This is a genomic window from Jeotgalibaca sp. MA1X17-3 (genome assembly GCF_021513155.1).
GTDB lineage: Bacteria > Bacillota > Bacilli > Lactobacillales > Aerococcaceae > Jeotgalibaca.
The window spans coordinates 656,029-771,371 of sequence record NZ_CP090983.1; the positions used below are offsets into that span (position 1 = coordinate 656,029).

Consider the following 115,343-nt stretch of genomic DNA (forward strand, 5'->3'; position numbering starts at 1 on the left):
TATTAGAATAATAATTCTGATTCTTCGATTTTATCTTCGAGTTCGTATTTGTTTAATTCTAATTTTCTCTGCAGTTCAACAACAGAATCACTTAATGTTGTAAGTTGTTGGATATTACGACCAATTTTTTCTTTCGTACTCCAGTCTGAAAAAATATTGTCAAAGAAAATATCGAAAGTTCTATTCATACCGCCAAATGTTTCATAGTCAAAATAATGATTCAAAGAAAGATCTTTCAATTCTTTCGTATAATTTTCTAAGAGTAGTTCTAAGCCTCTCATTTTCTCTTCTGCTTTATCTATTTTATTGTATTTCATCATATCAATGAGGAAACTACCTGCCAATAAATCCCAAGTGGAAAAAGAATTAGCTGAATCCAAATCAACGAGGGTGCTGTCAATTGCTTGCAATACTCTTTCTCCTGCAACAGACGCCTCTTCTACTTCGATGAGTTCTTGTTTTAACTCCGCTCGTTGTATTTCTTCAGTAGTAATTTTTTCACGGAAATGCTCATCTTCCTGGAATAAGCGATCTTTTAGTTGTTCAAGCTGGTTTGTTACATCATCTATAGCTGAATGGATTGCCGTTAAGTCTTTTTTAGCTTCTAAAAATAATGCTGAAGATACATCCAACTCTATTTTAGCATTCAATTGCTCTTGCATTTCTTTAGCTAATTCTTTCTCATGTTTTCCAATCAGTCTTTTTAAATAAGTAGACAATGATTCTGATTGTAATTTTTCAACATCTTCATTTTCTTTTTCAAAGGTTTGTTTTGCTACCTCGTAATATTCGTTATTTTCTTCAAATCGTACGATTGCTGATTTTTCTTTTTTTAAAAGACTCTTTAATTTTGCTTGTAGTGTTTCATATTCTTCCATTAGTCCTCCTACTTTCTAGATAAACTTTAAATAAATATATAATATTTCCCTTTAAAAATAGCAATTACAATGAATTTGTATTAAGATTATAGTAATTATACCTCAAAAAATATCTCAAAAAAAGGTGGTTTAATCATGAAGTACATACCGAACACGCTAACATTATTACGTCTACTCATGATTCCCTTTTATTTTGTTGTATTCTACTCGGATCATCCAGATTCTGTTATGCAAGCCATGTATATTTTTATTTTAGCAAGTGTTACAGATGTATTAGATGGCTACTTAGCTCGAAAATATGATGTTGTTTCTAAATTTGGAATGGTAGCTGATCCTTTTGCGGATAAAATGATGCAACTATCCGTTCTCTTTACCTTATCTCATCTGAATATTTTGGAAAATTGGTTTTTTTGGTTTATTCTCTTCAAAGAAGCTCTTCAAATAGGTTTAGGATTAGTAATGGTAAGTATGAAACCGAGAATGATTATTCCAGCTAATATCTTTGGTAAAATCACTACCGTCATGATTTTTATAACAATCATTATAGCTGTGCTTGATTTTTCAGGGGCATTTTTCATTCAAGTAGTAGTTAATATATTGGCAATCATTACCGTTACTCAATATGCATACCAATTTATAAAAGAATTAAAAAAGCGAGAAGTGAGATAAAATTTTATCTTCTTTTCGCTTTTTATTTTAGGTAGATTTTTTTTGAGCTATCTTCTCTACATAGGCTGCAATCCGATCAATCGCTTCTTGTAAGATCTCTTCAGATTGAGCAAAAGAAATACGTAAATATCCTTCTCCCATGGATCCGAATGCAGACCCTGGAGTAATGGCTACGTGTGTTTCTTCGAGTAGTTCAATAGCAAAATCGTAAGAAGATTTTCCAAAAGCTTGGATATTAGGAAACGCATAAAAAGCACCTTCCGTTTTTAAACAATGGAACCCAGGGATAGCATTTAATCCATCTACAACAATATGACGACGTCGGTCGTAAGCCTCTAAATAAGTTTCAACCAATCCTTGCGAACCATTCAATGCTTCTACAGCCGCATCTTGAATGAAGGGCGGTACACAAAAGCCGATTCCTTCACGGAATTCCGCCATTCGTTCGATTGCAACTGTATTTCCAACAACGTAACCGACACGCCAACCAGTCATGGAATACGTTTTAGAAAAACTGTTGACGACAAAATGGTTTTCTTTTGTGCCGGGGATTTCAAATAAACTGAAATGTTTTTTTCCATCATACATGATGCTCTCGTATACTTCATCAGATAGAATCGTAATTTGATGCTGATCTGCTATATGAACAATTTCTTCCATTTCTTTTTGATCCAAAATAGATCCTAAAGGATTATTCGGTGAATTGATAATTAAGAGACGAGTGCGGTCAGTGATCACTTTTTCAATATCACTAGCTTGGATTTTAAATTTATTTTCTTCGTAGACAGGAACTTCTACCACTGTTGCTCCGATAGATTGAATTTGTCCCAGGTAATTTGGGTAGTGTGGATTAGCTATGAGTACTTCATCACCCGGATTTAAAATGCTCATCATTACGAGAAGAAGGCCCTCTGTTGCTCCAAATGATGCCATAACTTCATCAGCAGAAAAATGAAAACCAGTTTTTTGTGTATATTTATTCGCAACAGCTTCTTGAAAGGAGCTTTCTCCTACATTAGGGCCATAATGAGTTCGGTTATTCTGAATAGCAACTTGTCCAGCTTGTTTAATAAACTCGGGCGTCTCAAAATTTGGTTCTCCCATAGTCAACATGATGGTGTCGTCATATTTCTTAGCAAGTCTAGACATTTTTCGAATACTAGATGCTGGATATTGCTTTGCCAGTTCAGACAATTGATACATATACAAAAACTCCTCTCAAACATTCTCTTTTGTTTATCATTTAATTTTAACAAACAAACGGAAGTGATAACAGAGTTTCTTTGTTTATTTCAATATTTAACACATTACACTTGTTCTTCTTTGTGAAAAAGATTAAAATATTAGTAGAAAAGGAAAGGGGGAGGTACGGATGATCAACGTAAATATTTTATTACGTTTTTTTGGATATCATTCTACTTCCTTCCGCAGAGAAATTTGATTTTGCCATTCTTTTAATCACAAATGATTAATGGGCGTAATCTGTGAATAGGCGGATTAGGCTCTTTTTTGTTTGCTATGATTTAAAAAATGAATGGTGATTGTAGTAGAAAAGAGGGATTGACAAGTATGTTTGGGGTAATGTTTAAATTAAAAAAATTCTTTAAAGATAACAGGAAGGATTATATAATCTCTTTTACGACCATGCTAGGCAGTAATATATTTAATGTCATCATTCCTTATTTGATAGGGAGAATCATTGATTCCATTATTCGAAAAGAATTAACAGCACCTTTGCTGTCTACTTTTAGTATTATTTTTCTCGTTAGTTTGATTGTAGCGTATCTTTTAGAGTTTGTTTGGTCCTACTACTTATTTACTGGAGCTGCCAAATTACAAAAGGAATGCGTAAAAAAATGATGGATCATTTTTTAAAAATGCGAGCTACTTTTTATGAAAAATTTCGTACGGGAGATTTGATGGCACGTTCCACACAAGATATTCGAAGTATCGCTGACACAGCAGGGTATGGAATGATGGTTTTGATGAATGCTACTTTGTTTCTTTCCGTTATTATTTTGATGATGGGGATATCGGTTTCTTGGAAATTAACCTTATTTAGTTTATTGCCATTAACATTCCTTGCTTACTTTTTTGGAAAAGTCGGGAGTGCTGTGGAGAAACGGTATTCTATTGCACAAAAATCTTTTTCTTCTTTAAACGATGATGTTTTAGAAGCGGTAGATGGTATACGTGTTGTACGTGCGTATGTAAAAGAAGAAGACTATGTCGAGAAGTTTCGTTCTCAAACAGAAGATATGCTGAGGAAAAACAACCGAGTAGCAGATGCAAATGCTCTTTTTTCTCCATTAGTTAAAGTATTTATTGCTACTAGTCATATTATAGCCTTTGGATATGGTTCATCTTTAGTGTTTGAGGGGATGTTATCCGTTGGAGATATGGTTGCTTTCCAAATGTACTTAGGGATGATTGTGTGGCCTATTGTTTCAATTGGAGAATTGAATAATGTCTTGCGTCAAGGAAGTGCCTCAATGATTCGTGTAGAAGAAGTACTAGAATCGGGCGATGATATGGAAGAAATAGGGACAAAAGCTATCGAAGTAGCTGATGATATTGTGATGCATGGCTTAACGTTCCAATATCCATCTAGTTCCGAGATAAACTTGGACGGAATTGACGTTATTCTTGAAAAAGGAAAAACACTAGGGATTGTAGGTAAAACAGGAGCGGGTAAAACAACGCTGATTCGCCAGTTGCTTCGACAATACCCATTAGGAACCGGTGACTTTCGTTATGGTCAAGAGGCCGTACAAAGTTATCGGAACCAATCAGTCCAAGGATTAATTGGTTACGTGCCCCAAGATCATATCCTTTTTTCTAGAAGCGTGAGGGATAATATTGCTTTTGGAAAAGGAGGAGCTACGGATGAAGAGATTATGGAAAGTATCCGGATAGCTTCTTTTGAAGAAGATTTGATGAAAATGAATGATGGATTAGATACCATGATTGGAGAAAAAGGAGTTTCCATTTCTGGGGGGCAAAAGCAACGAATTTCAATCGCTCGTGCCTTGATTAAAAACCCTCAGATTCTCATTTTGGATGATTCGTTATCTGCTGTTGATGCAAATACAGAGCAGAAGATTATTGATAATATTAGGCGTGTTCGAAAAGGAAAAACAACTATTATTTCTACACACCGTTTGACAGCGGTGAAACAAGCGGATGAAATCATTGTGTTGGAAGATGGTAAAATTATTGAACGAGGTACACATGAAGGACTACTTCAAGAAAAAGGTTGGTACTACGTTCAGTTCCACCGACAGGAACTGAAAGAAGGTGGAACAGATTGAAAACAGTAAAACGATTATTATCGTATATGAAATTTGAGAAAATGAAATTTGTTTTTGGATTTATTTTACTAATTTTTGCTGTGTTTAGTGATTTATCAGCACCTTTAATTGCTCAACAGATAATTGATGATGTCATCACTCCAGCAGAGGTTCAAAGTGAACTTCTTGTTCCCATTTTAGTACGGCTTCTAGTTATTTATGCATCTTTGATGGTAGCTACGGCAATCTTCCGATACTTTAGTTATCTTTTACTAACAAAAGCAGCAAATGGCATTATTAAAATAGTGCGAGACCAATTATATGCGCATATTCAAAAGTTACCGATTCGTTATTTTGATAATCTACCAGCAGGGAAAGTAGTTTCCCGGATTACTAATGATACAGAAGCGCTTCGCCAACAATTTTATGTGGCGACTATTAGTAATGTTCTTTTGAATGCCGTTTATGTGATTGGTGCTTACATTGCTATTAGCCGTTTGCATGCTGGATTGGGTATTGCTTTGTTAGTTTTAATACCACTCATGTTTATTTGGCATAAAATCTACAGTAAGTATGCAAGTGTGTTCAGTCGTAGAGAAAGAGAATTAAATGGAGAAATCAACGGGAAAATAAATGAAGCTGTCCAAGGGATGCCTATTATCCAAGCTTTTCAACAAGAAGAGCAAATGGCTGATGAGTTTAAAAAGGTGAACGACGAATGGTTTGAAGTTGAACGAAAGTATGTCATTCTTGATTCAGGAATTCAGTTCAGTTTTGGAGGGTTGTTGCGTCATATCACGCTTCTTTTAGTGATGGTGTACTTCAGTACGCAATATTTGGATGGAGTGCTAGGGATTTCAATTGGAACTCTATATGTATTTAGTGACTATGTTACTCGGTTATATGATCCGATCCAAGGAATTATTCAACAGATGTCTTTTGTCCAACAAGCGATTGCTGCTGGAGAAAGAGTCTTTGAATTGATGGATACTCCTATTGAAGAAAATGTAACTGCAGAATTACAATTTTCTGATGGATTAGTTGATTTTGATAGTGTTCATTTTGGTTATGTAGAGGGTGTCCGGGTATTAAAGGATATTCATTTTACAGCAAAACCCGGGGAAACGGTGGCCTTAGTAGGTCATACAGGTTCCGGTAAGAGCAGTATCATGAATCTCTTATTTCGTTTCTATGATCCACAAGAAGGCGAAATCCGTATTGATGGTCAAAATACGAAAGATTTTTCAAGGCAAAGTGTTCGTTCCGGAATGGGGATTGTATTACAAGATCCGTTTTTGCTAACCGGTACTATTTTATCTAATATTACGTTGGATAGCCCTGAAATTACAGAGGAGCGAGCAAGAAAAGCACTTGAAGAAGTAGGAGGTGGTCCTATGCTCTCTCATTTTGAAAAAGGGATGCATGAACCTGTCGTAGAAAAAGGAAGTACGCTTAGTTCTGGTCAAAGACAATTAATTTCTTTTGCACGTGCATTAGCGTTTGATCCTAAAATTTTAATACTAGATGAAGCAACTTCCAGTATTGATACAGAAACAGAGGAATTGATTCAACATGCAATGGACGTGTTAAAGAAAGGAAGAACAACCTTCATCATTGCCCATCGTCTTTCCACTATCCAATATGCAGACCAAATTTTAGTTCTTTCACAGGGAGAAATTGTGGAACAAGGAACACATGAATCTCTGCTAGATATAAATGGAAAATATGCTGAAATGTATCGCATGCAAAAAAAAGGAATGCAGAAAGCTGTTTAGTGAATCATCTATAAAAAATAGAAAAGAGAGTAAGAACCAGAAATATAAGTCTGGAATCTTACTCTTTTTTGAGTGCTTTTTCTTTAAAATGAGAAAATCTATTTTCTTTTGCAAACGATACCGTGTAGTTGGTATACTATAAGAAGGGCAGAGGCCCAATGATCAGACTAAAAATTGTAGAAAAATTTATTGCTACCAGAAGGAAGAGTGATCCATGGCTGCAAAAAAAGAACAAGCGACAGGCTCAAAAGTCCAATCCATTGATCGGGCTGTCTTAGTATTGGAAACTCTCTCTGAATATAACAGCTTGAGTTTGCATGAATTAAGCGAAAAAGTAAAACTTCACAAAGCAACAACACATCGAATCGTCAACTCATTAGTTGATAACGGATTCATCGAACAGATAGAGGAGACGAAGCAGTATCGAATCTCTCTAAGAATGTTTGAACTAGGAAATAAAAGAGTTCAAAATATTGATTTTTTAAATGTGGCAAAAAGTATTATTCGCCAATTATCTACAGATGTTAATCAAACCGTTCATCTCGTAATCGAAGATGATGATGAAATTCTATACATTGATAAGTATGGAGATCAAACAGAGTCAAAAATGCGTTCAAAAATCGGTTTGAAAGCACCTTTGTATTGCACAGCAGTTGGGAAAGCAATTTTGTCAACTCGTTCTGAGGAAGAGATAAAAGTATATTGGGAAAAAATTGATGCTGAAGAAAAGACCACTAATACGATTACTAATTTTGAAGCATTTGTTCCTGAGTTACAAAAAATTCGACAAAAAGGTTATGCGCTAGACAATGAAGAATTTGAATATGGTGTATTTTGTATTGGTTCAGTATTTTCTAGTTATAAAGAAGAGGGCGCAGGTGCAATCAGTATTTCTTTAAATATTACAGAAAAAGAAAACAAAGAATATTATATTAAGAAGACTTTGGAGTGCTCCAAAAAAATCACTTCCTTATTAGGCGGATAAAATAACGTTTTCAATAGAAACGATTGACTTCGTTTCAATAAAAAATTATACTTAAATCAGTATATGATACAACGTTTCATAATGTGATATGATAAAATGACTAGGAGGAATAAGGATGAGTTTTAAAAGAGATGTTTTAAATCAATTACAAGAAAATTTCCTGTTTGCAGTAGTACGTGGGAGTTCGCAAGAAGAAGGATATGAAATTTCAAAAGCTGCTTACAAAGGCGGTATTAAAAATATTGAGGTAACATTCTCAACACCAAATGCTGAAAAAGTAATGCGTCAATTAGCAGATGAGTTTGCTGATTCTGATATGGTTGTCGGTGCTGGAACGGTACTAGATGAAGTTGCAGCAAGAATTGCTATTCTAAATGGTGCGAAATTTATTGTAAGTCCTTCTTTTAATGAAAAAATCGCTAAAATGTGTAACGTATATACGATTCCATACTTACCAGGTTGTGGAACCATTACCGAAGTACATATGGCGTTAGAATCAGGTTGTGAAGTAGTTAAACTTTTCCCAGGTGGATTATTAGGACCAAGCTTTATCAAAGATTTACACGGACCTATTCCATGGGTAGAAGCCATGCCTTCAGGCGGAGTCTCTTTGGATAATATGGAAACATGGATTGGAAATGGCGCTTGGGCAGTTGGCGTCGGTAGTGCGTTGACGAAGAATATGAAAGATGATGGATATGATAGCGTAACATCGGCTGCAAAAGAATTTGCAGATAAGTTAGCAGGAATAAAAGCGAAGTAATCCAACTATTTTATGGGATTAGAAGGGAGTTTTTTTAGATGTCTTTTATTCATCAAGATTTCATGCTTCAAACAGAAACAGCAAAACATTTGTACCATGATTTTGCCAAAGATATGCCGATTTTTGATTACCATTGTCATTTATCTCCACAACAAATTGCAGAAGATTATGAATTTGAGAATGTTACTGAATTATGGCTAGGCGGAGATCATTATAAATGGCGTGCAATGAGAGCGATGGGAATTGAAGAAAGGAAGATAACGGGTAAGGCATCACCTGAAGAAAAATTTGAAGCATGGGCCTACACGTGTGAAAATGCAGTTGGAAACCCTCTGTTCCATTGGTCAGCTTTAGAGTTGAAGAGATATTTTCATATTGATGAGATTCTTACGTCTAAAAATTGGAAGGTCATTTATGATCAATGTAATGCCGTTATCAAAGAAGAAAAGTTGACAGCTCGTACGTTAATTAAAAATTCAAATGTAACTTTTATTTGCACAACGGATAATCCAACCGATGATCTAGTTTGGCATGAAAAGATTGCAGCAGATAAAACCTTTGATGTGGTGGTTAGTCCTGGGTTCCGACCAGATGAAGCTTTTGCAATTCAAGATGCTCCTAAATTCACAACCTTTCTGTCTAAAATGAAACAAGTAACCGGAAAGTCAGTAGATAGTTTTAAAGATCTAGTTGATGGATTAGAAGAACGTATTCAATACTTTGCGGATCGTGGTTCAAACGTATCCGATCATGGATTATCAGAGATTCATTATGTAGAAGCATCTGACCAAGAAGTAGAAGACGTTTTCCAAAAAGCTAGTAAAGGTGAAATAGTCACAAAAGAAGACTATGCTAAGTTTCAAACAAAATTATTTGTAGAATTAGGTAAAATTTACCACGCAAAAAACTTTGTAATGCAACTACACTTTGGAGCTATTCGAAATAATAGTACGCGTATTTTTGAGAAGATTGGACCGGATGCAGGAGTGGACTCTATTCAAGATCAGTCTAATGTCAGCTATGTACTGAATCACTTAATGGATGCAATGGACAAAGAAAATAAATTACCAAAATTTATCATGTATCCACTTGATCCAACTTATTTTGACTTAGCAGGTACGGCCGCAGCAAATTTCCAAAGTGCACCAGGAATCCGTAGTAAGGTTCAACTAGGAGCCGGTTGGTGGTTCAACGATACGAAGTATGGAATGTTGAAACAATTAAGATCTCTTTCAGAAGCTGGACTATTGATGAATTTTGTAGGTATGCTAACGGATTCTAGAAGCTTTATTTCTTATACACGTCATGAATATTTCCGAAGAATTCTCTGTAACTTCATTGGTGATTTGGTGGAACAAGGAGAAATTCCTCAAGACGATGAACTGCTGGAACGATTAATTACTAATATTAGCTATGACAATGCAGTAGAGTACTTTGATTTTCAAAAATGATTTCCAATTATTATAATAAAATATGAGATAAGGAAGTGTTTTTTTATGGAAATGTCGTTTAGATGGTATGGACAAGATGATCCAGTAACATTAGCAAATATTCGTCAAATACCGAAAATGGAAGGAATTGTTACAGCAATTTATGATATACCTGTGGGACAACCATGGCCTATGGAACGTATTGAGAAATTGAAAGCTGATGTAGAAGAGGCAGGTATGCGTATTTCTGTTATAGAATCCGTACCGGTTCATGAAGATATCAAATTAGGAAAACCTACTCGTGATAAATACATTGCTGCTTACAAAGAAACAATCCGTAACCTTGGAAAAGCTGGAGTTCCAGTAATTTGTTATAACTTCATGCCTATTTTTGACTGGACTCGTAGTGATTTACATTATGAACTTCCAGATGGATCAAATGCATTGATTTTTGATGAAGAAGAAGTTAATAAAATGGATCCACGTAAACTTTCCTTGCCAGGTTGGGATGAAAGTTACACACCAGAAAGTATCAATGCGATGATGGATGAGTATAAAGAAGTAGATACGGAGAAACTCTGGGAAAACTTGGAATACTTTATTAAAGAAATCATGCCTGTTGCAGAAGAAGCAGGAGTGAAAATGGCTATTCACCCAGATGATCCTCCATATAGCATCTTTGGTTTGCCTCGTATTATTACTGGTGGTGAAGCATTGAATCGTTTTATTAAGTTATACGATAGTGAATATAATGGAGTAACTCTTTGTGTTGGTTCATTTGCATCTGATCCAAAAAATGATGCAGTAGCTATTTTGAAAGATATGCTTTCAAAAAACCGTGTAAACTTTATGCATGCTCGTAATGTGAAACTAGTTGGCGGAAAATCTTTTGAAGAATCTGCTCATCTTTCTGAAATGGGTTCGATTGATATGTATGAAGTAGTAAAAGCTTGTGTGGATGCTGGGTATGAAGGGCCGATTCGTCCAGACCATGGTCGAATGATTTGGGGAGAAACTGGTAAACCAGGTTATGGCTTATATGATCGTGCGTTGGGAGCAACTTACTTGAACGGCCTGGAAGAAGCTTGTAAAAAAGCTAATAAATAATGAAATGGAAAGAAGGTATCTATGATGGTAAGTCCATTTGTTCATGATTTTACTGATAAAGTAGTAGTGGTTACGGGTGCAGGAGGAATTCTTTGTTCTTTCTTTGCAAAAGAATTCGCGCGTGCAGGTGCTAAAGTAGCATTGCTAGACCTTAATGAAGAAGCCGCACAAGGATATGCTGACGAAATTGTTGAAGCAGGCGGAATAGCAAAAGCTTATAAAGCAAACGTTCTTGAAAAAGAAAGTCTTCAATCTGCAAAAGAAAAGGTTGTCGCAGACTTAGGAGCGGTTGATATCTTGGTAAATGGTGCGGGTGGAAATAATCCTCGTGCAACCACAGATAATGAGTATCATGAAACTGATTTGCCAGAAGAAACAAAATCGTTTTTTGATCTAGAACAAAGTGGAATTGAATTTGTATTCAACTTAAACTTCTTAGGAACCGTGTTACCAACACAAGTTTTCGCTGAAGATATGGTAGGACGTGCTGGAGCAAATATCATTAATATTTCTAGTATGAATGGTTTTACACCATTAACTAAAATTGTTGCCTACTCAGGAGCAAAAGCAGCTATTTCCAACTTAACAGAGTGGTTAGCCGTTCACTTCTCTCACGTTGGAATTCGTGTAAATGCAATTGCACCAGGATTCTTAGTTTCTAAACAAAACGAGAAATTATTATTCCATGAAGATGGAAGTCCAACTGAACGAGCAGGTAAAATTTTAAATGGAACTCCAATGGGACGTTTCGGTGAACCAAACGAATTAATTGGTGGACTGTTATTCTTAGCTGATGAACAAGCATCGAGCTTTGTTAACGGAGTTGTTCTCCCAATTGATGGTGGGTATAACGCTTATTCTGGAGTTTAATCCTGATTAGGTAACTTAAAAAATATAAGTAGATAAATAAAAAGGAAAGGGACAAAGGAAATTACTTCGCAGAAGAGTTTCGTTCGTCTCTTTTTATTTTATCTAGTTTTTTATCATGATGGGGAGGAATCATTATGACAACAAAGAAGCCTGAATATTTTAAAAAGAAAAATAATTTTATTGTTGGAGTAGACTCTGACGGTTGTGCGATGGATACAATGGATATCAAACATGAACGCTTCTTTGGTCCTATATCTGCAGATGTATTTAATGTAAAAGATCGCGAAGTATATTTAGAAGACTGGAATAAAATCAATCTTTTTTCTAATACACGTGGAATCAATCGCTTTAAAGCATTGGTAATGGCTTTACAGAATGCTCAAGGACGTGGGGAAAACATAGGAGATATTTCAGCACTTAGAAATTGGACCGATACAGCAAGCTCCTTATCTAACGGTTCATTAGAGTTATTAATTCAAGAAGCTCCTAGCTCCGATTTAGTAAAAACTTTTGATTGGAGCAAACAAGTCAATCATGGAATTGAAACAGAATTAGCTGGTGAAGATAATCCGTTTACAGGTGTAAAAGAAAGTTTAGAGTATATTGCGAGACTGACTGATCTTGCTATTATTAGTTCCGCAAACAGTGAAGCTATTAATAGTGAATGGAATCGTCATGAGTTGATGCCTTTAGTAGATGTTACATACGGTCAAGAAACAGGAAGTAAGGCGGAAGCAATTTCCGACTTAATTAAAAAAGGATACGATCGTGATTGCATCTTAATGGTTGGAGATGCACCTGGTGATGAGATAGCTGCTGAAGTAAACGATGTTTTATATTATCCTATTTTATTCGGAAAAGAAGAAGAATGTTGGAAACGACTCCGCGATGAGGCTATGTCAAAGTTTATGAGTGGTGAGTATAGAGGAGAATATCAAAATCATTTAAAAAAGAATTTCATGACTTGTTGAGTCAGTACGAATAATAAGGAGGATTTTTATGGCTAAAATAGTAGAGTTAAAAAGAAAACCATATTATTTAGATGAAGAACAAATTAATTGGGTAGAAGAAACGATTAACGATATGACTGATGAAGAAAAAGTAGGGCAATTATTTACTAATTTGTTTTTTATGGGTAATGATGAATATAGCGGAAATGAAATTTCAAATAAAGAAATCTTAGATACTTATCATATTGGTGGCGCACGTTATATGAATGGAACACCTGAGCAAGTCCAAGAATTAATCAACGAGTTGCAACAAAATACTAAAATTCCTTTGTTAGTAGCTGCAAATTGTGATTCTGGTGGAGATGGCGCTGCTACTGGTGGAACATATATTGCTTCTGGTGCGCAAGCAGAAGCTGCTAAGGATCCTAATGTAGCGTATAATGCTGGCTATGTATCAGGTGTAGAAGAAACTGCTCTAGGAGTAAATACCAATTTTGATCCATGTGTTGATATCTTAAAAAATTGGAGAAATACTATCGTAAATACACGTGCATATGGTACAAATGCAGATAATGTTATTAAATATACAAATGCATATTTAGAAGGTTTGAATAAGAGTGAGGTCATCAAATGTATCAAACATTGGCCTGGCGATGGAACTGAAGAACGTGATCAACACTTGGTTTTAGGTGTGAACGAATTATCTGTTGACGAATGGGAAGACTCATTCGGACGTGTATACCGTAATCATATCGATAATGGTGTTGAAATGATTATGTCAGGTCATATCGCATTGCCTGAATACCAAAAAAATTAAATCCTGAATTACATGATAAAGATATCTTGCCAGCAACTTTAGCACCTGAACTAATTAATGGGCTATTAAAAACAGATTTTGATTTTAACGGAATGGTAATAACAGATGCATCACATATGTTAGGAATGACATCTGCTATGCGTAGAGAAGATTATGTACCGCGAGCAATCGCTGCTGGCTGTGACATGTTCTTGTTCTTTAATGATATGGAAGAAGATTATGGATTTATGATGAATGGCTATAAAAATGGTGTAATAACAGAAGAACGAATGATGGATGCATTACGTCGTATTCTAGGCTTGAAAGCAAAATTGAATTTACACAAAAAACAAGTAGAAGGTACATTAATAAAAGATACTAAAGACTTAGAAGTAATCGGTTGTGAAGAGCATCTGAAAATGCGTGCTGATGCTGCTGATAAAGGAATTACTTTAGTAAAAGATACTCAAAATAATTTACCCATTAGTCCAGAAACACATAAACGGATTCGTTTATACATGTTGGAGGGGAAAAAGGAGGAATTTACGAAGGGGCTACTGACGTAGCGAAGACAATTACAGAAGAGTTAACTAGTCGTGGGTATGAAGTGACCTTAAATAATGGTTCTACTCGTTTGAAAGGTAAAACGTTAGAATATCGTGAAAATATTGATTTAGCATTAGAAGTAGCTGATATTATTGGGTATGGTGCACAAAATAATTACCGAATTCAATGGAGTACTGCCATGTCTAATGAAGTTCCGTGGTTTGTTTATGAAGTACCTACAATATTTGTATCTTTAAATTTTACAACTCATTTGCATGATGCAACTATGGTAAAAACATTTGTCAATGCATATAATGACAATGAAGAAAATATTAAACAAGTAATCGATAAACTAGAAGGAAAATCAAAGTTTAAAGGGACACCAAATGAAAATGTTTGGGCTAATAAATGGCAAGCAAAACTTTAAAATAAAAAAACTAAATAATATTTATGGTTTAATGTGAAAATTTGAATATACCGATACATAAAAAAGCACTTTCAGTCAATAAATTCTTTTGATTTCAACAGGAGGAGACAATGAAGAAAGAAGAAAATAGTATTATAATGAAAGGGCATACAATTCCAGAGGAAGGGTTTGCATATGCACCAAATTTTATAGCGAACTCTTTTAGAAGAGGAGGAGATGAACTTTTTGAATTACATGCACATTCTCAATTCGAAATTTATATATTTCATCAAGGAAATGCACACTACTTAATTGATAGCCAAATCTATATGTTGGAACCAGGTACTATTATACTATTAGATGGTTCTGAATTACATAAAGTAAAAATAAGAGACGAACCAGATAATTACTTAAGAAGTACGATTCATTTTTCTTTTGAATGGTTAGCCCCACTTATAAATGGAGCTCAAGCAAAATTTTTATTAGAGTCTTTTAAAAAGTTTCGTCATCGGATTTTCACTATTTCTAGTCAAAAAAAAATGTTAGAGATCACAGAACTTATTGAAAAATTAGAACAATTAGCAACAGGAGAACCAGAAGATCGTAAGGAATCAGAGATACAAATAACTCTAGCTTACTTATTACTTCAACTATTTAATGCAAGTAAAGAAGATATAGTGTTTCTGCACGAAGAAAAAAGCGAAAAAACGCAATATGCACAGCAAATTGCTGCGTTTCTTCAACAAAATTTTCATAAAAAAATTAAACTAAAGCATCTTTCTAAAGAATTAAATTTGAGTACATCATATATGTCCCATCTTTTTAAAGAAGAGACAGGATATACTGTGATGCAATACCTAATGAACTATCGATTAATTCAGGCAAAAACAATATTAGAAGTTTCTTATAATTCTAAAACAATAAAAGAATGTGCCCATGAATGTGGTTTTGAAAGTGATGCTCATTTTAATCGTTTTTTCAAAGCACATGTAGGAATGTCTCCCGATAAATTCAGAAAAAAGATATCTAAAGAGAGGTAGGAATATATATGAGTAAAAAAGTAAGATTAGGAATTATTGGTTTTGGTACGCAAGGAAGTATGTACGCAAATTTTATCGAAAATGGGATGGTACCCAATATGGAAATCGGTGCTATCTGTGATATTGATCTAGCTAAGAGAGAGGAAGCTCATGTGGCATATCCATCCATTCCCTTCTACAAAAATTACATAGAAATGCTTAAAAGTGAAAATGTAGACGCTATCATCACTGCTGTTCCTCATTATCTACACCCAGAAATGGGAATAGAAGCATTGAAGAGAGATATTCATGCTTTGGTTGAAAAACCTGCTGGTGTATATACAAAACAAGTAAAAGAACTAAATGAATTTGCTGCTTCCAAACCAAATCTAACTTTTGCTATTATGTTTAACCAAAGAAACAATCCTTTATATAAAAGGTTAAAAGAAATTGTTGAAAGTGGTGAAATTGGTAAGATTCGTCGTACAAATTGGATTATCACTACTTGGTGGAGACCACAACCTTACTATGATCAAAGTGAATGGAGAGCTACTTGGGGAGGCGAAGGTGGAGGGGTTTTAGTTAACCAGGCTCCACATCAATTGGATCTATGGCAATGGATTTGTGGCATTCCTGAAACAGTTTACGCTAAAGTATCCTATGGATTTAAAAGAGATATAGTCGTAGAAGATGAAGTCACAGCGATTGTTGATTATGGAGATGGAGCTACTGGGACCTTTGTCACAGCTACACATGATTTGGTTGGCACAGATCGTTTCGAAATTCTAGCGGATCAAGGAAAGATCGTTGTTGAAAATAGTCAAACCGCAGTTGTTACGCGTTTGAAAAAACCTGAGCAAGAAATTAGTGAAACAATTGGGATGGATGGAGTCAAAAAATTATTTATGGGGCAATTAGATGTTAATGATTTATACGAACAAGAAACAATAGAATTTGACAGTGTTTGGGGAGAGCAACATGCTGGTGTACTCGTGAATTTTGCAGCCAACATCTTAGATGGAACACCCTTAATCGCTCCAGGTTCTGACGGTATTAATGGTGTCCGTTTAGCTAATGCGATTCACTTATCCAGTTGGACAAAAAAAGAAGTGAATTTAAAAGATTTGGATGAAGATTTATATTTGGAGAAATTAAACGAGCGAATTAAAGAAGAGGGGAAATTTGAAACACGAAATTAATAGAGGCAGAGAAGGTATAGAGGAAGTGAATGGGTTGCTCAAAGTAGGAATAATAGGACTGGGTGATGTGTCACTAGTTCATCGTCACGCTATAAAAACTAGTCAATATGGAAAAATAGTAGCCGTTTGTGATAGAAATCCAAATTTACGTGAAGATTGGATGGAGTTTCCATTTTTCACAGATGTAGAAACAATGCTGCAAGAGATGAAACTTGATGTCGTACATATTTGTTTACCACATTATTTGCATTATTTTATGACAAAACTATGCATACAATATGATGTTCATGTACTTCTAGAAAAACCAGTGGCTATTAGTTTTCAAGAAGCACTTGAACAAAATAAACTCGCACTTTCTACTGACAAAAAAATTTGCGTGTGCTTTCAAAACCGATATAATAAAAGTTTTATAACTCTAAAAGAGAGATTAGAAAAAGAAGAAGTAGGGAAAATAAAATCAGTTAAAGGACTTGTGACGTGGTTCCGTCCCGAAACCTACTACACTTCTAAACCGTGGCGTGGAATGAAAAAAGAAGCTGGATATGGATCGATTATTAATCAATCTATTCATACTTTGGATTTAATTCAGCTTCTTGGAGGTTCTATAAGTAGTTGTAAAGCATCATTATCGAACTTAACTGATTATGATATCGAAGTAGAAGATACTGCAAGTGCAACATTTATTTTTGAATCAGGAGTTAAAGCTTTTTTCCATGCAACGAATGCTTATACCGAAAATTCTTCTGTAGAATTACAAGTTGTTACAGAAAAAGAAAAGTTTACAATAAAAGACAATAAATTATACCTTACAAAATTAGATGGGGATAAAGAATTAATAGCAGAAGATGATTTTGTACCAGGAACAAAATCATATTATGGTAATGGACATGTGAGATTAATTAATTCTTTTTACGATAGTATTATTAATCAAAACGATGATTACATAACTGTGAAAGACGCGTTACCATCTATGGAAATGATCGAAATGATGGATCGTTCATCCCAAAATGCTCAACAGCCGAAACGTATAACAAGAGAGGATGTATTAAATGAAACAGTCAGTTAAAATCGGTGTTCAAGGGTTTACACTAAAGGAAAAATTTCAAGAACTCGGACCCTATGAGACCCTTAAAAGAGTAAATGATTTAGGCTATCATGCGATTGAAATTTCACAAATAGAAATGACACCAGAGAATGTTGCAGAAATTAAACGAGCATCACATGATTTTCAAATGGATATTGCCTCTTTGTCAGCAGGATTAAAGCCTGTGGTAGAAGGACAAGAATCATTGACAACTCATCTGGATAAAATTATTAATGATTGTAAAACATTAGAGAGTGATATTGTTCGGATTGGAATGTTACCGTTTGAAGCGATGGCTTCATTAGATAAAGTTTTGGAATTTTGTGAGGAAGCTAATGAAGTAGCTAAAAAAATGCAAGAGCACGATATTAAGTTATATTATCATAATCATCATATAGAATTTGTAAAATATGATGGACGTTACTTATTAGATATTATTCGTGAAAAAGCTCCGTTATTAGGTTTTGAATTGGATGTTCACTGGATTCAACGAGGTGGAAGGAATCCTGTCGAAGTTCTAAAAGAATACAAAGGAAAAGTAGATTTGGTGCACTTAAAAGATTATCGTTTAGTACCTGTCCCACAAGAAGCAGTAGATGCTATAAAAGAAGGAGCTAGCGAACGTTTCTATCAAGCTTTTACAAATAACATTCAATTTGCAGAATTAGGCGAAGGAAATTTGGATATAAAGGCTATTATTGAGCAAAGTATTCAGAGTGGCGCTCGCTATCTTCTTGTTGAACAAGATGATCAGTATGGGAAAGATCCGTTTGAATGTTTAGCAATCTCTCGGGATTATTTATATAAATTAGGATATAAAGAATTATTCTAAAATAAAATAAAGGAGGAGAAAATGGAGAAAACGGATGGAATGAATTATGCACCAAAAGGAAAAGTCAATCGAGTAGTTTCTGAAGGAGAGTTCAACTTTGCAACGGTTGCTTTAGATCATGGTCATATAAATGGTATGACCAATGGGCTAATAGAAGCGGGAGCAACCTTGAAATGGGTTTATGACCCTGATGAGAAAAAAGTAAAAGAGTATATTGAGCAATTTCCCCAAGCACAAATAGCAGACTCCCTAGAACAAGTACTAGATGACCCAGAAATTCATTTAGTAGCAGCGGCTGCGATTCCAAACAAACGTAGTGCCTTAGGGAATCGTGTCATGCGAGCGGGTAAAGATTATTTTTCCGATAAAACAGCATTTACTACTAAAAGACAGTTAGAAGAAACAAAAAAAGTAGTAAAAGAAACAGGACAAAGATTCTGGATATATTTTAGTGAACGTCTTCATGTTGAAGGGGCTGTTTACGCGGGAGAGTTAATAAAAAAGGTGCTATTGGAGAAGTTGTTCAAGTGACAGGGTTTGGTCCGCATCGTCTAGATAAAGAAAAACGACCAGAATGGTTCTTCAAAAAGGAACAATATGGTGGAATATTATGTGATATTGGAAGTCATCAAATTGAACAATTTCTGTATTTTTCTGGGAATGAGAATGCTAGCGTTCTCCATAGTAAAGTAGGAAATTATGCTAACTCTGATGCTCCAGAATTAGAAGATTACGGAGATGCAACTCTTTTAGGGGAAAATGGAGCAACTTTTTTCTTTAAAGTAGATTGGTTTACTCCTGATGGTTTAAGAACATGGGGAGATGGGCGTACATTTATAACTGGTACAAAAGGTACAATTGAAATTCGCAAATACCTTGACGTAGCGAAAGATGATGAAGGTGATCATTTGTACATCGTTAACGAACATGGTGAACAGCATATAAAAGTAAAAGGAACAGTAGGCTTCCCATTCTTTGGAGAAATGATTAAAGATAGTATCAATCGAACAGAGAATTCTATGAGTCAAGAACATATCTTCAAGGCTCAAGAATTGTGCTTGGAAGCTCAAGATAAAGCTATCCAGATTCCTGTTCATTTTTAAAATATTTTTTTTGTTAATAGAAAAAACATATTTAAAAGGGAGAAAAATCATGCAAAAGATACATGAAGGTAACCAAGCAATTGGCGAAGCTATTATTGACTCTACTAATCCTGATCCTAAAGAACGAAATTATAAGCGGGCTAAATTATGGGAAATTGGTTTTTTTGCGGCAAATAACTCAGCAACAAATATTTTTATGTTTTTAATGATGAACGTAGCTTACTACGCTACAGGGGTAGCAGGACTAGGTACTGTTATTGTTTCAACTTTAATAACTGCTAGTAGAATTTTTGATGGATTTACTGACCCGATTATTGGATTATGGATTGATAAAACTGATGGGAAGTTTGGTAAATTTAGACCCTTTATGCTAGCTGGTTATTTAATCATGACTGTTATTACTTTACTTTTGTTTTTTACTACACATCAGATTCCACAACAATTCCGATTGGTATATTTTATAGTTTTATATGTCATTTATATTATTGGATATACTTTCCAAACTGCTTGTACAAAGTCAGGTCAATCAGTAATTACAAATGATCCTAAGCAACGACCAATCTTCTCAGCTTTTGATATTTCAATGACTTCTCTAATCTTTGCTGGAGCAGGGATTTATCTTTCAACTTACTTGGTTCCAAAGTATGGATCATTTAATAGTGCAGAACTTTTTTATGAATTTAACTTGACCTTTATTGCTATTGCTGGAATTCTTACTTTCTTAGCAATCCTTGGGATTTCATCAAGTGACCGAACAGAATACTTCGGGACAGGTGAACCGGTGAAGATTACATTTAAAGATATGTGGAGGATTTTAAAAGGAAATCGTCCTTTGCAGATGTTAATTATTGCAGCCTCTACTGATAAATTAGGTGGTCAAATAGCAGGTAACTCTATTGTTATGGTTATGTTATTTGGAATTGTTATTGGAGACTATGCACTATTCGGAGCACTAGCTGGTATTACCCTTATTCCTAGTGTTTTGATTGCTTTGTTTGGAACCGGTTATGCTTCCAGAATGGGAACTAAGAAGGCTTATGTTGTATTTACTTGGTTAGCAATCATTGTTTACACTGGTATATTACTTCTTTTAACTTTTGGTGATCCTACTACAATTCGTCTAGGAAACTGGAGCTTTGTCAGTATTTCATTTATTCTATTATATGTAGCGGGGGCAGGTTTAAGAGTCTTATCAGGTGGATTAGTTATTCCAATGATTCCAGATGTAACAGATTATGAAACCTATAAAACTGGACGCTATGCACCAGGTGTAATGGGAACCATTTTCTCGTTTGTGGATAAAATAGTTTCTTCATTTGCACAGACACTGATTGGTTTAAGTCTTGCGTTAATTGGATTTACCGAAATATTTCCTGACGTAGGAACACCATTTTCTCCTGAGATTAAATGGATCACTATAGCCTTATTCATTGGTGTAATGATAATAGCTTGGATTGCTTCACTAGTCGCAATGAAGTACTATGAATTAGATAGAACTCGTATGATGGAAATTCAAAATGAATTAGCAGATAGAAGAGAAGCAGTGCAACTAAAAAAACAGGCAGAAGGATTTTAGTCAAATAAATCAGTTGGAACAATCAAAGTCAAAGCGATAACGAATCGCTTTGACTTTTTTAAGTTGTAAATTGTATGAGTAATGATACTTTAAAAGACAAATTGATTGAATTGTTATAAATGGATTGCTATCCTTTTATATAACAACAAGAAAAGGAAGGAGACCTATGCGTACTCTGATTATTATTTCTCATCCAACTTTAAAAGAATCTCATACTCAAAGTTTCTTACAAGAAAGCCTTCCAGAAAAAGGAACAACTTGGCATCATTTAGAGGCCTGCTATCCGGATCATAAAATTGATAGAGAGAAAGAACAACAACTACTGACCGACCATGATCGTATTATCTTTCAATTTCCTTTTTACTGGTATAGTTCTCCTCCCTTATTAAAACAGTGGCAAGATGAAGTATTAACAGAAGGTTTTGCCTACGGGAATTATGAAAGCGAATTGAAGGAAAAAGAGTTTGGATTAGTCATTACGACGGGGGTTCATGAACGAGAGTATCAGCCAGGTGGAAATGAAGAATACACCATTTCGGAATTAACAAGACCCTACCAAGCAATAGCGCGTAAGTGTAAAATGATCCTGTTACCGACGTTACTGATTTCTCGTTTTGATTATATGAGTGAAGAAGAACGAAAAACACTCCTCATTCGCTATCGTCAATATGTTAGCAAAGTAAGTGGTTTTACTTTATCTTCAAAAGAAGACTGGTTTGAAAAAGAGTTACAAACGATTGGAAAAATAAATATGTCTGATTCGGACCAACAGTTAATTGATATTTTAATTACTCAAATGAAAGAAAATAGAGAAAATTTAGATGACTTGAACTGGACCCTTCAAGAGATGAAGGATTTAGGATAAGTGGGGGATGGCAATGGAGCATGAAGAATGGATGAAACAACAAATTAAAGAGCTGGAACGAAAGTCTAGCGATTATCGACAGAAAGCTCTCTACCAAGAGTTTTTAAAGCTAATAGAAGAGCAATATAAGCGAATCGAGCAAACAGAAGGTGAAATTGACGGAAGAATGTGGAGCCCAAAAGAATGGGGATGATTTCATGTCAAAGATATTAAAAAAACTATTAAAAGGAGAAAAACATGAAAAGTAATGAAACACCACTACCAAAAGTAGATTTATTTTATGGAACAGATCCTCTTTGTTCTTTCTGTTGGGTTTTTGAGCCAACCATTCGGAAGTTTCGGTATCAATATGCAAAGTATATTGCGGATGATACTACGATTATGGGTGGTATGATTGAAAAGTGGGATACGTACGGTGGAGAAGAGGTAGATAAAACTTCTCAAGCTCTGGGAATTGCTACTCAATGGCATGAAATTGGTGACTATACTCGTATGGTGATTGATGGTCGGATTTGGTTAGATGAACCGGTTCGCTCTTCCTATCCAAGTTCTCAAATTTATGGGATCATGCATAGAGATTATCCTGAAAAAGCAAACCTTTTTCTTCGTAAAGTTCGAGAAACAGTGATGCTTTGGAATCAAGATGTTTCAAAACGAGAAGTGCTGGAAGCAATATTGAATGAAATAGGGCTGGATGCTAAAAAAATATGGGAAGATGCACATTCATTTGAAGGACGCATGCTGATGAATGGAGATTTAAGTTTGGCACAAACTCTAACCATTTCAAGTTTCCCTACTATTATAATGGTTAATGAAAAGAATCAAGGAATCAAAGTGGTCGGAGCTCAAACCTATGATGCATTAGTAGAAGCTTTGCAACAAATTTTACCAGAAGGTACCACCTTAGTTCCGAATCCTGTTCCTAGTCTGGATGTAGTTATGAAAGAGCAACCTCTCATGCTTAGTAAAGAAATGGAAGTTCTTTATGATCTTTCTGAATCGGAAGTCAATAAATTTGTGGATCTAACATTAGGAAAAGAGAATTATCAAAAAGGTGAATTATTTGGTCAACCCTACTATCAAAAAGTTTAAAATAAAAAATGAATCTATATGGTTTTCATGGTAGGCTAGAGTAAATATATAAAGAGAAAGTAAGGTATTTGAATGTTCTCGATTAAAGAAAAAGAAAATATGGTTCAAACAACTTTTCTCATTATCTTAGTGATGTTAAAACGTTATGCAGGTATCCTTTTAGGGGAGTTTGAAAATGTTATTTTTATTTTTTCAGCAGTCATTGTCTTTTATTTCATTCATTTTTTATTTGTAACATTCGGGAAAAATTATCCTGAAAAAGATGACTGGGAAGAAAGATTAAATCTATTTACAATAGGTTTATATGGGATTGGTGTTTTTATTCTTCAAATGTTGCAAGTTACGAACTTAACGATTATGGCAATGGTGGGAATCCTTTTAATTGGAATCAATGTTCTGATCAAATCAAAACGTAGAGCCGCAAAAGAAAGCATAGAAAAAAATAAAAAAAAATCATAAAAAAACAGGATTTCTCTTAGTTTATACAAGAGAAATCCTGTTTTTTTATTGCTCGGAAGAAAGATCATATTCGTATACATAATCATCCATTACAAAGCCATCTCCAATAGAAGAAATAATAGAATCTATTTTAACAAATCCCATTTTTTCATAAAAAGTTATAGCAGATGAATTGTACTTATTTACTGTTAATTGTATAAAAGACTTCTTTTGTTGAAGAGCTCTTATCTTTAACTCCTTTATGATTTGGGAAGCAAAACCATTTCCACGGGAAGAATTTAAAAGATAAAGTTTACTTATGAACATCATTTGATTTTGCCACTCAATAGCAACATAGCCAATTTCTTCGTTATGAGCTTCAATTGAAAAATATTCCGTTTTTCCAGATGCAATGTCTTCGATCATTTTTTCAGTAGACTGAAGGTTTTTCAACATATAGTTGACTTGTTCTTCGCCAATAATCGGTACATAATGCTCTCGCCAAATGATGTCGGCAAGATTGGCTACATCTTCTACTTGCATCGTATCCCGAACTGGAACAAGTGTAGCACGAAGGGAATCAGTCATTCTTTGACACCAGCTTCACGAGGAAGTATTTTTTCTTTCCGCGACGAACAATAATAAACCGCTTATCAAATGAATTTTCAGCCTTTACAACAAAGTCTAACTCTGTTATTTTGTCGCCATTGATAGAAATTGCACCATTTTTAATATCTTCTCTTGATTGTCGTCGAGAAGGTTCTATACCCAAATCGACTAACCACGTTACTAAATCTTGTTCTTCTGTGGAAGCTTCAAAAGTTGGCATATTTTTAAATCCTTGTGCAATTTCGTCAGCTGTTAATTTCTTAACATCTCCTGTAAACAATGCTTCTGTAATTTTTAAAGCAATCTGAAGTTCTTCTTCGCCGTGAACAAACTTAGTCATTTCAGCAGCAAGTGTTTTTTGGGCTTCTCGTTTATGAGGCTCAGTAAGTACTTTTTCAGCTAAAACATCAATATTTTCTTTATTTAAGAAGGTAAAGTATTTTAAATATTTTACGACATCGCGGTCATCTTGATTTACCCAAAATTGATAAAATTCATAAGGGGTAGTCAATTCAGGATCTAGCCAAACGGCACCTCCAGCGGTTTTTCCAAATTTAGTACCATCTGACTTCAACATGAGAGGGATAGTAAGGCCAAATGCTTTTGCGTCTGCACCTTCTTTTTTCCGAATTAATTCAAGGCCTGCTGTGATATTTCCCCATTGATCTGCTCCACCAATCTGTACTTGTACATCTTCATGTTTATAGAGGTGTAGAAAGTCCATGGACTGAAGAATCTGATATGAAAATTCAGTGAAAGAAATCCCTACTTCTAAACGGCTTGCAACGATATCTTTCGCTAGCATCGTATTAACATTGAAATTTTTACCATATTCACGAAGGAACTCTAACAAAGTGAGTTCTTTTGTCCAGTCTAGGTTGTTAGTTAAACGAATATTGGATTCACTTTCGCCTGCTTGGAAAAGTTTTCTCATCTGTTTAGTGATGGATTCTGCGTTATGTTGAACTTGTTCTTCTGTTTGAAGTACACGTTCTTCAGACTTTCCACTTGGGTCTCCGATGGATCCAGTTGCACCACCTATTAAGATTACTGGATTGTGCCCTGATAATTGAAATCTTTTTAGAATCATGAAGGGGATTAGGTGACCAATATGCATGCTGGCACCTGTCGCATCAATTCCGCAGTATACACCAATCTTTTTCTGTTTTGCTAATTCACGTAATCCTTCTTCATCTGTTTGTTGATTGATGGCTCCGCGCCATTCTAGTTCATCGATTATATTCATATTTTGTTACACTCCTTTTTTTATATAAAAAAATCGTCCCTAGTAAAGACTATTCATCTTTACTAGGGACGATTTCCACCGTGTTACCACCCAAATTGTTTTCAAAAGAGTAAGTCACGAAGACTAACTAATGTTTATGAAAACCACTCTAGCTTTTATCGGTAGCAAACCGCTTATTTTTAAGAATGCTCCAGAATGTAATTCAGTTTAAGGTTGTACCAGCTTCCACCGTCTGCTGACTCTCTATTATGCAAGACCTTAATCCTACTTCGTTCTTTCAAAGCATTTTTTATTTATTCTTATTTCAATCATTATAAAGAAGGAGTTTAGAAAAGTCAATCATTGAGAGCGCTGTCTTATCTTGTCCTTCATCAACGTGTCTATTATATTACAAAATGAAACATAAGTCATATTTCGTTACGATTGTGTTACAAGGAAAATACAAGTTGACGATAAAGGATTTTTCACAAAGTATCTATGCTATGATTTCAACGTTGAGTACTATCTCAAGAAATTCTTAATATATTCTAAAAAAGCCAAATATAAAAAATTAATCATATAAAAAAAGAAAACTTAACGGGGGAATAAAACTTGAAAAAGAAACTTGTCACTTTTATATTAACGGGTTCAATCCTAACTGCAAGTCTAGCAGCACCTTTAACTGCATCCGCCGACGAATTAACGGATAAAATCCAAAAACAAGAACAAAAAGTAAATGAATTAGCGAATCGTGTATCAGGTGCAGAAGAAGTTCTCTCTACTGTAAATGCTGAAATCACAACAGCAGAAGAAAGAGCGGCTGAACTATCTGCTCAACGTGTTGAAACACAGGATGCAATCACTACATTAGAAAAAGAAATTGCTAAATTGCAAGAAATCATTGACCAACGTGAAGCTCAATTAGAAGAACAAGCACGTTCTGTACAAGTAAAAGGATCGAATGAAAGCTATGTAACGTTCGTATTCGCTTCCGAATCACTAACAGATTTAATTTCTAGAGTTGATGTGGTTACTAAAATGGTAACGGCTAATAAAGATTTAGTTGAAAAACAAATTGAAGACCAACAAGTCGTAGCAGATAAAAAAACTGAAACAGAAGAAAAATTAAATGAAATTATGGCAATGTCTTCTGAATTAGAGCAATTAAAAGGTACTTTAGAAGTAAAACGTATTGAACAAGAAAGTGCAGTAGCAGCGCTAAGTGCTGAAAAAGCAACTGCAGAACAAGACCGTCAAAAATTTGTTGCTCAAAAAGAAGAAGCAGATCGTCGTGCTGCAGAAGAAGCGGAACGCCAAAGACTAGCAGCTGAAGAAGCAGCGATTCAACAAGCAGCAACTGAAGAAGCGGCTCGTCAACAAGCTGTAGTAATTCAACAAGAGCAAACTGCAGGAACGGTCCAAGAAGTGGTTCAAACAAATACAAATACAAGTACGAATACTAGTACAACAAACACAAGTACAGCTTCAACTCCTACTGTTCAGGCACCAGCACCAACGCCAGCGCCTGTAGAGACTCCACAACCGGCAGCACCATCAACTCCGGCACCATCTGGAGATTTGATTAGTGTAGCTTATAAATATTTAGGAGTTCCTTATGTATGGGGTGGATCATCTACTTCTGGATTTGATTGTTCTGGTTTCACAGCTTACGTATATCGTGAAGCGTACGGAGTAAACATCGGAGGTTGGACTGTTCCTCAAGAAAATTCAGGAACACAAATTTCTGTATCAGCTGCACAACCTGGTGATCTATTATTCTGGGGTTCACGTGGTGGTACGTATCACGTAGCGATTTATCTTGGTGGTGGACAATATATTCATGCTCCACGAGAAAATGATGTTGTAAAAGTTGCATCCCTTAGTTCATGGGTAGCTCCTTCATTTGCAGTACGTGTAGCAAGATAATTTTCTAAAATTATAATGTTGGATAACCTTCTGAAGTCTTTTCTTCAGGAGGTTATTTTTATGGAAAGCTGAATGAATAACGTAGAAAAAAGTCTTATTTCTTTCCTAAATTAGACCGGCATCAATGAATAATCTATGGTAGAATATACTAATACCTATACATTTTTTAAGTAGGATTTCTAAGGAGGCACTCATTCGTGGCTAAAAATAATAAAACATTTTACATTACGACCCCTATCTATTATCCAAGTGGGAAATTACATATCGGGAATTCTTATACGACTATTGCTGCTGATGTGATGGCTCGCTATAAGAGAATGCGCGATTTTGATGTGTTCTATTTAACAGGAACCGATGAACATGGTCAAAAGATCGAAAAAAAGCAGAAGAATTAAATGTTTCACCACAAGAGTACGTTGATGGGATGATTAGTGAAATCAAAGCTCTGTGGAAAACTTTAAAAATTACTAACGATGACTTTATTCGTACGACAGATAAAAAACATAAAGATGCTGTTCAAATGATTTTTGAAAAATTATTAGAACAAGGAGATATTTTTCTAGGTGAATATGAAGGATGGTATTCTGTTCCGGACGAAGAGTTCTTTACAGAAACTCAATTGATGGAAGTATTCAAAGATGATAATGGTAAAGTAATTGGTGGATTAGCACCAAGTGGTCACAAAGTAGAACTCGTGAAAGAAGAGTCATATTTTTTCAGAATGAGTAAATATTCAGACCGCTTGTTACAATACTACGAAGAACATCCAGAGTTTATTCAACCAGAATCACGTAAAAATGAAATGATTAATAATTTCATTAAGCCTGGCTTAGAAGATTTAGCTGTATCTCGAACGACTTTCTCTTGGGGAATCCCTGTTAAGAGTGATCCGAAACATGTTATTTACGTGTGGATTGATGCATTAGCAAATTATATTACTGCATTAGGATATGGATCAGAAGATGATACACTTTATCAAAAGTTCTGGCCTGCTGATGTACATATGGTTGGAAAAGAGATTATGCGATTCCACTCCATCTATTGGCCAATTATGTTGATGGCATTGGATTTGCCACTTCCTAAACAAATATTTGGTCATGGTTGGCTACAGATGAAAGATGGCAAGATGTCTAAATCCAAAGGAAACGTAGTTTATCCAGAGATGTTAGTAGAACGTTATGGTCTAGATGCTCTAAGATATTACTTGATGCGTGAAGTTAGTTTTGGGCAAGATGGAATCTTTACACCTGAAGATTATGTCAATCGAATAAATTTTGATTTGGCAAATGATTTAGGGAACTTATTAAATCGAACGATTGCTATGATTAATAAATATTTTGAGGGTGAAATCCCGACATGGAAAGGTCAAGTTACATCGTTTGATGCTGATTTAATGGATACTACTAAAGATGTGATTACAAAGTATGAAAAAGAAATGGATCAGATGCAATTTAGTATGGCGCTATCAGAAATTTGGCGTTTAATTTCCCGAGCAAACAAATATATTGATGAAACATCCCCTTGGGTTTTAGCAAAAGATGATGAAAGAAAAGAAGAATTGGAAAGTGTAATGATTCATTTAGCTGAAAGTTTACGTATTTCTGCGATTTTACTATCTCCATTCCTGACAGAAGCACCTGCTAAAATCTTTGAGCAACTAGGGCTAGATTATGAAACACAAGCGAACTGGGAAAATTTAACTTTCGGTCAATTTCCTGAAAAAGCTACTGTGATTAAAAAAGGAACACCCATTTTTCCACGATTAGATTCTGAAGAGGAAGTGTTATATTTGAAAGAACAAATTGCTAAAACGGCTCCTGATAAGAAAGTAGAAGCAGTGGAGCAAGATTGGTCACCTTCCGAGACAAAATTAATGAGTGAAAAAGAAAAGCAAATAAAATATGATGACTTTGATAAAATAGAATTAAAAGTGGCAGAAGTTATTGATTGTCAACGTGTTGAAGGAGCAGATAAACTCTTGAAATTCCGTCTAGATGCAGGAGATGAAGGACATCGACAAATTCTTTCTGGAATTGCAGAGTGGTACTCGGATCCTGCTTTCTTTATCGGTAAAAAAGTTGTCATTGTTGCTAATTTAAAACCTCGTAAAATGAGAGGCGAAATTAGTCAAGGGATGATTCTTTCAGCTGAAAAGGATGGAGAATTACAAGTAGTATTTGCTCCAGAAAACTCTGCGAATGGAGCAATCGTAGCCTAAAAGATTAGAAAGAATAGCTGAGGCAGAATGCTTTGGCTATTTTCTTTTCTACTATCAAAAGACAAGGAGGAAGTAAATATGATATTGTTTGATACACATTGCCATCTAAATGTAGATGCATTTGAAGATGATCTCGAAGAAACGATTCAACGAGCTAAGGAAGTAGGAGTAGAAAGATTTGCAGTAGTTGGCTTTGATATTCCAACCATTGAAAAATCTTTACAGTTGAGTTCGAAATATCCTGAAATCTATAGCATCATCGGATGGCATCCTACAGAAGCTGGAAACTACACAGAAGAAATTCAAGAAAGTCTGCAAAATTTACTAAGAAATGAAAAAGTAGTAGCGATGGGGGAAATGGGATTAGACTATCATTGGAATACCTCCCCACCGGATACTCAGAAAAAGTTTTTAGACAACAAATTGCAATCGCTAAAAATATTAAATTACCGATAGCTATTCACATGCGTGATGCTATCGAAGATACTTATCAGGTTTTACGAGAAGAAGATGTTTCTGAAATAGGCGGAATTATGCATAGTTATAGTGGAGATGTTACGTATATGCAGAAGTTCTTGGATCTTGGGATGCATATTTCGATTAGTGGAGTCGTAACATTTAAAAAAGCAACGGAAGTTCATGAAGTAGCAAAAGCCGTACCTCTGGATCGCTTGTTAATTGAAACGGATTCGCCTTATTTAGCCCCTGTACCTTATCGCGGGAAACGAAATGAACCTTCGTATGTAAGGTATGTCTGTGAGCGTATTGCGGAACTAAGAGGGATGGATGCGGACGAAATTGCTCGCATAACTACTGAAAATGCAAATAGATTATTTAGATTGGAAGAAATATGAAAATAAAAGAAATGATTGTTGTGGAAGGCCGAGATGATACTAGACGTATTCAAGAAGCAGTCGAAGCTGATACGATTGAAACGAACGGTTCTGCAATTGATGAAAAAGTTTTAAAGATGATTGAAAAAGCTCAGGAAGTTCGAGGAGTGATTGTTTTGACTGATCCAGATTTCCCAGGTGGAAAAATAAGAGAAGCAATCACACAAAGAGTTCCCGAAGCGAAGCATGCATTTTTGAAAAAAGAAGATTGTCAATCGCCTAAGGGAGGGAGCTTAGGTGTAGAGCATGCCAGCAATGCAGCTATCCGATTCGCCTTGCAAAGTGTTCATACCCCTTCATCCGTACATGATGATATTGCTGAAGAAGATTTACGTATTTTTCTTTTAGAAGCTGGTTTTATCGGAAAAACACAATCCTCTCACTATCGAAAAATTCTAGGGGATGCGTTAGGGATTGGCCATACAAATGGAAAACAACTACTTAAAAGACTTCGTAGTTTTCAAATTACAAAACGAGATATCCAAAAAGCAATGTGTGAGAATGGGATTTCCCTTTCTACAGATGACCAGAAAGAGGTACGTTAAATGAATGATTCAGAACAGAAAAAATATATTGCAACGCCAAGCCGAACCAATGAAATCATTAAACGATATAAATTAACGATGAAAAAAAGTTTAGGGCAAAATTTTATTATTGATCCAAATATTTTAACAAAAATGATTGAAGCAGGTGAGATTGATAAAGATACTTGTGTAATTGAAGTAGGTCCCGGAATTGGTGCTTTAACAGAGCGATTAGCTGAAGCAGCAAAAAAAGTGGTTACATTTGAAGTAGACACACGATTAAAACCCATTTTAAAAAGAGAGTTAGCTGATCATTCGAATATTGAAGTTATTTTCCAAGATATTTTACAAGCAAATCTTCAAGAAATATTTGAAACACATTTCGAACCAGAAGATCGTATTGTAGTTGCAGCGAATTTACCTTATTACATCACCACTCCAATTATCATGCGTTTTGTTGAGGAACAACTTCCGATTGATACGTTCGTCATGATGATGCAAAAGGAAGTCGCTCAAAGAATGACGGCTCAACCTTCTACGAAAGCATACGGATCTTTAACGATTGCCATTGATTATTATACGCATGCTGAGATTGCTTTTCATGTTCCCAAAACGGTATTCATTCCGCAGCCGAATGTAGATTCTGCTATTCTAAAATTACAAAGAAGAGTAGAGCCAAAGGTAGATGTTGTAAATGAAAAGTTTTTCTTCCAATTGATTCGTTTTTCATTCCAACAAAGACGCAAAACATTGTGGAATAATTTAACAAGTCACTTTGGCAAAAATGAAGATGTTAAAGAAGAATTGACAAGAGGATTACAAGCGGCTGGGATTGATCCAGGACGACGTGCTGAGACTCTTTCAATTGAAGAGTTTGCTACTCTCGCTGATGAATTAACAGAATTATCTCAAAGAGAAACGAGATCATAAATAGATTAAAATATATTAAAAAGCAGAATTTTTTCTTGCATATCAATAAACACTATGATATACTTGAAAAATTTCTTTAGATATGGTATGCTTTCCAGTAGCGAGGTGAAAAGAATGCCGAATAATTTGATGGACATCAAAGAACAGCTGGAAGGTCACTTAGGTAAAAAAGTAATGCTAACTGCGCAAGCAGGTAGAAAAAGAAAGACAGAAAGAAAAGGGGTTTTAAAAGAAACCTATCATTCTGTTTTTGTTGTGGATTTAGATCAAGAAGAAAATGCTTTTAAGCGTGTTTCTTATAGCTATGCGGATGTGCTAACCTCATCGGTAGAAGTATCTTTTTTTGATGAGAAAACAAGTGAGTATGCGTAGAAATCAAAAAAAGTAGTGAATTTATTTTAATAAATAACATAAAGCCAAAACATTTCTCAGAAGTGTTTGGGTTTTTTTGTTTTTTAGGGTTCAATCGAAAAGAGTGTATATAGTATTTTTCTTTTGCAACACGGTGTTGTATGAGATAATAAACTGAATACGAATAACAAGAGGTGGAAAGATGCTATCGATTCAAAAAGCTGTTTTGCATATTTTTGATTTAAATACAAATGAACCAATTTATTCTTTTGCGGGATTGGATCTCTCAGAGCGATTCATGCAAGATTATATTCAAGCAATGATTGAAAAAGTAGAAGATTCAGATAATATGAAGGAAGGGACTTTGGAAGAAGAAAATACCTTCGCGAAGATGTTGGGAACGGTAGAAGAAGACTTTATTGAAACGACAAAAGGAATGACAGAAAAACTTTTTGACATTACTAAACGGAATCCTGAAATACCACCAGCAGACTTACTTTTCACTCAATTTATGTTAGATGAAGTTCCTTGTTTAGGGATTTTTAAATTAAACTATTCTGATAGTATGACACATTTAGTTTCTTATGAGGAAGAGGTTCTAACCAATCAATTAATTGTTAATCGTACGATCCTTCCTTCACAACGTCAAGCAATTCAAGAAGGGTGTGTCATCAATCTTGAAAACCTTCAATATCATGTAATTGAAAAGAAACATTTTATTGAAGAAGAAGGCGAAAAGATATATTACTTTACAGAACGGTTCTTAGAAGATGTGCCTCAACCGAGTCTAAAGGAAAACATTAGTCATATTAAAAAAGCAGTTCAAAAAACAAGTAAAGCATTTAGTGATGAAGAATTTCAAACACTCGCACAAACCAAAGATGCCATTGTGCATAGCATGCAAGAAGAAAAAAGTATTGACTATAAAGTGATTGCGGATACCTTATATGGTGATAACTTTTCAAAGAAAGATAAATTTTATGAAGAAGTAAAAGAAATGGGATATACTGATAAAGCACCCGCTGAAGTGGCGTTAATGGGTCCTCGATACTCAAAACAAAAATTCAAGTTAGATAACGGGATTGAACTTAGTATTCCAATCGAATTATATAAAGATCCAGAAGTAGTTGAATTTATTAATAATCCAGATGGTACAACATCAGTTCTTATCAAAAATATTGAAAAAATCAAAAATTTATTTTAATAAAAAGAGATGCATAAATCTATTTTTCTTTATAAATAAAAAAGAATAAGGTAGTATGGATAAAAAGAAGGAGGAAATGGAATGGAATGGATAGAACGAGCACCGGCCAAAATTAATCTAACGTTGGATGTACTATTCAAGCGAGATGACAATTATCATGAATTAGAAATGATTATGTCTTCTGTTGATCTTGCTGACCATTTGACATTTACTCCTTTAGATGAGGATACGGTTGAAGTATTTACAAATAAAGCTTTTTTACCAGTGGATCGTAGGAATCATGTTCATCAGGCTGCCAAGTTGATTAAAAAAGAATATGATATTCAGACAGGGATCCGAATTGAAATTGATAAAAAAATACCGGTTGCAGCTGGATTAGGTGGCGGAAGTACAGATGCTGCTGCTACTCTACGTGCCTTAAATAGAATATGGAATTTAAACTTGTCGACCGATCAACTCATTGAATATGGCATGCGTATTGGAACAGATGTGCCACATTCTATTATTGGAGGGACTGCTTTTGTTTCCGGTAGAGGGGAAAGCGTTCGTCCGATTGCACCTGTTCCACCGTGTTGGATTGTGTTGGCTAAGCCACGATTGAGTGTTTCTACAAAAGCTGTTTTTAGAGCTTTGGAAGTAGAGCAATTATCGTATAAGCCGACCTCTCGAATTGTAGAAAGAGCCATTGAAGCGAACGATTATGAAGGAATGGTTCAGAATTTAGGGAATGCTCTTGAGTACGTTACCTTTCAACGACACCCCCAACTAGCTCAGTTAAAGGAAAGAATGTTACGATATGGCATGGATGGTGTAACAATGAGTGGAAGCGGACCTACCATCATTGGTTTTAGTCAAAATTATTCTCGAGCCAAAAGAGTCTATAACAGTCTACGAGGCTTTTGTGAGGAAGTATATATCACCCGTACGATCAAAAATGAATAAGCTATTTATAAAAAGGAAGTCGTTATTCTTTTGATTGACGGCTTTTTTTGTTGCTTGAAATGATGATGGAAGAAATATTCATCAAAAATACTGCTCATGAAAATATAAAAATAATGACTAGATTAAATGACTGGTTTTTCATATGTAGACTGGAAAGAAACCCTATCAATCTAATTTCCGATACATTTTTATTCTTTTAATATTTAACAATATCCTTATGGTTCATTTTAGAAGGTTTTAGTATTGACCATTACGAACTACATGTGGTAAAGTTTCAAAAGAATGTAAATAGGAACGATTACGATTTAGAGAAGGAGATAGGAATGAATCATTTAAAAAGTTTTTTTAGTAAAAAAAATAAGTTAATGGGTATTCTTTTTTTATGACTATTTTATTTTTAGGAGCATGTGGACAAAGTGCTCTTTTAGAAGAGAGTGATGAAAAAGAGTCATTGAATGTAGTAACTACTTTTTATCCGGTATTTGAGTTTGCATCACAAGTAGTTGGTGATTACGCAAATGTAACGGTGATATTAGAAGCAGGACAAGATAGTCATCATTATGAACCAAGTCCAAAAGATTTAGCAGCTATTTATGATGCAGATGTTTTTATATATAGTAGTGAGTATATGGAAACGTGGGTTCCAGCAGTACTAGATAACCTATTGGAAAGTGATGTAAAAATCATCGAGGCATCTCAAGGTATTCCTTTTTATGAAGAAGATTCGAATGAGGAAGAAGAGGATCATGATCATGAGGGACATAGTCATATAGTTGACCCGCACATTTGGTTGGATCCTGTTTACGCATCACAAATGGTGGAAACCATTTCGGAAGAAATGCAAGTTGTTGATGAAGAACATTCAAAAATGTACGAAGAAAATGCTGGAATTTATCAAAGTGAATTAAAGGAACTTGATAGACAATTTCAAGAAGCTTTTGAAGGTGCAGCAAGCCGGACCTTCGTTGTCCAACACGCGGCATTTGGTTACTTAGCAAGACGATATGATTTAAATCAAGTTTCCGTTTCTTCTTTAACTTCGGAACAGGAAATCAGTCCGGCTAAATTAGCTGAGATTGGAACTTTTATTAATGAGAATCAAATCCAAACGATTTATTATCAAGATTCAGCATCTGCAAAAGTAGCAGAAACTCTAGCTAAGGAAACAGATACCAATTTGGAAGTTCTTTATACGATTGAAGGAGTAACCTTAGAAGAACAGGATGAAGGGATTGACTACCTTCATTTGATGCAGAGTAATATAGAAGCTCTAAAAACGACCATTAAATAATAGGATAAAAGAAAGTAAGGAGAATACATGTGGAATATATTAAAGTAGAAAATTTATCATTCTCTTATGATGGAGAGCCAGTCTTACAAGATATTAGCTTCTCCGTTCAGGCTGGAGAGTTTGTAATCTTGACTGGTGAAAATGGAGCAGCAAAATCCACACTCCTTAAAAGTATCTTAGGACTTTTACATCCTCAAGAGGGAACCGCAACGATTTCAAAGAAAAATACATCCGGTGAAAATCTGATGATCGGGTATGCTCCCCAACAGATTTCTTCTTTTAATATTGGATTTCCTAGTAAAGTGTTAAAATTCGTGGAATCTGGTCGATATCAGAATCATCGATGGTTTAAGAAGTTAGATACAGAAGACCATGAGCACGTTCGGAAATCATTAGAATCAGTTGGAATGTGGGAAGAACGCAATCGGAAAATTGGTGAGTTGTCTGGTGGACAAAAACAGCGAATTGCACTTGCACGGATTTTTGCAACAGACCCAGATTTATTTGTATTAGACGAACCAACCACAGGAATGGACAAAGAGTCTCGAGAAAAGTTCTATCGTTTATTACGACATAACTCTCGTGTACATAATAAAGCGATTTTGATGGTAACTCATGATCATGAGGATATAAAACAATACATCGATCGACAAATCACTTTAAAAAGAAAGGAGAATTCACCATGGAGATGTTTTTCTATGGATTCATGCAGCGGGCATTCCAAGCCTCCACACTGATTGCCATTATTGCCCCGATTCTAGGTTTGATTTTAATTTTGAGAAGACAATCTTTAATGGCAGATACTCTTTCACACGTTTCTTTAGCAGGGGTGGCATTAGGGATGTTAGTTGGTGTTAATCCAACCGTTACGACCATTCTAATTGTAATTGTGGCTGCTATTGGTATTGAATATCTTGGCGTAATTTATAAAGGATACTCTGAAATTTCAATTGCTATTTTAATGGCTACCGGAATGGCGGTAGCTTTAGTGTTGATGAGCTTTGTTTCGGGAAAAGAAACAACAAGCGTGGAGCAGTTTCTTTTTGGATCCATCGTTACGATTAACCAGAGTCAAATCATCATCTTAAGTGTTTTAACGGTTGTGATTGTAGGGTTATATCTAATATTCCGTAAGCCATTATATGTTCTTTTGTTTGACGAAGATACTGCATGGACTGCGGGCTTACCTGTCAGAGGCATGTCTTTGTTCATTTCTATATTAACAGGGGTTGTAATCAGTGTAATCATGCCAATTACAGGGTCCTTACTTGTATCATCTATATTAATTTTACCAGCAGCGATTGCCCTTCGATTGGTAACCAGCTTTCAAATGGTTATTGCAGTGGGAATTATGATTAGCCTCATTGGAATGTATGGTGGGTTAATCACCTCTTATCAGTTGGGAACTCCTCCTGGGGCTACCATTACTTTAATGTTTGTCGGTTTATTTATCTTAACGAGTATTTTAAAAATAAAAAAGAAGCCTAACAAAACTGAACGATAAGGATTATGACAAGTGTACGAATAATACACTTGTTTTTTTATTGAAAAATCCATAATAAACGAACGATTAATCAAATAGGTATTCCATTTTTAAGAAATAACCGCTATAATAGCCTTAGTTAACTTAAAGGAGAGTAAAGTGGTGAAAATAAAAAGAAGCGAACGACTAGTAGATATGACGCACCATTTATTGGAGCACCCACATACATTAGTTTCATTAACATACTATTCAAAAAAGTATGGATCGGCCAAGTCTTCTATTAGTGAAGACTTATCGATTATCAAACGAACGTTTGAAGAGAATGGGATTGGTATCGTTGAAACGTTACCAGGAGCAGCAGGTGGCGTAAAGTATACACCTACTATATCTGATTCAGCGGCAAAGGTATTTATTGAAGAAATTTGTGAAATGATGGCAAGCAAAGAGCGTCTGTTGCCTGGCGGATACGTGTATTTATCCGATTTATTAGGAAATCCACAAATCCTTCAAAAGATTGGTAGAATTATTGCCTCTCAATATACAGAACAATCTGTTACAGCTGTTATGACCGTTGCTACAAAAGGAGTTCCGATTGCCCAAGCAGTAGCCAGCAATTTGAATGTGCCTTTTGTAATTGTCCGTCGGGATAGCAAGATTACCGAAGGATCTACAGTAAGTATTAACTATGTTTCAGGTTCATCTGAAAGAGTAGAGAAGATGGAATTGTCCAAGCGAAGTCTACCAAGTGGATCCAAAGTCCTAATCGTAGATGACTTTATGAAGGGTGGCGGAACCGTCAACGGAATGAAGAGCATGATCGAAGAGTTTGATTCTGAAACGGTGGGAGTAATGGTTTTTGCAGAAGCTGCTTATACCACTGGAAAAGAAACGGATGATTATACTTCTTTGATTCGTGTAGACAAAGTTGACTTACGTAATCGTACTATGGAAGTTAGTTTAGGAAGCCATTTTGATTAGAATTTGTTGATCTGATTAAAGGTTTAATCATATGTAACCTTTTACCTGAAATGTAGACACTTAAAAAGTGCTCTATGTTTTTGGGTTTTTTCTATTTATTCGAAAGAGGTCCAATTATGTTTGAACTCTATCTTTAAACAATATAGGACAAAAATAGTCAATTCTCTAAATAAAAATATTTTAAAACGACTTTGTATTACAGTTTGGTTACAAATACGTCTTTTTTGTTACACCAACTTTTGTGAACAATATAAATTTAATTGGACACAAATTCAATATCGTTTTACCATGCCTAAATTTATTGTTTGAAAACCATATATAGTGATACTTAAAGAGGTTTCATGATTATTTTTAATCAATAAAAAACTAAAGACACTGAGAATTTAAAAAAGTATTTGACACATAAATGTCATCTCCCTATTACAATAAGATATTTTATCAGTGTTATACTTCATCCTGTGAGCAATTAAAAGGAGCGTAAACATTGAGAAAAAAATACATTGCACTAGCATCAGCGATCTTGCTACTTTCTCCATTGGCTGGGGGAGTAACAGTACAAGCAGATACCTTAGATGAATTAAACCAACAAAAACAACAACTTGAAACTGAATCTCAAAATGTACAAAGTGAAATTAATGAAAAAGAATCTTCGTTACAAGAACTAGCATCACAAAAAGTAGTTTTACAAGAAAAAGTTGAAGAAATGCAAAACAGTATTAATGACCTTCTTATAAAACTAGAAAAACAAGAAGAAAAACTGCTTGAAATCGAAGCAAAGATAGATGAATTACAGAAGAAAATTGAAGCTTTAGAGCTAGTGATAGAACAACGCAGTGAAAAATTAGATAATCAAGCACGTGTGATCCAAACAGAAGCAAGTATGACTGATATGGTATCCATCGTGATGTCAGCTGAAAATTTCAGTGAAGTAGTTGGGAAAATCACTACTGTTTCTAAGCTAGTAACAGCTAATAAAGAAATCATTGTTCAACAAGAAAATGATAAAAAAGAAGTTGAAGAAAGCAAACAAGCTGTTGAAGATGAAAAAACTGCAGCTGAAGAGCTGAAACAAGAAATTATCATTGCCAAAAATAATATTGTTGCACAAAAAGCGGAACTAGATCAGCAAATTTCTCTAGTGATTGAAAATGCAAATCTTACAAGTAGTGAAAAAAGCAAACTAGAATCTACTAAAAATAGTCTAGATTCACAAACACAAGCGGTAAGAAATGATATTTCAGCAGAAGAGGAACGAATTGAACAAGAAAGAATTGCTCGTGAACAAGCTGAAAAAGCTGAAAAAGAAAAACAAGAAAAAATCGCTCGAGAGAAAGCGGCGGCGGCAGAAGAAGCAAACAATCTTTATGCTTCTACTACTTCAACACCAAGCCAACAAGTTACAAACACGGGTGGATTTATCCGCCCAGCGAGTGGTTATAACTCTTCACCATTTGGTTTCCGTATTTCACCAGTTGACGGAGCGTATCGTTTGCACGCCGGGATGGACATAGCGGGTAGTGGTTCAATTAACGCTGCACAAAGTGGAACGGTAGAGTATGCTGGTTATAATGATATGTACGGATATCATGTAATCATTAATCATGGAGTAATAAACGGGGTTTCCGTAAAGACTTTATATGGTCATATGATTGCTGGGTTGATGGTTGCTCCGGGACAATCCGTTGGACAGGGGCAACAACTTGGAACGATGGGAACTACAGGCCAATCGACGGGTGTTCATTTGCACTTTGAAGTATTCGAAAATGGTGTAGTGGTTAATCCATTAAATTATATTTCTCTTTAATTGAATAGAGTATTACTGGATGGATTAATTTCTATCCAGTTTTTTGTGGAAGATGTACATAAATGATTATATATGAGAAAATGGAGAAAATTACCATCAAAGCCCTTACATAAGTTGATTCTTCGCTTTTTTTTAGTTAAGATGTTTTGGTGTTCATTTACAAGTTTAACGAAGGGGAATGGATGAGGATATGACAAATCGTTTTGCAGTTGTTCTTGCTGCTGGGCAAGGAACAAGAATGAAGAGTAAACTCTATAAAGTTTTACATCAAGTATGTGGAAAAGCGATGGTAGAACATGTGATTGATCAAGTGGAAACTGCTGGTGTTGATAAAGTAGTTACCGTTGTTGGTCATGGTGCTGATTCAGTAAAAGAAATACTTGATGTGCGATCTGAATATGTATTGCAAGAAGAACAATTAGGGACAGGACATGCTGTTTTACAAGCGGTTGATGTTCTGGGTAAAGAAGTAGGAACAACGTTAGTAATATGCGGAGACACACCACTCTTGACAGCTGAAACTCTAAGTAGTCTTCTTGCTTATCATGAACAACATGATGCAAAAGCAACGGTTTTGACTGCACATGCAGATAATCCATTTGGCTATGGAAGAGTCATCCGTAATACTGAAAAACATGTAAAGAAAATTGTTGAACAAAAAGATGCATCCACTGAGGAAGCTTCTGTTCAAGAAATCAATACGGGTACATATGTATTCGATAATCAATTCCTTTTCGAAGCACTATCATTGGTCAAGAATGACAATGTTCAAGGTGAGTATTATTTACCAGATGTAATTGAAATATTAAAAAACAAAAATGAAATTGTAATGGCCTATCAAATGGAAAATATGGATGAAGCTTTAGGGGTAAATGATCGAATTGCTTTAGCCGAAGCTGCGAATACAATGAAAAAAAGAATCAATAAAAAGCATATGCAAAATGGAGTTACGATTTTAGATCCTGCAAACACGTATATCGAAGCAGATGTTATCATCGGGTCTGATACGATTGTGGAGCCAAATGTGATGATTAAAGGCAAAACGATTATTGGTGAAGAGTGTATGATTGGATCTAGTTCCGTCATTTGTGATTCTAAAATTGGAAATGGTGTTCGAGTTACAAGTTCTCATATCGAACAATCCGAAATGGTAGATGGAAGCAATATAGGGCCGAATAGTCATATTCGTCCTAACAGTATCATCGGTGAAAACGTGCATATTGGAAATTATGTAGAAGTGAAAAATTCTACGATTGCCAAAGATACACGAGTAGGACATCTTACGTACATTGGTGATGCTGACTTAGGTGAAAACATCAATGTTGGTTGTGGCACTGTATTTGTGAATTATGATGGAAAAAATAAACATCGTACAAGTGTAGGTGACAATAGTTTCATTGGTTGTAATGTAAACTTGGTTGCTCCAGTGAATGTAGCAAACAATGCCTTTTTAGCTGCAGGGTCAACGATTACCAAAAATGTTCCTGAGGGTGCAATGGGAATTGCCCGTTCCCGTCAAGAAAATAAAGATGGTTATTGGAAAAAACTTCCACCATCTCAAAACTAACTAATAAAATATTTGTATTATTCTAATAAAAGCTTATGATAATAGGTAGAGATTGATAGGTAATAAAAATCGATTGTGGAGGGAATTATGAGTACAGAACATTATAAAGACCCAAAATTGAAAATCTTTTCATTGAGTTCGAACCGTCCGTTGGCAGAAAAAATTGCAGAAGAAATAGGTGTGGAGCTAGGTGTTGTATCATCCACTCAATTTAGCGATGGGGAAATAAAAGTCAATATTGAAGAAAGTATCCGTGGAGCACACGTTTACGTTATCCAATCTACTAGTTCTCCAGTAAATGATCATTTAATGGAATTGTTAATTATGATCGATGCGTTAAAGAGAGCAAGTGCCAAGACCATTAATGTAGTGATCCCTTATTATGGATATGCCCGTCAAGACCGTAAGGCACAATCTCGCGAGCCAATCACATCGAAACTGGTTGCAAATATGATTACAATGGCTGGAGCAAATCGTGTTTTAGCGTTGGATCTCCATGCACCACAAATCCAAGGGTTCTTTGATATTCCTGTGGATCATTTATTGGGTGCTCCATTACTAGCTAATTACTTCCTAGAAAGTGATGTAATGAAGCAAGATGTTGTAGTTGTTTCTCCAGATCATGGTGGAGTGACTCGTGCTAGAAAGCTAGCAGAATTCATTCAAGCTCCAATTGCCATTATCGACAAAAGAAGACCAAAAGCAAACGTTGCAGAAGTTATGAATATTATTGGAGATGTAAAAGGGAAGAAATGTATCCTGATTGACGATATGATTGATACTGCTGGAACCATTGCATTAGCAGCACAAGCATTAGAAGATGCAGGTGCAGAAGGTGTGTGGGCTTGTTGTACACACGCAGTTCTTTCCGGACCTGCAATAGAGCGACTTGAAAACTCAGTAATTGAAAAAGTAATCGTAACGGACTCTATTAATATTCCAGAAGAGAAATTAACAGGTAAAATCGTTCAAATTAGTGTTTCACAACTAATTGCAGAAGCAATTCGTCGAATCCATGAAAACCGTTCTGTAAGTCCATTATTCCAAGAAAAATTTACTATAATAGAATAAGAAAAACAAAAAATCCCAATTCCTTTTGTAGGAACGGGATTTTTTTCTTAATTATTTTTTTCTTCTTCTTCCAAAGCTGCAAAGGAATCTTTGATTACTCCACGAAGGGTATCAGCTGAATGTTGCATATTTCCAAATTCCACTTCTGTTAGAGGGATTTCGATAGCTTTACGGATTCCAGAACTATTAACAATAGCAGGTACTCCAATGAAAACATCATGTTGACCATATTCTCCATCTAAATAAACGGAAAGTGGTAAAATTGCATCTTCATCGTTCAGGATTGCTCTTGTAATTCGAGCTAAGGAAACAGCAATTCCATAGAATGTTGCCCCTTTCTTTTCGATAATGCGATAGGCTGCATCACGAACAGAAAAGAATACTTTCACTAAAGATTCTTCATCGATTGTTTCGTCATTTTGTTTCAACCATTCATACAATTGTAATCCACCGATGTTTGCATGAGACCAAACTGGAAACTCAGAATCTCCATGTTCTCCCAAAATATAAGCATGAACATTTCGAGGATCCACATGAACTAGTTTTGCTATTTCTTGACGGAAACGAGCACTATCCAAAGAAGTTCCAGAACCAATAATTCTGCTAGCAGGAAGGCCAGAAAATTTCCATGTTGCATAAGTAAGGATATCAACAGGATTCGTAGCAACTAAGAAAATTCCATCGAAACCAGAGTCCATCACTTGTCCAACTATATTTTTAAAAATCTTTAAATTCTTACTGATTAAATCAAGTCTAGTTTCACCTGGTTTTTGGGCTGCACCAGCGGTTAATACAACAATATCTGCATCCTTACAGTCTGAATACTCGGCTGCATAGATTTTTTTGGGACCTGTAAATGCTAATGCGTCTGATAGGTCCATCGCATCGCCTTCTGTTTTGGATACATTCATGTCAATGATTCCTAATTCTCTACCAATATTTTGGGTAACAAGAGCAAAAGCGTAACTTGAACCAACTGCTCCATCACCTACTAGAATAATTTTTTGCCCAGACTTTCTTGCTATTTCAGCCATATTTACTATTCCTCCACATCTTCAGTGCTCTTTTTATATATGCAGTATATCACTTTTTCTTAAAGAGAGTAAGGAAACCCAGGGATGTTTTTTGTTTACTAGAACAAGGAAGTCCTTTTTTAGTATAAGATTTAGACTCATTTAACTTTTAGAAGCGAGAAAATATATGGTATACTTACAACACTACTGGACGAAAAGCGTGCAGCTTTTTTCGTTTTCTGATAGATGTTTCCAGAAATTTTGGAAATGATAAGAGTTATACAGGAAAGTAATTTAAATGGACTCGGGAAAAAGGTGAAATAAATGAAAATGATTATTGGACTAGGGAATCCTGGTCAAAAATATGTAGCTACCAAACATAACATTGGATTTGTAGCCGTAGACGAGTGGGCTTATCAAAATAAGGCTACTTTTAATAAAAATAAATTTGATGCTATGTATTTCGAAGAACGGGTGAATGGGGAAAAGGTTATTTTTGTAAAACCTATGACATTTATGAATGACTCAGGAAGGGCAATTCGCCCTTTAATGGATTATTTTGGAATGAACACAGATGAAATTGTTGTTATTTATGATGATATGGATATGCCGCCTGGAAAAATTAGACTCCGGCAAAAGGGAAGTGCAGGTGGACATAATGGTGTGAAAAGTATCATTCAACATCTCGGGACACAAGATTTTAATCGTATTCGTATTGGAGTTGGTCGGCCTGAACCTTATATGACCGTTGTTCAACACGTACTAAGTCCTTTCCCTAAAACAGATCATGGTGAGATGCTATTCTCTGTGAAGGAGAGTGTTGAGGCAATCGACCACTATTTAAAAGGAGATAATTTTCTTTCTACCATGAATAAATTTAATAAAAAGAGCTAGGTTCAGATAAGCTGAGCCTCTTTTCAATATAAGGAGATAAAAGAAAGCAAAGAGAAGGAAACAAGAGTCGCTAGGTTTAGAGCGACTCTTTTAGAAATAAAATTGGTTTCTAATTTTTGTAAGGAGAATGATATGAAAGACATAGAAAACTTTTTGAGGGATACTCCCAATATAAAAAATATTATTAAACAAGCCGAGCAAGAGGGAAATCAATTAGTGACGGGGATTTCCAGTTCTGCTCGTAATTTACTGACTTCAATGGTGTATGAATCTCAAGAAAAACCTGTTGTAGTATGGGCTTCTAACTTATTGCATGCTACACAGATTTATGAAGACTTAAACCAAATTAATCCGAACATCCCCATCCATCTTTTTCCAGTGGAAGAATCTTTGGCAGTGGAACTTGCCTTTTCTTCTCCAGAATATCGTAGTCAACGAGTGGATGCTCTTCACTTTCTAAGTAGTGGTGAAAAAGGAATCGTAGTCGTTCCTACTGCAGGATTCAAAAAAATATTGGCACCACCTTCTATTTGGAAAGAATATAACTTAGTTTTCCAAGTTGGAAATGAAATGGAATTTGAAACACTTCCTCAAAAGCTAGTAGCCATGGGGTATGTTCGTGAGCAAATGGTGGCTTCGCCAGGAGAATTCAGCGTTCGAGGAGATATCCTTGATATTTATTCTTTAAACGAAGAAAATCCAATTCGTATTGAATTTTTTGGTTCGGAAATTGATGGTCTTCGTTTCTTTGATCCTTCTACACAGAAATCAATAGAAGAACAGGTAGAAGAAGTATTAGTATTACCTGCTCAGGATTCTGTTTTTCCATCCAAAGTACTTAAAGAACGTGCAGAAAACATAGAAAAATTATTTAAAAAAGCTCAAAAAGCATTGAAAAATGAAGAAGTAAAAAAACGAATGAGTGTTTATTTTGAAGACTTTATTGAAAAGCTTCATATAGGTGAACTTCCTACAGTTCCACAAATGTATGCATCTTTATTTTATCCAGAACTTCCTACTATTTTAGATTATATTCCTGAAGAAACATTATTTATTATGGATGAGTACTCCCGTACATTGGAAAATGATCGAACGCAAGAAACAGAAGGAGCAGAATGGCAAGAAGCAAAATTATATGAAGGGGTTATTTTACCCAAACAAGTGATGTTAGCTGAAGTTCGTGATATTGTAAAAAAGAGCAATCATTCTAAAATATTTTATTCTCTTTTTCAAAAAGGCTTAGCAAGCGTTCGTTTCAAAGAGATTCATGCTTTACAATATCGTGGGGTTGTTCAATTCTTTAGCCAGATGCCAATGGTGAAAGTAGAGATGGATCGTTGGTTGAAACAAGGAATGACGATCTTTACGATTGTCGCGGATTCAGAACGTGCTGAAAAAGTACATCGCACCTTTTCTGATTTTGATATTGAAAGTGTTGTAAAAGGACAGGATAAAGTTGTTCCAAAGCATGTGAATATCGTTGTAGGTGGAATGGCGAATGGATTTGAGATGCCTCTTGAAAAAGTAGTCTTTTTAACTGAAAAAGAACTATTTAATAAAGTGAAAAAAAGACAACCTGGTCGACAGAAAATGTCTAATGCAGAACGATTGAAAAGCTATACTGAACTAGTTCCTGGTGATTTTGTTGTTCATGTAAACCATGGGATTGGTCAATATACTGGAATGGAAACCATTGAACGGAATGGGATTCATCAAGATTATATTTCTATTTTATATCAAGATAGTGCCAAACTGTTTATACCAGTTACTCAGTTACACTTGGTACAAAAATACGTCTCTTCTGAATCAAAAACTCCTAAAGTAAATAAATTAGGAGGAACCGAATGGGCAAAAACGAAGAATAAAGTTGCGTCTCGAGTAGAAGATATTGCTGATGAGTTAATTGAACTATATGCAAACCGAGAAGCGGAAAAAGGATATGCTTTTCCACGTGATAATCAAGATCAAGTTGAATTTGAAAATAGTTTTCCGTATACCGAAACCGATGATCAGTTACGAAGTATTGCAGAAGTTAAAAAGGATATGGAAAAAGAAAAGCCGATGGATCGTCTCCTAGTAGGGGATGTTGGTTATGGAAAAACAGAAGTAGCTATGCGAGCTGTTTTTAAAGCGGTACTAGATGGAAAACAAGCAGCTTTTCTGGTGCCTACAACCATTTTGGCGCAGCAACACTATGAAACGTTAATCCAACGTTTTGAAGATTTACCGTTTGAGATAGGGTTGTTAAGTCGCTTTCGCACTAAAAAACAACAAACCGAAACCATCAAAGGAATTCGAAAAGGATCAGTTGATATCGTAATTGGTACTCATCGTATTCTGTCTAAAGATATTGAGTTTTTTGATTTGGGACTGTTAGTTGTTGATGAGGAACAGCGTTTTGGCGTGAAGCATAAAGAGCGATTAAAAGCTTTGAAAGCATCCGTTGATGTTCTTACGTTAACAGCGACTCCAATTCCTCGGACCTTACATATGTCCATGCTCGGAGTACGAGATTTATCGGTTATTGAGACCCCACCTGCAAACCGGTACCCTGTCCAGACGTATGTGATGGAACAGAATATGGGAGCCGTCCGTGATGCAATTGAACGTGAAATGGCTCGTGGTGGTCAAGCCTTTTATGTATATAACCGGGTAGATACCATTGAACGAAAAGCAGATGAACTTCGTTTGATGATTCCAGATTGCCGAGTAGGCGTCGCCCACGGGCAAATGACAGAAATTCAACTAGAAAATATTATGGTTGACTTTGTGGAAGGAAATTATGATGTCCTCGTTACAACGACCATTATTGAAACCGGAGTAGATATTCCTAATGCCAATACGCTCTTTATTGAAAACTCAGATCATATGGGCTTATCACAATTGTATCAACTACGTGGTCGAGTTGGGCGTACAAACCGAATAGCATATGCATATCTCATGTATAATCCTAATAAGATTTTAAGTGAAATTAGTGAAAAACGACTTCAAGCTATTAAAGACTTTACTGAATTAGGTTCTGGATTCAAAATTGCGATGAGAGATTTATCTATTCGTGGTGCAGGAAACTTATTAGGGTCCCAACAACATGGTTTTATAGATTCTGTAGGATTTGATTTATATTCAGAAATGCTCAGCGAAGCTGTGGAAAGAAAACGTGGAAAAGGGAAACGTCCAAAACGAATTAGTGTTGAAATTGACCTAGATGTGAATGCTTATATTCCAGTAACGTATATTGAAGATGAACGTCAGAAAATTGATATGTATAAACGAATCCAACAAATTAGTAGTGAAGAAGAATACTATGAAATTCAAGATGATTTTGTGGATCGGTTTGGAGAGTATCCAGAAGAAGTAGGACACCTTACTCAAATAGGTCTTTTGAAAAACGTTGCAGAGTCAGCCGAGGCCGAAATCTTAAAGAGGTCAGGTGATCGAGTGGATGTAACCTTTACTAAAGAAGGAACCGTTCGTCTTCAAGGAGCAGCTATTTTTGAAGCGCTAAGTACCATTCCACTCCGAGCACAAGTCAATCTACAAAAAGAAAAATTAGTAGTAACCTTACAAATTGATAAACAAACAACAAGTGCATGGATGGATTACTTAAAAGTATTCTTGGAGTCGTGCTCTGTGGAAACAGAAGAAAAAGATACAGAGAGTTGATAGGCTTATGAAAAATGAACAGATGAAAAACATGTTGAAGGGTGCTTTCTTACTTTCCATTGCAAGTTTTATTGCAAAAATATTAAGCGCAGTCTACCGTGTTCCCTTTCAAAATATGGTTGGGAACACTGGTTTTTATGTGTATCAACAAATTTATCCTCTCTATGGAATTGGAATGACCTTTGCATTATCCGGATTTCCTGTGTTTTTTTCAAAAACAATTGCGGAAGCAACGACAAAAATAGAACGTAAAAAACTAATCTATCAAAGTATAGTTATTTTATCTTTTTTTGGAACTAGTATTTTCGCGCTGTTATATGGATTTTCAAGTGGAATTGCCCAGATGATGGGGGATGAACTGCTAGCACCTTTAATTCAATCTGTTTCCTGGATGTTTCTTTTTATGCCCATACTGGCAACCTTACGAGGATATTTTCAAGGGATTTATCGGATGGAACCTACCGCTATTTCTCAAGTAATCGAGCAGTTGGTGCGAGTAGGTGTCATTCTTTTATTTGCCTATTGGTATACACAAGGAATTTTTGACTTGTATGAAATGGGTGCAGGCGCTATGAGTGGAGCAATCTGGGGAGCTGGATCAGCTAGTCTCATTCTTTTGATTGCGTTTTTTAAAAATAAACCCGAAAAGAATATAAATCATGATTTCGTAGAAAGTCAAAAGGTTCACCATTCTTGGAGAAATTTAACAAAGCGTTATGCAACAGAAGGCTTAACTATTTGTTTGTTGACGTCGATTCTTGTTCTTTTTCAATTAGTCGATTCCTTTACCTTATATAAAAACCTAGTTGAAAATGGAGTGGCAGAAGAAGTAGCGAAATCATTAAAAGGAATCTATGATCGTGGACAGCCGTTGGTTCAGTTGGGGATGGTAGTCGGAACTGGTTTTTCTGCTAGTTTTATTCCACTCATGAGTCGTGCGTATGCCTATAATCGAGAGAGTGAATTTAAACGAGCAGCTCAATCCTTGATTCGAATGACGGCTATCTTTTCAGCAGCTTCTGTAGCAGGATTATTGGCCATTCTTCCTCAAGTGAACGACATGCTATTTGGCGACCAAAATGGTAGTGCTGTTTTATCTGTTTATATTATTAGTATTGCTGTAGCTTCGGTTATGATGGCTTACCACTCTATTTTACAAAGTCTAAATAAGTATCGAGTAACCTTACTAGCTTTAGTGATGGGACTTGTAGTTAAAGTACTGATGAATCTTTTATTTGTACGTCTATGGGGAACAATGGGAGCTAGTATCGCCACTCTTTTAGGTCTTTCTATCATGGTTTTCTTTCTGGGAAGTCAAATGCCTTCTCCTTTAAAAGGAGTTTGGCGAAAAGATGCCTTTTTGTATAAGTTGTTAGGCGGGTGTGTTCTTCTCTTTGCTAGTGCATACGCAACGAAGTGGTTGTTGATAACATTTATATTCCAAACCACAGGACGTACTACTTCTTCCCTAACTTCCTTCCTCACAGTCATCATAGGCATTGTATTTTTTGGATGGTATCTTTTACGGGTTCGACTATTAACTACGAGAGAATGGTTATCGATTCCATTAGGTAAAAAACTATTAAAAAAAATATCCAAAAGTAAATAAACGAACGTATTTAAAAAGGAGTAGAATATGGGAAAAATTGAAATAGTCGGTCTGGGTGCAGGAGATTGGAATCAGCTACCTGTAGGTGTGTTTAAACAGTTACAAGAACATACAAATATTTTTTTACGTACAAAAGAACATCCGGTTGTAGAAGAATTAGAAAAAAACGGAATTCACTACCGTGACTTTGACAATTTATATGAACGGGAAAGTAGTTTTGAAAATGTATACCAAGAAATTGCTAAAGAATTGTTGGCACAAGCAAAAGAAAAAGATGTTTTATATGCAGTACCAGGACATCCAATGGTTGCTGAAGACTCTGTAAAACAGTTGCTACATAACACCGAAGAAATCTCTGTTGAAATTTTAGGTGGAAAAAGCTTTTTAGATGATTTCTTTCAAGCGGTAGATGTAGATCCTATTGAAGGGTTTCAGTTGGTGGATGGATTAAGAATGGATTCTGATTATCTAAATTTGAATAATCATCTGATTGTTATGCAAGTATATAATGACCTTGTAGCAGGGGATGTGAAATTAGAGTTGATGGAGAAGTATCCAGACGAACATCGAGTAGCGCTAGTCGATGCAGCAGGGACCTCTCAAGAACGAGTGGAGTGGATGCCTTTATACGAAATGGATCGAATAGAAGGAGTACATAATTTACTTTCTGTTTACGTTCCTCCATTAGTTCGTGATGAACAGACGAAAAGTTTTGCAACTACACAAGCCTATATGGATGCGATTCATGCAGGAGATATCTGGGTTCAAGCACAAAATCACAAAACTCTTTTACCGTATTTAATAGAAGAAACAGATGAGGTTGCACAAGCTATTAAAGAAGAAGATGTGGATAACTTGGTGGAGGAATTAGGAGATGTTCTTCTTCAAATTTTTTACCATGCGGGATATGGGGAAAACCAAGGCACTTTTTCAATGGAGGACATTTTAGAAAACTTAAATCGAAAGTTACGTCGTAGACATCCTCATGTATTCGACAACTATCCTGTAGATAGTATGGAAGATATTGATGAGATGTGGCAAATGATTAAAGCAAAAGAAAAAGAAATGAATAATGAAAAGGAGAATGAAGATGAGATTAGATAAATTTTTAAAAGTTTCTCGATTAATTAAACGGAGATCTGTTGCCAAGGAAGTTGCTGATAAAGGACGTATTCTGATTAATGATAAACAAGCGAAATCTAGTTCAGATGTAAAAGTGGATGATGTATTGACTCTCCAATATGGAACAAAAACATTAATCGTTCGTATCAATAAAATTCTTGATACAACTAAAAAAGATGTAGCACAAGAAATGTATACGATTATAAGTGAAACCATGCTTCCTAGAGATGAAAAAGAAGCGCAATTTTAAGTGAAAAGTAACAAAGGAAATAAAGGAAATAGAACAAAAGATTTCCACTAGAAAGAGAACTTTTAAAATTGCTGGAAGTACCGTGACAATCCCTCTCATTTCTTATATACTTCATATATAAGGTGCAGAACAAGAAGGCTTAGAAATGCATATAATCGTTTTGGAGAGGGGTGTTCACGTGCAAACAAAATGGAATAAAAAACAAGTAGATTCAAGTAGTAAAAATGTGACTAATATTGAAAACGAATTTTTTCAAAAACAAATACAAAAGAAAAAACAACACCATACCATTCGGAAACACGTACGTCGCCGTATGACGCTAATTGCAGCTGTAGGGACCATGATTGTTGTCCCACTCTTCAGTACTCTAATTGGAAATATAACAGAGATACGTAATTTAGATGGCGAAATAGCCATTGCTCAAGAAGAACAAAAAAAGTTACAGAAAAAAATGATGATTTAAAAGTAGAAGTTGGACTGCTGCAAGATAACGAGTACCTTGCTAAATTAGCACGGGGAAAGTATTACTTGAGCAAAGATGGTGAAATTATTTTTAGTCTGCCAGAAGATAATCAGAGCAAAGCAGCAACTGAAAATTCACTAAATTAACAGAAAATAATTAATAACGTAAAGTCCACCTATATTTATAAATGGTTACATGCTATAATAGTTATACAAAACCTAAGGAGGAACTCTTTTTTTATGTCAATTGAAGTTGAAAGTATCGTATCAGGTAAAGTAACTGGTATTACAAATTTTGGTGCATTTATTGATTTGGGAGATAGAAAGACTGGACTTGTTCACATTAGTGAGATTTCCGATAGCTATATTAAAGACATTCACGATGTTTTAAGTGTTGGGGATGAGGTATCCGTTAAGGTACTAACTATTGCAAGTGATGGGAAGATTGGACTGTCCATTAGGAAAGCTCAACCAAAATCTGAAGAAGATTCCCGACCATCACGTGAACCACGTGAGCAAAAACCATATCAAAGGAGCTCCGCACCACGCAGTGATTCTTCTCACTTCAAGGCACGAGAGGAACGTCCTTCACAAAGCAAAGAACCTAAAAAAGAAGGCTTTGATAATTTGATGAGCTCATTTTTGAAAGATAGCGATGATCGCTTGTCTTCTTTGAAACGTAATACAGAAAGCAAACGCGGTGGACGCGGCGGAAGACGCGGATAACATCCGAAGATACAAGAGGTTGGATGAAGGAGTTTTACTCCTGCTCCGCCTCTTTTTCTATTCTAGCTTAAATTAAGAAGCATTCTCAAAGCTTTTTCAAAAAAAGGGGAGTGGAGAGGGAAATGAACTTGTTAACGAAGAAATTATATGACGAAAATAATAGGTTTCATTTTTGGACATCTTCCGATACGGTTCTCCTCGCTGTATCGGGTGGCGTGGACTCGATGGCGTTGTTGGATGCCTTCTCAAAACTTCCTACTGAAAAACGTCCTCACTTTGCTGTACTTCATGTCCAACACCATTTGCGAAATGAAGCCGAAGAGGACTGCAAGCTTGTACAAAAATTTTGCTTTACAAGGGGAATTCCTTTCTATGTAAAACATTGGGAAAAGGAACTACATCCAGATAATAATTTAGAGGCAGCCGCACGAGATTTTCGCTATCAATTTTTTGAAGAGAAAATGAAAGTTCTAATGGCGACTGCACTTTTAACAGCTCATCATGCAGATGATCAAATGGAAACCATTCTCATGAAGTTAACTCGAGGAAGTACGCTAAGTGGGGTTGCTGGTATAAAAAAGGCCCGGATATTTGATTCTGGGAAGTTAGTCCGGCCGTTTTTGGACGTACAAAAAGAAGAATTGTACGAGTACTGCCGAAAATATCAGGTTCCTTACATAGAAGATGCTACGAATGAAGGAAATGACTTTACACGTAATCGATTTCGAAATAATATTACTCCTTTAATCAGGAAAGAAAATGAAAAAGCGGCCCAACATTTTAATGAATTTTCAGAAGAGCTACAGGCCCTATTAGAAATAGCCAGTCCAGTAATTCAGGAAGCTTTTGAGAATTGTTTTATACAAAGAAAGGATGTTTGGTCTTTAGATATCCATCTTTTCCTAAACTATTCTCAATCAATGCGATACCTTCTGCTCAGTTATTTTTTACAAGAGAAATGGTTCCAAGCTGGAGTTTCTTTTCGAAAAAGCCATGTGGATGATATCCTTGAAATGATTGAGGGAGCCACTCCTCAAGCAACATTAAATGTGTCTGGAGGAAATGTAGAAAGACGATATGGAGTTCTTTATTTTAAAAAAAATAAAGTCTCAAAAAGTGAAGAAAACACTGAAAAAAACCTATTTCACACATACTTAGCAGAAATTGACCTAAATGAATGGTTAGAATTACCTTTTAATGGTAAAATAGGCTTGTTTTTATATAGTGAATCCTTTCTCTCTCATTCATCCGTTCTAAGTACTCATTGGGTAAGGCTCGAAGAAGATGTTTCATATCCTTTATTTGTACGTTATTGGCAAGCGGGAGACCGCATTCGTATGAATAAACATGCCCCTTTTACAAAGAAAGTATCTCGAATTTTTATTGATCAAAAAGTTCCTCAAGAAAAGAGGAGAAAAGCGATCGTTATAACGGATGCTCAAGGTGAAATTTTATGGGTCCCAGGGTATGCTCTTTCAATGAAGGTGAGTAAAGGAAATGAAATACTAGAAATAGAAAAAAATAATCAAGAACAGAGTAAAATGATTATACACACAAATTATGAAGAGGTGACGGAATGATACATCCAGATATAAAAGAAATTTTGTACACAGAAGAAGACATTAAGAACACAGTAAAGAAATTAGGCGCAGAGTTGACCGAAGAGTACCGTGGGAAGAATCCACTTGTAATCGGAGTGTTAAAAGGGGCAGTCATGTTTATGACTGATTTATCACGTGCAATGGATTGTGACTTAGAATTAGATTTCATGGATGTTTCTAGCTACGGGTCAGAAATTGAATCAAGTGGAGATGTCAAAATTATTAAAGATTTAGATGCATCCGTTGAAGGTAGAGATTTGCTGATTGTGGAGGATATTATCGATACTGGTCGAACATTGAGTTACTTAATTGATATATTCCGATACCGAAATGCTAAATCAATTAAAATCGTTACCTTATTACATAAAAAAGAGCGTCGTGTAGTTGATTTGGAAGCAGACTACGTAGGGATTCATGTGCCAAATGAATTTGTGGTAGGCTATGGTTTAGACTTTGTCGAAAAATACCGAAACTTGCCTTATATTGGAATTTTAAAGGAAGAAATTTATAAGTAAAATAGATAGTGAAGATTGGTCCAATATGTTATCATGACCAAGATACATAAAATAAAACTAAAATATTAGGAAGATGTAAGATATACGCCAAATCGGTATGCTATCTAACAGGGAGGGTCAAATGAAGAAAAATAAATTTCTAAAAAGCAGTAGCTTTTGGATCCTTATTTTCATTGCAGTCGTCGCAGTAGTAACAATGATGACTAGAGGAATAGGCGATCAAGGAAGCCAAACCATATCCACTACAGAATTTATGCAAGCATTAGACAAAGAAGAAGTAAAAGAATTTACAATGCAACCAGGAGCAGGTGTCTGGGAAGTAGTAGGAGAGTATCGAGAAGAAAAGACTTTAGAAAGTGAATCAAGTACCAATGACTTACTATTGTTTGATGATAAAAACCTTACAACAAAGGCATTTGATACTCGAGTATTACCCAATGATTCTACGTTAGCTGAAATCGGAGAGTTATCTTCAACTACAGATACGGACATAACTATCTTAGAACAAGATCAATCCGGTGCTTGGATCAGTATCCTCTTTACTATTTTACCCCTCGTACTTTTCGTGTTCTTTATGTACATGATGATGGGACAAGCAGGAGGCCAAGGCGGTGGCGGTGGAAATCGTGGAGTAATGAACTTCGGAAAATCCAAATCCGAAGATATTTCTAAAACAGATGTTAAAGTTCGTTTTTCTGATGTCGCTGGTGCGGATGAAGAAAAACAAGAGTTAGTTGAAGTGGTGGAATTCCTAAAAGACCCAAGACGTTTTACAGCACTTGGTGCTCGTATTCCAGCGGGCGTACTGTTAGAAGGACCTCCAGGAACCGGAAAAACCTTGCTAGCTAAAGCAGTAGCAGGAGAAGCAGGAGTACCTTTCTTCTCGATTTCTGGTTCGGAATTCGTTGAGATGTTTGTTGGAGTTGGAGCGAGTCGTGTTCGTGACTTGTTTGAAAATGCGAAGAAAACTGCTCCAGCCATTATCTTTATCGATGAAATTGATGCGGTTGGTCGTCAACGTGGAGCTGGAATGGGTGGCGGACATGATGAACGTGAACAAACATTAAACCAGTTACTAGTTGAAATGGATGGTTTCTCTGGAAATGAAGGAGTCATCGTAATTGCTGCAACAAACCGTTCAGACGTATTGGACCCAGCCTTACTTCGTCCAGGTCGTTTTGACCGTCAAATATTAGTTGGACGTCCTGATGTAAAAGGTCGCGAAGCTATATTGAAAGTTCACTCACGAAATAAGCCACTTCATCCGAATGTGGACTTAAAAGTAATTGCACAACAAACACCTGGATTCTCTGGTGCTGATTTAGAAAACTTATTGAACGAAGCTGCTCTAGTAGCTGCTCGTCGAAATAAGACACGTATTGATGCTTTAGATTTAGATGAAGCACATGATCGAGTAATTGCCGGTCCTGCTAAAAAGGATAAAGCAATTAGTAAGAAAGAAAGAGAAATGGTTGCATTCCATGAATCTGGACATACTATCGTTGGAATGGTACTGAGTGATGCTCGTACTGTTCATAAAGTAACGATTGTTCCTCGTGGACGTGCGGGTGGATATGCGATTATGCTTCCAAAAGAAGATCGTTTCTTGATGACGAAAGAAGAATTGTTCGAACAAGTAGTTGGTTTGCTTGGTGGACGTACAGCTGAAGAAATTGTTTTCAATGTACAAACAACTGGTGCTAGCAATGACTTTGAACAAGCAACTCAATTAGTGCGCAGCATGGTAACAGAATACGGAATGAGTGATAAGCTAGGAACGGTTCAGTATGAACGAAACCAACAAGTCTTTGTAGGCCGTGATTACGGAAATACACGCGCTTATTCTGAAGATATTGCCTACCAAATTGATTCAGAAGTACGTCGAATCATGAGTGAAGCACACGAAAGAGCTCGTCAAATTATCAATGAGCATCGTGAACAGCTGGATCTAATTGCTCAAAAACTTCTTGAAGTAGAAACCTTGGATGCAAGAACCATCAAGAGTCTTTTTGAAACAGGTGAAATGCCTGATGAAAAAAATTCTGAAGAATACCCAAGTGAAAAAGCTGCCTCTTTTGAAGAAGCAAAACGTGCGTTAGAGAAAAAAGAAGCTGAAAAACTTAAAAAAGATGAAGAAGATCATCAAGAGGGCGAAGACTTCTCTTCAAGTGAAGAGAGTACAGAAGAACATTCCGATGAGGAACGTACTGATGGATCTACATCACTAGAAAATGAAGACGAGTTGCCACCTCATTAAATTTATTCAAACAGAAAAATATCAAACAGAGTAAGAAAAGCAGTAGCTTTTCTTACTCTGTTTTTTATTTGTTTACACTCATGAGCAGATTATGTTTAGATTTTAGTGTAGCTATAGTAAAATAGAAATATGAGTGTGGAAAGAGCTATTCCACAAACGTAGACAATATAGTAAAAATGATTTATAAAATATAGATAAAAGGGTAGGAACCAACAGAAGTTCTTATATCTTGGGAGGAAATCATATGAATGATTATTTAGTAAAAGCACTTGCTTATGAAGGACAAATCCGTGCATATGCACTGAATGCAACACAAACAGTCGGAGAAGCTCAAAGAAGACACGATACATGGAGTGCTTCATCTGCTGCGTTAGGTAGAACGATGATTGGGTCCATTTTAGTAGCAACAACTGGCTTACGAGAAGATCAAAAAATGACAGTGATTGTAAGTGGAGACGGTCCTGGAGGTAGAATTGTTGCGGATGCAAATGGAAAAGGAGAAGTAAAGGCTTATATTTCGAATCCACATGTTCACTTACCATTAAATGAACAAGGAAAGATTGATGTTAAAGGAGTTGTAGGTACAGAAGGTTCTCTGACGGTTATTAAAGATCTAGGATTAAAAGAACCTTTTACAGGACAAGTTCCTTTGATCAGTGGAGAACTAGGAGAAGACTTCACCTATTATATGGCTAACTCTGAACAAATTCCTTCAGCAATTGGTCTGAGTGTTTTAGTAGATACAGATAACTCTATTAAAGTGGCAGGTGGATTTATGATTCAAGTTCTTCCTGGTGCGGATGATGCCGTAATTGATATGATTGAAAAAAACATTCTACATCTTCCAATGGTTTCACGTTTGATGGAAGAAGGAGAGACGCCAGAACAAGTCTTAGAAAGAATACTCGGAAAAGAAAATGTTAAATATATCGAAAAAATGCCGCTACGTTTCCACTGTGATTGTTCACGCGAACGCTTTATGGATGGTCTGTCTGCGATAGGTAAAGATGAGTTAGTAGATATGATTAACGAAGATCACGGCGCTGAAGTTGTATGTCATTTTTGTGAAGAGAAATATCAATATTCTGAAGATGATTTAAATAGCCTGATTCAATCTATTGATAAAGCCAAAGAAGAAAAAGAAGTAAATCAAAACAACTAATAAACGATGATTTGAAAAAAGAGCGGAGGAAATCTGATGGCAAAAAAAGTTACCAGTATTTCAGAGCTGATTGGCAATACGCCTCTCATCAAATTAAATAAAGTTGTTCCAGAAGGAGCAGCTGATGTATATGTAAAGTTAGAATCGTATAATTTCGGAGGAAGCATAAAAGATCGAACGGCATTAAATATGCTAGAAGTAGCAGAAGAAGATGGCAGTTTAAAACCCGGTTTCACGATACTAGAAGCAACCGATGGTAATATGGGAATTAGCATTGCTATGTTGGCTGCAGCAAAAGGGTACAAAGCACTTCTCGTACTGCCTCAAGAAGACAATCACTCTGTTCGGCTAATCTTGGAAGCTTATGGAGCTAAAGTCATTGAGACTCCTATAGAAGAAGGGATGTCTGGAGCAATTGCAAAAGCAGAGGAATTGAGTAAACAGGCGGATACGTACTATTTACGTCAATTTCAAAATCCGGCCAATCCAGCAATGCATGAAGCAACGACTGGACCGGAGATTATAGAAGCATTTGCTGGGAAAACTCCAGATGCTTTTGTAGCATCTGTTGGAACAGGGGAACCTTAACCGGTGTAGGTCGTAGTTTGCGTGTGGTGAACCCGAATGTAGAGTTGTATGCTGTTGAGCCAACTGAATCTCAAGTACTGAGTGATGGCCCTCAAGGAATACATCATATTCCTGGTATGGGAGCTGGTTTTATTCCACCTGTTTTAGATGTAGCCTTGTATAATGGAGTAATCCATATTTCTTCAGAAGAAGCAGCTGCTATGGCAATTCGTTTAGCAAAAGAAGAAGGTTTATTATTGAGCTCATCTTCAGGTGCTGCGATAGCTGGAGCAATTGAAATTGCAAAAAGACTAGGTCGAGATAAAACGGTCGTTACTATTTCTGCAGATAATGGATCACGCTATTTAGTAAATAAGTGAGTATATATTTTTTATAAAATTAAAATGAAATGAACCTCGAAAAAATGTAGGTTCATTTCATTTTTCTTGTTTCAATTCACTAAAACCCCGTTTTCAAATGACATAGTAGTCTTATCACGAATAAGGTGCTAAAATAACAAAAGAAAATAGAAGATTGATAGTAAAAGGTAGGGTACTATGTTTAAAATAGGTGATATAGAAATAAAAAATCAAGTTGTTGCTGCTCCAATGGCTGGCATCAGCAACTCGGCATATCGTGTCACAGTAAAAGAAATGGGTGCTGGTCTCGTTGTTTGTGAAATGATTAGTGACATAGGAATTCACTATCGAAATGAAAAGACTTTAAAGATGCTTCATATTGAACCAGACGAGTATCCCCTCAGCATTCAAATTATGGGAGGCAACAAAGATACATTAGTAGAAGCCGCGAAATATGTAGCGGAGAATACTGAATGTTCCATCATCGATATTAATATGGGGTGTCCGGTTAGTAAAGTGATTAAGAATGAAGCAGGAGCGAAATGGCTCCTGGATTCAAATAAAGTATATGAAATGGTCGCAGCAGTTGTGGATGCCGTAGACAAACCGGTTACAGTTAAAATGCGCTTAGGTTGGGATGATAAACACTTATTTGCGGTTGAGAATGCTCTTGCAGCGGAACGTGCAGGAGCCTCTGCTGTAGCAATGCATGGTCGTACGCGAGCTCAGATGTATGAAGGAAAAGCAGATTGGGCTCCTTTTAAAGAAGTGAAACAAGCCTTAACAAGAATTCCTTTTATTGGAAACGGAGATATTCGCACTCCAGAAGATGCGAAACGGATGCTAGATGAAACAGGTGTAGACGGTGTAATGATTGGTCGGGCTGCATTGTCCAATCCGTTTATGATCAAGCAAACGGTCCACTACTTAGATACAGGAGAACGATTACCGCCAGTTACTTCTCGCGAAAAAATGGAAACTGCTAAAATCCATTTGGAACGATTAGTAGAGTTAAAAGGAGAACCTACGGCTATTAAAGAATTTCGGACGATTGCCCCTTATTATTTAAAAGGCATTCCTCGATCTTCTAAAACAAAAGCAGCAATTGTTTTGGCAAATAGACAACAAGAAATAAATGGTTTTCTAGACCGATTTGTTGAAGAGACTGAAAAAAGAGAAGAAGAAAAAGTAGAGCGCAAAGGGAAACTTCATTTATTATCTAAATAAATTTGAAAGAGACCTTGCAATTTTATTTTTTTCTTGGCAAGATAGATAGGATAGAATACTGATAGTAGTAGAACGGAGTGACCGTATTGAGTCAAGAAAAACATTCTGAAGAAATGAATGACCAACTAATCATTCGACGTGAGAAAATGAAACATTTACGAGAAGAGGGCATGGATCCCTTCCACAATGGGTTCAAACGCACCCACTTATCGAAGGAATTGCATGAAGCGTATGATCATTTGTCGAAAGAAGAAATGGAAGGACAAGAAATTATTGCTTCCATTGCAGGACGTATTATTACCAAACGAGGAAAAGGAAAAGTTGGATTCGCCCACTTACAAGATAGTAAGGGACGCATTCAGATTTATGTTCGTAAGGATGAAGTTGGGGAAGATGACTATGCTATTTTCAAGCAAGCAGATTTAGGGGACATCATTGGTGTTACCGGACCTGTCATGAAAACAAATACCGGAGAATTAACGATTAAACCGACCACTCTGGTTCATTTGACGAAGGCATTACGTCCTTTACCTGATAAATACCACGGATTGACAAACGTAGAACAAAAATATCGTCAACGATACTTGGATCTAATTAGTAATCGGGATAGTTTTGATAAATTTGTGCAGCGAAGCCAAATTATTGCTGAGTTACGCAAATACATGAACAGTCATGGCTATTTAGAAGTAGAAACACCCACGCTACATAACATGGCGGGTGGAGCAACTGCTAAACCTTTTGTGACGCATCATAACGCTTTAGACATGGAACTATACATGCGTATTGCGTTAGAGCTTCATTTAAAGCGTCTGATTGTTGGTGGAATGGAAAAAGTTTATGAGATTGGTCGTGTATTCCGAAATGAAGGAATTGATACCACTCATAACCCTGAATTTACGATGATGGAAGCTTATACTGCTTATACCGATTATCATGATGTGATGGAATTAGCAGAAGGAATATTCGAAACCGTTACACAAAATGTAAAAGGAACTACAACCGTTATGTATAATGGAACCGAAGTTAATTTAGCTGGACCGTACCCACGGATTCACATGGTAGATGCTGTAAAAGAAAAAACAGGAGTAGATTTCTGGGAGGATATGACCGATGAACAAGCTCGTGACTTAGCGAAAGCACATCGCGTACCTTTTACGAAGCACATGACTGTTGGACATATCATTAATGAGTTCTTTGAAGAATTTGTAGAAGGTGCGTTGGTACAACCGACCTTTATCTATGGACATCCTACAGCAGTTTCACCACTAGCTCGTAAAAACCAAGAAGATCCTCGTTTTACGGATCGTTTTGAAATATTCATCATGGGTAATGAATACGGGAATGCATTTACGGAGTTAACGGATCCAATCGATCAACGTGAAAGATTCGAAGCGCAATCCCAAGAAAAAGAACAAGGAAATGAAGAAGCACATGGTGTGGATGAAGATTTCCTAGAGGCGTTAGAATATGGAATGCCTCCAACAGGTGGTCTTGGAATTGGAATAGACCGATTCATTATGCTATTAACAGACAGTCAGTCTATTCGAGATGTATTACTATTCCCAACGATGAGAAATATCGAAGAACAGTAAAAATATTAAACAAAAAAACAAGGCGGAGACAGTCTCCGCTCTTTGTTTTTTAAAATAAATAAAAAAATGTAGTTCTATTGTTGACGACTGAGAATTTTCGTGGTATTCTTTCAAAGGTGCTTTTGTTATAAGTTTTCTGAAAGGTATTCCAATCAGTTCAACTAATCAATCAAGAGTATTCCGTGAAAAAATCGAATGTACTTTCGATTTATTATTTTTTAAAAAAGAAGGACCACCTGGATGTGTGGACCTAGAAAAACCTATTTGGGAAGGAGGAAAAAAAATGCCTACAATTAATCAATTAGTTCGCAAACCTCGTAAATCAGCTGTTGAGAAATCTAAATCACCAGCATTGGGAAGAGGATATAACAGTTTCAAGAAAGCTCCAACTTTCAATAACTCACCTCAAAAGCGTGGAGTATGTACACGTGTGGGAACAATGACACCTAAGAAACCTAACTCGGCTTTACGTAAGTATGCTCGTGTTCGCTTGTCTAACCTTTTGGAAGTAACAGCGTACATACCTGGTATCGGTCATAACCTACAAGAACATAGTGTGGTATTAATCCGTGGTGGACGTGTAAAAGATTTACCTGGAGTACGTTATCATATCGTTCGTGGAGCAATGGATACAGCTGGAGTTACCGGTCGTATGCAAAGCCGTTCAAAATACGGTGCTAAGAAACCTAAAGCAGCTAAAAAATAAAACCTAACTTTGTTTAGGAAATAAAATTAAATAATAGATATGGAAGGGGGAGTCAGAATGCCTCGTAAAGGTGCAGTAGCAAAACGCGAAGTTATGCCAGATCCAATTTACAATTCTAAATTGGTAACTCGTTTGATTAACCGCTTGATGGTTGATGGTAAACGTGGAAAAGCAGCAACTATTTTATATAACGCATTTGATATTATTAAAGATACTTCCGGTAATGAACCAATAGAAGTATTTGAACAAGCGATGAAAAACATCATGCCTGTTTTAGAAGTAAAAGCACGTCGTGTAGGAGGTTCTAACTACCAAGTGCCAGTTGAAGTTCGTCCAGAACGTCGTACAGCTTTAGCATTACGTTGGTTAGTAAACTATGCCCGTCTCCGTGGAGAAGATACCATGGAAGAAAGACTTGCAAAAGAACTTATGGATGCTGCTAATAACTCAGGAGCTTCCGTTAAGAAACGCGAAGATATCCACAAAATGGCAGATGCCAACAGAGCTTTCGCTCATTACCGTTGGTAAGAATTATTATAAAATAATGTTTGTTAGATGGGGCAGGTTCGTTTATAGAACCTGTCTTCCATCGATATAAACTAACCATCAAAGCTAGAAAGAGGTGCACGAAACAGATGGCTAAAAGAGAATTTACTCTTGAAAAGACAAGAAATATAGGTATTATGGCTCATATTGACGCTGGTAAAACAACGACAACAGAGCGCGTACTATATTACACCGGTCGAATCCACAAAATTGGCGAAACTCACGAAGGTGCAGCGCAAATGGACTGGATGGCACAGGAACAAGAACGTGGAATCACGATTACTTCCGCTGCTACAACAGCGCAATGGAAAGGATACCGTGTAAACATTATCGATACGCCTGGACACGTGGACTTCACAGTTGAAGTTGAACGTTCTCTACGTGTATTAGATGGAGCAGTAGCTTTGCTAGATGCTCAATCTGGTGTTGAACCACAAACAGAAACAGTATGGCGCCAAGCTACTACTTATGGTGTTCCTCGTATTGTTTTCATTAATAAAATGGATAAAATTGGAGCAGATTTCTTATATTCCGTAGGAACACTCCATGAACGTTTGCAAGCAAACGCTCATCCAATTCAGTTGCCAATGGGAGCCGAAGATAAATTCATAGGAATTATTGATTTGGTAGAAATGAAAGCTGAAATCTATGATTCAGAAGATGGAATTGAGTACCATGAGGAAGATATTCCTGAAGAGTACAAAGAAATCGCTGAAGAGTGGAATACTAAACTGATTGAAGCAGTTGCTGAAACTGATGAAGAAATGATGATGAAGTATCTCGAAGGAGAAGAAATCACCGTTGCAGAATTAAAAGCTGGAATTCGTAAAGCTACATTGAATGTAGAATTTTACCCAGTTCTTTGTGGTTCAGCCTTCAAAAACAAAGGAGTTCAACTAATGTTGGACACAGTAATTGATTACTTGCCTGCACCTACAGATGTAGCACCAATGACTGGTTTGATTCCTGATACAGATGAAGAAATTATCATTCCTTCTAATGATGACGAGCCGTTTTCAGCGTTGGCATTTAAAGTAATGACCGATCCTTTTGTAGGTCGTCTAACATTCTTCCGTGTATACTCTGGCTCATTAGCAGCTGGTTCGTATATCCAGAACACAACAAAAGGAAAACGTGAACGCGTAGGCCGTATTTTGCAGATGCACGCAAACAGCCGTAGTGAGATACCTGAAGTATTCTCCGGTGATATTGCTGCAGCAGTTGGTTTGAAGGATACAGGTACTGGTGATACACTGTGCGATGAAAAACGCCCAGTAATCCTAGAATCTATGGTATTCCCAGAACCAGTTATCGAAGTTGCTATTGAGCCAAAATCAAAAGCAGACCAAGATAAAATGGGTATCGCTTTACAAAAGCTTTCTGAAGAAGATCCAACTTTCCGCGCTTCAACAAACGCTGAAACTGGACAAACCGTTATTGCGGGTATGGGTGAATTACACTTAGATATCATCGTTGATCGTTTGAGACGTGAATTCAAGGTAGACGCAACAGTAGGAGCTCCACAAGTTTCCTACCGTGAAACATTCCGTACTGCTGTTAAATCAGAAGGTAAGTTTGTTCGTCAATCAGGTGGTAAAGGTCAATACGGACACGTATGGATCGAATTTACTCCTAACGAAGAGGGTGCTGGTTTCGAATTCGAAAATGGTATCGTCGGTGGGGTAGTACCTCGTGAGTATGTTCCAGCAGTAGAAGCGGGCTTGAAAGATTCTATGGTAAACGGTGTACTAGCCGGCTATCCATTAGTTGACGTTAAGGCTCGCCTATATGATGGTTCTTACCATGATGTTGACTCATCTGAAACAGCCTTTAAAGTTGCTGCTTCCCTTTCGTTGCGTAATGCAGCTAAGAAAGCAAACCCAGCAATTCTTGAACCAATGATGGCAGTAGAAGTTACTGTTCCTGAAGAATACCTAGGAGACGTAATGGGTCACGTAAGTGCTCGTCGTGGACGTATTGAAGGAACAACAACTCGCGGAAATGCACAAATTGTTAAAGGAACTATTCCTTTATCTGAAATGTTCGGTTACGCGACAACTCTTCGTTCTGCTACTCAAGGACGCGGTACTTTTGCAATGGCATTTGATCATTACGAAGCCGTTCCTAAATCAGTTCAAGAAGATATTATTACAAAGAGCGGTAAAAACGCTGACGCATAATCTTACTTTTTGAACAATTTGAAATATTGCATTTTACTACGGTAATCTGTATAATTCATTACAATAGGCAATTACTGTGAACACAGAAGAAGTCTATAAAAATATAACATTTACTCAAATATGAGGAGGAAAATTAACAATGGGAAAAGAAAAATTTGATCGCTCCAAACCGCACGTAAACATCGGTACTATCGGACACGTTGACCATGGTAAAACTACGTTAACTGCTGCAATTACAACTGTATTATCTAAAAAAGGATTCGGTGGTGCAGCTTCTGACTACGCATCAATCGATAAAGCTCCAGAAGAAAGAGAACGTGGAATTACAATTAACACTTCTCACGTTGAATACGAAACTGCAAACCGACACTATGCACACGTAGACTGCCCAGGTCACGCGGACTATGTTAAAAACATGATCACTGGTGCTGCACAAATGGACGGAGCTATCTTAGTAGTTTCTGCTGCTGATGGCCCAATGCCACAAACACGTGAGCATATTCTATTGTCACGTAACGTTGGTGTTCCTTACATCGTAGTATTCTTGAACAAAATGGATATGGTAGACGACGAAGAATTACTTGAATTAGTAGAAATGGAAGTTCGCGATCTATTAACAGACTACGACTTCCCTGGTGATGACACTCCAGTTATTGCTGGTTCTGCATTGAAAGCTCTTGAAGGCGTTGAAGAGTATGAAGAAAAAATCATGGAATTGATGGCTGCAGTTGATGAGTTTATCCCAACACCAACTCGTGATACTGACAAACCATTCATGATGCCAGTTGAGGATGTATTCTCAATCACTGGTCGTGGAACTGTTGCTACTGGACGTGTTGAGCGTGGAGTAGTAAGAATCGGTGACGAAATTGAAATCGTTGGTATTGAAGAAGATACTAAGAAAACAACTGTAACAGGTGTTGAAATGTTCCGTAAATTGTTGGATTACGCTGAAGCAGGCGACAACATTGGTGCTTTGTTACGTGGTGTAACCCGTGAGCAAATCCAACGTGGTCAAGTTCTAGCTAAACCAGGTACAATCACACCTCATACAAAATTCTCAGCAGAAGTTTATGTTCTTTCCAAAGAAGAAGGCGGACGTCACACTCCATTCTTCTCAAACTACCGTCCACAATTCTACTTCCGTACAACAGACGTTACTGGAGTTGTAGAATTGCCAGAAGGCGTAGAAATGGTTATGCCTGGAGATAACGTTAAAATGGATGTAGAACTAATCCACCCAATCGCTATCGAAGAAGGTACTCGTTTCTCAGTTCGCGAAGGCGGACGTACTGTAGGATCCGGTGTTGTTTCTACAATTAACAAATAATTTTTAAATTTAAAAGTAGGTAAGGAGCGTAAGCTCTTTGCCTACTTTTTTTGTTTAAATATCATTAGATAACTATCTCCCATTAAATGGTATAGAAATTTGTATGATTAAAATAAAATTAAATAAAAATATAAGGCGAGTAATAGTGAAGTGAATAATGTAAAAAAGCTCAATAGCTATTATTTGAAACATCTTTTCATTAAAGATATAATAAACACGATAAGATAGCGCTATCATAGTGATTGATATTTTAAAAGGAGGAGTATAGAATAATGAATAAACGTGTAGAAGGAAGTTATTCAAAAATCGAAGAAGCCATGCAGGCAGTTCAAAAATTAAGAGAAAAAGGCTACCTCAAAGAGGATATTTACGTAGTTGCCAATTCAACCGTTAAAGATTCAATTCCTTTAACGATGGACGCAGAAGTTAGTACGGATACAAATATGAGAGACAATATTGACGATAATGAACGTTCTTTTTGGGATAAAATAAAAGATGCTTTTACGATTGATGATTATGAAGAAGACCAAGTGAATCATCCTAATTACGATACTGAAGAAGACCCTTTACACCCATATCATGAACAAATTAAAAAAGGTAACATTGTTGTACTGACAGATAAAAATGCTAAACCATCCGTAGCTGAAGAAGATACAAATACAGATGTACTGGATAGCGGAATGAAGACACGTAATCCTGTTACGGAACTAGGTTCTGTTGAAACAGATCCTGAGATGGTGGGATATAAAACAGATACACTTTTACGTGATGAAAAAACATTTGTAGATGTTCCAGGAACGAATACAGACATAAAGGAAGAAACAGAGAAAGAGTTGGCTACAGACTCTCACGCTAACGATATAGATGGCCTCTCTCCTGAATTAAATGATCCAATTGACAGAAAAGAGATAAAACGTATAGATAAATGAATATAAGATAAAAGACAAGTATCTTCTGAAAAGAAAATACTTGTCTTTTTTGTTAAAAATTATTAAAAGCTATTGACTTTTATTGAAAAGAAGAATTTAATGAGGGTTTTCATTTTAAGTTATTTGATTCTTCCGTTATACTTATAACATAAGGAAGAAATTCCTGAAAAAAAGAAATTATAAGGAGGAAGCAAAATGAATGAATTTACGGACTCATTACAAGGTTTATGGGCATCATTTCTAGCGTTTTTACCAAATTTACTGGGAGCTATTTTATTATTAGTACTTGCCTGGGTACTTGCTACGCTAGTCAAAAAAGCAATAGTCAAAGGACTTCAAGCCATTCACTTTAATCAAAAGCTTGCATCATGGGGAGTTGTTAATACTGTAGAAGATGGGAACCAAATGATTGTCTCACTTGGTAAGGTCTTTTACTACTTAGTATGGTTGTTCTTTATCCCGGGGATTCTGGAGAGAATAGGATTAGCCAATATTGCAGCACCAATTACGAATATGTTTGATTCGTTCTTAGCGTTTATACCTAAGTTATTCGGAGCAGCTATTATTTTAGCTATCGGATACTTTGTTGCCAAGTTTGTAAAAGAACTAGTACAGAACTTGTTAGAAACAGTTAATGTTGATCGCTATGTAAGAAAATATACTTCAAAGGTAAGTAACACTTCACCTGGACAAGTAGAAAAACAAAAACATACGATTGCAAAAGTATTAGCTAACACAGTATTTGTTGTTATTTTAATACCTATTGTTACAATGGCACTAGACACGCTACAAATTAAATCTATTTCTGAACCAATTGTAAATGTATTGAATCAAATTTTAGCAGCGATCCCAAATATACTAGTAGCAGTTATCTTGCTAATTGCAGGTGGATTGATTGCTAAGATTGTTGGAGATTTACTAGAAGGTTTGTTAGAAACTTCTGGAATTGATCGCTATTCTAAATATCTAAATACAAAAGGAAGCACGCAGATTAGTCTTTCTAATGTAATTGCTAAAATTGTACAAACAGTTATTGTTATCTTCTTCTTAGTTGAAGCTCTAAATACACTGAATTTACAAATATTGAATACAATCGGTGTAGCAATTATCAGCTACTTACCTTCTGTACTATTCGGACTAATCATTTTAGGATTAGGTATCGTTGGAGGAAATGCACTCTCAGCTTTCCTTAAAGACTCAACAGGTAGTGGCATGGTCGGAGCGGTAGTGAAGTACTTGATTTATGTTATGGCAATCTTCATGACACTAGATCAATTACAATTTGCTTCTACTATAGTTAATACAGCGTTCTTGTTTATCATTGGTGGCTTAGCGGTAGCATTTGCTCTAGCCTTTGGATTAGGTGGTAGAGAGTTTGCTAAGAAACAGTTGAATAAACTAGATCACAAGATCAATGAAGAATCTACAAGTATGGGTGGAAGTGCTCAGAAAACAGAAGCAGAAAAGAAAATGGATCCAAATAATCCTAGATAATATTTTTCTTAAATCGAAAAGCTCACCTCCTTATAGGAAGTGAGCTTTTTGAATTTTAAATAAACGATATATACTATAGAAGAAACTAGTCTGCATTTTTAAATAAAATCATGAAATGACTATAATTCATGGCTGATTAGGGATTGAAAAAAGAATTGAGTATTTTATGCAAAACACTTGCGAATTCCACTTGATTCCTTTATTATAAAGCAGTTGGGATTATAAAGCAGTTGGGAAAAAAACAAAGAATTAAAAAAATTTTATCTTATTTCCAGAAAAAACTTGCATTTAGTACACATCCTATGTATACTTATAAAGTGCGAATTTCACGGATAGTGAAAGAGTACATAGCCCCTTAATTGAGGGAACATAGCATTGAAACGAGAGGTTGCGACACGCCAGGGTGCTTTGTCACACCCGGTGATGCCGGGGATTTTCGTGGAGCTAGTCTTATGATTTACATTTGACGAAGGAGGGAAATAACATGGCAAAACAAAAGATTCGTATTCGTTTGAAAGCATATGAACACCGTGCGTTGGATCAATCAGCAGATAAGATTGTGGAAACAGCAAAAAGAACTGGAGCTAGCGTTTCAGGTCCGATTCCATTACCTACTGAAAGACAACTATTCACAGTGATTCGTGCAACTCACAAATACAAAGATTCTCGCGAACAATTTGAAATGTTGACACATAAGCGTTTGATCGACATCATCAACCCAACAAGTAAAACTGTTGATGCATTGATGAAGTTAGACTTACCAAGTGGTGTTGATATCGAAATCAAACTATAATTCTATCTAAAACAAACAATAAAAAAACGGAGGTGTTACCATGACCAAAGGAATCTTAGGCAAAAAAGTAGGAATGACTCAATTCTTCACAGAGAACGGTGAATTGGTGCCAGTAACTGTTATCGAAGCTACTCCAAACGTTGTTTTACAAGTTAAAACAAATGAAACGGATGGTTACGAAGCTGTACAACTAGGTTATCAAGAAATGCGTGAAGTTTTGACAAACAAACCTGCTAAAGGTCATGCAGCAAAAGCAAAAACTGCTCCTAAGCGCTTCATTAGAGAAATCAAAGATGTTGAGCTGGGAGAATATGAAGTAGGACAAGAAGTGAAAGTAGATATATTCGAAGCAGGGGACATCGTTGATGTCACTGGTACATCGAAAGGACACGGTTTCCAAGGTGTTATTAAACGCCACGGCTATTCACGTGGACCTATGTCTCACGGATCACGTTTCCATCGTAGTCCTGGTTCAATGGGTGGAGCATCTGATCCATCACGCGTATTTAAAGGTAAAAAATTACCTGGACAAATGGGTGGAAACAGAACAACTCTTAAAAACCTAGAAATTATGAAGGTTGATACAGAAAGAAACGTACTTCTTGTTAAAGGAAACGTTCCTGGATCGAAGAAATCTCTTATTGAAATCAAAGCAGCGTTTAAAGCTGTTAAATAATAAAACCAGAAAGGAGGAACGAGAAATATGCCTAACGTAGCTCTATTCAAACAAGATGGAACACAAAACGGTGAAGTAACATTAAATGAAGAAATTTTTGGAATTGAACCGAATGATAGTGTTATATTTGAAGCAATCATTATGCAACGTGCTTCTCTAAGACAAGGAACACATGCTGTAAAAAACCGTAGTGCAGTACGCGGTGGTGGACGTAAACCATGGCGTCAAAAAGGTACTGGACGTGCTCGTCAAGGATCTATCCGATCCCCACAATGGGTTGGTGGTGGAGTAGTATTCGGACCAACACCTCGTTCTTACTCATATAAATTAAATAGAAAAGTTCGTCGTTTAGCTCTTAAATCAGTTCTTTCTGAAAAAGTAGCAGAAGGAAACTTGATTGTAGTTGATGGCTTAACTTTCGACACACCAAAAACAAAAGAATTTGCAAAAGTGTTAAATAACTTGAATGTTGACTCCAAAGTATTGGTAGTTATCGAAAATGATAACGATAATTCAGTATTAGCAGCCCGTAATCTTCCTAACGTAACCGTAATCGGAGAAAACGGATTGAATGTACTTGATCTCGTTTCAAATCAAAAAGTAATTGTAACTCAAACTGCACTTTCTAAGGTAGAGGAGGCTCTTCAATAATGGAATATCATGATGTAGTTATTCGTCCAATCATTACCGAAGCTTCCATGCTTGCAATGGATGAAAAAAAATATACCTTTGAAGTGGATGTTCGTGCAAATAAAACTTTAGTAAGACAAGCAATTGAAAAATTGTTTGACGTTGAAGTTAAAAATGTGAACATCATGAACGTGCGCGGTAAGTTAAAACGTATGGGCAAAAACAAAGGCTATACAAAGAAACGCCGTAAAGCAATCGTAACTCTAACCGAAAACTCAAAAACAATTGAATTGTTCGGCGAAGACGAATAAAAAATAGAAATTCAAATTACTAAATAGGAGGGAAAATACGTGGCGATTAAGAAATACAAACCTACCACAAACGGCCGCCGTAATATGACAGGATCCGATTTCGCAGAAATCACAAAAACAACTCCTGAAAAAACATTGCTTGAATCAAAAAGCAAACATGCCGGTCGTAACAACCAAGGTAAAATAACTGTGCGTCACCAAGCTGGTGGACACAAACGCGCGTACCGTTTGATTGACTTCAAACGTAACAAAGATGGCGTAATCGGTACGGTTAATGCAATTGAGTATGATCCAAACCGTTCGGCTAATATCGCTTTGATTCATTACTCTGATGGAGTGAAGACTTACATCATTGCACCAAAGGGAATCCAAGTTGGTCAAAAGATTGAATCTGGAGAAAAGGCTGACATCAAAGTTGGAAATGCATTGCCATTAGTAAACATTCCTGTCGGTACTTTTGTTCATAACATTGAAATGAAACCTGGTAAAGGCGGACAACTAGTTCGTTCAGCTGGTACAAGTGCACAAGTATTAGGTCAAGAAGGAAAATACACATTGGTTCGTTTAACCTCTGGTGAAGTTCGAATGATCCTTGATACTTGTCGTGCAACTGTTGGAACTGTTGGAAATGAACAGCATGAACTGATTAACATCGGTAAAGCTGGACGTAACCGTTGGAAGGGTAAACGCCCTACAGTACGTGGATCTGTAATGAACCCGAACGATCACCCACACGGTGGTGGTGAAGGTAAAGCACCAATCGGATTGAAATCACCTATGACACCATGGGGCAAACCTGCATTGGGCTTGAAAACACGTAACAAAAAAGCGAAATCCAATAAATTGGTTGTTCGTGGTCGTAAGAGATAATTCTTAAAGTAACTTAGAAAACGTAAAAGGAACCGAAGGGAGGCTTCACCATGGGTCGTAGTTTGAAAAAAGGACCTTTTGTCGATGATCATTTGATGAAGAAAGTAGAAGCTGCATCAAAGAGCGAGAAGAAACAAGTTGTAAAAACTTGGTCACGTCGTTCTACTATTTTTCCACAATTCATTGGTCAAACAATCGCAGTTTATGATGGAAGAAAACATGTTCCAGTATACATTCAAGAAGATATGGTAGGACATAAATTAGGGGAGTTCGCTCCTACAAGAACATACCGTGCCACACGGCAGATGACAAGAAAACAGGTCGTCGTTAATTACGAGGGGAGGAATTATCATGGCAGAACAAATTACAGCTGCAACAGCAACTGCTAAAACTGTCCGTATCGCACCTCGTAAGGTTCGTCTAGTAGTGGATCTTATCAGAGGCAAGAGCATTGGAGAAGCAATCTCCATTCTGAAATTCACACCACGCGCTGCATCACCTGCAGTGGAAAAAGTGTTGATGTCAGCTATCGCGAATGCGGAACACAATTATGATTTAGACATTGAAAATTTAATCGTAGCCGAAGCCTATGTGAACGAAGGACAAACAATGAAGCGTTTCCGTCCACGTGCTAAAGGTTCAGCTTCACAAATCTTAAAACGTACAAGCCACATTACAATCGTGGTATCAGAAAAGAAGGAGGGATAATCTGTGGGTCAAAAAATTAATCCAATAGGAATGCGTATAGGTATTATCCGTGATTGGGATGCCAAATGGTATGCCGAAAAAGATTACGCTACTTTCTTACATGAAGACTTGAAAATTCGTAGTTATATTGAAAAAAACCTAAGCGAAGCTTCTGTATCTCGTGTAGAAATTGAACGTGCTGCAAATCGCGTAAATATTTCTATCCATACAGGAAAACCAGGAATGGTAATCGGTAAAGGTGGTTCCGAAGTTGAAAAACTTCGTAAAGCACTAAACAATATGACGAACAAACGTGTTCACATTAACATTGTTGAAATTAAAAAGACTGATTTAGATGCTAAATTAGTTGCTGAGGGTATTACGAAACAACTAGAAGGTCGTGTTGCTTTCCGTCGTGCTCAAAAACAAGCAATTCAACGTACAATGAGATCTGGAGCTTTAGGTATTAAAACCCAAGTTTCCGGACGTTTAAACGGAGCAGATATCGCTCGTGCAGAAACTCATTCAGAAGGAACAGTTCCATTACATACCTTACGTGCAGATATTGACTATGCATGGGAGGAAGCTGATACTACATATGGTAAACTAGGCGTAAAAGTTTGGATCTACCGTGGAGAAGTATTGCCAGCTCGTAAAGTAACAGAGAAAGGAGGGAAATAACCAATGTTAGTACCTAAACGTGTAAAACATCGTCGTGAATTCCGTGGAAAAATGCGCGGTGAAGCAAAAGGTGGTAAAGAAGTTGTTTTTGGTGAATATGGTTTACAAGCAGTTGATTCTAAATGGATCACAAACCGTCAAATCGAAGCAGCTCGTATTGCAATGACTCGTTACATGAAACGTGGTGGGAAAGTTTGGATTAAAATCTTCCCTCATAAATCATATACATCTAAAGCTATTGGTGTTCGTATGGGCTCCGGTAAAGGAGCTCCTGAAGGTTGGGTTTCCCCAGTAAAACGTGGAAAAATCATGTTTGAAGTAGGCGGCGTATCTGAAGAAGTAGCACGTGAAGCTTTGCGTTTGGCATCTCACAAATTGCCTATCAAAACGAAAATAGTAAAACGTACAGAAATTGGTGGTGAATCGAATGAAAGCTAATGAACTTAAAGAATTATCCACTACTGAGATGATTGAAAAAGAGAAAGAATTTAAAGAAGAGCTTTTCAATCTACGATTCCAACTTGCTACAGGGCAGCTTGAAAATACAGCCCGTCTGAAAGAAGTTCGCAAATCAATCGCACGCATCAAAACAGTGTTGCGTCAACAAGAATTGCAAAATCAGTAATCCAGCAAAGGAGGTAACTAAGAAATGACTGAAGAACGTAATAAGCGTAAAGTCTACCAAGGCACTGTTGTTTCCGATAAGATGGAAAAGACAATTGTTGTAGAAGTGTCTACATACAAAAATCATCCAGTATACGGTAAACGTGTTCGTTACTCTAAAAAGTACAAAACACATGATGAAAATAACCAAGCTAAAATGGGTGACGTAGTTAAAATTATGGAAACTCGTCCACTATCTAAAACAAAAAACTTCCGTTTACTAGAAATAGTGGAAGAATCGGTTATCATCTAACCAAATAGAATGAATTCCTAATCCGGAAGGAGGATACTGAAGTGATACAAACAGAATCTCGTTTGAAAGTTGCCGATAACTCAGGTGCAAGAGAAGTCCTAGCTATTAAAGTTTTGGGTGGATCAGGCCGTAAGGTTGCTGGCATTGGTGACGTAATCGTCGCAACAGTTAAACAAGCTACACCCGGTGGTGTTGTCAAAAAGGGTGAAGTTGTAAAAGCTGTAATCGTGCGTACTAAGTCAGGCGCTCACCGTAAAGACGGTTCATATATAAAATTTGACGAAAATGCGTGTGTAATTATCCGTGATGATAAGAGCCCACGTGGAACACGTATCTTTGGACCTGTTGCTCGTGAACTACGTGACAACAATTACATGAAGATTGTTTCCCTTGCTCCAGAAGTACTTTAAGAAATGCAATGATTGTAATGATCGAAGGAGGTGCAACAACTCATGCACGTAAAAACTGGCGATAAAGTTAAAGTAATTACCGGTAAAGATAAAGGCAAAGAAGGAGTAATCCTAAAAACTATGCCTAAGAGAGACCGCGTAATCGTAGAAGGTGTCAACATTGCTAAGAAGCACAAGAAAGCTTCTCAAACCAATGCCACCGGCGGAATCATCGAAGAAGAAGCAGCAATCCACGTTTCGAACGTAATGCTGATTGATGCTAAAACAGGTGAACCTACCAAAGTAAGCTACAAAATAGAAGATGGTAAAAAAGTCCGTGTTTCCAAAAAAACTGGCGAAATCATTGACTAATTTTTAAAGGAAGGAGGAGCTCATCTAATGAACCGTTTGAAAGAAAAATACAAAAATGAAATTACACCATCTTTGATGGAAAAATTTGACTACTCATCCGTAATGCAAGTACCTAAAGTAGATAAAATTGTTATCAACATGGGTGTTGGCGATGCTGTAGCAAATGCAAAAAACCTTGATAAAGCAGTGGAAGAATTGACTTTGATCTCTGGTCAAAAACCAATTATTACATATGCTAAGAAATCAATTGCTGCATTCCGTTTACGTGAAGGTATGGCTATTGGTACGAAAGTTACTCTTCGCGGAGAAAGAATGTATGACTTCTTGGACAAACTTGTGACTGTTTCCTTGCCACGTGTGCGCGATTTCCGCGGCATAAGCAAACGTTCCTTCGACGGACGCGGAAACTACACATTGGGTGTAAAAGAACAATTGATTTTCCCTGAAGTTGACTACGACCGAGTAGACAAAGTTCGTGGAATGGATATCGTTATTGTAACGACTGCAGACACTGATGAAGAGTCAAGAGAACTATTGACACAATTAGGAATGCCATTCCAAAAATAAGCAAAGGAGGCGAAAAGACTTGGCCAAAAAATCCATGATTGCAAAAAACAAACGTCCTGCAAAATTCTCAACACAAGCTTATACACGTTGTGAACGTTGTGGCCGTCCACATTCCGTTTATCGCAAATTCAAGCTCTGCCGCATTTGCTTACGTGAACTGGCTTATAAAGGACAAATCCCAGGCATGAAGAAAGCAAGCTGGTAATCAGCCATTCCCGCATGAAGGAGGTAAAAACTAAATGGTTATGACAGATCCAATCGCAGATTTCCTTACTCGTATTCGTAACGCAAACATGGTTCGCCATGCTAGTTTGGAAGTACCTGCATCAAAAATTAAAATAGATATTGCTAACATCCTTAAAAAAGAAGGATTTATTAAAAACTATGAAGTCATTGAAGATGACAAACAAAACGTTATTCGCGTATTCATGAAATACGGCAAAGAAAAAGAACGTGTCATTACCGGATTGAAGCGCATCTCTAAACCAGGTTTGCGTGTGTATGCAAAAACTGGCGAGGTTCCCCGTGTATTAAACGGTTTGGGAATTGCTATTGTATCCACTTCTGAAGGTTTAGTAACTGACAAAGAAGCAAGATCCAAAAATATTGGTGGAGAAGTATTGGCTTACATTTGGTAATCCAATATTTCCAACCTAAAAAAATAGAAGGAGGTGCAGCCCTGTGAGTCGTATTGGTAATAAACTAGTAGAAATTCCAGCTGGCGTAACCGTTAGTCGAGAAGGAAACACTGTTACTGTAAAAGGACCTAAAGGTGAACTAACACAAACACTTAGTCATTTGATTACGATGAATGTGGAAGATAACATTGTTACTTTTACTCGTCCAAATGAAGAAAAATTCACGAAATCTATCCACGGAACTGTCCGTGCTTTGTTTAACAACATGGTAGTGGGTGTTTCTGAAGGATTCAAAAAGAATTAGATTTAATTGGGGTTGGTTACCGTGCTCAATTACAAGGAAATAAACTTGTATTGAACGTTGGTTACTCTCACCCAGTAGAATTCACTCCAGCAGAGGGTGTAAACGTAGAAGTTACTACAAACACACACTTAGTTATTTCTGGTAGTGATAAAGAAAAAGTTGGCGCATTAGCAGCTAACATCCGTGGAGTACGCCCACCAGAGCCATATAAAGGTAAAGGTATTAAATACTCTAACGAAATCATCCGTCGTAAAGAAGGTAAAACTGGTAAATAATAACCAGAACCTTCTGTACGCGAGTTGACATCCTAATAAAAAAAGAGGTGACCATTGTGATAAATAAACCAGATAAAAACAAAGTGCGTCAATCGAGACATGCACGAGTAAGAAGAAAAATTTCTGGTACTGCTGAGTGCCCACGCTTGAATGTATACCGTTCTAATAAACACATCTACGCTCAATTAATTGATGACGTAGCGGGTGTGACGCTAGCAAGTGCCTCTAGTAAGAAAGATTTAACTGAGAGTGTAACAAAAACAGATAGCGCTACTGCAATTGGTAAAATCATTGCTGAACGTGCTCAAGAAAAAGATATTAAACAAGTCAAATTTGACCGTGGTGGATATCTGTACCATGGCCGTGTACAAGCTTTGGCTGAAGCTGCCCGCGAAAATGGACTAGAATTCTAAGAAAAGGAGGATAACCACACATGGTATATATTGACCCAACTCATTTAGATTTAGAAGATCGCGTTGTTGCGATTAATCGTGTAACAAAAGTTGTAAAAGGTGGACGTAAACTCCGCTTTGCTGCTCTAGTTGTTGTCGGAGACAAGAACGGACATGTTGGATTTGGTACAGGGAAAGCAAATGAAGTTCCAGAAGCGATTCGTAAAGCAATTGAATCTGCTAAAAAGAACTTGATGGAAGTTCCTATGGTAGGATCATCTATTCCTCATGAAGTTATTGGAACATATAGTGGTGGAAACGTAATGTTGAAACCTGCTATTGCCGGTTCTGGAGTTTCTGCTGGTGGACCAGTTCGTGCCGTTATTGAATTGGCAGGAATTGCTGACATCACATCAAAATCTCTTGGATCAAGTACTCCAATTAACACTGTTCGTGCAACAATTGATGGATTACAACAATTGAAAAAAGCAGAAGAAATTGCTGCTTTACGCGGTAAAAGCGTAGAAGAAATTACAGGATAAGGAGGACCTACAATGGCAGAATTTAAAATTACTTTAAAGCGCAGCGTGATTGGACGTCCTCAAAACCAAAAAGATACAGTTAAGGCTTTGGGATTATCCAAAATTGGTAAATCTGTAGTAAAACCTGCTAACGATGCAATCGTTGGTATGATTAACACAGTAAGCCATTTAATAGAAGTAGAAGAAGTTAAATAATTTGATTTTAAATGAAGGAGGTGCCAAGCAACTATGAAACTTCATGAATTACAACCAGCAGAAGGATCTCGTAAAGAACGTAATCGCGTAGGTCGCGGATCGTCATCCGGTAATGGTAAAACTTCAGGACGAGGACATAAAGGTCAAAAAGCTCGTTCAGGTGGAGGAGTAAGACTAGGATTTGAAGGTGGACAAACACCATTATTCCGTCGTATTCCAAAACGTGGTTTTACAAATATTAACCGTAAAGACTATGCAATCGTGAATTTAGAAACTTTGAACCGTTTTGATGAAGGAACGGAAGTAACACCAGCACTACTTGTTGAAAGCGGAGTTGTCCGAGATGAAAAATCCGGCGTCAAAGTTCTAGGCCAAGGTACTGTTGAGAAAAAACTTACAGTCAAAGCACATAAATTCTCCAACGCAGCTAAGGAAGCAATTGAAGCTGCAGGTGGAACTGTTGAGGTGATCTAATGTTTACTCTTCTGAAAAATGCATTTCAGGTGAAAGACATTAGAAACAGAATCCTATTTACATTAAGTATGTTAATTGTATTCCGTATTGGAACACAAATAACAGTTCCTGGTGTAGATGCGAGTGCTATCACAAATTTAGCATCAACAGGCTTGTTTAGTCTTTTGAACACGTTCGGCGGTGGAGCGCTTAGTCAGTACTCCATCTTCGCAATGGGTGTTTCTCCTTATATCACAGCTTCTATTGTTGTCCAACTGTTACAAATGGATATTATTCCACGGTTTACAGAATGGTCTAAACAAGGTGAAGTTGGAAGAAGAAAACTGAACCAAGCAACAAAATACTTAGCAGTTGTTTTAGCTTTTGTTCAGTCGATTGGGATCTCAATTGGTTTTAACCAACTATCCGATTTCGGATTAGTTCGGAATCCAGGAACTACAACTTATCTCATGATTGCTTTAATCATGACAGCCGGTTCTATGTTTGTCATCTTCTTGGGTGACGCCATAACTATGAACGGTATTGGAAATGGTACTTCTTTATTAATCTTTTCCGGTATAGTTGCTCGTATACCTGCTGATTTAACCACTTTTTATAATGATCGATTTGTAGACGCCGGGGACAACCTGACCAGAAATATTCTGTTTAGTGTTGCACTGGCTATTGCTATGCTACTCGTAGTCATTTTTACAATCTATATGCAACAAGCGGAACGTAGGATTCCGATTCAGTATTCCAAACGGGCTGCTGGATCCAATCAAACTGCCCACTTGCCATTGAAGATTAATTCAGCTGGAGTAATTCCAGTAATCTTTGCCAGTTCATTCATGATGACTCCGCAAACAATCTTAGGATTCTTTGCTGCTAATTATGCAAATGCAACTTGGTATCAGGTACTGAATACAGTATTTAACTATCGTGAACCAGTCGGAGCTATTTTTTATACGATTCTGATTGTTGTTTTCACGTATTTCTATGCCCTTATCCAGATTAACCCTGAAAAGATGGCAGAAAACCTTCAAAAATCCGGAGGGTATATTCCAAGTGTACGTCCGGGTAAAAGTACAGAAGACTACATCACCAGTTTGTTGATGCGTCTAAGTACGGTTGGAGCATTATTTCTTGGCCTTATAGCCTTATTGCCGATCATTGCTTCGGCGTTATGGAACTTGCCAGATTCATTGGCACTTGGAGGAACCAGTCTTTTGATTATAGTAGGAACTGCTTTAGAAACTACTCGTCAAATTGAAGGCCGAATGGTGAAACGTAATTATCAAGGTTTTATTCAAAAGTAAGTTGTGTGCGGGGCTTGCCCCCACCACACTCTTGCAAATGAGGAGGCAGAAAATGAAGAACCTGATTATCACAGGACTTCCCGGTGCAGGGAAAGGTACACAAGCAGAGCGCATTGTTGATGTTTACGGTATTCCGCATATCTCAACAGGTGACATGTTTCGTGCCGCAATGCAAAATGGAACAGAATTAGGAAAGCAAGCTAAATCCTATATGGATCAAGGCGAGCTAGTTCCTGACGAAGTAACAAACGGTATTGTGAAGGAAAGACTTCAAGAAGAAGACACAAAAAATGGATTCTTATTGGATGGATTCCCCCGAACATTGGTGCAAGCAAAAGCTTTGGACAAAATCATGTCTGAACTTAGAAAAAACATCGATGCTGTTATCAACATTGAAGTAAATCCCGATGTGTTAAAAGCCCGTTTGACCGGTCGTATTATATGTCGAAATTGTGGTGCCACGTATCATTTAACTAACCATCCAACAAAAGTTGAAGGTGTTTGTGATCGTTGTGGTTCACATGACTTATATCAAAGGGAAGACGACAAGCCAGAAACCGTCGAAAATCGTATTCGTGTGAATTTAGAACAATCAAAACCAATTCTAGAATTTTATTCTGAAAAGGGATTGTTACACACTGTCAACGGCGAAATCGGAATTGAAAATGTTTTTTCAGAAATCCAAAGCCTCATTGGCTAAGCTTGTTTAACTCTTGATTTTATGATATAATCTAACAGTTAGTATAAAATAACCAAGACAAGAGATTAAAACAGCGCAACAGAATGTTAGGAGGTTAGAGGATTGGCGAAAGACGATGTCATTGAAATTGAAGGATTAGTCGTTGAAACGTTGCCCAATGCAATGTTTAAGGTTGAACTTGAGAATGGCCATATTGTGCTAGCGCACGTATCAGGTAAAATTAGAATGCACTATATCCGCATTCTGCCAGGCGATAAAGTAACGGTGGAATTATCCCCGTATGATCTTACTCGCGGTCGTATCACGTATCGATTTAAATAATTGCACTCCATCACTTTAAGGAGGGAAAAGTAATGAAAGTTAGAGCATCAGTAAAACCTATTTGCGAGAAATGTAAGGTTGTTCGCAGAAATGGTCGTGTAATGGTGATTTGTGAAAACCCTAAACACAAACAACGCCAAGGATAATAACAAGGAGGTGCCAATAAATGGCTCGTATAGCTGGAGTAGATATTCCGCGTGACAAACGCATCGTTATATCATTGACTTACATTTACGGAATTGGAAATACAACTGCACAAAAACTTTTGGAAAGAGCAGATGTATCTGAAGAAACCCGTGTACGTGATTTAACAAACGATGAACTAGATCGCATTCGTCAAGAAGTTGACAAGTTGAAAATTGAAGGTGACCTTCGTCGTGAAGTAAACCTAAACATCAAACGTTTGATTGAAATTGGTTCATACAGAGGAATTCGCCACCGTCGTGGATTACCTGTTCGTGGACAAAACACAAAAAACAATGCACGCACTCGTAAAGGTCCTTTGAAATCAGTAGTCAGCAAGAAAAAATAATATAAGTGAAGGAGGTTAACACTTCATGGTTAAAAAAGCAACTCGAAAACGTCGTGTAAGAAAAAATATTGAGTCGGGCGTAGCACATATTCGCTCTACTTTTAACAATACAATCGTAATGATTACAGATGTACACGGAAATGCCGTTTCATGGTCATCCGCTGGTGCGTTAGGTTTTAGAGGGTCTCGTAAATCCACTCCTTTCGCTGCTCAAATGGCTGCTGAAGCCGCAGCAAAAGTATGTATGGAACATGGAATGAAATCAGTAGAAGTTGCTGTTAAAGGTCCTGGTTCAGGACGCGAAGCTGCAATTCGTTCATTACAAGCAACTGGTTTAGAAGTTACTGCCATTCGTGACGTAACTCCAATTCCACATAACGGATGCCGCCCACCAAAACGTCGTCGCGTATAATTGCAGTTTGTATAAAAAATATATTAATTCGCAATGGACTCACTATGATGAACGAACCGTTTTGAAAGGGGTAAATTGACATATGATCGAAATTGAAAAACCAAGAATTGAAACGATTGAGATCAGCGAAGGTGCAACATTTGGCAAATTCGTTGTAGAACCACTTGAACGGGGATATGGGACAACACTTGGCAACTCATTACGTCGTATTTTGCTTTCTTCTTTGCCTGGTACTGCTGTATCGACCATTCAAATCGACGGCGTACTACATGAATTTTCAACCATTGATGGTGTGTTGGAAGACGTAACACAAATCGTCTTGAACATTAAACAATTGGCTTTGAAATTTTATTCGCAAGAAGATAAGACTATCGAAATCGATGTAAAAGGTCCTGCAGTCGTAACGGCAGCGGACATCAATCATGACAGTGATGTAGAAATCTTAAACCCTGATTTATATATATGTACAGTTGCTGAAGGTGCACAATTACATGTGCGTATGGACGCAAAAAATGGCCGTGGATATATTCGTTCCGAACATAATAAAACGGACGATATGCCTATTGGTGTGATTCCGGTAGACTCTATTTTTACACCTGTAAAAAAAGTGAACTATCAAGTGGAAAACACTCGTATTGGTCAAAAGAATGTATATGATAAATTAACTTTAGATGTATGGACAGATGGTTCTGTCAGCCCGGAAGAAGCAGTTAGTTTAGCTGCCAAAATCCTAACCGAGCATTTAAACATCTTCGTCAATCTTACCGATCAAGCTCGTAAAGCGGAAATCATGGTAGAAAAAGAAGAAACTCAAAAAGAGAAAATGCTTGAAATGACGATTGAAGAACTAGACCTTTCTGTACGTTCTTATAACTGTTTGAAACGCGCAGGAATCAATACTATTCAAGAGCTGACTGACAAGTCAGAAGCAGAAATGATTAAAGTGCGTAATCTCGGACGTAAATCACTTGAAGAAGTGAAGAATAAATTGGACGAATTAGAATTGTCCCTACGTCACGAAGACTAGTACTGCAGCAAAGGAGGATTACCCAAAATGGCTTATCGTAAACTAGGACGTACAAGTTCCCAAAGAAAAGCAATGTTACGTGATTTGACAACAGATTTGTTGATTAACGAACGCATTGTTACAACGGAAGCTCGTGCTAAAGAAATCCGTAGAACGACTGAAAAGATGATTACATTGGGCAAGCGTGGCGACTTAGCTGCACGCCGTATGGCAGCGCAGTTTGTTCGTAACGAAGTAGCTGATGTTCGTGAAGAAGGCGAAGATATTGTTATCGAGTCTGCTTTGCAAAAATTATTCAATGGTTTAGCTGATCGTTATGCTGATCGCCAAGGTGGATACACTCGTATCATGAAAACAGAACCCCGTCGTGGAGATTCTGCACCAATGGTTATTATTGAATTAGTTTAATCAAATTGTGCGTCAAGTACTTTTTGTGATTTTCAGATGAAAAGAGCGTTATGATGTTGATCTTTCCCTTTTTAGGTCGAGAGGTTAAAGTCTAGCTCGTGACATTTTACGAGAATGGAATCATTCTCGTAGGGTGCTCACCATTTGTAATAAAGATGCTTTGTGAGTATGAACTAGAAATGTTCAGCTCTATTTTTTTTTCTAATCAGTGGTTACCCATAACCCGTTCAAAAAAATCCCAAGTGATCATAGTCACTTGGGATTTTTTGTGTTCTTTTAGATTTTTTGATTGAGTAAATGATCCATCCATTTTAGAGTAGTTTGAATATGATGATCCCAAAAGGACCAAGAGTGCGTTCCAGCTTCTTCAATAAACTGATGATGGAGGTTTAAATCGGTTCTTTTATTGATTTCATCTCGAAAATGGAGATTCGATTTATACAAAAAATCTTCTGTACCAATGATTTGTAAGAGAGCAGGCATATCTTCGGTATGTGGCATGTTTTTAATCAGATGGACTAAGTCATTCTCTGAATCTTTTAATCGTTCTAGACTACCAAATATAGGCTTCAGTTCTGTATCTCTGTTAGAGTCTTGTTCCCAACGCATGACCACATCCAACGCACCGGAAAGAGAAGCTGCACCAGCAAATCGTTCAGGAAATTGTAATGCAAACTTTATTGCTCCATATCCTCCCATTGAAAAGCCGGCCACAAATGTATCTTTTTTATGAGTAGACAACCGAAATTGATTTTGCATTTTACGAGGAAATTCTTCAGTTAAAAAGGTCCAATAGTTACCACCAACTGCCATGTCTGTATAGTAACTCAGATGTACTTGAGGCATTAAAATAGCTATATTATATTTAGAAGCATAACGAACGAGAGAAGTATTATGGATCCAAGATTTTTCATCTCCGGACTTTCCGTGTAATAAGTATAGAACTGGATACGGCCCCGGAACTTTTTCTGGAAGAATAGCGGAGTAACTTATATTTAACCCTAATGTATCAGAATATAAATCACCATAGATTACACCCATAAATAGAACACCCCTTTTATTTTTTAATTATACAGGAACCCTTTCTAATAATGCATTTTTGCTAACTTTCAAGTATACTATATAAGTGTTAAATATGGGTGCCGACTCTCCATGAAAGTCGAAGAAAGCAAAAAGCTTTATAAAAAGTTGAATGATCGGTAAGAATGATAATGACACCAATGTATTTGGTATGTAAAAGGAAGTAGGGTTAAGGATGGAAGAAATAATCCAATTAAAAAATATATCTTTTACTTATTCAGAAGAAGATCTTCGTCCTGCATTAAATGACGTTTCTTTTTCCATTAATAAAGGGGAATGGATTGCAATAATTGGACCGAACGGCTCTGGTAAGTCGACATTAGCAAAAACAATTAATGGTTTAATAGAAGCAAATTCTGGAGAAGTAGTATTAGGGGGAGTTCCACTTTCTACGGAAACAGTGTGGGACGTTCGTCGCAAGGTGGGAATGGTTTTTCAAAACCCAGATAATCAATTTGTTGGTTCTACAGTTCAAGATGATGTAGCCTTTGGATTAGAAAATATTGGCATTCCTCGCGAGCAAATGATTACTCGAGTAGAAAATGCTGTTGAAGCAGTAAACATGACAGAATTCATTGATAAAGAACCTGCTCGTCTTTCTGGCGGACAAAAACAACGTGTAGCGATTGCTGGGATTATTGCCTTGGCTCCCGACATTATTATTTTAGATGAAGCAACGACCATGCTGGATCCAAAAGGGCGCAATGAAGTAATCGAAACGATTTTACGGATTAAAGAAGAACGTGACCTAACCGTCATTTCTATTACCCATGATATCGATGAAGCTGCTAAAGCAAATCGTATTTTTGTAATGCAAGAAGGACAACTCAAACAAATTGGTACTCCAGAAGAAATATTTGCTGTAGGTGCAGATATTATAGAAATGGGATTAGACATCCCGTTTCCAGAAAAATTAAAATATCAGTTGCAACGTCAAGGAATTAGTGTTCCCGATGAGTACTTAACAGAAGAAGGGATGGTGGATTGGTTATGGAAATTGTTTTCCGTGATGTAGGATTTTCTTATTCAGCAGGAACACCATTTGAGAGTCGTGCTTTGCATGATGTAAACTTAATGATACCGGACCACGGCTATACAGCTTTGATTGGTCATACTGGTAGCGGAAAATCGACCATTACCCAACATTTAAACGCTCTTTTGAAACCAACTGAAGGAACGGTTACCATTGGTGATCTGACTATTGATTCACAAACAAGTAATAAAAATCTGAAATTTTTACGCAAAAAAGTGGGAATTGTGTTCCAATTTCCAGAATCACAACTTTTTGAAGAAACCGTAGCAAAGGATATTGCCTTTGGGCCAAAGAACTTTGGTATATCAGACGAAGAGGCTCTTCGTATTGTGAAAGAAGTATTGCCTCTCGTTGGTTTAGATGAAACATTCATGGAGCGTTCTCCTTTTGATCTTTCAGGAGGTCAAATGCGTCGTGTCGCGATTGCTGGGGTACTAGCGATGCAACCGGAAGTGTTGGTTTTAGATGAACCAACGGCTGGGTTAGATCCAGAAGGACGTCGTGAAATTATGAATATGTTTTATAATTTACATGTAGATAAAGGACTTTCGATTATCTTGGTTACTCATCAAATGGATGATGTAGCTTCCTATGCTGATCATGTCGTTATTATTGAAAAAGGAACCGTTGTAAAAATGGGAACGCCAGATGAAGTTTTTCTAGATGCAGATTGGTTACAAGAAAAACAACTAGGGCTACCGTCTTCCTTACAATTTTTGAAGATGTTTTCCGAAAAAACAGGAATTGATTTTGGTACGCAACGACCATTGGGTACAGAGCGATTAGCCGAAGTGTTACTTTCTAAATTGCAAGAAAAAAATCCGGATGCACAAACAGCTACTCAGAAAGAAGGTGGCTGGAATGCTTGAGAAAATGCTTTTTGGTCGATACATTCAAGGAACCTCTTTTGTTCATAAAATGGATCCACGTGCAAAGCTAATAGGTGCTTTTTATTTTATTATTATCATTTTCTTAGCAAACAACTGGATTACCTATTTAGCAATGGCAATATTCACGTTCCTTTGTGTCTTTTTATCGGATATTCCTATAAAAGTATTTATTAATGGCGTGAAACCGTTGATTTGGTTGATATCTTTTACGGTTATATTACAAATCCTCTTTACAACTGGGGGAGAAAGTTACTTTAGTTGGGGAATCATTCATATTACTTCCTTTGGATTATTAAATGGAGCCTTTATCTTTATGCGTTTTGTGCTCATTATTTTTATGTCTACATTGCTTACGTTAACAACGATGCCTCTATCATTAACGGATGCAATTGAATCCCTACTGAATCCATTAAAAAAATGGAAAGTACCGGTACATGAGATTGCATTGATGCTTTCCATCGCCTTGCGCTTTGTCCCTACATTAATGGATGAAGCAACCAAAATTATGAATGCACAACGAGCTCGAGGTGTGGACTTTGGAGAGGGAAATATTATCCAACAAATGAAGTCTGTAACACCGATTTTGGTACCTCTGTTTGTAAGCTCATTTAATCGTGCAGATGAACTGGCAAATGCTATGGAAGCAAGAGGATACCAAGGAGGAGAAGGGCGTACAAAATTCCGTCTGCTTGATTGGCAAGGACGCGATAATCTAGCAATGGCGGCTTTTCTACTCCTTACGGTCCTGTTAATATTTTTACGAACATAAACGAAATTCAAAAAACCCGGAGAGATTTTGTCCGGGCTTTTCTATTTAAAAAAGAGAAAATGAAAGGAAGGTGAATTATGCCGATCCAACGATACAAATGTACAGTTCAATATGATGGAACCAATTATGTGGGGTATCAAATACAAAAAAATGGGAATAGTGTCCAAGCTGAAATTCAAAAAGCACTAAAAAAGATGTTCAAAGGACACACGATTCCAATACAAGGATCTGGTCGAACGGATTCAGGAGTTCATGCTTGTGGACAAGTGATTCATTTTGATTGTCCAGTTGATATTGAACCAGTTCACCTACAAAGAGCTCTCAATAGCATACTTCCAGCAGATATCTTAATTCTAGAAGCAGAACAAGTCAGTCAAGACTTTCACTCTCGTTTCGGAGCAAAAGGAAAAAAATATGTGTATCGGGTCGATTTAAATCGATTTCCCGATCCATTTAAACGACTCTATACGCTACACCATCCTTATCAAATTAATCTAGAAAATTTACAAGAAGCATTGGCTAAAGTAGTCGGCGAACATGATTTTACTAGTTTTTGTTCGACAAAAACGACGAAAGAAAATAAGGTACGAACGGTTTATGAAGCATCTTGTCGAATCGATAAAGAAAAAAATGAACTAGTTTTTACCTTTGTTGGGAATGGATTTCTTTATAATATGGTCCGGATTTTTGTAGGAACTGGACTCCAAATTGCGGATGGGATGCGACCCGTGGAAGAAATGGATCGACTCTTGAAAGTAAAGGACCGTAACGAAGCGGGACCTACTGCTTCAGGCCAAGGACTCTACTTAATGGAAGTGTATTATGATGACCAATTTAAGGAAAAGTATTGATAATCCTTAAAACCTACTTTTTTCATCTATACATTATGCTATTATGAAAATTAATTGAAATAAAAAGGAGACAGATGAATGGAATCATTTAAAGCTTTATGGGCAACTGCAAAAGGTGAAAGTGACATTCAATTAGAAGTTAAACCAACTAAGAAAACAGAACTGCAAGAAGGTTCGGTGTTAATAAAGGTACATTACTCCAGTGTGAATTATAAAGATGGACTAGCAGCTACAAATTCAAAAAGTGGAGTAGTTCGAAACTATCCATTCATATTAGGAATTGATTTGAGTGGAGAAGTAGCAGAATCCCAAACAGACTTATTAGAAGTTGGCGATCAAGTGATCGTAACAAATTATGGCTTAGGAGTGTCCCAATATGGCGGTTACAGCGAATATGCACGTGTTCCAGCTGAATGGGTGATTCCATTACCAAAAGGCCTTAGCGTGCGAGAATCGATGATTCTAGGGACAGCTGGCTTTACAGCAGGTGAATCGATTGTTGCATTAGAAGAACAAGGGATGGATGTAGCAAATGGTCCGGTCTTGATTCGTGGAGCTTCTGGTGGTTTAGGTGGTATGGCGATAAAAATGTTGAAAAACTTGAATTATACAACCATCGCTGAATCGCGTAAAAAGGACACGGAGAGCGATTATTTACATTCCTTAGGTGCAGACGAGATCATTAGTCCAGATGAAGGACAGCTACCTAAAAAGCGCCCTCTAGCTAAACAAAGATGGCAAGCCATCATTGATCCAGTAGGAGGAGACTCTCTCGCCGATTACTTAGCACAATTACAATACGGTGGCTCTGTAGCATTAAGCGGAAATGCAGGCGGTATAAATTTTCAAGCTACTGTTTTACCATTTATATTAAGAGGGATTAAACTGTTGGGAATTGATTCGGTAGAGTATCCAATGGAAAAACGATTGGCACTTTGGAATCGTTTGGGTAGTGATTTGAAACCGAACGACTTAGAAAAGATGATTGATTATGAAGTTCGTCTAGAAGAATTACCGAATGCTTTCCAGAAAATAATGGCTGGAAACATGAAGGGGAGAATCCTTGTTAAGGTAATTGAAGATTAATATAAATAATGAGATTTTTTTCAAATGATTTAATTGACAAATGGCTTTGGATGTCGTAAGATATTAGACGGTATTGTTTGCCACCACTAATGAGCCCCGGAAACTCAAGATGGTTCAAACATTCAGATTAGAAGATGGAGGAAACAACGTGCGTACAACATATATGGCTAAAGCCAACGAAAACGAAAACAAATGGTTTGTAATCGACGCAACTGATATCCCTTTGGGACGTCTATCAACTGTTGCAGCAACAATCCTACGTGGAAAAAATAAACCAACTTTTACTCCACACGTAGATACAGGTGATTCTGTAATTGTAATTAACGCTGATAAAATAAAACTAACAGGTAAAAAAGCAAGTGACAAGATCTATTCTCGCCACAGTGGTTACATTGGTGGACTAAAACAAGTCTCTGCTGGTGAATTACGTGAAAAGAACTCTAGAAGACTATTGGAATATTCTATCAAAGGAATGCTTCCTAAGAACTCTCTTGGAGCAAAACAATTCACTAAACTACATGTATACGGTGAAGATATTCACCCACATGCTGCACAAAAACCAGAAGTTTTAGACATCACTAACCTAATTTAAGGAGGGAATTCATATGGAACAAGCACAATACACCGGCACTGGCCGTCGTAAAAATTCAACTGCCCGCGTACGTTTGGTACCCGGTACAGGAAAATTCATTTTTAACAAAAAAGAGATGGAAGAATATATTCCATTCCCATACTTGTACGAAGTAATCAAACAACCATTGAACATTACAGATACTCTAGGAAGCTATGACGTATATGTAAACGTAAATGGTGGTGGATTCACTGGACAAGCTGGAGCAGCTCGTCATGGTATCTCTCGCGCATTGTTGCAAGTAGATCCTGACTTCCGCGGACCACTTAAAGAAGCTGGACTTCTAACACGTGACCCACGTATGGTTGAACGTAAAAAACCAGGTCTTAAAAAAGCTCGTAAAGCTAGCCAATTTTCAAAACGCTAATTGCTGGAGCCGTTGCGAATTTATTCGCTACCGGACACAGTATGGGACGGAGGTTTCGCAAGAAACTGAGTACCAATCTATTTTAATGTTCAAGGCACTTTCCAACTTGTTGGAAGGTGTCTTTTTTTGTTGTGACTGAATCCGTGACTGAATATTGATTTGCTAACAGATACGGTATCGTACGGAGCTTTCAAAAGAAACTAAGCATTAACATTTTTAATATTTTGCTTTATCAATTTAAGCTAGGCAAAGTAGCTTCACCTAGTAGGTAATTCAAAAATACTTCTAGTGGCGTCTGGCATGCCAAGGATTTTCGTGGGATATCATCTCGATCTCACTATATGGATACTTCTTGTATGTTCCTTTTCGGAATGATTCGTTTTTATAAAGGACGTCAGCGAGAAAAACCTCGGGTGCCTTTTTGTATGTAAAAAAATAAAATGGTGTCAGTGAATCAAGTTGATTCACTGACACCATTAATTAACGATCCGAAAAAAGAAAGAGAGCCTCGAAACAAACGAAATCTTCCTTTTTTTATATAGCTAGCTCCATTTTTCGAGGCCGTGGGATCATTCCGCAAATAGCGTATCGATTTTCACTCGGATTACGCGATCGATACTTGGATTACCGTGGTCACGATACGGATAGGCCCCGGATTCAAAGAGCAGGTAGAGTTGCTCTCCGTCCACGGCAATCTGTTCAAGATAAGACGGCATCGTGATTTTGGTGCTAATGTTCTTATCGGTGAAATCTTCGTTTTCTTTCAAGCGATTGAAGGAAAGTAGGGTAGAATCTTTTTTGCGTCCAGCAGAACGGGATAACAACAGCTTTTCTTGATAAAAAGCCAGACCTTGAATTTCTTTACTAATCTTGTCTACGTCATCTGGATAAGCTTCTTTCGTACTTTTTCCGGTATCGAGCGTCGTGACTAGTTTTCCATCTGTATTATTTTTCGTAGAGATTAGGTAGCGGTGCATGACGCTCTCACTATCATCATTGAAATAAGCCACATAGAGGTCATTCTCGTGGACTGTAATTGTGGAAGCGCGCTTGATATTTGGTAGATCGATGCTGTCAGTGTAGGCAATAGGTTCTGGGGAGTCTGAAAAATCATAAGACTCGATGTCAGTCAATGATAGCGTAATAACTTGCGCGGTGTCCTCTTTTTCTGAAGTGATCCAAAGTAGATTATGACTATGATCATAGGCGAGTCCGCCGACATGCGGAATACCATCAAGCACGATTTCTTTGATTAAGGAACCACTTCTTTTTTCCATCATGTAGATGACGGAATTGTGTTTCTTGGTTTGACAATAAGCCGAAATGAACAAATAATCGTCATTCACTGCCAGACCTTGTGGAGTCATTGTGGTACAGATATCGACTTTTTTGTGGTTATGCTGCATCGTCGAGGTGGCATCCATTCCCGGGATGATAAAAAAATTCTCTTCCGATTCAATATCGTCCTCTTCAAAAGCTGCCTGATACAGTTCTGGATAAGCAACCAGTGCTTCCTTCAGTTCACTCAATGATCCGAGACTAGCTTCCGTATTCGTTTCTTCGGCAAAAGTTAACCGTTCGATTTTCCCGTTCTTTGTGAGGATAAAGAGCGTGACGATGCTTGAAACGAGGATGACGATTAGTGCAAAGCTGATGTATCTCTTTTTCTTTAGTTTTTCCATGAAATCACTTCTCCAATTAAATATTTCCATAAACGCATTATCTCTATATTTTACTATAGAACTTATCTGGTAACTAACAAAAAGCTTTTGGCGACTATTTCGATTGCTTTCATAATTTCCTTCTTTTCATTATCTTTGAATGATATTGATTTGTGAACCAATACTTGAATAGCTGAAAAACTATGAATGGTATAGGTCATATATATGTTTTTAGATTTTCTTTATAGTTTGGTTAGTTAAAATTTCCATAACTTCACTATTTTTTCCCTATACATTTTTATGTCAGAATAGAGCTTTAAAAATAGTAGTAAATGTCTTGAAATGTTATATTATTTGGTTAGAAAGAAGAGCGAAATATTTAAAGAAGATAATCAACCCTTTTGATCTTATTGCTAATAGAGAAAGATATAAGTATAGGGAGTACTGATGAAATGATCGTACTATCGATTTTCTCTTTGATAGTGAAAGATTTTGTGGAAATTTTTTTACTTTACTTTCTGAGTACCAATTCCTAAGCTATAGACGTACCTAAATTAAAATAAAGTTTAACTCGAACTTAAGTAAGTAAGCTAGTATAGATAATATATACATAAGGAGGTAAGATGATGCGTTTATTACTTTGTGAAGATGAAAAAGAGCTTTCGGATGCTCTTGTAGCTATCTTAAAGTTTCATAATTATTCTGTAGATGCTGTTTATGATGGTGAAGAAGCTTTAAGTTATTTAGAAAGTGAAAATTATGATGGTGTCATACTAGATATCATGATGCCTAAAGTCGATGGAATATCAGTACTTAAAGAAATACGGAGCAAAGGAAATAAAGTACCCGTCCTTCTTTTAACAGCAAAATCTGAAATTGATGATAAAGTTTTGGGACTGGATACTGGTGCAGACGATTACTTAACGAAGCCATTCGTCACAAAAGAGTTGGTTGCACGCGTTCGTGCTATCACAAGAAGACAGGGTGAAATGACAGATTCTCAAATCAGTTTTGCCAATGTGATTTTAGATCGTTTAACCTATGAGTTGAAATCGGACAAAGATACAACGAAACTTTCAAATAAAGAGTTCCAGGTGCTGGAAATGTTAATGGTCAATCCTCAAAATGTGATTCCAACAGATCGTTTTATGGAAAAAATTTGGGGGTATGATAGTGATTCGGAAATAAATGTCGTCTGGGTATGTATATCATCCCTGAGGAAAAAATTAAATACGATTGGATCTTTCGTTGAAATAAAAGCGCGGAGAAATATAGGCTATTCTCTGGAGGAACAATGATGGTAGAAATGTTACGTAGAAAGTTTATTGTCATTTCTGTGAGCGCCGTTTTTGTAGTTATTCTTATGATTGGACTCTTTAGTAATGCATTCAACTATTCACAAATAGGCAAAAATTCTGAAATTATTCTAAGGATACTTGCAGAAAATGATGGTAATTTCCCTGAACCAGAAGTACAGGCTGTCAAACCTGATTTACCGCCTAGAGTATCACCAGAAGTGCCCTTTTACACCCGTTTTTTTACTATAAAAATCGATGACCAGAAACAAGTAATGGAAGTGAATACTGATAAAATTGCCTCTGTCTCTAGAGAAAATGCCATCGCCTATGCGGATAGTATTTTAAAGAGTGGAAAAAAGAGTGGTCTGGCAGATGAATTTAAATATAATGTTGTAACGAAAGACTACGGCTCTTTGCTTATCTTTGTAAGTCTTGATAGAGAATTAGAAATTTTCTACTCCTTTTTGGAAAACAGTATTATTATTGGTAGTATTGCGATTTTTATGGTCTTTTTAATCATACTAATCTTTTCTAAAAAGGCAATCGCACCAATCGCAGAAAGCTATGAAAAACAAAAACAATTTATTACCGATGCCAGCCATGAACTCAAGACCCCCCTGACGATTATTAGTACAAATGCAGAAGTGATTGAGATGAGCTCTGGCGAGAGTCAGTGGACAAAGAGTATTCATAATCAAGTGCATCGATTGTCTAAACTTATCGAAAGTCTGGTGTCACTTACGAGAATGGATGAAGAAAAAAATCAACTCATCAAGAATGACTTTTCCTTATCTCAAGTAGTAGAAGAAACAGCTGAAGCATTCTTAGAAATGGGTCTGATGAAAGGGAAAGAGCTTATAATAAGAGTTGAAAAAGAGATCAACTATGATGGGAATGAAGACTCCATTCGACAGCTTGTATCCATATTACTAGATAATGCATTAAAATATGGATTAAAAAATGAACCTATATTAATAAGTTTAAAGAGACAAGGAAAAAAATATGTTATACAGACAATAAACAAATCAGAAAATTTAAGGATCCAAAATTATGATATGCTTTTTGAGCGGTTTTATAGAGAGGATTTATCTAGAAATAGTCAGTTAGAAGGCTATGGAATTGGTTTATCTATCGCAAAAGCTATCGTACTAAAGCATAAAGGAAAAATAACTGCTGAAAGCTTGGATGGGAAGAGAATGATTTTTACCATTCAACTTTAAGATAAATAAGATAAGAAAATGCTCCCCCTTAGAGAACAGGGGGAGTATTTTTATGTTCTATCAAATATTTTTAAAAGACTTTAAGTTCATTTTAATTAGGGAACCTATACTAGCTTTAACAAGTAGATATATTGATTTGAAAGGAGTAAAGGATATGGGCTATCAAAATGTTTTTAAGCGCTATGAATTAAAATACATTCTGACACAAGAAGAAAAGGAATCCTTGTTACAGGCTATGGAAAAACATATGATTTCTGATCCCTTCGGAAAAAATACAATTTGTAACATCTACTTTGACACGCCTGACAAATTATTAGTCCGAAGATCACTGGAGAAACCAGTTTATAGAGAAAAACTAAGGGTAAGAAGTTATGGTGTTGCAAATCCGGATAGTAAGGTTTTCATAGAAATTAAAAAGAAATATAAAGGTATCGTCTACAAACGTAGAATTAATTTGAAGGAAAAGGTAGCTAGAAGTTATTTAATAGAAGGCAAGCCTCTGAAAAAGCATAATCAAATTTCGGCCGAAATCGATTATTTAATGAATTTCTACAAAAATATTGAACCATCGATATTTTTATCCTATGACCGTGAAGCCTTTTATAGTAAAGAAGATAGAGACTTCAGAATGACATTTGATGAAAAAATTCTGGCTCGAGATTACGATATTAGCCTGAATGCGGGTGTTTACGGTGAATTCGTATTGCCAAAAGACAAAGTTATTTTGGAAGTGAAAACAGTCTTTGGTGTACCTATATGGTTACGCAATTTTCTTAATGAGAATCATTTATATAAAACATCCTTTTCCAAATATGGAAATACCTATTTAAATATGTTGTTACCGAAACGTTTAGAAAATACTCAACTATAAAAAAAGTGAAAAGAAAGAAGAGGTGTGACGAATGTCACTTAATAATTTATTTACTGGTGTTTTGGATAGTACAGAGGTAGCTGCTGTTACCTTATCAAATTTTATAATCTGTATGGGGACGGCGCTAATATTAGGATTGTTTATAGCAATTGCTTATACCTATAAAAATAGATATTCAAAAAGTTTTGTTGTGACCTTAGCGACTTTACCAGCTGTCGTTGCAGTAATCATAATGATGGTAAATGGTAATTTGGGGACAGGTGTGGCAGTTGCGGGGACATTTAGCTTGGTAAGATTCAGATCAATACCAGGAACAGCTAAGGAAATCGGTGCCATATTTTTAGCTATGGGAACAGGTCTTGCAACGGGTATGGGTTATATCGGTTATGCCATTGCCTTTACTATCATTGTAAATGGCGTGGGATTACTCTACACAGCAAGTGACTTTGGGGAAGGTAAAAAAACACAAAGATTGATGAAAATTACCATACCTGAAGATTTAGATTACACAACTGTTTTTAATGATTTATTTGTAGAATATACTGATAATGCTGAGTTAATTAGTATTAAAACAAGCAATATGGGTAGTCTCTTTAAACTTACTTACGATTTGGTACTTATAGATGTAAAAAAAGAGAAAGAGTTTATGGATGCATTAAGATGCCGTAATGCAAATCTTGAAATCACTGTGGCAAAACCATCTAGTTTTGCAAATGAATTGTAAAAAAAGATAGATACATAAATTGAAAAAAAGGGAGTGACAGGTAATGAATAAACGAATGACAGGATTCCTATTAACAGCAATGTTTTTGACAGGATGTCAAACGGCAATAACCGAAGGTGACACAAAAGAGATGGAACAAGTAGAAAGCAGTAGTGAAGAGACTAGCAGTGTAGCAAAAACAACAAATTGGAGTGAGGAAACACATAGTAATCAAGTAGATCCTGATTATGATACTGTTTTTAATCAATCTGATGTCATGGAATTTAATATTACGATTGCTCCGGAAGATTGGGAAGCAATGCAAAATGATTTACAGGAAAATATAGTCGGAAACATTGAAGAACCAGGTGAACAACCAGGTGGCAGGTCCGGATTCCAAGGAGCGCCACCTGCGAATAATCAAATAGAGTTAGAATCGGAAAATGATTATGACCCTATCTGGGTTGAATCGACAATTACAGTAGATGATAACACTTGGGATCATGTAGGAATTCGATTTAAAGGGAACTCCAGTCTCTCTTCGTCAGTCAGTTCGGGAAATAATAAACTTTCTTTTAAATTAGACTTTGATGAATTTGAAGATGAGTATTTGGAAATTGAAAACCAGAGATTTTATGGTTTCAAACAATTAAATCTCAATAATAACTATGCAGATGAATCCTTGATGCGAGAGAAAGTAAGTGCAGATTTATTTGATGAATTTGGAATTCCTGTAGCAAGCACAAGTTTTGCAGCAGTCTATGTGGATTATGGAGAAGGCAGTCAGTTTTATGGTCTCTATACCTTGGTTGAAGAAGTTGATGATACAGTCATCGAAAGCCAATATAGTGATGATTCAGGAAACCTCTATAAACCGGATGGAACAGCTGCTTCTTTTGCTGAGGGAAGCTACAACGATGAAGAAATGGAGAAAAAAGTAATGAAGAAGAAGCCGACTATTCCGATGTTTCAACTCTATATAAAGTGATAAACAGTGAGCTTCGAATAAGTGATTCGGAAGCTTGGAAATCGGAATTAGAAGACATATTGAATGTCGATGAGTTTTTAAAATGGCTAGCAGCTAATACAGTCATACAAAATTGGGATACGTATGGCAACATGACTCACAATTACTATCTCTATAATAATCCAGAAACCGGCACATTTGATTGGATACCTTGGGACAATAATGAAGCGTTGAAAGAAGGCAAGGGAAACCGTGGTGCCTTAAGCTTGTCATTAGAAGAAGTCGATAGTCAATGGTCCCTGATTGCTTATTTAATAGACGTACCTGAATATCAAGAGATTTATAGTACTTATGTGGAACAATTTAGCGAGGAAGTATTTACAGAGGGAAAAATGATTGAAGCGTATGAAACCTATTATGAAATGATTAAAGAATATGCTTATGCTGAAGAAACAGGGTATAGCTATATTCAATCCAATCAATCTTTTGATGCAGCAGTCCAAACTTTGAAAAATCACGTTGTAGAAAGAAATCAAGCTGTTCAAGCTTATTTGGAAGAGACCAATTAGATTCCATCCTCTAATATATTTCTGGAACTGGAAGGTGAATTGTATCGGAAACGCTGGATTATTTCAATATCTCCGAAGATAATAATATAGGCATTCTCTACCAGAGTATAGGAGGGAATAAGTGGTATATGGTGAATGCTAAAAATATAATACTAGCCAGTATAAAGAATTATTCTTTTTGCTCGCTATCATTCTTTCAACACCTGAAGTCAATAAATAATTAAGAATGGTACCACAGAATTTTAATCAAAAGATTGAATTGATATATAAAGACAATCATTTTTTGAGATATGGATATTCATGGGGAAACTGGATGAGTTGACTGTTCTACAACGGTTAGAAGAAAGTACCTTTATCCTTCAAAATATAATTTGAAAAGATGCATTTTTTATAAAAATAGTATATACTATGACCTGACTAAATTTTATAGTATATAGTGCAAGTCAATAAAGGTGGAATGAAAGATGAACAAAAAAGAAAAGATGTTAGAGCTGATCAAAAACAAACAATCTGGTGGTAAATCAAAAAATGTTGATACACCAAAAAATGATGCGAAGTTTATGCGTAAAGGTCCAAAAATTTTTAATAAATAATAGGGAGTATAAAAAACTTCCTATGGTAGTACCCTTTAAAAGTTAGAGTTTTAATCATACAGCGAATAGGCTGGTTTGAGTTCGGTATTTTACTGGACTTAGACTAGCCTTTTTTATTTGGAGATCATTATCACTCATCAATTTTTTCTTCACGATACATTTTCAACTATAAATGCTTTATAATGAAATTATATGGAAAAATAGAAGTGGTAATAAAGGCATCAATCAATTTTTAATGGACCCTTAAGAAGCCTTTAAGTCTAAATTTTTACCAGTGGAGGCGAATAAATGAAAAAAGAGATTTATCCAACAGAAGTATTAGATGTAACTATTGAACACCTGGATTCACGGGGGTATGGCTATGTGGGTCATATTCATCCACCTACTCGAGGTTCGAATGGGAAGACACTAAATATTTTTGTAAAGAATGTCGTACCCGGTGATGAAGTAAGGGTAACGATTGAAAATGCAAAAGGACGTCGTAAAGCAGTGGTTGATTACGACAAACTACTGAAGCCAGGGCCAACACGAAATCTCGAAGTCCCAACCCATACGTCTGTTTCGGGTGGTGTCCCCCTTCAATACATGCATTATACTGACCAGTTAGCTTACAAAATGGACCTGGTAAAAGGGTATCTAAAAGAAGCAGGCTTTGACGACTCACTAGTTAAACCAATTATTGGAATGAATAAGCCTACTCGTTACCGTAATAAAATGGAGCTTACATTTGGGCCAAACGGTGAACTGGGCATGACGAAACAGGGAGATTTTCGTAAAGTCATTGACTTAGAAGATTCGATTTTGGCACCTGAAATAATGGTAGACATGAAACATGTAATCAGCCAGTGGCAGAAGGATTACCAAATACCAGGTTATGACAAAACAACACAGAGTGGTATACTGCGAAACTTGTTGCTACGTACTTCGTTTGCGACTGGGGAACTGATGGTGGTTGTATATGCAAAGAAAACGCCCGAAGTTTTCCCGGAAGCCGTACATGATTTAGTCCAGCGTTTAACTTCACAGTTTGAACAGTTGGTCAGTCTGCAATGGGTGGAGCATGCAGCAGCAGTAGAGCGAATCCAAACAGATGCAACACATATTCTACATGGTCGTGATTATATCCATGATGAATTAAATGGTTTTAAATATCGTATCTGGCCAGATACATTCTTTCAAGCAAATCCTGTCCAAGCAGAGAAACTGGTGGATTTGGCCTTGCAGATGGCAGATGTCAATGCGGATATGAGAGTATTGGATTTATTTTGTGGGGTAGGTACTTTTAGTTTACCTTTTGCCAAACGAAGCAAGGAACTAGCCGGAATTGAACTTGTCGAAAAGTCCATCCTGTCGGCTAGACGTAATGCTACAGACAATCATTTGTATAATACGTACTTTATGGCAAGCGATGCCCGTATCGGCTTAAGAAAGCTGAAAGAAACATGGGGACAACCAGATCTATTGATACTAGATCCACCCAGAAGCGGAGCTGGTGGAAAAGTAATGCGTAGCATTGGTCGTCTGGGTACTAATAAAATTATTTACATTTCCTGTAGTCCCAAAAGTTTAGCTGAAGATCTGAGATGGTTAAATGATTTTGGTTATGAATTGGTAACCGTTCAGCCAGTCGACCAGTTTCCACATACCGCTCATGTTGAGACGGTAGTATTGCTATCAAGGGTAGAGAAGTAAGAGTATAGAAACATGTGTAAATAAGCACTTTCCGTGATTTGAAATCTGGTTGTATGCCAGGAGGATAATCACGGTTTTTTATTATGTGGGAACTTATCCAAGATAGGCAGGTTACAAGGTTGAGCAGATAATTAGGATATTGATGTGGTGAGTTGATAAGAATACTGTCAATAACGTGGTGAGTGGATAGAATGATTGTCAAAAAATTAGAAAACAATTACATTGTATATTGACCCAGTCAATAAAATGAATTATAATAAATATTAGATTGGAACATTGCCCTGCACCAGGAGGTGAGAACTTGATAGGATTAGAATATATTTTAAACCTCTATAATCTTCAACATATAGAACTTGCAGAAAAACTTGGCATAAAAAAACAAAATATAAACATGTGGGTGAAAGGGCGACAGAACATTCCAAAAAAATATCTACCGATTTTAGAAGAACTTTTTGGAATTGATCAGTCCTACTTTGGACGTGAGCTTACAGAAATAGATCAATTGGAGATTCAGAAGGAAAAGCTGAAAAAAGAACTTAAGCCTGTGATCGAAAAACATGAACAGCAGTTTTCTTTGGGAGAGATGAATGATCTTGTTGAAGTTCCCATTTACGATAAAGAAGAAATGAATGCAATAGAGCGAGATATAGCAAAGGCCAAGCTGGTATCAAGATTTAAGGATGCAATGGATATAGTAGATAATAATCCATACTTAGAGACCTATAAACTCATCGTAGAACTACTTGAAAAAGTACAGCATGAATCTGTTCTACACAAAACGGTTGAAGCATTGGCTCACTATTACGAAGTCTTACCTGATTGGGTAAGCAGCGAACCAGAACAAGAAGGCTTTGAAGGTGAAATATTTGAAGTCTTTGATGATCATAACTATTAAACATTTGGAGGTAATATTAATGACTGAGAACACAGGAAACATTGGATTTGAAGAGACACTTTGGAAAGCGGCTGATAAATTAAGAGGCAGTATGGATGCTAGTGAATATAAACACGTGGTACTGGGGCTTATCTTCCTGAAGTACATATCCGATAAATTTGAAACAAAGTTTGATGCTTTGGTTGAGGAAGGTGCAGGTTTTGAAGAGGATCGGGATGAATATGAAGCAGAGAATATCTTCTGGGTTCCAAAGGAAGCAAGATGGTCTTTTATCAAGGATAATGCAAAAGATCCCAAAATTGGGCAGTTTATTGATGATGCCATGATACTGATAGAAAAAGAGAATCCATCCCTAAAGGGTGTACTGGATAAGCGTTATGCAAGACCAGAAATTGATAAAAGAAGGCTGGGAGAACTGATTGACTTAATTTCAACCATCAAGCTTCATCAAAATGGAGAAAAGGACTTACTAGGTAGAGTGTATGAATATTTCCTTGGCCAGTTTGCCAGTGTGGAAGGAAAAGGCGGTGGAGAATTCTATACGCCTACTAGTGTAGTAAAGACTTTAGTTGATATGATTGAACCCTACCAAGGTAGAGTCTATGATCCTTGTTGTGGATCAGGTGGTATGTTTGTACAGAGTGAGAAGTTTGTAGAGGACCATCAGGGAAGGGTTGAAAATCTATCTATCTATGGTCAGGAAATGAACTCAACGACATGGAAACTTTGCAAAATGAACTTGGCGATTAGAGGATTGGATGCCAATCTAGGACCACACCACGATGATACCTTCCATCACGATCTTCATAAGACATTAAAAGCAGACTATATCCTTGCCAATCCACCTTTTAATATTAGTGATTGGGGTGGTAATCAACTGACAGATGATGTGAGATGGAAGTTTGGTATTCCACCACAAGGAAATGCAAACTATGCGTGGCTTCAGCATATGGCTTATCATTTGGCACCAAATGGAGTAGCAGGAATTGTGCTTGCGAATGGTTCACTAAGCACGAACACTTCAAACGAAGGTGAAATTCGAAAGAATTTGTTAGAAGAAGATATGGTCGATGCCATTGTCGCTCTTCCAGATAAACTGTTCTATTCCACAGGTATTCCGGTATCACTATGGATTCTGAACAGAAACAAAAAGGATAATCCGAAGTTCAGATCAAGAGAATATGAAGTCCTTTTTATCGATGCACGACAACTGGGAGAAATGATTGATAGAAGACATAGAGAGCTAACGGAGGAAGATATTGGCAAGATTACGGAAACTTATCATGAATGGCGAAATATCGGTGGAGAATATGAAGACATCAAGGGATTCTGCAAGTCAGCTACCATTGAAGACCTCAGAGAACATGAATATGTCCTAACCCCTGGAAGATATGTAGGAATTGAGGATGTGGAAGATGATGGTATCCCGTTCGATGAAAAAATGGAGAGTATGACAGCAGAGTTAGCGGAACTATTTACTAAATCCCGAAAGCTAGAAGAAGAGATCAGAAAGAATCTAGGAGGGATTGGGTATGAGTTTTAGTGAGTGGAGAGAGCAAAAAATTGGTGACCTTTGTACTGTAAAAGGCGGTAAGAGATTACCTAAAGGAAGAAATTTGACGACAAATAAAACTAACCATCCATATATACGTATAAGAGATATGTATCAGCATAAGTATATTGAAGAAAATGGTGAATTAGAATATGTTGACGATCAAACGTTTGAATTGATAAAAAGATATATTGTAGATTCAGGAGACATAATTTTAGCAATAGTTGGAAATACAATTGGACTAGTTTCTTTAATAGGTAAAAGTTTAAATAAAGCCAGTCTGACAGAAAATTGCGTTAAACTAATAGATTTGAAAAGTGTTAAACCAGAGTTTATTTACTATTATTTGATAACTAAATCAGGTCAAAATGAGATAAAAAGTAAAATTGTTGGTACTTCGCAGCCTAAACTACCAATTTACGGTGTTCAAGATATTAAGATTCCCGTTCCGCCTCTAAATGAGCAAGATGGGATAGTATCAACTTTATCCAGTCTTGACGACAAAATAGAAGTCAACAACCAAATCAACAAAACCCTTGAGAATATGGCGCAGGCAATTTTCAAGCAATGGTTCGTGGATTTTGAATTTCCCAATGAAGATGGCGAACCTTATAAGTCCAGTGGTGGAGAAATGGTTGAAAGCGAGCTTGGGATGATTCCTAAGGGGTGGGAAGTTGTTCAGTTTAGAGATTTATTTAAGTTTATTAAGGGAAAAAAACCAAAAATAATAGAAGAATGTAAATTTGAAAATTCAGAAAAGTATCTAACAATAGATGTGTTAAATCGAAATTCTGTTTTATTTTGTTCAAAAGAAAAAGTTGTTGAGGCCGATAGTGAAGATGTTTTAATGGTAATGGATGGTGCAAGTTCAGGTGCTTTATATTTTGGGCAAAAAGGAGTTGTGGCCTCAACTTTAGCCAAACTTGAGTTAATAAGTAAGAAAATTTCAAAGAAGTTCTTATTTTACGCGCTTAAATATTTTGAAAACGATATAAAAACTCATACTACTGGATCTGCAATACCTCATACAGATAAAGAGTATGCGTATAGGCTAATGATAGCATTACCTAACGATATATCATTACAAAAAAAAATCGACGATCTTTTGAGTGATATAAGTGATACTTTTATTGCTCGAGAACAAGAGAATGCAATTTTAAAAGCGGCTAGAGATTCACTTCTCCCCAAACTCATGTCCGGCGAAATCAGAGTTCCTCTCGATGAACAAGGTGATGCATCATGAAATTTGGATTCCGAAAGCCAAGCTTAAAGAGAAGAATCTCTGCAAGAACCAGTATTAAAAGACAGGTAGCCCACCGAGCAGGGATTAAGATGCCGCGGGGATATGGGTTTCTTAGAAATCCTAAAAAAGCAGTGTACAACAAAGTATATAATCGGACATCTTTTGATGTATTCAAGACGCTTAAAAAGCTGTTCAAATAATTATTTATTCAAAATTAGTTAGATGAATGGAGAAGTGGAGGTGCGGGGTGATCAATAAAACAATAGAAATAAATCAAATGACTGCATTGGAAATGCGAATCGAAATGATAGATTGTCTGGGAGGTGGTAGTGATGAGTAGTGTGAATGGAATTTTTACAGAAGCGATGCTGGAAGAAGCAGCGATTGAAATTTTAGAAAGTCTTGGCTATGAGTATGCCTTTGGTCCAGACATTTCTTTAGGTGGAGATTATGAAGAGCGAAAAGATTATCGTGAGGTAATCCTATCATCTAGAGTGAAAGACGCACTCTTTAAGATTAATCGAGATCTTCCAAGGGAAGCACTGGATGATGCCTATCGTCAACTGATTACATTCAATAGTCCCATGCTGGAAGAAAACAATCGCTATTTTCATCAGTTAATGACAGAAGGGATAGAGGTATCTTTTAATGAAGGTGGAAACATTCGCACCAAAAGAGCCCATATTATAGATTTTGAAAATATTAGTAATAATGAATTTGTGGTTGTCAATCAATTTACTATTATAGAAAATGAAGAAAGAAGACCGGATCTTATCGTCTTTGTGAATGGCCTTCCTCTTGTGGTCATTGAGTTAAAGTCTGCCAGCGATGAAAATGTAGGGATAGAGGGTGCCTATAATCAGATACAGACTTATAAGAGAGATATTCCTTCGCTGTTTAATTACAATGCTTTTTGTGTAATCTCAGATGGAATCAATGCCAAAGCTGGAACCATTACTTCCAATGAAGAGTGGTTTATGAACTGGAGAACCGTTGATGGGGAAAATATCGCACCTTTATCTGAGCCTCAGTATGAAGTGCTGTTGGGTGGCATGTTCCAAAGGGAAAGATTATTAGATATTATTCAAAACTTCATTCTTTTCCAGGAGTCGAAAGAAGCGGAGAAGGATTTTGAAGGCAAGAAAATAGGGGATAAAAAATCCATCATAAAAATCTTGGCAGCCTATCATCAGTACTTTGCTGTTAAGAAAGCCATTGAAAAAACAAAAGAAGCGACAAAAGAAGACGGCGATCGCAAAATCGGTGTTGTTTGGCATACCCAAGGTTCTGGGAAGAGTTTCTCTATGGTGTTCTATACCGGGGGCCTTGTGCGAGAACTGAACAATCCAACCATCGTGGTTATAACCGATAGAAATGACCTGGATGATCAGCTCTTTACAACCTTCACCAAATCAAAAGATATTCTGCGTCAGACACCAAAACAGGCAACGGTACGAAAACTTTCAGATAGCCAGAGAACGAATTATGCTAACGGAAATAGCACTGAAGTAAATGGACTGTATGATCTTTTGAATGATCGAGAGTCCGGTGGAATTATCTTTACGACCATTCAAAAATTCAAACCAGAAGATGGCGAGATGCCAGTACTCTCAGACCGTAAGAATGTCATCATCATTGCTGATGAAGCCCACAGAAGCCAATATGGATTAGAGGCCAAAGTAGATGCTAAAACCGGTGAAGTGAACTATGGCTATGCGAAATACCTCAGAGATGCACTACCCAATGCCTCTTTTATAGGTTTTACAGGGACACCGATTGATCTGGAAGATCGATCGACGGTAGCCATATTTGGGCATACCATTGATACATATGACATGACCCAGGCGGTAGAAGATGAGGCAACGGTTCGAATTTATTATGAAAACCGTATCATTAAACTTGAAACAGATGAAGAAGAGCTGACAAAAATTGATGATGAATTTGAAGAAATCACAGAAGGTCAAGAAGAATTTGAGAAGGATAAAAATAGAGCCAAATGGTCCAGAATGGAATCCATTGTGGGTTCTCCAAACAGAGTCAAAAAGCTTGCCGAAGATATAGTAAATCACTACGAAGAAAAAGCGAAGAGTATCGATGGCAAGGCTATGGTTGTCTGCATGAGTCGCAGAATCTGTGTTGATCTTTATGAGGCGATAACAGCACTGAGACCTGATTGGCATCATGATGATATTGATAAAGGGAAAATCAAAGTTGTTATGACTGGTAGCGCAGCAGATAATGAAAAGATTCAGAAACATTTAGGCGGTAAACAGCGAAGAGACTTGCTTGCGAAACGGATGAAAGATAATAGTGATGAACTTAAAATAGTCATTGTGAGAGATATGTGGCTTACCGGTTTTGATGTTCCCTCTATGCATACTATGTATATCGATAAGCCGATGAAGGGACATAACTTGATGCAAGCCATTGCAAGAGTGAATCGCGTCTTTAAGGAAAAATCTGGCGGTGTTGTAGTTGACTATATCGGGATTTTAGAAAGCTTAAAGAGCGCACTAAAACAATACACCAATACGGATCGTCAAAATACTGGTATTGATACGGACGTCGCTGTTGCTGTTATGCTTGAAAAACTGGAAATTTTAAGTAACATGATGCATGGGTACGACTACTCGAAGTATATGGGTAATTCTCAAGTAGAAAGAATGCGTACCATTGTAGGTGGTATGGACTTTATTCTTGGGAAGAAAGAAGAGGACCAAAAGGAATTTAAAAAGACAGCTCTGGAACTAGGTAAGGCCCATGCTCTATGTGCTGCAACGGATAAGGGGAAAGAAAAGGCTCTTGAAGTCAGCTATTTTAAAGCAGTGAAAGCCAGCCTTGTTAAACTAAAAGAAAAGGACAAAATACCGTTATCAAAAAGAGAAATTGAAGCAAGACTCCATCAAATGTTGGAACGATCTATCATTTCAGAAGATGTGATTGATGTTTTTGATGTAATGGGAATCAAAAGACCGGAGATCTCCATCCTCTCTGAAGAGTTCTTAAAAGAAGTTCAGGAAATGAAGCAGAAAAACTTAGCAGTGGAAATGCTGAAGAAACTATTAGAAGGCAACATCAAAACCATGGAAAAACGAAACCTTGTAAAATCGGAAAAATTCTCTGAAAGGCTGACGAAGGCTCTAAACAAGTATCGAAATCAAGCACTTACAAATGCTGAAGTCATTGAAGAGCTTATACGAATGGCCCATGACATTAAAAAAATGCGTGAGGAAGAGGCAGAACTGGGTCTAAGTGACGATGAAATCGCTTTTTATGATGCACTAACCGCAGATGATATCGTAAAAGAACTCATGGAAGATGAAACGCTTAAGAAAATCGCTCATGAATTAACTTTAGCTATACGAGACAATATCACAATTGATTGGAGTGTTCGTAAAAGCGCACGAGCGAGCATGAGACGGGTGATTAAAAGGCTTCTTAGGAAGTATGATTATCCACCAAATCAAGCATTAAAGGCGATGATGATCGTCATGCGACAAGCGGAGAAAATGGCTGGAAATGTGTATGAAGAAGTTATTTGGTCAGACAGAGTTGCAGAAGAACCTAGGGAATTTACAATTGACTGATGAAAGGATTGATTTTAGATGGCAGATATAAAATACGAAATCAAAGAAACTGTGGGTGCTCTATCCGAAAACAATAAAGGATGGTCAAAGGAACTGAATTTAATCAGCTGGAATGACAGGGAACCCAAATATGACATCAGAGATTGGGCACCAGAACATGAGAAAATGGGCAAGGGTGTAACCTTAAGTGCAGAAGAGCTTAAAAAACTTAGGGAATTACTGAATGAAATGGAACTTTAGGGAGGTTGAGATATGTACAGTATTAAGAGGAAACAAGCTGCAAGGATTGAGCCGGTCACTTTTTCAGAACTGAATATGACTGAAAATGATATAGAGGAAGTTTTAAGAAACAGTATTGATATGATCTGTGATGAAGAAGAATCTATGCTCATTGTCGGTAGACAAGTCAGAAATGAGAAGAATGGAAGAAGTGATTTGACCGCAGTCGATAACAACGGAAATATTGTACTAATTGAAATTAAGAGGGACCGAAAAGATATTGAACATCGCAAAGAAGCTTTTGAATTTCAAGCAATAAGATATGCAGCTAGTTATGCAACAATAGATAAAATCGATAATTTAGTGAAAAAAGTTTACGCTCCATACATTGAAAAATATAGAAGTGAGTTTGAACCGGGAGAGTTAACCTCATTTGAACTTGGTATTCGTAAGTTAAATGAGTTCCTTCGGGTGAATGATGCACAGAAGAACTTTAATGAAAAGCAAAGGATCATCTTGGTGGCGTCTGATTTTGATGAGCAGACATTGTCGGCAGTTGCGTGGCTTAATAGTAATAATGTTGACATGAGTTGCTATAGATTAACTCCGTACAGGCTGAATGAAGATATATTTTTCTATGTAGAAAAGCTACTTCCGGTTACTAATTACGATGATTATTATGTGAACTTGATGGACAAGTCGGCTGTCACAACAGTAACTGGAGATAAGAAAATCACACGGAGATCACTGCCTAAAATTGACTTAATGCTTGAATGGGGCGTTGTTAAAGAAGGAGACGTCATTGTTGCTAAAGGTAGAGAAGATGAAGGAAGGCTTCTATCAAATGGTAATGTAATGGTCAATGGTGAAGAAAAGTCGATGCAGGCATGGTTAAAAGAAATCTATGGATGGTCTAGCGTTCAGACTTATGTTTTTGCTGTGCACAAAGAAACTGGCAAAACTCTGTCTCAAATTCGTGAAGAATATATGATACAAAAGGAGACAGAGAATACTGAAATATAGAAAATAAGCAACTGTAGCGATATTTACAGAAAAGTTTACTGGAATATTCACGGTAGAAAAGAATTCGTCTGGCGATGCTTGACAAGAATCGAACAGGGTCCTGAAACATGTAAGAACAGAACTGTAAAGGAAGAAGAGCTATATGAAGCTGTGATGATCGCAATTAATAAAGTACTTGCTGGCGGCAATAACATGATAAAAACACTGGAAGAGAACATCCATGCAGTAATCGGTGACAGCACAGAGTATCAAATTTCAGAGATTAATACCTTGCTTGAAGAAAAACAAAAAGAACTAATCAAGGTGGCTAATAAGGGTCAAGAATATGAATACCTAGCAGATAAGATTGATGAACTGCGAGACAAGCGTCAGAATCTTTTAGTAGAAGATGCCTCCCTCAGTGGTGAGAATGAACGAATCAATGAGTTGATAGAATTTATCAGAAAGTACAAATTCCGTACTCTAGAATATGATGATAAGCTTGTGAGGAAGTTAATCCAGAACGTGACAGTCTATGAAGACCACTTCATCATAGCCTTTAAATCTGGAATTGAAATGGAAATATAAAAAAGAGATGTAAGTAGCCCACAACTCTACTGTAGAGTTGTGGGTTTTCTTTTTCCTATTGATTATAATATTTTTTTATAACTACCAATATTATCAACCAAATGGTTTATAATATTGGTAGCGTAAACTTGGAGGTGCTGTATGACTACGGCAGAAATGATTAAAGATCTGTGTGAGCGAATGAATATAAGCGTTTCCGAACTTGCTAGACGTATTGGTCAAACTCCACAGAATTTCAACAAGAAATTAAAGCGGGAGACAGTATCCTTGGATAAATTGAAGGCCATCGCTGATGTGTTTGGCGTCAAGTTTGAGCAGGTATTTATTTTACCTGATGGTGATGAAATAAAGACGGGTAACGAGTGAAGAAGGCGGCTTAATATGATGATTAGTCCGGAAAGTTACTATGAAGAGTACCTTAAAGGGAAGACTAGAGAACAGATAATGACCACGATTCGGGGGCTTAAGCAAGAAATAGGCCGCCTCAAAAATACAATGGAAGACCCGGAATATGGCATTAAAGAAATCGTGCATCCGAGTGAAGATACACGACTTCACTGGACTCGTGAATACCTAGAAAGAGCCAGACAAGCCTATGCCGAGGCTGATGGAACTTATACCTTATCAAAATCAGAACAAAAAGCTGCTGACTTTGATGCGAATATAGATGCAATCTGCAAAATTACCTTTAGCATCGGAGGCTTCTTTGGTGGCTACCGGAGCTATGTTGTAGAACTAACAAATGGATTGAAAGCCTATACAAAATTATGGGAGGATGAAGACCCACTTGTATTGTTGAATGATAACAAGGAGCCATTTATAAAGGATACTATCATTGCGGTACTTAAGGAACTTCACATCGGTGAGTGGCGAAGACATTATACAGCTAAGCGATTCGGATACATAGTACTTGATGGAACTCAGTGGGAGCTAGAATTTGAATACAGCAATGGTCATAAAACAGTAAGGTTTGATGGAGATAACTCATACCCATATAACTTCAATAAGTTCCAGAGATTATTTGGTATTAATTATGCTGAGGAGGATGATGAGTATAAGTGGCTTTGATGCGGTAAAACGGTATGCTTTTGGTGACAAATAGTATGACAGCATTATCGGATGAATAACTTAAATTTAATTAACTTAGGGTGGTGTGCTTATGAAAATGAAACAATACATAGATGAAATAAATAAAGCCTCAAGGCAAGGTAAACTTGTATTTTTTGTAGGAGCAGGAGTCTCTACCCTGTCAGGTTATCCGAGATGGGCAGAGCTAGTTGATGTTTTCTATAAAAGACTATATGGAAAAGAACGAGAAGGTGTATTAACATCAGACGATTACTTACGAATACCGCAAATATTCTACGATGTATTGGAAGAACACGAAAAGGATCAGTATGATAAAATTTTAAAGGAAATATTTGATGTACAAAAGAAACCAAATTCAGTCCATTATAAAATATTATCTTTGAATCCAGCTCATATAATAACAACAAACTATGATGATCTATTAGAAAAGACATGTTGGCAAAGAGGAAAGTATTACACAAAAATTAGTGCTGAAAAGGACGTTTCTGGCGCTACTTCATCCCGATATTTAGTAAAGGTACATGGGGATTTTAGTCGTGGTTTTAATGCGGATAATGTGGTTTTAAAGGAAAGCGATTATATGAGCTATGACCAGAACTATCCTTTAATAAGTAATTTGATGAAGACAATAATGGCAACTCATACAATAGTATTTATTGGTTATGGGTTAGGTGACTACAATATAAATTTACTGCTCAACTGGGTAAAACAATTACAGAAAGATGGTTATAACAAACCTTTCTTCATTCGCACTGATCAAGAACCTATCAAAGATAGCGATGCAAAGTATTTTAAGAATAAGGGATTAAGAATAATTGATTCAGCATCTCTGATAAAATCGAAAGGTGATGAATATTTAAAGCGTTACAATGCTGTTATGGATGTTTTAGTTGATTATAGAAATAATACTGTAAGTTTGGAAGATAGTGAAATTATTGAGTTACTTTATAAAAAGGTTCAACCTTTATTTGCTTTAAAAAGCATAAGGAAAACTGATTTGAAATATGTTTTTGATAATGATTATTTCTTTAATGTAGATGGCTCAATTATAAGTAATAGTTCAACTGGTGAAGGTTATATGGAAAGGTTTTATAACATACAGATCAAATCAAATGAAGGGATTAATGAAGACACACGTGAAAAATATAATGCAATTTTAGAATTTTTCTCAAAAAATAATATCTTAGGAATGGCTAATGAAATTGAAACAAAAAGCATTAGCATAATAAATAGCGTAACAAATCCAATTTTCCATGCAAACTTTGATGAGGTGGATCAATCAATAGATTCAGATAAAGATGGTGCTGAATTCCATTACAAGAAAGCTTTTTACTTAGCGTGTTTAGGAGAATGGGAAGAATCATATAAATTATATTCAAAAATAATATCTCGTACTATTGAAAGTAATAATCTATGGATTTACTATTTGTCCCAAATTAATCGATATCACCTGTATCAATCAATAAAACAAACCAAGAGACACATGGATACAATTGGTATATTAACATATGGAGTTCATTATCAACCATTTTCTCAGCAGTTTATAGAGCAGATAGAAAGTGAATTAAAGAATTTTAATCTAAATGATTTATTTTTAAGTATGCCAAATGAATTTCAAGATGACTACAGGATATTGGAGTTTTTAGGTGATAGTAAATTCTTATATGACGATACTGTTAAACTGTTCGAATTAACAAATAAAGTAAGAAACGCAATAAACAAAGGCTCTGTATCATTTGGATTAACATCTGAAAATGAAATAATGTTAAGAGTTTACGAAACTATAAGATTTCTATTTGATAATCATTTATGGAGTACATCTTTTGGTGAATTTAAAAAGTATGTTAAGAGTGCGATAATATTGCAATTTGAAAAAGCGGAATACGATTTAACCCGGGATGTAGATAATTTTGGGTTTTTAGAAATGATTAACCGCTCTGGGTTCTATATTGATTATTTCGATTTTATAATTATTGCAAAAACATTCAATGTGGATGATATTAAATATATTGAAAGAGCATGTGATATTAGTAGAATATCTTTTAAGGAAGTAGATAAAATTGAAGAATACTTATTAAGGCTTGTCCGTGAGATGGAAGATCATTACACAGAAGATACATTACGTATGAATATCCTTTTTTATAATTTCTTTATTAATGAAATTAAATCTGCTGTTTACTTCGCAAAGTATGTATCTTTATCTCCTCAATGCATAACAAAATTGATAAAGGCAATTATTTATTTGATACCTAATAGAGAGCTTGATAACGGGCAGAAATACCTATGGTGTGAGAGATTAACTAGAAACAATAGTTTGCCTGAAGAAGCTATTCAATTAATTGAAAGTTTCTTACTAAAAGAAGCTCGAAATCGCATAGATATTGATTATTCTGAAATGACCTCAAATAATCTCTTTTCACACAATTTTGCTTTGCTAATCCATCAGTATTACCCCAATTATGTTTCAGAGAACTTATCAAAATATGCTATTGCGATAAATAAAGAATCAACAAAGGAGATTGATTATTTATATAAATTATCAAAAATATTAACACCAGAATCAAGAAAGTATTTATTTGACAACAAGAATATATCAAATATAAAAGATGTAATTGATTGTCTAAGAGCAAATGATATTAATAGCATTACAGAATATGATAGCATTGTAGTTAGTTATGTGTCAGATAGAATTTCAGAAATAAAAAGCAATACAGAAAAAGGGGTAACTGTACTCACAACTGGCGATTATTTGGTAGAATTAGCATCACAGTTTTTTATGGGAGAGCTGAAAAACAAAGAACTAGAAGAATACAAAGGTGTAGTAGACGAATACGATATGTTTATTGACCCCGATGGCTTTGACTATGCCAAGTTTGATCCAGTGTGGCTCAAACGCTATTCAGATGATTTGCTTATGAAGATATCTGAAAATAAATATATGCGTAACAACATATTGAAAATACTTAAAGAACGCATAATTAATTCGAAAGACCACACGTATCTTAGCATGTTATTAAAACACTTTGTCTAGACGTCATCTTGGATATGTTCCCACATACCTAAGCCTACAGTGGATATATTCCCGCATATGACTTCTGATAGAAGAATATTTTGGTAAGTTTTATTTGATAGCTATCCCCTCATCTCAAAACATGTGGAGTGTGTGGTATTGATGTATAGGGTGGAAAAGTAAGTATGGTTAAAGTGTGATGAGGTTTTAGAGGATATCTTGGTTACATCTGAAAGGAGTGAATTGGTATGGAAATATTAATTATTTGTTTAACAGTTATTGCACTACTAGCTGCTATATTAATATTTAAAAAGGTGAAAGATCATCTCAAAGCTGCCGAAAGTGAAATGCATGATACTGAAGGTAATAAAATAGTCATTTCATATAATTCATTATCCACACAGCAAATACAATTTGAATTGATTCCCGACACACTGAATGTTGATGATGTAAGACTAGTAGAAATAAAAGATAAAAGGGTAATCAATCATTTTACTAATCTTGTTCCAGAATCACTAAAGGTGTTAACAAATGTAGGCAGTGCAAAACAATATAAAGACGCTGTTAAAACGGGTGGTGAACTTTATCAAGCGATAATTCCAAAAGGGTCAGTACTTAATAAATCACGTGATATGGCTGGAGCAGTTAGAGGTTCACACAGGATTGCTGGGAGAATTAAAGGTAATGCAAATTGGATGCCAGCAAATTCTATTGCTGATAAAATGACGCGAGTTAATGTTACCAATGCTGTGATGAGTGTTGGGGCAATGGTTGTTGGACAATATTATATGGAACAAATTAATGCTGAACTAAAAGAAATAAACAATGGTATTACTAAAATTGTTGATTTTCAAGATAATGAATACAGAAGCAAGGTTTTTGCCCTAGTGACTCAGGTCCAAAAGACGGCTCATTTTCAAGTAGATATACTCGAAAATGAGGAATTGAAAATACGTGAACTGTCCAATCTTGATAATAGGGAGCAGATGTGTATTGAATTGTTGGGACAAGCTAATTTGACCATTGATGGTTTTTCAAAAAACGAAAGCTAAACTTTGAACAGTATGAAAAGGAATTGATAGAATTACAAAAGTGGATTGTTTATCAAAATACACTTTTGGATGTCTTATACAAAATTGCTGACTTGAATCATGCCTTAAACCTTGGTTCTGTATCACGAGAGATATGTAATGCATTGCCTAGTCAATATTCAAAACAGGTAAAAGTAGCCCAAAGGAAATTAAAAGAATGGCATTCTAATCAGATAAATGAATTAGGTATTGATATTGATAGAAATCGTAGAAAACGGGTTAAATTAAATAAAGTTATTTATAATCTACCTGGATTAGTAAATGAAAGCTATAACTTCAAAACAGTTTCAAATGAAACTGTTGGCATTATAACTAATCAAATTGCTCAGGGTGAAAACATGAACAAAATAGAAAAAAATGATTTATTTCAACAAGATGTTAAAGTAATAGTTAAAGAGGGAAAATTATATTATTTACCTGAAGATAGCCTAATCATCTGATTGTAACTTGACTTGACAGAAGGGGTCTCAAACCTATAGTTATAAGCGGTTATCAGTGTATTTTTTTTATTCGAGAAATAGCATAAGTACATCATGTAGAGTGTTTTGAGTTTTAGGGTGGATTAATAAAAAAATTATAAATCACATGGAAAGAAAATTAAAATTGAAGAAATATTTAAAACGGAATTTAACTGGAAGGATTTGATAAGGGGGAAAAAAGTAGAGCGAGCTATTTTTTAAACAATGTAGGTATTTCCAATAAAGAAGATTGAGAAGTAATGTTTAACTTTGCTGTTACTTATATGTCTAAATTAGAATAGGTAATTAAAAAGAATTACAAAGTGTGAAGAAAATTTTGCAGGTAGAAAGTGAATCAGGTGGTGTCATAATGGTTATTAGTTATAAAAAGTGTCTTAATTGCGGTTCACCTGATGTTGAAAAAATAATTTATAGTTCCCCATCAGTTGGAGCTCTAAAGGAACAAGAAGATAGTCCGCAGTATCATTGTAATACATGTGGCCAAAAGTGGACTGCTAAGGAAGCACTCGATGCAGCATATAATGAAATCATAGGATTACGAACATCTGCCGGTGGGTTCTTTGGTGGTTATTGTGAAGTGACAGTCGATTTTCAAGATAGAACGTTAGTGTGGAAACACAGTTTAGAGAATGAATTGATAGAAAAACAATTGTCACAGTCAAACCTTTCACTATTTATAAGCGATTTGAAAATGGTGGATTTGCTTAATTGGAAAAGAAGATATGATGATCCTGATGTGTTAGATGGCACACAATGGGAAGTAGAAATCATCTATAAAAAGTGTAATAAAAGAAAAAATGGCAGTAACATGTTCCCAGCAGAATGGGATGACTTTTGTACGTCTATTAGAACAATTAGTGGTAAAAAATTTCAATGATCATATGAATCAGCAATAAATGATGAAAATGATGTTATCACTATGATGTGCCCTAACAGGCATATTCTCTCTCAACTCAATTTAGATGTTGAAATTGATGAAAGCTATCACCAATCCTCAGAACAAATCT

The 115,343-nt window shown here is 36.4% G+C and carries 114 protein-coding genes, 8 pseudogenes and 1 other annotated feature; of the genes and pseudogenes, 115 read left to right on the forward strand and 7 right to left on the reverse strand.

Going from position 1 to position 115,343, the window contains the following annotated elements:
- Nucleotides 1–2: 2 nt before the first annotated feature.
- Nucleotides 3–878 (reverse strand): hypothetical protein, encoded by an 876-nt coding sequence (locus tag LZ578_RS03260; RefSeq protein ID WP_235145910.1) that lies wholly within the window; start codon nt 876–878, stop codon nt 3–5.
- A 135-nt stretch (nt 879–1,013) separates the two neighbouring features.
- Here LZ578_RS03260 and pgsA point away from each other — a divergent pair, with 135 nt between their 5' ends.
- Nucleotides 1,014–1,547 carry a CDP-diacylglycerol--glycerol-3-phosphate 3-phosphatidyltransferase gene (pgsA, locus tag LZ578_RS03265; RefSeq protein ID WP_235145911.1) on the forward strand — a complete coding sequence of 178 codons (534 nt, stop codon included), beginning with the start codon at nt 1,014–1,016 and terminating at the stop codon, nt 1,545–1,547.
- A 27-nt stretch (nt 1,548–1,574) separates the two neighbouring features.
- Here the strand turns inward: pgsA and LZ578_RS03270 are convergent, their stop codons facing one another.
- Nucleotides 1,575–2,750: a pyridoxal phosphate-dependent aminotransferase gene (locus LZ578_RS03270; protein WP_235145912.1), complete on the reverse strand. Its 1,176-nt coding sequence runs from the start codon at nt 2,748–2,750 to the stop codon at nt 1,575–1,577.
- Between the two features lie 366 nt (nt 2,751–3,116).
- On the opposite strand from LZ578_RS03270, the gene LZ578_RS03275 reads away from it, so the two are divergent.
- The 21 genes and pseudogenes from LZ578_RS03275 to LZ578_RS03375 all read left to right on the forward strand — a co-directional run bounded on the left by LZ578_RS03275 (nt 3,117) and on the right by LZ578_RS03375 (nt 23,694).
- Entirely contained in the window at nt 3,117–3,407 is a 291-nt protein-coding gene (locus tag LZ578_RS03275; RefSeq protein WP_235145913.1) for a hypothetical protein, read from the forward strand.
- The gene (locus LZ578_RS03280) at nt 3,404–4,858 is read left to right on the forward strand and encodes an ABC transporter ATP-binding protein (protein WP_235145914.1); all 1,455 of its coding nucleotides are present in this window, start codon (nt 3,404–3,406) and stop codon (nt 4,856–4,858) included. The genes LZ578_RS03275 and LZ578_RS03280 overlap by 4 nt, the downstream gene beginning before the upstream one ends.
- A gap of 26 nt (nt 4,859–4,884) precedes the next feature.
- Nucleotides 4,885–6,612: an ABC transporter ATP-binding protein gene (locus tag LZ578_RS03285; RefSeq protein WP_235146387.1), complete on the forward strand. Its 1,728-nt coding sequence runs from the start codon at nt 4,885–4,887 to the stop codon at nt 6,610–6,612.
- Nucleotides 6,613–6,826: 214 nt separating this feature from the next.
- Nucleotides 6,827–7,597, forward strand: coding sequence for an IclR family transcriptional regulator (locus tag LZ578_RS03290; RefSeq protein WP_235145915.1), 771 nt, complete (start codon nt 6,827–6,829; stop codon nt 7,595–7,597).
- Between the two features lie 115 nt (nt 7,598–7,712).
- Nucleotides 7,713–8,360, forward strand: a complete 648-nt coding sequence (locus LZ578_RS03295; RefSeq protein ID WP_235145916.1) for a bifunctional 2-keto-4-hydroxyglutarate aldolase/2-keto-3-deoxy-6-phosphogluconate aldolase — start codon at nt 7,713–7,715, stop codon at nt 8,358–8,360.
- A gap of 38 nt (nt 8,361–8,398) precedes the next feature.
- The gene (gene uxaC, locus LZ578_RS03300; RefSeq protein ID WP_235145917.1) at nt 8,399–9,811 is read left to right on the forward strand and encodes a glucuronate isomerase; all 1,413 of its coding nucleotides are present in this window, start codon (nt 8,399–8,401) and stop codon (nt 9,809–9,811) included.
- 45 nt (nt 9,812–9,856) lie between these two features.
- Nucleotides 9,857–10,897 carry a mannonate dehydratase gene (uxuA, locus tag LZ578_RS03305; protein ID WP_235145918.1) on the forward strand — a complete coding sequence of 347 codons (1,041 nt, stop codon included), beginning with the start codon at nt 9,857–9,859 and terminating at the stop codon, nt 10,895–10,897.
- A gap of 24 nt (nt 10,898–10,921) precedes the next feature.
- Complete coding sequence (locus LZ578_RS03310) at nt 10,922–11,767, forward strand: SDR family oxidoreductase (RefSeq protein WP_235146388.1); 846 nt, start codon at nt 10,922–10,924, stop codon at nt 11,765–11,767.
- Between the two features lie 134 nt (nt 11,768–11,901).
- Nucleotides 11,902–12,738, forward strand: coding sequence for an HAD family hydrolase (locus tag LZ578_RS03315; protein ID WP_235145919.1), 837 nt, complete (start codon nt 11,902–11,904; stop codon nt 12,736–12,738).
- A gap of 28 nt (nt 12,739–12,766) precedes the next feature.
- Nucleotides 12,767–14,486, forward strand: a pseudogene (locus LZ578_RS03320) (glycoside hydrolase family 3 protein).
- Between the two features lie 110 nt (nt 14,487–14,596).
- The gene (locus LZ578_RS03325; RefSeq protein ID WP_235145920.1) at nt 14,597–15,505 is read left to right on the forward strand and encodes an AraC family transcriptional regulator; all 909 of its coding nucleotides are present in this window, start codon (nt 14,597–14,599) and stop codon (nt 15,503–15,505) included.
- Between the two features lie 8 nt (nt 15,506–15,513).
- Nucleotides 15,514–16,683, forward strand: a complete 1,170-nt coding sequence (locus LZ578_RS03330; protein WP_235145921.1) for a Gfo/Idh/MocA family protein — start codon at nt 15,514–15,516, stop codon at nt 16,681–16,683.
- Nucleotides 16,667–17,749, forward strand: a complete 1,083-nt coding sequence (locus tag LZ578_RS03335; RefSeq protein WP_235145922.1) for a Gfo/Idh/MocA family protein — start codon at nt 16,667–16,669, stop codon at nt 17,747–17,749. Before LZ578_RS03330 ends, LZ578_RS03335 begins: the two co-directional genes overlap by 17 nt.
- On the forward strand, nt 17,733–18,599 hold the full coding sequence (locus LZ578_RS03340; protein ID WP_235145923.1) for a sugar phosphate isomerase/epimerase: 867 nt from the start codon (nt 17,733–17,735) through the stop codon (nt 18,597–18,599). Before LZ578_RS03335 ends, LZ578_RS03340 begins: the two co-directional genes overlap by 17 nt.
- Nucleotides 18,600–18,620: 21 nt before the next feature.
- Nucleotides 18,621–19,130, forward strand: a complete 510-nt coding sequence (locus LZ578_RS03345; RefSeq protein ID WP_235145924.1) for a Gfo/Idh/MocA family oxidoreductase — start codon at nt 18,621–18,623, stop codon at nt 19,128–19,130.
- Entirely contained in the window at nt 19,127–19,702 is a 576-nt protein-coding gene (locus LZ578_RS03350; protein WP_235145925.1) for a Gfo/Idh/MocA family oxidoreductase, read from the forward strand. Before LZ578_RS03345 ends, LZ578_RS03350 begins: the two co-directional genes overlap by 4 nt.
- A gap of 49 nt (nt 19,703–19,751) precedes the next feature.
- A complete protein-coding gene (locus tag LZ578_RS03355; protein ID WP_235145926.1) occupies nt 19,752–21,278 on the forward strand; it encodes an MFS transporter in 1,527 nt (508 codons plus the stop codon).
- 166 nt (nt 21,279–21,444) lie between these two features.
- Nucleotides 21,445–22,143 carry an NAD(P)H-dependent oxidoreductase gene (locus LZ578_RS03360; RefSeq protein WP_235145927.1) on the forward strand — a complete coding sequence of 233 codons (699 nt, stop codon included), beginning with the start codon at nt 21,445–21,447 and terminating at the stop codon, nt 22,141–22,143.
- A 13-nt stretch (nt 22,144–22,156) separates the two neighbouring features.
- Nucleotides 22,157–22,336, forward strand: a complete 180-nt coding sequence (locus LZ578_RS03365; protein WP_235145928.1) for a hypothetical protein — start codon at nt 22,157–22,159, stop codon at nt 22,334–22,336.
- Nucleotides 22,337–22,380: 44 nt separating this feature from the next.
- Entirely contained in the window at nt 22,381–23,235 is an 855-nt protein-coding gene (locus LZ578_RS03370; RefSeq protein WP_235145929.1) for a DsbA family protein, read from the forward strand.
- 72 nt (nt 23,236–23,307) lie between these two features.
- On the forward strand, nt 23,308–23,694 hold the full coding sequence (locus LZ578_RS03375) for a hypothetical protein (RefSeq protein ID WP_235145930.1): 387 nt from the start codon (nt 23,308–23,310) through the stop codon (nt 23,692–23,694).
- Nucleotides 23,695–23,739: 45 nt separating this feature from the next.
- Here the strand turns inward: LZ578_RS03375 and LZ578_RS03380 are convergent, their stop codons facing one another.
- Together LZ578_RS03380 and tyrS are read right to left on the reverse strand one after the other, a co-directional pair.
- On the reverse strand, nt 23,740–24,261 hold the full coding sequence (locus LZ578_RS03380; RefSeq protein WP_235145931.1) for a GNAT family N-acetyltransferase: 522 nt from the start codon (nt 24,259–24,261) through the stop codon (nt 23,740–23,742).
- Nucleotides 24,254–25,528 (reverse strand): tyrosine--tRNA ligase, encoded by a 1,275-nt coding sequence (gene tyrS / locus LZ578_RS03385; protein WP_235145932.1) that lies wholly within the window; start codon nt 25,526–25,528, stop codon nt 24,254–24,256. The genes LZ578_RS03380 and tyrS overlap by 8 nt, the downstream gene beginning before the upstream one ends.
- A 61-nt stretch (nt 25,529–25,589) precedes the next feature.
- Nucleotides 25,590–25,818 (reverse strand) — a binding site (T-box leader).
- Between the two features lie 301 nt (nt 25,819–26,119).
- Between tyrS and LZ578_RS03390 the strand changes: the two genes are divergently transcribed.
- The 15 genes and pseudogenes from LZ578_RS03390 to LZ578_RS03460 all read left to right on the forward strand — a co-directional run bounded on the left by LZ578_RS03390 (nt 26,120) and on the right by LZ578_RS03460 (nt 42,689).
- Nucleotides 26,120–27,433, forward strand: coding sequence for an NlpC/P60 family protein (locus tag LZ578_RS03390; protein WP_235145933.1), 1,314 nt, complete (start codon nt 26,120–26,122; stop codon nt 27,431–27,433).
- A 197-nt stretch (nt 27,434–27,630) separates the two neighbouring features.
- Nucleotides 27,631–29,651: pseudogene (gene metG / locus LZ578_RS03395) on the forward strand (methionine--tRNA ligase).
- Nucleotides 29,652–29,732: 81 nt separating this feature from the next.
- Nucleotides 29,733–30,505: pseudogene (locus LZ578_RS03400) on the forward strand (TatD family hydrolase).
- Complete coding sequence (gene rnmV / locus LZ578_RS03405) at nt 30,502–31,089, forward strand: ribonuclease M5 (RefSeq protein WP_235145934.1); 588 nt, start codon at nt 30,502–30,504, stop codon at nt 31,087–31,089. The pseudogene LZ578_RS03400 and the gene rnmV overlap by 4 nt, the downstream one beginning before the upstream one ends.
- Nucleotides 31,090–31,998, forward strand: a complete 909-nt coding sequence (gene rsmA, locus LZ578_RS03410; protein ID WP_235145935.1) for a 16S rRNA (adenine(1518)-N(6)/adenine(1519)-N(6))-dimethyltransferase RsmA — start codon at nt 31,090–31,092, stop codon at nt 31,996–31,998. It abuts the gene before it with no gap.
- 114 nt (nt 31,999–32,112) lie between these two features.
- The gene (locus LZ578_RS03415) at nt 32,113–32,370 is read left to right on the forward strand and encodes a Veg family protein (protein WP_235145936.1); all 258 of its coding nucleotides are present in this window, start codon (nt 32,113–32,115) and stop codon (nt 32,368–32,370) included.
- A gap of 181 nt (nt 32,371–32,551) precedes the next feature.
- A complete protein-coding gene (locus LZ578_RS03420; protein WP_235145937.1) occupies nt 32,552–33,553 on the forward strand; it encodes a nucleoid-associated protein in 1,002 nt (333 codons plus the stop codon).
- Nucleotides 33,554–33,634: 81 nt separating this feature from the next.
- A complete protein-coding gene (ispE, locus tag LZ578_RS03425) occupies nt 33,635–34,495 on the forward strand; it encodes a 4-(cytidine 5'-diphospho)-2-C-methyl-D-erythritol kinase (RefSeq protein ID WP_235145938.1) in 861 nt (286 codons plus the stop codon).
- Between the two features lie 382 nt (nt 34,496–34,877).
- Complete coding sequence (locus tag LZ578_RS03430; protein ID WP_235145939.1) at nt 34,878–35,786, forward strand: metal ABC transporter solute-binding protein, Zn/Mn family; 909 nt, start codon at nt 34,878–34,880, stop codon at nt 35,784–35,786.
- A gap of 29 nt (nt 35,787–35,815) precedes the next feature.
- Entirely contained in the window at nt 35,816–36,523 is a 708-nt protein-coding gene (locus tag LZ578_RS03435) for a metal ABC transporter ATP-binding protein (RefSeq protein ID WP_235145940.1), read from the forward strand.
- Complete coding sequence (locus tag LZ578_RS03440; RefSeq protein ID WP_235145941.1) at nt 36,469–37,290, forward strand: metal ABC transporter permease; 822 nt, start codon at nt 36,469–36,471, stop codon at nt 37,288–37,290. The genes LZ578_RS03435 and LZ578_RS03440 overlap by 55 nt, the downstream gene beginning before the upstream one ends.
- Nucleotides 37,291–37,431: 141 nt before the next feature.
- On the forward strand, nt 37,432–38,247 hold the full coding sequence (purR, locus tag LZ578_RS03445; RefSeq protein WP_235145942.1) for a pur operon repressor: 816 nt from the start codon (nt 37,432–37,434) through the stop codon (nt 38,245–38,247).
- A gap of 484 nt (nt 38,248–38,731) precedes the next feature.
- Nucleotides 38,732–40,051, forward strand: coding sequence for a murein hydrolase activator EnvC (locus LZ578_RS03450; RefSeq protein ID WP_235145943.1), 1,320 nt, complete (start codon nt 38,732–38,734; stop codon nt 40,049–40,051).
- Nucleotides 40,052–40,241: 190 nt separating this feature from the next.
- Nucleotides 40,242–41,618, forward strand: coding sequence for a bifunctional UDP-N-acetylglucosamine diphosphorylase/glucosamine-1-phosphate N-acetyltransferase GlmU (gene glmU, locus LZ578_RS03455; RefSeq protein WP_235145944.1), 1,377 nt, complete (start codon nt 40,242–40,244; stop codon nt 41,616–41,618).
- 87 nt (nt 41,619–41,705) lie between these two features.
- Nucleotides 41,706–42,689, forward strand: coding sequence for a ribose-phosphate diphosphokinase (locus LZ578_RS03460; protein ID WP_235145945.1), 984 nt, complete (start codon nt 41,706–41,708; stop codon nt 42,687–42,689).
- A 47-nt stretch (nt 42,690–42,736) separates the two neighbouring features.
- Here LZ578_RS03460 and LZ578_RS03465 read toward each other — a convergent pair whose 3' ends face one another.
- Nucleotides 42,737–43,723, reverse strand: a complete 987-nt coding sequence (locus tag LZ578_RS03465; RefSeq protein ID WP_235145946.1) for an L-lactate dehydrogenase — start codon at nt 43,721–43,723, stop codon at nt 42,737–42,739.
- Nucleotides 43,724–44,026: 303 nt separating this feature from the next.
- Between LZ578_RS03465 and pth the strand changes: the two genes are divergently transcribed.
- The 50 genes and pseudogenes from pth (at nt 44,027) to rplQ (ending at nt 83,300) form a co-directional block, all read left to right on the forward strand.
- Nucleotides 44,027–44,596 (forward strand): aminoacyl-tRNA hydrolase, encoded by a 570-nt coding sequence (gene pth, locus LZ578_RS03470; RefSeq protein WP_235145947.1) that lies wholly within the window; start codon nt 44,027–44,029, stop codon nt 44,594–44,596.
- Nucleotides 44,597–44,728: 132 nt separating this feature from the next.
- Nucleotides 44,729–48,259: a transcription-repair coupling factor gene (gene mfd / locus LZ578_RS03475; RefSeq protein ID WP_235145948.1), complete on the forward strand. Its 3,531-nt coding sequence runs from the start codon at nt 44,729–44,731 to the stop codon at nt 48,257–48,259.
- A 7-nt stretch (nt 48,260–48,266) separates the two neighbouring features.
- Nucleotides 48,267–49,868 (forward strand): oligosaccharide flippase family protein, encoded by a 1,602-nt coding sequence (locus tag LZ578_RS03480; protein ID WP_235145949.1) that lies wholly within the window; start codon nt 48,267–48,269, stop codon nt 49,866–49,868.
- A 27-nt stretch (nt 49,869–49,895) separates the two neighbouring features.
- A complete protein-coding gene (locus LZ578_RS03485; protein WP_235145950.1) occupies nt 49,896–50,972 on the forward strand; it encodes a MazG nucleotide pyrophosphohydrolase domain-containing protein in 1,077 nt (358 codons plus the stop codon).
- A complete protein-coding gene (locus LZ578_RS03490; RefSeq protein WP_235145951.1) occupies nt 50,959–51,240 on the forward strand; it encodes an RNA-binding S4 domain-containing protein in 282 nt (93 codons plus the stop codon). The genes LZ578_RS03485 and LZ578_RS03490 overlap by 14 nt, the downstream gene beginning before the upstream one ends.
- Nucleotides 51,241–51,418: 178 nt before the next feature.
- Nucleotides 51,419–51,703, forward strand: a complete 285-nt coding sequence (locus tag LZ578_RS03495) for a hypothetical protein (protein WP_235145952.1) — start codon at nt 51,419–51,421, stop codon at nt 51,701–51,703.
- A gap of 17 nt (nt 51,704–51,720) precedes the next feature.
- Nucleotides 51,721–51,849, forward strand: coding sequence for a septum formation initiator family protein (locus tag LZ578_RS03500; RefSeq protein WP_235146389.1), 129 nt, complete (start codon nt 51,721–51,723; stop codon nt 51,847–51,849).
- Nucleotides 51,850–51,942: 93 nt separating this feature from the next.
- Complete coding sequence (locus LZ578_RS03505) at nt 51,943–52,428, forward strand: S1 domain-containing RNA-binding protein (RefSeq protein ID WP_235145953.1); 486 nt, start codon at nt 51,943–51,945, stop codon at nt 52,426–52,428.
- A 122-nt stretch (nt 52,429–52,550) separates the two neighbouring features.
- Complete coding sequence (gene tilS, locus LZ578_RS03510; protein WP_235145954.1) at nt 52,551–54,008, forward strand: tRNA lysidine(34) synthetase TilS; 1,458 nt, start codon at nt 52,551–52,553, stop codon at nt 54,006–54,008.
- Entirely contained in the window at nt 54,005–54,544 is a 540-nt protein-coding gene (gene hpt / locus LZ578_RS03515; protein WP_235145955.1) for a hypoxanthine phosphoribosyltransferase, read from the forward strand. Before tilS ends, hpt begins: the two co-directional genes overlap by 4 nt.
- A gap of 121 nt (nt 54,545–54,665) precedes the next feature.
- The gene (gene ftsH / locus LZ578_RS03520) at nt 54,666–56,801 is read left to right on the forward strand and encodes an ATP-dependent zinc metalloprotease FtsH (RefSeq protein ID WP_235145956.1); all 2,136 of its coding nucleotides are present in this window, start codon (nt 54,666–54,668) and stop codon (nt 56,799–56,801) included.
- A 244-nt stretch (nt 56,802–57,045) separates the two neighbouring features.
- Entirely contained in the window at nt 57,046–57,963 is a 918-nt protein-coding gene (gene hslO, locus LZ578_RS03525) for an Hsp33 family molecular chaperone HslO (protein ID WP_235145957.1), read from the forward strand.
- Between the two features lie 36 nt (nt 57,964–57,999).
- Nucleotides 58,000–58,910: pseudogene (gene cysK, locus LZ578_RS03530) on the forward strand (cysteine synthase A).
- Between the two features lie 177 nt (nt 58,911–59,087).
- Entirely contained in the window at nt 59,088–60,116 is a 1,029-nt protein-coding gene (gene dusB, locus LZ578_RS03535; protein WP_235145958.1) for a tRNA dihydrouridine synthase DusB, read from the forward strand.
- Nucleotides 60,117–60,229: 113 nt separating this feature from the next.
- A complete protein-coding gene (gene lysS / locus LZ578_RS03540) occupies nt 60,230–61,708 on the forward strand; it encodes a lysine--tRNA ligase (protein ID WP_235146390.1) in 1,479 nt (492 codons plus the stop codon).
- A gap of 283 nt (nt 61,709–61,991) precedes the next feature.
- Nucleotides 61,992–62,414, forward strand: coding sequence for a 30S ribosomal protein S12 (gene rpsL / locus LZ578_RS03545; protein ID WP_235145959.1), 423 nt, complete (start codon nt 61,992–61,994; stop codon nt 62,412–62,414).
- A 57-nt stretch (nt 62,415–62,471) separates the two neighbouring features.
- A complete protein-coding gene (gene rpsG, locus LZ578_RS03550; RefSeq protein WP_235145960.1) occupies nt 62,472–62,942 on the forward strand; it encodes a 30S ribosomal protein S7 in 471 nt (156 codons plus the stop codon).
- A gap of 107 nt (nt 62,943–63,049) precedes the next feature.
- Entirely contained in the window at nt 63,050–65,140 is a 2,091-nt protein-coding gene (gene fusA, locus LZ578_RS03555) for an elongation factor G (protein WP_235145961.1), read from the forward strand.
- 139 nt (nt 65,141–65,279) lie between these two features.
- Entirely contained in the window at nt 65,280–66,470 is a 1,191-nt protein-coding gene (gene tuf / locus LZ578_RS03560; protein ID WP_235145962.1) for an elongation factor Tu, read from the forward strand.
- Between the two features lie 272 nt (nt 66,471–66,742).
- The gene (locus tag LZ578_RS03565) at nt 66,743–67,399 is read left to right on the forward strand and encodes a general stress protein (RefSeq protein ID WP_235145963.1); all 657 of its coding nucleotides are present in this window, start codon (nt 66,743–66,745) and stop codon (nt 67,397–67,399) included.
- A gap of 195 nt (nt 67,400–67,594) precedes the next feature.
- Nucleotides 67,595–68,893: a mechanosensitive ion channel gene (locus LZ578_RS03570; protein ID WP_235145964.1), complete on the forward strand. Its 1,299-nt coding sequence runs from the start codon at nt 67,595–67,597 to the stop codon at nt 68,891–68,893.
- A gap of 484 nt (nt 68,894–69,377) precedes the next feature.
- On the forward strand, nt 69,378–69,686 hold the full coding sequence (gene rpsJ, locus LZ578_RS03575; protein WP_235145965.1) for a 30S ribosomal protein S10: 309 nt from the start codon (nt 69,378–69,380) through the stop codon (nt 69,684–69,686).
- 40 nt (nt 69,687–69,726) lie between these two features.
- Entirely contained in the window at nt 69,727–70,362 is a 636-nt protein-coding gene (rplC, locus tag LZ578_RS03580; RefSeq protein ID WP_235145966.1) for a 50S ribosomal protein L3, read from the forward strand.
- Between the two features lie 27 nt (nt 70,363–70,389).
- Nucleotides 70,390–71,013: a 50S ribosomal protein L4 gene (gene rplD, locus LZ578_RS03585; RefSeq protein ID WP_235145967.1), complete on the forward strand. Its 624-nt coding sequence runs from the start codon at nt 70,390–70,392 to the stop codon at nt 71,011–71,013.
- Complete coding sequence (gene rplW, locus LZ578_RS03590) at nt 71,013–71,303, forward strand: 50S ribosomal protein L23 (RefSeq protein ID WP_235145968.1); 291 nt, start codon at nt 71,013–71,015, stop codon at nt 71,301–71,303. The genes rplD and rplW overlap by 1 nt, the downstream gene beginning before the upstream one ends.
- A gap of 39 nt (nt 71,304–71,342) precedes the next feature.
- The gene (rplB, locus tag LZ578_RS03595) at nt 71,343–72,173 is read left to right on the forward strand and encodes a 50S ribosomal protein L2 (RefSeq protein ID WP_235145969.1); all 831 of its coding nucleotides are present in this window, start codon (nt 71,343–71,345) and stop codon (nt 72,171–72,173) included.
- A 50-nt stretch (nt 72,174–72,223) separates the two neighbouring features.
- Nucleotides 72,224–72,504 (forward strand): annotated as a pseudogene (gene rpsS, locus LZ578_RS03600) (30S ribosomal protein S19).
- Nucleotides 72,505–72,524: 20 nt separating this feature from the next.
- Nucleotides 72,525–72,881 (forward strand): 50S ribosomal protein L22, encoded by a 357-nt coding sequence (gene rplV, locus LZ578_RS03605; protein WP_235145970.1) that lies wholly within the window; start codon nt 72,525–72,527, stop codon nt 72,879–72,881.
- A 3-nt stretch (nt 72,882–72,884) separates the two neighbouring features.
- Complete coding sequence (gene rpsC, locus LZ578_RS03610; protein WP_235145971.1) at nt 72,885–73,541, forward strand: 30S ribosomal protein S3; 657 nt, start codon at nt 72,885–72,887, stop codon at nt 73,539–73,541.
- A gap of 3 nt (nt 73,542–73,544) precedes the next feature.
- Nucleotides 73,545–73,979 (forward strand): 50S ribosomal protein L16, encoded by a 435-nt coding sequence (gene rplP / locus LZ578_RS03615; protein ID WP_235145972.1) that lies wholly within the window; start codon nt 73,545–73,547, stop codon nt 73,977–73,979.
- Nucleotides 73,969–74,166: a 50S ribosomal protein L29 gene (gene rpmC / locus LZ578_RS03620; protein WP_235145973.1), complete on the forward strand. Its 198-nt coding sequence runs from the start codon at nt 73,969–73,971 to the stop codon at nt 74,164–74,166. Before rplP ends, rpmC begins: the two co-directional genes overlap by 11 nt.
- Before the next feature lie 24 nt (nt 74,167–74,190).
- Nucleotides 74,191–74,457: a 30S ribosomal protein S17 gene (rpsQ, locus tag LZ578_RS03625; RefSeq protein ID WP_235145974.1), complete on the forward strand. Its 267-nt coding sequence runs from the start codon at nt 74,191–74,193 to the stop codon at nt 74,455–74,457.
- 41 nt (nt 74,458–74,498) lie between these two features.
- Nucleotides 74,499–74,867 (forward strand): 50S ribosomal protein L14, encoded by a 369-nt coding sequence (gene rplN, locus LZ578_RS03630; RefSeq protein ID WP_235145975.1) that lies wholly within the window; start codon nt 74,499–74,501, stop codon nt 74,865–74,867.
- Nucleotides 74,868–74,909: 42 nt separating this feature from the next.
- On the forward strand, nt 74,910–75,218 hold the full coding sequence (rplX, locus tag LZ578_RS03635; RefSeq protein ID WP_235145976.1) for a 50S ribosomal protein L24: 309 nt from the start codon (nt 74,910–74,912) through the stop codon (nt 75,216–75,218).
- A gap of 27 nt (nt 75,219–75,245) precedes the next feature.
- Complete coding sequence (gene rplE, locus LZ578_RS03640; RefSeq protein ID WP_235145977.1) at nt 75,246–75,785, forward strand: 50S ribosomal protein L5; 540 nt, start codon at nt 75,246–75,248, stop codon at nt 75,783–75,785.
- A gap of 19 nt (nt 75,786–75,804) precedes the next feature.
- A complete protein-coding gene (locus LZ578_RS03645; protein ID WP_235145978.1) occupies nt 75,805–75,990 on the forward strand; it encodes a type Z 30S ribosomal protein S14 in 186 nt (61 codons plus the stop codon).
- A gap of 34 nt (nt 75,991–76,024) precedes the next feature.
- Nucleotides 76,025–76,423: a 30S ribosomal protein S8 gene (gene rpsH / locus LZ578_RS03650; protein ID WP_235145979.1), complete on the forward strand. Its 399-nt coding sequence runs from the start codon at nt 76,025–76,027 to the stop codon at nt 76,421–76,423.
- A 43-nt stretch (nt 76,424–76,466) separates the two neighbouring features.
- A pseudogene (gene rplF / locus LZ578_RS03655) lies at nt 76,467–77,002 on the forward strand (50S ribosomal protein L6).
- A 47-nt stretch (nt 77,003–77,049) separates the two neighbouring features.
- Complete coding sequence (gene rplR / locus LZ578_RS03660) at nt 77,050–77,415, forward strand: 50S ribosomal protein L18 (RefSeq protein WP_311198592.1); 366 nt, start codon at nt 77,050–77,052, stop codon at nt 77,413–77,415.
- Nucleotides 77,416–77,435: 20 nt separating this feature from the next.
- Nucleotides 77,436–77,936: a 30S ribosomal protein S5 gene (gene rpsE / locus LZ578_RS03665; protein WP_235145981.1), complete on the forward strand. Its 501-nt coding sequence runs from the start codon at nt 77,436–77,438 to the stop codon at nt 77,934–77,936.
- Nucleotides 77,937–77,948: 12 nt separating this feature from the next.
- The gene (gene rpmD, locus LZ578_RS03670) at nt 77,949–78,131 is read left to right on the forward strand and encodes a 50S ribosomal protein L30 (protein WP_235145982.1); all 183 of its coding nucleotides are present in this window, start codon (nt 77,949–77,951) and stop codon (nt 78,129–78,131) included.
- Nucleotides 78,132–78,164: 33 nt separating this feature from the next.
- Nucleotides 78,165–78,605: a 50S ribosomal protein L15 gene (rplO, locus tag LZ578_RS03675; RefSeq protein ID WP_235145983.1), complete on the forward strand. Its 441-nt coding sequence runs from the start codon at nt 78,165–78,167 to the stop codon at nt 78,603–78,605.
- On the forward strand, nt 78,605–79,900 hold the full coding sequence (secY, locus tag LZ578_RS03680) for a preprotein translocase subunit SecY (protein WP_235145984.1): 1,296 nt from the start codon (nt 78,605–78,607) through the stop codon (nt 79,898–79,900). Before rplO ends, secY begins: the two co-directional genes overlap by 1 nt.
- Before the next feature lie 52 nt (nt 79,901–79,952).
- A complete protein-coding gene (locus LZ578_RS03685; RefSeq protein ID WP_235145985.1) occupies nt 79,953–80,600 on the forward strand; it encodes an adenylate kinase in 648 nt (215 codons plus the stop codon).
- Between the two features lie 102 nt (nt 80,601–80,702).
- Complete coding sequence (gene infA / locus LZ578_RS03690; RefSeq protein ID WP_235145986.1) at nt 80,703–80,921, forward strand: translation initiation factor IF-1; 219 nt, start codon at nt 80,703–80,705, stop codon at nt 80,919–80,921.
- Nucleotides 80,922–80,953: 32 nt separating this feature from the next.
- Complete coding sequence (rpmJ, locus tag LZ578_RS03695; RefSeq protein ID WP_235145987.1) at nt 80,954–81,067, forward strand: 50S ribosomal protein L36; 114 nt, start codon at nt 80,954–80,956, stop codon at nt 81,065–81,067.
- 20 nt (nt 81,068–81,087) lie between these two features.
- Nucleotides 81,088–81,453 carry a 30S ribosomal protein S13 gene (gene rpsM, locus LZ578_RS03700; RefSeq protein WP_235145988.1) on the forward strand — a complete coding sequence of 122 codons (366 nt, stop codon included), beginning with the start codon at nt 81,088–81,090 and terminating at the stop codon, nt 81,451–81,453.
- Nucleotides 81,454–81,478: 25 nt separating this feature from the next.
- Nucleotides 81,479–81,865, forward strand: a complete 387-nt coding sequence (rpsK, locus tag LZ578_RS03705; protein ID WP_235145989.1) for a 30S ribosomal protein S11 — start codon at nt 81,479–81,481, stop codon at nt 81,863–81,865.
- Between the two features lie 82 nt (nt 81,866–81,947).
- Nucleotides 81,948–82,892, forward strand: a complete 945-nt coding sequence (locus LZ578_RS03710; protein ID WP_235145990.1) for a DNA-directed RNA polymerase subunit alpha — start codon at nt 81,948–81,950, stop codon at nt 82,890–82,892.
- Nucleotides 82,893–82,919: 27 nt separating this feature from the next.
- Nucleotides 82,920–83,300: a 50S ribosomal protein L17 gene (rplQ, locus tag LZ578_RS03715; protein WP_235145991.1), complete on the forward strand. Its 381-nt coding sequence runs from the start codon at nt 82,920–82,922 to the stop codon at nt 83,298–83,300.
- A gap of 276 nt (nt 83,301–83,576) precedes the next feature.
- Here the strand turns inward: rplQ and LZ578_RS03720 are convergent, their stop codons facing one another.
- Nucleotides 83,577–84,341, reverse strand: a complete 765-nt coding sequence (locus tag LZ578_RS03720) for an alpha/beta hydrolase family protein (RefSeq protein ID WP_235145992.1) — start codon at nt 84,339–84,341, stop codon at nt 83,577–83,579.
- A 214-nt stretch (nt 84,342–84,555) separates the two neighbouring features.
- On the opposite strand from LZ578_RS03720, the gene LZ578_RS03725 reads away from it, so the two are divergent.
- From LZ578_RS03725 to rpsI, 7 genes are all read left to right on the forward strand, one after another.
- Nucleotides 84,556–85,395 (forward strand): energy-coupling factor ABC transporter ATP-binding protein, encoded by an 840-nt coding sequence (locus tag LZ578_RS03725; protein WP_235145993.1) that lies wholly within the window; start codon nt 84,556–84,558, stop codon nt 85,393–85,395.
- Nucleotides 85,371–86,282 (forward strand): energy-coupling factor ABC transporter ATP-binding protein, encoded by a 912-nt coding sequence (locus LZ578_RS03730; protein WP_235145994.1) that lies wholly within the window; start codon nt 85,371–85,373, stop codon nt 86,280–86,282. The genes LZ578_RS03725 and LZ578_RS03730 overlap by 25 nt, the downstream gene beginning before the upstream one ends.
- Nucleotides 86,275–87,072: an energy-coupling factor transporter transmembrane protein EcfT gene (locus LZ578_RS03735; protein WP_235145995.1), complete on the forward strand. Its 798-nt coding sequence runs from the start codon at nt 86,275–86,277 to the stop codon at nt 87,070–87,072. The genes LZ578_RS03730 and LZ578_RS03735 overlap by 8 nt, the downstream gene beginning before the upstream one ends.
- 77 nt (nt 87,073–87,149) lie before the next feature.
- Nucleotides 87,150–87,923 carry a tRNA pseudouridine(38-40) synthase TruA gene (truA, locus tag LZ578_RS03740; protein ID WP_235145996.1) on the forward strand — a complete coding sequence of 258 codons (774 nt, stop codon included), beginning with the start codon at nt 87,150–87,152 and terminating at the stop codon, nt 87,921–87,923.
- A gap of 78 nt (nt 87,924–88,001) precedes the next feature.
- Nucleotides 88,002–89,009: an acryloyl-CoA reductase gene (locus LZ578_RS03745; protein WP_235145997.1), complete on the forward strand. Its 1,008-nt coding sequence runs from the start codon at nt 88,002–88,004 to the stop codon at nt 89,007–89,009.
- A gap of 148 nt (nt 89,010–89,157) precedes the next feature.
- Nucleotides 89,158–89,601, forward strand: a complete 444-nt coding sequence (gene rplM, locus LZ578_RS03750; RefSeq protein ID WP_235145998.1) for a 50S ribosomal protein L13 — start codon at nt 89,158–89,160, stop codon at nt 89,599–89,601.
- Between the two features lie 13 nt (nt 89,602–89,614).
- Nucleotides 89,615–90,007, forward strand: coding sequence for a 30S ribosomal protein S9 (gene rpsI / locus LZ578_RS03755; protein WP_235145999.1), 393 nt, complete (start codon nt 89,615–89,617; stop codon nt 90,005–90,007).
- Between the two features lie 569 nt (nt 90,008–90,576).
- Here the strand turns inward: rpsI and LZ578_RS03760 are convergent.
- Nucleotides 90,577–91,689: a YncE family protein gene (locus LZ578_RS03760; protein ID WP_235146000.1), complete on the reverse strand. Its 1,113-nt coding sequence runs from the start codon at nt 91,687–91,689 to the stop codon at nt 90,577–90,579.
- Between the two features lie 602 nt (nt 91,690–92,291).
- Between LZ578_RS03760 and LZ578_RS03765 the strand changes: the two genes are divergently transcribed.
- The 21 genes and pseudogenes from LZ578_RS03765 (at nt 92,292) to LZ578_RS03860 (ending at nt 115,213) form a co-directional block, all read left to right on the forward strand.
- On the forward strand, nt 92,292–92,966 hold the full coding sequence (locus LZ578_RS03765; RefSeq protein WP_235146001.1) for a response regulator transcription factor: 675 nt from the start codon (nt 92,292–92,294) through the stop codon (nt 92,964–92,966).
- Nucleotides 92,963–94,186, forward strand: coding sequence for a cell wall metabolism sensor histidine kinase WalK (locus LZ578_RS03770; protein WP_235146002.1), 1,224 nt, complete (start codon nt 92,963–92,965; stop codon nt 94,184–94,186). Before LZ578_RS03765 ends, LZ578_RS03770 begins: the two co-directional genes overlap by 4 nt.
- 52 nt (nt 94,187–94,238) lie before the next feature.
- On the forward strand, nt 94,239–95,057 hold the full coding sequence (locus LZ578_RS03775; RefSeq protein WP_235146003.1) for a polyphosphate polymerase domain-containing protein: 819 nt from the start codon (nt 94,239–94,241) through the stop codon (nt 95,055–95,057).
- Nucleotides 95,058–95,088: 31 nt separating this feature from the next.
- Nucleotides 95,089–95,781, forward strand: coding sequence for a DUF4956 domain-containing protein (locus tag LZ578_RS03780; protein WP_235146004.1), 693 nt, complete (start codon nt 95,089–95,091; stop codon nt 95,779–95,781).
- Nucleotides 95,782–96,079: 298 nt separating this feature from the next.
- A pseudogene (locus LZ578_RS03785) lies at nt 96,080–97,296 on the forward strand (CotH kinase family protein).
- 464 nt (nt 97,297–97,760) lie between these two features.
- Nucleotides 97,761–97,889, forward strand: a complete 129-nt coding sequence (locus tag LZ578_RS12420; RefSeq protein WP_255763932.1) for a hypothetical protein — start codon at nt 97,761–97,763, stop codon at nt 97,887–97,889.
- 288 nt (nt 97,890–98,177) lie between these two features.
- Nucleotides 98,178–99,581, forward strand: coding sequence for a 23S rRNA (uracil(1939)-C(5))-methyltransferase RlmD (gene rlmD / locus LZ578_RS03790; RefSeq protein WP_235146005.1), 1,404 nt, complete (start codon nt 98,178–98,180; stop codon nt 99,579–99,581).
- Between the two features lie 301 nt (nt 99,582–99,882).
- Nucleotides 99,883–100,476 (forward strand): helix-turn-helix domain-containing protein, encoded by a 594-nt coding sequence (locus tag LZ578_RS03795; RefSeq protein WP_235146006.1) that lies wholly within the window; start codon nt 99,883–99,885, stop codon nt 100,474–100,476.
- A 19-nt stretch (nt 100,477–100,495) separates the two neighbouring features.
- On the forward strand, nt 100,496–102,019 hold the full coding sequence (locus LZ578_RS03800; RefSeq protein ID WP_235146007.1) for a class I SAM-dependent DNA methyltransferase: 1,524 nt from the start codon (nt 100,496–100,498) through the stop codon (nt 102,017–102,019).
- Nucleotides 102,009–103,271 carry a restriction endonuclease subunit S gene (locus LZ578_RS03805; RefSeq protein WP_235146008.1) on the forward strand — a complete coding sequence of 421 codons (1,263 nt, stop codon included), beginning with the start codon at nt 102,009–102,011 and terminating at the stop codon, nt 103,269–103,271. The genes LZ578_RS03800 and LZ578_RS03805 overlap by 11 nt, the downstream gene beginning before the upstream one ends.
- Nucleotides 103,268–103,471, forward strand: coding sequence for a hypothetical protein (locus LZ578_RS03810; RefSeq protein WP_235146009.1), 204 nt, complete (start codon nt 103,268–103,270; stop codon nt 103,469–103,471). Before LZ578_RS03805 ends, LZ578_RS03810 begins: the two co-directional genes overlap by 4 nt.
- Nucleotides 103,472–103,603: 132 nt before the next feature.
- Nucleotides 103,604–106,858 carry a type I restriction endonuclease subunit R gene (locus LZ578_RS03815; protein ID WP_235146010.1) on the forward strand — a complete coding sequence of 1,085 codons (3,255 nt, stop codon included), beginning with the start codon at nt 103,604–103,606 and terminating at the stop codon, nt 106,856–106,858.
- A gap of 18 nt (nt 106,859–106,876) precedes the next feature.
- Nucleotides 106,877–107,098: a YdbC family protein gene (locus tag LZ578_RS03820; RefSeq protein ID WP_235146011.1), complete on the forward strand. Its 222-nt coding sequence runs from the start codon at nt 106,877–106,879 to the stop codon at nt 107,096–107,098.
- A 12-nt stretch (nt 107,099–107,110) separates the two neighbouring features.
- Complete coding sequence (locus LZ578_RS03825) at nt 107,111–108,100, forward strand: hypothetical protein (RefSeq protein ID WP_235146012.1); 990 nt, start codon at nt 107,111–107,113, stop codon at nt 108,098–108,100.
- 9 nt (nt 108,101–108,109) lie between these two features.
- Nucleotides 108,110–108,667 (forward strand): annotated as a pseudogene (locus LZ578_RS03830) (zinc ribbon domain-containing protein); the annotation flags it as partial.
- 141 nt (nt 108,668–108,808) lie between these two features.
- Complete coding sequence (locus tag LZ578_RS03835) at nt 108,809–109,033, forward strand: helix-turn-helix transcriptional regulator (protein WP_235146013.1); 225 nt, start codon at nt 108,809–108,811, stop codon at nt 109,031–109,033.
- Between the two features lie 15 nt (nt 109,034–109,048).
- Nucleotides 109,049–109,735 (forward strand): hypothetical protein, encoded by a 687-nt coding sequence (locus LZ578_RS03840; protein WP_235146014.1) that lies wholly within the window; start codon nt 109,049–109,051, stop codon nt 109,733–109,735.
- A gap of 91 nt (nt 109,736–109,826) precedes the next feature.
- On the forward strand, nt 109,827–112,787 hold the full coding sequence (locus tag LZ578_RS03845; protein WP_235146015.1) for an SIR2 family protein: 2,961 nt from the start codon (nt 109,827–109,829) through the stop codon (nt 112,785–112,787).
- A 227-nt stretch (nt 112,788–113,014) separates the two neighbouring features.
- A complete protein-coding gene (locus tag LZ578_RS03850) occupies nt 113,015–113,818 on the forward strand; it encodes a hypothetical protein (RefSeq protein ID WP_235146016.1) in 804 nt (267 codons plus the stop codon).
- A gap of 23 nt (nt 113,819–113,841) precedes the next feature.
- Nucleotides 113,842–114,297 carry a hypothetical protein gene (locus tag LZ578_RS03855; protein WP_235146017.1) on the forward strand — a complete coding sequence of 152 codons (456 nt, stop codon included), beginning with the start codon at nt 113,842–113,844 and terminating at the stop codon, nt 114,295–114,297.
- A gap of 388 nt (nt 114,298–114,685) precedes the next feature.
- Nucleotides 114,686–115,213 (forward strand): hypothetical protein, encoded by a 528-nt coding sequence (locus LZ578_RS03860; RefSeq protein ID WP_235146018.1) that lies wholly within the window; start codon nt 114,686–114,688, stop codon nt 115,211–115,213.
- Nucleotides 115,214–115,343 lie beyond the last annotated feature (130 nt).

Coding starts and splice junctions, on each gene's coding strand:
- LZ578_RS03260 (WP_235145910.1), bottom strand. CDS start 878: ATGGAAGAATATGAAACACTACAAGCAAAATTAAAGAGTCTTTTAAAA.
- pgsA (WP_235145911.1), top strand. CDS start 1,014: ATGAAGTACATACCGAACACGCTAACATTATTACGTCTACTCATGATT.
- LZ578_RS03270 (WP_235145912.1), bottom strand. CDS start 2,750: ATGTATCAATTGTCTGAACTGGCAAAGCAATATCCAGCATCTAGTATT.
- LZ578_RS03275 (WP_235145913.1), top strand. CDS start 3,117: ATGTTTGGGGTAATGTTTAAATTAAAAAAATTCTTTAAAGATAACAGG.
- LZ578_RS03280 (WP_235145914.1), top strand. CDS start 3,404: ATGATGGATCATTTTTTAAAAATGCGAGCTACTTTTTATGAAAAATTT.
- LZ578_RS03285 (WP_235146387.1), top strand. CDS start 4,885: ATGAAATTTGAGAAAATGAAATTTGTTTTTGGATTTATTTTACTAATT.
- LZ578_RS03290 (WP_235145915.1), top strand. CDS start 6,827: ATGGCTGCAAAAAAAGAACAAGCGACAGGCTCAAAAGTCCAATCCATT.
- LZ578_RS03295 (WP_235145916.1), top strand. CDS start 7,713: ATGAGTTTTAAAAGAGATGTTTTAAATCAATTACAAGAAAATTTCCTG.
- uxaC (WP_235145917.1), top strand. CDS start 8,399: ATGTCTTTTATTCATCAAGATTTCATGCTTCAAACAGAAACAGCAAAA.
- uxuA (WP_235145918.1), top strand. CDS start 9,857: ATGGAAATGTCGTTTAGATGGTATGGACAAGATGATCCAGTAACATTA.
- LZ578_RS03310 (WP_235146388.1), top strand. CDS start 10,922: ATGGTAAGTCCATTTGTTCATGATTTTACTGATAAAGTAGTAGTGGTT.
- LZ578_RS03315 (WP_235145919.1), top strand. CDS start 11,902: ATGACAACAAAGAAGCCTGAATATTTTAAAAAGAAAAATAATTTTATT.
- LZ578_RS03325 (WP_235145920.1), top strand. CDS start 14,597: ATGAAGAAAGAAGAAAATAGTATTATAATGAAAGGGCATACAATTCCA.
- LZ578_RS03330 (WP_235145921.1), top strand. CDS start 15,514: ATGAGTAAAAAAGTAAGATTAGGAATTATTGGTTTTGGTACGCAAGGA.
- LZ578_RS03340 (WP_235145923.1), top strand. CDS start 17,733: ATGAAACAGTCAGTTAAAATCGGTGTTCAAGGGTTTACACTAAAGGAA.
- LZ578_RS03345 (WP_235145924.1), top strand. CDS start 18,621: ATGGAGAAAACGGATGGAATGAATTATGCACCAAAAGGAAAAGTCAAT.
- LZ578_RS03355 (WP_235145926.1), top strand. CDS start 19,752: ATGCAAAAGATACATGAAGGTAACCAAGCAATTGGCGAAGCTATTATT.
- LZ578_RS03360 (WP_235145927.1), top strand. CDS start 21,445: ATGCGTACTCTGATTATTATTTCTCATCCAACTTTAAAAGAATCTCAT.
- LZ578_RS03365 (WP_235145928.1), top strand. CDS start 22,157: ATGGAGCATGAAGAATGGATGAAACAACAAATTAAAGAGCTGGAACGA.
- LZ578_RS03370 (WP_235145929.1), top strand. CDS start 22,381: ATGAAAAGTAATGAAACACCACTACCAAAAGTAGATTTATTTTATGGA.
- LZ578_RS03375 (WP_235145930.1), top strand. CDS start 23,308: ATGTTCTCGATTAAAGAAAAAGAAAATATGGTTCAAACAACTTTTCTC.
- LZ578_RS03380 (WP_235145931.1), bottom strand. CDS start 24,261: ATGACTGATTCCCTTCGTGCTACACTTGTTCCAGTTCGGGATACGATG.
- tyrS (WP_235145932.1), bottom strand. CDS start 25,528: ATGAATATAATCGATGAACTAGAATGGCGCGGAGCCATCAATCAACAA.
- rnmV (WP_235145934.1), top strand. CDS start 30,502: ATGAAAATAAAAGAAATGATTGTTGTGGAAGGCCGAGATGATACTAGA.
- rsmA (WP_235145935.1), top strand. CDS start 31,090: ATGAATGATTCAGAACAGAAAAAATATATTGCAACGCCAAGCCGAACC.
- LZ578_RS03415 (WP_235145936.1), top strand. CDS start 32,113: ATGCCGAATAATTTGATGGACATCAAAGAACAGCTGGAAGGTCACTTA.
- LZ578_RS03420 (WP_235145937.1), top strand. CDS start 32,552: ATGCTATCGATTCAAAAAGCTGTTTTGCATATTTTTGATTTAAATACA.
- ispE (WP_235145938.1), top strand. CDS start 33,635: ATGGAATGGATAGAACGAGCACCGGCCAAAATTAATCTAACGTTGGAT.
- LZ578_RS03430 (WP_235145939.1), top strand. CDS start 34,878: ATGACTATTTTATTTTTAGGAGCATGTGGACAAAGTGCTCTTTTAGAA.
- LZ578_RS03440 (WP_235145941.1), top strand. CDS start 36,469: ATGGAGATGTTTTTCTATGGATTCATGCAGCGGGCATTCCAAGCCTCC.
- glmU (WP_235145944.1), top strand. CDS start 40,242: ATGACAAATCGTTTTGCAGTTGTTCTTGCTGCTGGGCAAGGAACAAGA.
- LZ578_RS03460 (WP_235145945.1), top strand. CDS start 41,706: ATGAGTACAGAACATTATAAAGACCCAAAATTGAAAATCTTTTCATTG.
- LZ578_RS03465 (WP_235145946.1), bottom strand. CDS start 43,723: ATGGCTGAAATAGCAAGAAAGTCTGGGCAAAAAATTATTCTAGTAGGT.
- pth (WP_235145947.1), top strand. CDS start 44,027: ATGAAAATGATTATTGGACTAGGGAATCCTGGTCAAAAATATGTAGCT.
- mfd (WP_235145948.1), top strand. CDS start 44,729: ATGAAAGACATAGAAAACTTTTTGAGGGATACTCCCAATATAAAAAAT.
- LZ578_RS03480 (WP_235145949.1), top strand. CDS start 48,267: ATGAAAAATGAACAGATGAAAAACATGTTGAAGGGTGCTTTCTTACTT.
- LZ578_RS03485 (WP_235145950.1), top strand. CDS start 49,896: ATGGGAAAAATTGAAATAGTCGGTCTGGGTGCAGGAGATTGGAATCAG.
- LZ578_RS03490 (WP_235145951.1), top strand. CDS start 50,959: ATGAGATTAGATAAATTTTTAAAAGTTTCTCGATTAATTAAACGGAGA.
- LZ578_RS03505 (WP_235145953.1), top strand. CDS start 51,943: ATGTCAATTGAAGTTGAAAGTATCGTATCAGGTAAAGTAACTGGTATT.
- tilS (WP_235145954.1), top strand. CDS start 52,551: ATGAACTTGTTAACGAAGAAATTATATGACGAAAATAATAGGTTTCAT.
- hpt (WP_235145955.1), top strand. CDS start 54,005: ATGATACATCCAGATATAAAAGAAATTTTGTACACAGAAGAAGACATT.
- ftsH (WP_235145956.1), top strand. CDS start 54,666: ATGAAGAAAAATAAATTTCTAAAAAGCAGTAGCTTTTGGATCCTTATT.
- hslO (WP_235145957.1), top strand. CDS start 57,046: ATGAATGATTATTTAGTAAAAGCACTTGCTTATGAAGGACAAATCCGT.
- dusB (WP_235145958.1), top strand. CDS start 59,088: ATGTTTAAAATAGGTGATATAGAAATAAAAAATCAAGTTGTTGCTGCT.
- lysS (WP_235146390.1), top strand. CDS start 60,230: ATGAATGACCAACTAATCATTCGACGTGAGAAAATGAAACATTTACGA.
- rpsL (WP_235145959.1), top strand. CDS start 61,992: ATGCCTACAATTAATCAATTAGTTCGCAAACCTCGTAAATCAGCTGTT.
- rpsG (WP_235145960.1), top strand. CDS start 62,472: ATGCCTCGTAAAGGTGCAGTAGCAAAACGCGAAGTTATGCCAGATCCA.
- fusA (WP_235145961.1), top strand. CDS start 63,050: ATGGCTAAAAGAGAATTTACTCTTGAAAAGACAAGAAATATAGGTATT.
- tuf (WP_235145962.1), top strand. CDS start 65,280: ATGGGAAAAGAAAAATTTGATCGCTCCAAACCGCACGTAAACATCGGT.
- LZ578_RS03565 (WP_235145963.1), top strand. CDS start 66,743: ATGAATAAACGTGTAGAAGGAAGTTATTCAAAAATCGAAGAAGCCATG.
- LZ578_RS03570 (WP_235145964.1), top strand. CDS start 67,595: ATGAATGAATTTACGGACTCATTACAAGGTTTATGGGCATCATTTCTA.
- rpsJ (WP_235145965.1), top strand. CDS start 69,378: ATGGCAAAACAAAAGATTCGTATTCGTTTGAAAGCATATGAACACCGT.
- rplC (WP_235145966.1), top strand. CDS start 69,727: ATGACCAAAGGAATCTTAGGCAAAAAAGTAGGAATGACTCAATTCTTC.
- rplD (WP_235145967.1), top strand. CDS start 70,390: ATGCCTAACGTAGCTCTATTCAAACAAGATGGAACACAAAACGGTGAA.
- rplW (WP_235145968.1), top strand. CDS start 71,013: ATGGAATATCATGATGTAGTTATTCGTCCAATCATTACCGAAGCTTCC.
- rplV (WP_235145970.1), top strand. CDS start 72,525: ATGGCAGAACAAATTACAGCTGCAACAGCAACTGCTAAAACTGTCCGT.
- rplP (WP_235145972.1), top strand. CDS start 73,545: ATGTTAGTACCTAAACGTGTAAAACATCGTCGTGAATTCCGTGGAAAA.
- rpmC (WP_235145973.1), top strand. CDS start 73,969: ATGAAAGCTAATGAACTTAAAGAATTATCCACTACTGAGATGATTGAA.
- rpsQ (WP_235145974.1), top strand. CDS start 74,191: ATGACTGAAGAACGTAATAAGCGTAAAGTCTACCAAGGCACTGTTGTT.
- rplX (WP_235145976.1), top strand. CDS start 74,910: ATGCACGTAAAAACTGGCGATAAAGTTAAAGTAATTACCGGTAAAGAT.
- rplE (WP_235145977.1), top strand. CDS start 75,246: ATGAACCGTTTGAAAGAAAAATACAAAAATGAAATTACACCATCTTTG.
- rpsH (WP_235145979.1), top strand. CDS start 76,025: ATGGTTATGACAGATCCAATCGCAGATTTCCTTACTCGTATTCGTAAC.
- rpsE (WP_235145981.1), top strand. CDS start 77,436: ATGGTATATATTGACCCAACTCATTTAGATTTAGAAGATCGCGTTGTT.
- rpmD (WP_235145982.1), top strand. CDS start 77,949: ATGGCAGAATTTAAAATTACTTTAAAGCGCAGCGTGATTGGACGTCCT.
- rplO (WP_235145983.1), top strand. CDS start 78,165: ATGAAACTTCATGAATTACAACCAGCAGAAGGATCTCGTAAAGAACGT.
- secY (WP_235145984.1), top strand. CDS start 78,605: ATGTTTACTCTTCTGAAAAATGCATTTCAGGTGAAAGACATTAGAAAC.
- LZ578_RS03685 (WP_235145985.1), top strand. CDS start 79,953: ATGAAGAACCTGATTATCACAGGACTTCCCGGTGCAGGGAAAGGTACA.
- rpmJ (WP_235145987.1), top strand. CDS start 80,954: ATGAAAGTTAGAGCATCAGTAAAACCTATTTGCGAGAAATGTAAGGTT.
- rpsM (WP_235145988.1), top strand. CDS start 81,088: ATGGCTCGTATAGCTGGAGTAGATATTCCGCGTGACAAACGCATCGTT.
- rpsK (WP_235145989.1), top strand. CDS start 81,479: ATGGTTAAAAAAGCAACTCGAAAACGTCGTGTAAGAAAAAATATTGAG.
- LZ578_RS03710 (WP_235145990.1), top strand. CDS start 81,948: ATGATCGAAATTGAAAAACCAAGAATTGAAACGATTGAGATCAGCGAA.
- rplQ (WP_235145991.1), top strand. CDS start 82,920: ATGGCTTATCGTAAACTAGGACGTACAAGTTCCCAAAGAAAAGCAATG.
- LZ578_RS03720 (WP_235145992.1), bottom strand. CDS start 84,341: ATGGGTGTAATCTATGGTGATTTATATTCTGATACATTAGGGTTAAAT.
- LZ578_RS03725 (WP_235145993.1), top strand. CDS start 84,556: ATGGAAGAAATAATCCAATTAAAAAATATATCTTTTACTTATTCAGAA.
- LZ578_RS03730 (WP_235145994.1), top strand. CDS start 85,371: ATGGAAATTGTTTTCCGTGATGTAGGATTTTCTTATTCAGCAGGAACA.
- LZ578_RS03735 (WP_235145995.1), top strand. CDS start 86,275: ATGCTTGAGAAAATGCTTTTTGGTCGATACATTCAAGGAACCTCTTTT.
- truA (WP_235145996.1), top strand. CDS start 87,150: ATGCCGATCCAACGATACAAATGTACAGTTCAATATGATGGAACCAAT.
- LZ578_RS03745 (WP_235145997.1), top strand. CDS start 88,002: ATGGAATCATTTAAAGCTTTATGGGCAACTGCAAAAGGTGAAAGTGAC.
- rpsI (WP_235145999.1), top strand. CDS start 89,615: ATGGAACAAGCACAATACACCGGCACTGGCCGTCGTAAAAATTCAACT.
- LZ578_RS03760 (WP_235146000.1), bottom strand. CDS start 91,689: ATGGAAAAACTAAAGAAAAAGAGATACATCAGCTTTGCACTAATCGTC.
- LZ578_RS03765 (WP_235146001.1), top strand. CDS start 92,292: ATGATGCGTTTATTACTTTGTGAAGATGAAAAAGAGCTTTCGGATGCT.
- LZ578_RS03770 (WP_235146002.1), top strand. CDS start 92,963: ATGATGGTAGAAATGTTACGTAGAAAGTTTATTGTCATTTCTGTGAGC.
- LZ578_RS03775 (WP_235146003.1), top strand. CDS start 94,239: ATGTTCTATCAAATATTTTTAAAAGACTTTAAGTTCATTTTAATTAGG.
- LZ578_RS03780 (WP_235146004.1), top strand. CDS start 95,089: ATGTCACTTAATAATTTATTTACTGGTGTTTTGGATAGTACAGAGGTA.
- LZ578_RS12420 (WP_255763932.1), top strand. CDS start 97,761: ATGAACAAAAAAGAAAAGATGTTAGAGCTGATCAAAAACAAACAATCT.
- rlmD (WP_235146005.1), top strand. CDS start 98,178: ATGAAAAAAGAGATTTATCCAACAGAAGTATTAGATGTAACTATTGAA.
- LZ578_RS03800 (WP_235146007.1), top strand. CDS start 100,496: ATGACTGAGAACACAGGAAACATTGGATTTGAAGAGACACTTTGGAAA.
- LZ578_RS03805 (WP_235146008.1), top strand. CDS start 102,009: ATGAGTTTTAGTGAGTGGAGAGAGCAAAAAATTGGTGACCTTTGTACT.
- LZ578_RS03810 (WP_235146009.1), top strand. CDS start 103,268: ATGAAATTTGGATTCCGAAAGCCAAGCTTAAAGAGAAGAATCTCTGCA.
- LZ578_RS03815 (WP_235146010.1), top strand. CDS start 103,604: ATGAGTAGTGTGAATGGAATTTTTACAGAAGCGATGCTGGAAGAAGCA.
- LZ578_RS03820 (WP_235146011.1), top strand. CDS start 106,877: ATGGCAGATATAAAATACGAAATCAAAGAAACTGTGGGTGCTCTATCC.
- LZ578_RS03825 (WP_235146012.1), top strand. CDS start 107,111: ATGTACAGTATTAAGAGGAAACAAGCTGCAAGGATTGAGCCGGTCACT.
- LZ578_RS03835 (WP_235146013.1), top strand. CDS start 108,809: ATGACTACGGCAGAAATGATTAAAGATCTGTGTGAGCGAATGAATATA.
- LZ578_RS03840 (WP_235146014.1), top strand. CDS start 109,049: ATGATGATTAGTCCGGAAAGTTACTATGAAGAGTACCTTAAAGGGAAG.
- LZ578_RS03845 (WP_235146015.1), top strand. CDS start 109,827: ATGAAAATGAAACAATACATAGATGAAATAAATAAAGCCTCAAGGCAA.
- LZ578_RS03850 (WP_235146016.1), top strand. CDS start 113,015: ATGGAAATATTAATTATTTGTTTAACAGTTATTGCACTACTAGCTGCT.
- LZ578_RS03860 (WP_235146018.1), top strand. CDS start 114,686: ATGGTTATTAGTTATAAAAAGTGTCTTAATTGCGGTTCACCTGATGTT.